This window comes from Nonomuraea purpurea, assembly GCF_042650645.1.
Classification (GTDB): Bacteria; Actinomycetota; Actinomycetes; order Streptosporangiales; family Streptosporangiaceae; genus Nonomuraea; species Nonomuraea purpurea.
The window spans coordinates 1-112,493 of record NZ_JBHSBI010000017.1; the positions used below are offsets into that span (position 1 = coordinate 1).

Annotated in this window: 106 protein-coding genes and 1 pseudogene (1 of these 107 running past the window's edge); 51 read left to right on the top strand and 56 right to left on the bottom strand. The window is 69.4% G+C overall.

The genetic code is table 11. The features are described 5' to 3' along the window. From ACFOY2_RS30535 to ACFOY2_RS30545, 3 genes and pseudogenes are all read left to right on the top strand, one after another. A pseudogene (locus tag ACFOY2_RS30535) lies at positions 1-242 on the top strand (ABC transporter ATP-binding protein); the annotation flags it as partial. 6 nt (positions 243-248) lie between these two features. Next, positions 249-1,013: an ABC transporter permease gene (locus tag ACFOY2_RS30540; protein WP_379531549.1), complete on the top strand. Its 765-nt coding sequence runs from the start codon at positions 249-251 to the stop codon at positions 1,011-1,013. A 49-nt stretch (positions 1,014-1,062) separates the two neighbouring features. Beyond that, positions 1,063-2,271 (top strand): cytochrome P450, encoded by a 1,209-nt coding sequence (locus ACFOY2_RS30545; protein ID WP_379531550.1) that lies wholly within the window; start codon positions 1,063-1,065, stop codon positions 2,269-2,271. Positions 2,272-2,435: 164 nt separating this feature from the next. Here the strand turns inward: ACFOY2_RS30545 and ACFOY2_RS30550 are convergent, their stop codons facing one another. The 6 genes from ACFOY2_RS30550 to ACFOY2_RS30575 all read right to left on the bottom strand — a co-directional run bounded on the left by ACFOY2_RS30550 (position 2,436) and on the right by ACFOY2_RS30575 (position 9,832). Then, complete coding sequence (locus tag ACFOY2_RS30550) at positions 2,436-3,653, bottom strand: PP2C family protein-serine/threonine phosphatase (RefSeq protein WP_379531551.1); 1,218 nt, start codon at positions 3,651-3,653, stop codon at positions 2,436-2,438. A 317-nt stretch (positions 3,654-3,970) separates the two neighbouring features. Further along, positions 3,971-4,969 (bottom strand): acyltransferase family protein, encoded by a 999-nt coding sequence (locus tag ACFOY2_RS30555; RefSeq protein ID WP_379531552.1) that lies wholly within the window; start codon positions 4,967-4,969, stop codon positions 3,971-3,973. A 55-nt stretch (positions 4,970-5,024) separates the two neighbouring features. Continuing rightward, positions 5,025-6,986, bottom strand: coding sequence for a DUF6807 family protein (locus ACFOY2_RS30560; protein WP_379531553.1), 1,962 nt, complete (start codon positions 6,984-6,986; stop codon positions 5,025-5,027). Positions 6,987-7,023: 37 nt separating this feature from the next. Beyond that, entirely contained in the window at positions 7,024-8,076 is a 1,053-nt protein-coding gene (locus ACFOY2_RS30565; RefSeq protein ID WP_379531554.1) for a mandelate racemase/muconate lactonizing enzyme family protein, read from the bottom strand. Beyond that, a complete protein-coding gene (locus tag ACFOY2_RS30570; RefSeq protein WP_379531555.1) occupies positions 8,073-8,945 on the bottom strand; it encodes a 5-dehydro-4-deoxyglucarate dehydratase in 873 nt (290 codons plus the stop codon). The genes ACFOY2_RS30565 and ACFOY2_RS30570 overlap by 4 nt, the downstream gene beginning before the upstream one ends. Further along, a complete protein-coding gene (locus tag ACFOY2_RS30575) occupies positions 8,942-9,832 on the bottom strand; it encodes an NAD-dependent epimerase/dehydratase family protein (protein WP_379531556.1) in 891 nt (296 codons plus the stop codon). The genes ACFOY2_RS30570 and ACFOY2_RS30575 overlap by 4 nt, the downstream gene beginning before the upstream one ends. Before the next feature lie 192 nt (positions 9,833-10,024). Here ACFOY2_RS30575 and ACFOY2_RS30580 point away from each other — a divergent pair, with 192 nt between their 5' ends. The 5 genes from ACFOY2_RS30580 to ACFOY2_RS30600 all read left to right on the top strand — a co-directional run bounded on the left by ACFOY2_RS30580 (position 10,025) and on the right by ACFOY2_RS30600 (position 15,605). Then, a complete protein-coding gene (locus ACFOY2_RS30580; RefSeq protein WP_379531557.1) occupies positions 10,025-10,978 on the top strand; it encodes a LacI family DNA-binding transcriptional regulator in 954 nt (317 codons plus the stop codon). Between the two features lie 216 nt (positions 10,979-11,194). After that, on the top strand, positions 11,195-12,133 hold the full coding sequence (locus tag ACFOY2_RS30585) for a carbohydrate ABC transporter permease (protein WP_379531558.1): 939 nt from the start codon (positions 11,195-11,197) through the stop codon (positions 12,131-12,133). A gap of 10 nt (positions 12,134-12,143) precedes the next feature. Continuing rightward, positions 12,144-12,983 carry a carbohydrate ABC transporter permease gene (locus tag ACFOY2_RS30590; protein WP_379531559.1) on the top strand — a complete coding sequence of 280 codons (840 nt, stop codon included), beginning with the start codon at positions 12,144-12,146 and terminating at the stop codon, positions 12,981-12,983. A gap of 45 nt (positions 12,984-13,028) precedes the next feature. Beyond that, complete coding sequence (locus ACFOY2_RS30595) at positions 13,029-14,315, top strand: extracellular solute-binding protein (RefSeq protein WP_379531560.1); 1,287 nt, start codon at positions 13,029-13,031, stop codon at positions 14,313-14,315. Between the two features lie 9 nt (positions 14,316-14,324). Continuing rightward, entirely contained in the window at positions 14,325-15,605 is a 1,281-nt protein-coding gene (locus ACFOY2_RS30600; RefSeq protein ID WP_379531561.1) for a Gfo/Idh/MocA family protein, read from the top strand. Between the two features lie 59 nt (positions 15,606-15,664). Here the strand turns inward: ACFOY2_RS30600 and ACFOY2_RS30605 are convergent, their stop codons facing one another. The 8 genes from ACFOY2_RS30605 to ACFOY2_RS30640 form a co-directional block, all read right to left on the bottom strand. Beyond that, complete coding sequence (locus tag ACFOY2_RS30605; RefSeq protein WP_379531562.1) at positions 15,665-17,434, bottom strand: ABC transporter substrate-binding protein; 1,770 nt, start codon at positions 17,432-17,434, stop codon at positions 15,665-15,667. A gap of 18 nt (positions 17,435-17,452) precedes the next feature. Continuing rightward, complete coding sequence (locus ACFOY2_RS30610) at positions 17,453-17,728, bottom strand: DUF2160 domain-containing protein (protein ID WP_379531563.1); 276 nt, start codon at positions 17,726-17,728, stop codon at positions 17,453-17,455. Between the two features lie 2 nt (positions 17,729-17,730). Further along, positions 17,731-18,540 (bottom strand): carbohydrate ABC transporter permease, encoded by an 810-nt coding sequence (locus ACFOY2_RS30615; protein ID WP_449290147.1) that lies wholly within the window; start codon positions 18,538-18,540, stop codon positions 17,731-17,733. Between the two features lie 4 nt (positions 18,541-18,544). Then, the gene (locus ACFOY2_RS30620) at positions 18,545-19,483 is read right to left on the bottom strand and encodes a carbohydrate ABC transporter permease (RefSeq protein WP_357832221.1); all 939 of its coding nucleotides are present in this window, start codon (positions 19,481-19,483) and stop codon (positions 18,545-18,547) included. Next, complete coding sequence (locus ACFOY2_RS30625; protein WP_379531564.1) at positions 19,480-20,574, bottom strand: ABC transporter ATP-binding protein; 1,095 nt, start codon at positions 20,572-20,574, stop codon at positions 19,480-19,482. Before ACFOY2_RS30625 ends, ACFOY2_RS30620 begins: the two co-directional genes overlap by 4 nt. Then, positions 20,567-21,658, bottom strand: coding sequence for an ABC transporter ATP-binding protein (locus ACFOY2_RS30630; RefSeq protein WP_379531565.1), 1,092 nt, complete (start codon positions 21,656-21,658; stop codon positions 20,567-20,569). The genes ACFOY2_RS30625 and ACFOY2_RS30630 overlap by 8 nt, the downstream gene beginning before the upstream one ends. Positions 21,659-21,899: 241 nt before the next feature. Further along, entirely contained in the window at positions 21,900-22,166 is a 267-nt protein-coding gene (locus ACFOY2_RS30635) for an SDR family oxidoreductase (protein WP_379531566.1), read from the bottom strand. Beyond that, a complete protein-coding gene (locus ACFOY2_RS30640; protein ID WP_379531567.1) occupies positions 22,163-22,399 on the bottom strand; it encodes an SDR family NAD(P)-dependent oxidoreductase in 237 nt (78 codons plus the stop codon). Before ACFOY2_RS30640 ends, ACFOY2_RS30635 begins: the two co-directional genes overlap by 4 nt. Positions 22,400-22,493: 94 nt before the next feature. Between ACFOY2_RS30640 and ACFOY2_RS30645 the strand changes: the two genes are divergently transcribed. Then, positions 22,494-24,059, top strand: a complete 1,566-nt coding sequence (locus tag ACFOY2_RS30645) for a DUF4434 domain-containing protein (protein ID WP_379531568.1) — start codon at positions 22,494-22,496, stop codon at positions 24,057-24,059. Positions 24,060-24,082: 23 nt separating this feature from the next. Here ACFOY2_RS30645 and ACFOY2_RS30650 read toward each other — a convergent pair whose 3' ends face one another. Then, a complete protein-coding gene (locus ACFOY2_RS30650; RefSeq protein WP_379531569.1) occupies positions 24,083-25,540 on the bottom strand; it encodes a glycosyltransferase 87 family protein in 1,458 nt (485 codons plus the stop codon). A gap of 593 nt (positions 25,541-26,133) precedes the next feature. Between ACFOY2_RS30650 and ACFOY2_RS30655 the strand changes: the two genes are divergently transcribed. From ACFOY2_RS30655 to ACFOY2_RS30675, 5 genes are all read left to right on the top strand, one after another. Beyond that, positions 26,134-26,268: a hypothetical protein gene (locus tag ACFOY2_RS30655; protein ID WP_379531570.1), complete on the top strand. Its 135-nt coding sequence runs from the start codon at positions 26,134-26,136 to the stop codon at positions 26,266-26,268. Positions 26,269-26,304: 36 nt separating this feature from the next. Continuing rightward, positions 26,305-26,601 carry a hypothetical protein gene (locus ACFOY2_RS30660; protein WP_379531571.1) on the top strand — a complete coding sequence of 99 codons (297 nt, stop codon included), beginning with the start codon at positions 26,305-26,307 and terminating at the stop codon, positions 26,599-26,601. Continuing rightward, the gene (locus ACFOY2_RS30665; RefSeq protein WP_379531572.1) at positions 26,601-27,779 is read left to right on the top strand and encodes a DUF6745 domain-containing protein; all 1,179 of its coding nucleotides are present in this window, start codon (positions 26,601-26,603) and stop codon (positions 27,777-27,779) included. The genes ACFOY2_RS30660 and ACFOY2_RS30665 overlap by 1 nt, the downstream gene beginning before the upstream one ends. Before the next feature lie 77 nt (positions 27,780-27,856). Continuing rightward, positions 27,857-28,123, top strand: a complete 267-nt coding sequence (locus ACFOY2_RS30670; RefSeq protein ID WP_379531573.1) for a hypothetical protein — start codon at positions 27,857-27,859, stop codon at positions 28,121-28,123. A 58-nt stretch (positions 28,124-28,181) separates the two neighbouring features. Next, positions 28,182-28,601, top strand: coding sequence for a hypothetical protein (locus ACFOY2_RS30675; protein WP_379531574.1), 420 nt, complete (start codon positions 28,182-28,184; stop codon positions 28,599-28,601). 6 nt (positions 28,602-28,607) lie between these two features. Here ACFOY2_RS30675 and ACFOY2_RS30680 read toward each other — a convergent pair whose 3' ends face one another. From ACFOY2_RS30680 to efeU, 12 genes are all read right to left on the bottom strand, one after another. Next, on the bottom strand, positions 28,608-29,459 hold the full coding sequence (locus tag ACFOY2_RS30680) for an STM4011 family radical SAM protein (protein WP_379531575.1): 852 nt from the start codon (positions 29,457-29,459) through the stop codon (positions 28,608-28,610). After that, positions 29,453-30,718, bottom strand: coding sequence for an STM4012 family radical SAM protein (locus ACFOY2_RS30685; RefSeq protein WP_379531576.1), 1,266 nt, complete (start codon positions 30,716-30,718; stop codon positions 29,453-29,455). The genes ACFOY2_RS30680 and ACFOY2_RS30685 overlap by 7 nt, the downstream gene beginning before the upstream one ends. Continuing rightward, on the bottom strand, positions 30,705-31,490 hold the full coding sequence (locus ACFOY2_RS30690; RefSeq protein ID WP_379531577.1) for an STM4013/SEN3800 family hydrolase: 786 nt from the start codon (positions 31,488-31,490) through the stop codon (positions 30,705-30,707). The genes ACFOY2_RS30685 and ACFOY2_RS30690 overlap by 14 nt, the downstream gene beginning before the upstream one ends. Positions 31,491-31,546: 56 nt before the next feature. Then, positions 31,547-32,590: an STM4014 family protein gene (locus ACFOY2_RS30695; RefSeq protein ID WP_379531578.1), complete on the bottom strand. Its 1,044-nt coding sequence runs from the start codon at positions 32,588-32,590 to the stop codon at positions 31,547-31,549. A 2-nt stretch (positions 32,591-32,592) separates the two neighbouring features. Beyond that, on the bottom strand, positions 32,593-33,561 hold the full coding sequence (locus ACFOY2_RS30700) for an STM4015 family protein (RefSeq protein WP_379531579.1): 969 nt from the start codon (positions 33,559-33,561) through the stop codon (positions 32,593-32,595). Then, positions 33,558-34,571 (bottom strand): STM4015 family protein, encoded by a 1,014-nt coding sequence (locus tag ACFOY2_RS30705; protein WP_379531580.1) that lies wholly within the window; start codon positions 34,569-34,571, stop codon positions 33,558-33,560. The genes ACFOY2_RS30700 and ACFOY2_RS30705 overlap by 4 nt, the downstream gene beginning before the upstream one ends. Then, positions 34,568-35,527, bottom strand: a complete 960-nt coding sequence (locus tag ACFOY2_RS30710) for an STM4015 family protein (RefSeq protein WP_379531581.1) — start codon at positions 35,525-35,527, stop codon at positions 34,568-34,570. Before ACFOY2_RS30710 ends, ACFOY2_RS30705 begins: the two co-directional genes overlap by 4 nt. 2 nt (positions 35,528-35,529) lie before the next feature. After that, on the bottom strand, positions 35,530-36,447 hold the full coding sequence (locus ACFOY2_RS30715; protein WP_379531582.1) for an STM4015 family protein: 918 nt from the start codon (positions 36,445-36,447) through the stop codon (positions 35,530-35,532). Next, positions 36,444-37,394, bottom strand: a complete 951-nt coding sequence (locus ACFOY2_RS30720) for an STM4015 family protein (RefSeq protein ID WP_379531583.1) — start codon at positions 37,392-37,394, stop codon at positions 36,444-36,446. The genes ACFOY2_RS30715 and ACFOY2_RS30720 overlap by 4 nt, the downstream gene beginning before the upstream one ends. Before the next feature lie 64 nt (positions 37,395-37,458). Next, the gene (gene efeB / locus ACFOY2_RS30725; protein ID WP_379531584.1) at positions 37,459-38,712 is read right to left on the bottom strand and encodes an iron uptake transporter deferrochelatase/peroxidase subunit; all 1,254 of its coding nucleotides are present in this window, start codon (positions 38,710-38,712) and stop codon (positions 37,459-37,461) included. 13 nt (positions 38,713-38,725) lie between these two features. Then, entirely contained in the window at positions 38,726-39,856 is a 1,131-nt protein-coding gene (gene efeO / locus ACFOY2_RS30730) for an iron uptake system protein EfeO (RefSeq protein WP_379531585.1), read from the bottom strand. Between the two features lie 11 nt (positions 39,857-39,867). Next, a complete protein-coding gene (gene efeU / locus ACFOY2_RS30735) occupies positions 39,868-40,695 on the bottom strand; it encodes an iron uptake transporter permease EfeU (protein ID WP_379531586.1) in 828 nt (275 codons plus the stop codon). Between the two features lie 256 nt (positions 40,696-40,951). On the opposite strand from efeU, the gene ACFOY2_RS30740 reads away from it, so the two are divergent. Then, on the top strand, positions 40,952-41,962 hold the full coding sequence (locus tag ACFOY2_RS30740) for a LacI family DNA-binding transcriptional regulator (protein ID WP_379531587.1): 1,011 nt from the start codon (positions 40,952-40,954) through the stop codon (positions 41,960-41,962). Positions 41,963-41,968: 6 nt separating this feature from the next. Here ACFOY2_RS30740 and ACFOY2_RS30745 read toward each other — a convergent pair whose 3' ends face one another. Continuing rightward, a complete protein-coding gene (locus ACFOY2_RS30745) occupies positions 41,969-43,603 on the bottom strand; it encodes a serine/threonine-protein kinase (protein ID WP_379531588.1) in 1,635 nt (544 codons plus the stop codon). A gap of 49 nt (positions 43,604-43,652) precedes the next feature. Between ACFOY2_RS30745 and ACFOY2_RS30750 the strand changes: the two genes are divergently transcribed. Together ACFOY2_RS30750 and ACFOY2_RS30755 are read left to right on the top strand one after the other, a co-directional pair. After that, the gene (locus ACFOY2_RS30750; protein WP_379531589.1) at positions 43,653-44,402 is read left to right on the top strand and encodes a maleylpyruvate isomerase family mycothiol-dependent enzyme; all 750 of its coding nucleotides are present in this window, start codon (positions 43,653-43,655) and stop codon (positions 44,400-44,402) included. 32 nt (positions 44,403-44,434) lie between these two features. After that, the gene (locus ACFOY2_RS30755; RefSeq protein ID WP_379531590.1) at positions 44,435-44,794 is read left to right on the top strand and encodes a nucleotide pyrophosphohydrolase; all 360 of its coding nucleotides are present in this window, start codon (positions 44,435-44,437) and stop codon (positions 44,792-44,794) included. 65 nt (positions 44,795-44,859) lie between these two features. Here the strand turns inward: ACFOY2_RS30755 and ACFOY2_RS30760 are convergent, their stop codons facing one another. Beyond that, entirely contained in the window at positions 44,860-45,507 is a 648-nt protein-coding gene (locus tag ACFOY2_RS30760) for a TetR/AcrR family transcriptional regulator (RefSeq protein WP_379531591.1), read from the bottom strand. 90 nt (positions 45,508-45,597) lie between these two features. On the opposite strand from ACFOY2_RS30760, the gene ACFOY2_RS30765 reads away from it, so the two are divergent. Beyond that, the gene (locus ACFOY2_RS30765; RefSeq protein ID WP_379531592.1) at positions 45,598-46,017 is read left to right on the top strand and encodes a hypothetical protein; all 420 of its coding nucleotides are present in this window, start codon (positions 45,598-45,600) and stop codon (positions 46,015-46,017) included. Positions 46,018-46,115: 98 nt separating this feature from the next. Here the strand turns inward: ACFOY2_RS30765 and ACFOY2_RS30770 are convergent, their stop codons facing one another. Both ACFOY2_RS30770 and speB read right to left on the bottom strand, forming a co-directional pair. Further along, positions 46,116-47,690: a thiamine pyrophosphate-binding protein gene (locus ACFOY2_RS30770; protein WP_379531593.1), complete on the bottom strand. Its 1,575-nt coding sequence runs from the start codon at positions 47,688-47,690 to the stop codon at positions 46,116-46,118. Next, complete coding sequence (gene speB / locus ACFOY2_RS30775; RefSeq protein ID WP_379531594.1) at positions 47,687-48,619, bottom strand: agmatinase; 933 nt, start codon at positions 48,617-48,619, stop codon at positions 47,687-47,689. The genes ACFOY2_RS30770 and speB overlap by 4 nt, the downstream gene beginning before the upstream one ends. Positions 48,620-48,726: 107 nt before the next feature. Between speB and argH the strand changes: the two genes are divergently transcribed. The 8 genes from argH (at position 48,727) to ACFOY2_RS30815 (ending at position 56,532) form a co-directional block, all read left to right on the top strand. Further along, entirely contained in the window at positions 48,727-50,145 is a 1,419-nt protein-coding gene (argH, locus tag ACFOY2_RS30780) for an argininosuccinate lyase (RefSeq protein ID WP_379531595.1), read from the top strand. Beyond that, positions 50,142-50,708: a helix-turn-helix domain-containing protein gene (locus tag ACFOY2_RS30785; protein ID WP_379531596.1), complete on the top strand. Its 567-nt coding sequence runs from the start codon at positions 50,142-50,144 to the stop codon at positions 50,706-50,708. Before argH ends, ACFOY2_RS30785 begins: the two co-directional genes overlap by 4 nt. A 10-nt stretch (positions 50,709-50,718) precedes the next feature. After that, entirely contained in the window at positions 50,719-51,540 is an 822-nt protein-coding gene (locus ACFOY2_RS30790; protein WP_379531597.1) for an amino acid ABC transporter permease, read from the top strand. Then, positions 51,537-52,289: an amino acid ABC transporter ATP-binding protein gene (locus tag ACFOY2_RS30795; protein ID WP_379531598.1), complete on the top strand. Its 753-nt coding sequence runs from the start codon at positions 51,537-51,539 to the stop codon at positions 52,287-52,289. Before ACFOY2_RS30790 ends, ACFOY2_RS30795 begins: the two co-directional genes overlap by 4 nt. Positions 52,290-52,299: 10 nt before the next feature. After that, positions 52,300-53,139 (top strand): ABC transporter substrate-binding protein, encoded by an 840-nt coding sequence (locus tag ACFOY2_RS30800; RefSeq protein ID WP_379531599.1) that lies wholly within the window; start codon positions 52,300-52,302, stop codon positions 53,137-53,139. Further along, on the top strand, positions 53,136-54,425 hold the full coding sequence (locus tag ACFOY2_RS30805; protein WP_379531600.1) for an MmgE/PrpD family protein: 1,290 nt from the start codon (positions 53,136-53,138) through the stop codon (positions 54,423-54,425). Before ACFOY2_RS30800 ends, ACFOY2_RS30805 begins: the two co-directional genes overlap by 4 nt. A gap of 151 nt (positions 54,426-54,576) precedes the next feature. Continuing rightward, complete coding sequence (locus tag ACFOY2_RS30810; protein ID WP_379531601.1) at positions 54,577-55,794, top strand: amidohydrolase family protein; 1,218 nt, start codon at positions 54,577-54,579, stop codon at positions 55,792-55,794. 57 nt (positions 55,795-55,851) lie between these two features. After that, the gene (locus tag ACFOY2_RS30815) at positions 55,852-56,532 is read left to right on the top strand and encodes a helix-turn-helix domain-containing protein (RefSeq protein ID WP_379531602.1); all 681 of its coding nucleotides are present in this window, start codon (positions 55,852-55,854) and stop codon (positions 56,530-56,532) included. Here ACFOY2_RS30815 and ACFOY2_RS30820 read toward each other — a convergent pair. Genes ACFOY2_RS30820 through ACFOY2_RS30835 form a run of 4 tightly spaced genes read right to left on the bottom strand, consistent with a single transcriptional unit; the run spans position 56,516 to position 59,130 of the window. Continuing rightward, entirely contained in the window at positions 56,516-57,157 is a 642-nt protein-coding gene (locus ACFOY2_RS30820) for an alpha-ketoglutarate-dependent dioxygenase AlkB family protein (RefSeq protein ID WP_379531603.1), read from the bottom strand. The genes ACFOY2_RS30815 and ACFOY2_RS30820 overlap by 17 nt on opposite strands. Further along, positions 57,154-57,978, bottom strand: coding sequence for an Ada metal-binding domain-containing protein (locus tag ACFOY2_RS30825; protein ID WP_379531604.1), 825 nt, complete (start codon positions 57,976-57,978; stop codon positions 57,154-57,156). The genes ACFOY2_RS30820 and ACFOY2_RS30825 overlap by 4 nt, the downstream gene beginning before the upstream one ends. Then, positions 57,968-58,654, bottom strand: a complete 687-nt coding sequence (locus tag ACFOY2_RS30830; protein WP_379531605.1) for a 2OG-Fe(II) oxygenase — start codon at positions 58,652-58,654, stop codon at positions 57,968-57,970. The genes ACFOY2_RS30825 and ACFOY2_RS30830 overlap by 11 nt, the downstream gene beginning before the upstream one ends. After that, positions 58,651-59,130: a methylated-DNA--[protein]-cysteine S-methyltransferase gene (locus tag ACFOY2_RS30835; protein ID WP_379531606.1), complete on the bottom strand. Its 480-nt coding sequence runs from the start codon at positions 59,128-59,130 to the stop codon at positions 58,651-58,653. Before ACFOY2_RS30835 ends, ACFOY2_RS30830 begins: the two co-directional genes overlap by 4 nt. Before the next feature lie 109 nt (positions 59,131-59,239). Here ACFOY2_RS30835 and ACFOY2_RS30840 point away from each other — a divergent pair, with 109 nt between their 5' ends. Further along, complete coding sequence (locus ACFOY2_RS30840; RefSeq protein WP_379531607.1) at positions 59,240-60,049, top strand: alpha/beta hydrolase; 810 nt, start codon at positions 59,240-59,242, stop codon at positions 60,047-60,049. A 237-nt stretch (positions 60,050-60,286) separates the two neighbouring features. Here ACFOY2_RS30840 and ACFOY2_RS30845 read toward each other — a convergent pair whose 3' ends face one another. Continuing rightward, a complete protein-coding gene (locus ACFOY2_RS30845; RefSeq protein WP_379531608.1) occupies positions 60,287-60,436 on the bottom strand; it encodes an alpha/beta fold hydrolase in 150 nt (49 codons plus the stop codon). Between the two features lie 206 nt (positions 60,437-60,642). On the opposite strand from ACFOY2_RS30845, the gene ACFOY2_RS30850 reads away from it, so the two are divergent. The 6 genes from ACFOY2_RS30850 (at position 60,643) to ACFOY2_RS30875 (ending at position 68,662) form a co-directional block, all read left to right on the top strand. After that, positions 60,643-62,583 (top strand): tetratricopeptide repeat protein, encoded by a 1,941-nt coding sequence (locus ACFOY2_RS30850; protein ID WP_379531609.1) that lies wholly within the window; start codon positions 60,643-60,645, stop codon positions 62,581-62,583. A gap of 328 nt (positions 62,584-62,911) precedes the next feature. After that, a complete protein-coding gene (locus ACFOY2_RS30855) occupies positions 62,912-64,132 on the top strand; it encodes a cytochrome P450 family protein (RefSeq protein ID WP_379531610.1) in 1,221 nt (406 codons plus the stop codon). Positions 64,133-65,078: 946 nt separating this feature from the next. Beyond that, entirely contained in the window at positions 65,079-65,546 is a 468-nt protein-coding gene (locus ACFOY2_RS30860; protein WP_379531611.1) for a hemerythrin domain-containing protein, read from the top strand. A gap of 376 nt (positions 65,547-65,922) precedes the next feature. Continuing rightward, positions 65,923-66,684 carry a maleylpyruvate isomerase N-terminal domain-containing protein gene (locus ACFOY2_RS30865; RefSeq protein ID WP_379531612.1) on the top strand — a complete coding sequence of 254 codons (762 nt, stop codon included), beginning with the start codon at positions 65,923-65,925 and terminating at the stop codon, positions 66,682-66,684. A 434-nt stretch (positions 66,685-67,118) separates the two neighbouring features. Next, positions 67,119-67,928 carry a DUF1963 domain-containing protein gene (locus tag ACFOY2_RS30870; protein ID WP_379531613.1) on the top strand — a complete coding sequence of 270 codons (810 nt, stop codon included), beginning with the start codon at positions 67,119-67,121 and terminating at the stop codon, positions 67,926-67,928. A 113-nt stretch (positions 67,929-68,041) separates the two neighbouring features. Then, the gene (locus ACFOY2_RS30875; RefSeq protein ID WP_379531614.1) at positions 68,042-68,662 is read left to right on the top strand and encodes a hypothetical protein; all 621 of its coding nucleotides are present in this window, start codon (positions 68,042-68,044) and stop codon (positions 68,660-68,662) included. A 221-nt stretch (positions 68,663-68,883) separates the two neighbouring features. On the opposite strand, the gene recQ is transcribed toward ACFOY2_RS30875, so the two are convergent. Beyond that, the gene (gene recQ, locus ACFOY2_RS30880; protein ID WP_379531615.1) at positions 68,884-70,701 is read right to left on the bottom strand and encodes a DNA helicase RecQ; all 1,818 of its coding nucleotides are present in this window, start codon (positions 70,699-70,701) and stop codon (positions 68,884-68,886) included. Between the two features lie 104 nt (positions 70,702-70,805). Further along, positions 70,806-71,879: an MFS transporter gene (locus tag ACFOY2_RS30885; protein WP_379531616.1), complete on the bottom strand. Its 1,074-nt coding sequence runs from the start codon at positions 71,877-71,879 to the stop codon at positions 70,806-70,808. Between the two features lie 63 nt (positions 71,880-71,942). Here ACFOY2_RS30885 and ACFOY2_RS30890 point away from each other — a divergent pair, with 63 nt between their 5' ends. The 3 genes from ACFOY2_RS30890 to ACFOY2_RS30900 all read left to right on the top strand — a co-directional run bounded on the left by ACFOY2_RS30890 (position 71,943) and on the right by ACFOY2_RS30900 (position 73,985). Further along, positions 71,943-72,689, top strand: a complete 747-nt coding sequence (locus tag ACFOY2_RS30890; protein WP_379531617.1) for an SDR family NAD(P)-dependent oxidoreductase — start codon at positions 71,943-71,945, stop codon at positions 72,687-72,689. Positions 72,690-72,723: 34 nt separating this feature from the next. Further along, entirely contained in the window at positions 72,724-73,671 is a 948-nt protein-coding gene (locus tag ACFOY2_RS30895; RefSeq protein WP_379531618.1) for a DUF1152 domain-containing protein, read from the top strand. A gap of 74 nt (positions 73,672-73,745) precedes the next feature. Beyond that, complete coding sequence (locus tag ACFOY2_RS30900; protein WP_379531619.1) at positions 73,746-73,985, top strand: DUF3040 domain-containing protein; 240 nt, start codon at positions 73,746-73,748, stop codon at positions 73,983-73,985. 15 nt (positions 73,986-74,000) lie between these two features. On the opposite strand, the gene ACFOY2_RS30905 is transcribed toward ACFOY2_RS30900, so the two are convergent. From ACFOY2_RS30905 to ACFOY2_RS30915, 3 genes are all read right to left on the bottom strand, one after another. Continuing rightward, positions 74,001-74,705: a maleylpyruvate isomerase family mycothiol-dependent enzyme gene (locus tag ACFOY2_RS30905; RefSeq protein ID WP_379531620.1), complete on the bottom strand. Its 705-nt coding sequence runs from the start codon at positions 74,703-74,705 to the stop codon at positions 74,001-74,003. Positions 74,706-74,721: 16 nt separating this feature from the next. Next, positions 74,722-75,426: a DUF4344 domain-containing metallopeptidase gene (locus tag ACFOY2_RS30910; RefSeq protein ID WP_379531621.1), complete on the bottom strand. Its 705-nt coding sequence runs from the start codon at positions 75,424-75,426 to the stop codon at positions 74,722-74,724. A gap of 140 nt (positions 75,427-75,566) precedes the next feature. After that, complete coding sequence (locus ACFOY2_RS30915; RefSeq protein ID WP_379531622.1) at positions 75,567-76,304, bottom strand: hypothetical protein; 738 nt, start codon at positions 76,302-76,304, stop codon at positions 75,567-75,569. Positions 76,305-76,480: 176 nt separating this feature from the next. Here ACFOY2_RS30915 and ACFOY2_RS30920 point away from each other — a divergent pair, with 176 nt between their 5' ends. Continuing rightward, entirely contained in the window at positions 76,481-77,353 is an 873-nt protein-coding gene (locus tag ACFOY2_RS30920) for a sugar kinase (RefSeq protein WP_379531623.1), read from the top strand. On the opposite strand, the gene ACFOY2_RS30925 is transcribed toward ACFOY2_RS30920, so the two are convergent. Further along, entirely contained in the window at positions 77,350-80,613 is a 3,264-nt protein-coding gene (locus tag ACFOY2_RS30925; protein ID WP_379531624.1) for a discoidin domain-containing protein, read from the bottom strand. The two genes, ACFOY2_RS30920 and ACFOY2_RS30925, sit on opposite strands and share 4 nt — an antisense overlap. Before the next feature lie 237 nt (positions 80,614-80,850). Between ACFOY2_RS30925 and ACFOY2_RS30930 the strand changes: the two genes are divergently transcribed. From ACFOY2_RS30930 to ACFOY2_RS30950, 5 genes are all read left to right on the top strand, one after another. Next, complete coding sequence (locus ACFOY2_RS30930; RefSeq protein WP_379531625.1) at positions 80,851-81,837, top strand: LacI family DNA-binding transcriptional regulator; 987 nt, start codon at positions 80,851-80,853, stop codon at positions 81,835-81,837. A 105-nt stretch (positions 81,838-81,942) separates the two neighbouring features. Further along, positions 81,943-83,292: an ABC transporter substrate-binding protein gene (locus ACFOY2_RS30935; RefSeq protein WP_379531626.1), complete on the top strand. Its 1,350-nt coding sequence runs from the start codon at positions 81,943-81,945 to the stop codon at positions 83,290-83,292. Positions 83,293-83,297: 5 nt separating this feature from the next. Then, positions 83,298-84,164 (top strand): carbohydrate ABC transporter permease, encoded by an 867-nt coding sequence (locus ACFOY2_RS30940; protein ID WP_379531627.1) that lies wholly within the window; start codon positions 83,298-83,300, stop codon positions 84,162-84,164. Beyond that, the gene (locus tag ACFOY2_RS30945) at positions 84,161-85,096 is read left to right on the top strand and encodes a carbohydrate ABC transporter permease (RefSeq protein ID WP_379531628.1); all 936 of its coding nucleotides are present in this window, start codon (positions 84,161-84,163) and stop codon (positions 85,094-85,096) included. Before ACFOY2_RS30940 ends, ACFOY2_RS30945 begins: the two co-directional genes overlap by 4 nt. Before the next feature lie 3 nt (positions 85,097-85,099). Next, the gene (locus ACFOY2_RS30950; RefSeq protein ID WP_379531629.1) at positions 85,100-86,614 is read left to right on the top strand and encodes a glycoside hydrolase family 13 protein; all 1,515 of its coding nucleotides are present in this window, start codon (positions 85,100-85,102) and stop codon (positions 86,612-86,614) included. A 35-nt stretch (positions 86,615-86,649) separates the two neighbouring features. Here ACFOY2_RS30950 and ACFOY2_RS30955 read toward each other — a convergent pair whose 3' ends face one another. From ACFOY2_RS30955 to ACFOY2_RS30985, 7 genes are all read right to left on the bottom strand, one after another. Beyond that, positions 86,650-87,645, bottom strand: a complete 996-nt coding sequence (locus ACFOY2_RS30955) for a LacI family DNA-binding transcriptional regulator (protein ID WP_379531630.1) — start codon at positions 87,643-87,645, stop codon at positions 86,650-86,652. Between the two features lie 32 nt (positions 87,646-87,677). Beyond that, positions 87,678-89,039, bottom strand: coding sequence for a GH1 family beta-glucosidase (locus ACFOY2_RS30960; RefSeq protein ID WP_379531631.1), 1,362 nt, complete (start codon positions 89,037-89,039; stop codon positions 87,678-87,680). Next, positions 89,036-89,839, bottom strand: a complete 804-nt coding sequence (locus ACFOY2_RS30965) for a carbohydrate ABC transporter permease (RefSeq protein WP_379531632.1) — start codon at positions 89,837-89,839, stop codon at positions 89,036-89,038. The genes ACFOY2_RS30960 and ACFOY2_RS30965 overlap by 4 nt, the downstream gene beginning before the upstream one ends. Then, on the bottom strand, positions 89,836-90,798 hold the full coding sequence (locus ACFOY2_RS30970; RefSeq protein WP_379531633.1) for a carbohydrate ABC transporter permease: 963 nt from the start codon (positions 90,796-90,798) through the stop codon (positions 89,836-89,838). The genes ACFOY2_RS30965 and ACFOY2_RS30970 overlap by 4 nt, the downstream gene beginning before the upstream one ends. Further along, positions 90,795-92,090 carry an ABC transporter substrate-binding protein gene (locus ACFOY2_RS30975; RefSeq protein WP_379531634.1) on the bottom strand — a complete coding sequence of 432 codons (1,296 nt, stop codon included), beginning with the start codon at positions 92,088-92,090 and terminating at the stop codon, positions 90,795-90,797. The genes ACFOY2_RS30970 and ACFOY2_RS30975 overlap by 4 nt, the downstream gene beginning before the upstream one ends. 132 nt (positions 92,091-92,222) lie before the next feature. Continuing rightward, entirely contained in the window at positions 92,223-93,113 is an 891-nt protein-coding gene (locus tag ACFOY2_RS30980; RefSeq protein ID WP_379531635.1) for a serine/threonine-protein kinase, read from the bottom strand. Between the two features lie 39 nt (positions 93,114-93,152). Then, complete coding sequence (locus ACFOY2_RS30985; protein ID WP_379531636.1) at positions 93,153-95,054, bottom strand: HsdM family class I SAM-dependent methyltransferase; 1,902 nt, start codon at positions 95,052-95,054, stop codon at positions 93,153-93,155. Between the two features lie 76 nt (positions 95,055-95,130). On the opposite strand from ACFOY2_RS30985, the gene ACFOY2_RS30990 reads away from it, so the two are divergent. Both ACFOY2_RS30990 and ACFOY2_RS30995 read left to right on the top strand, forming a co-directional pair. After that, positions 95,131-95,901 (top strand): PP2C family protein-serine/threonine phosphatase, encoded by a 771-nt coding sequence (locus tag ACFOY2_RS30990; RefSeq protein WP_357828209.1) that lies wholly within the window; start codon positions 95,131-95,133, stop codon positions 95,899-95,901. A gap of 172 nt (positions 95,902-96,073) precedes the next feature. Beyond that, positions 96,074-97,021 carry a CHAP domain-containing protein gene (locus ACFOY2_RS30995; protein WP_379531728.1) on the top strand — a complete coding sequence of 316 codons (948 nt, stop codon included), beginning with the start codon at positions 96,074-96,076 and terminating at the stop codon, positions 97,019-97,021. Here the strand turns inward: ACFOY2_RS30995 and ACFOY2_RS31000 are convergent. Then, complete coding sequence (locus ACFOY2_RS31000; protein ID WP_379531637.1) at positions 97,006-98,073, bottom strand: glucose 1-dehydrogenase; 1,068 nt, start codon at positions 98,071-98,073, stop codon at positions 97,006-97,008. The two genes, ACFOY2_RS30995 and ACFOY2_RS31000, sit on opposite strands and share 16 nt — an antisense overlap. A 127-nt stretch (positions 98,074-98,200) precedes the next feature. On the opposite strand from ACFOY2_RS31000, the gene icmF reads away from it, so the two are divergent. Then, positions 98,201-101,383, top strand: a complete 3,183-nt coding sequence (icmF, locus tag ACFOY2_RS31005; RefSeq protein WP_379531638.1) for a fused isobutyryl-CoA mutase/GTPase IcmF — start codon at positions 98,201-98,203, stop codon at positions 101,381-101,383. A gap of 166 nt (positions 101,384-101,549) precedes the next feature. On the opposite strand, the gene ACFOY2_RS31010 is transcribed toward icmF, so the two are convergent. The 3 genes from ACFOY2_RS31010 to ACFOY2_RS31020 form a co-directional block, all read right to left on the bottom strand. Further along, on the bottom strand, positions 101,550-102,860 hold the full coding sequence (locus ACFOY2_RS31010) for an FAD-dependent oxidoreductase (RefSeq protein ID WP_379531639.1): 1,311 nt from the start codon (positions 102,858-102,860) through the stop codon (positions 101,550-101,552). Positions 102,861-102,966: 106 nt separating this feature from the next. Then, positions 102,967-103,344 (bottom strand): DUF4267 domain-containing protein, encoded by a 378-nt coding sequence (locus ACFOY2_RS31015; protein ID WP_379531640.1) that lies wholly within the window; start codon positions 103,342-103,344, stop codon positions 102,967-102,969. A 74-nt stretch (positions 103,345-103,418) separates the two neighbouring features. Further along, positions 103,419-103,892 carry a cupin domain-containing protein gene (locus ACFOY2_RS31020; RefSeq protein WP_379531641.1) on the bottom strand — a complete coding sequence of 158 codons (474 nt, stop codon included), beginning with the start codon at positions 103,890-103,892 and terminating at the stop codon, positions 103,419-103,421. A 66-nt stretch (positions 103,893-103,958) separates the two neighbouring features. On the opposite strand from ACFOY2_RS31020, the gene ACFOY2_RS31025 reads away from it, so the two are divergent. From ACFOY2_RS31025 to tpx, 5 genes are all read left to right on the top strand, one after another. Beyond that, positions 103,959-104,921 carry a DUF5937 family protein gene (locus tag ACFOY2_RS31025; protein WP_379531642.1) on the top strand — a complete coding sequence of 321 codons (963 nt, stop codon included), beginning with the start codon at positions 103,959-103,961 and terminating at the stop codon, positions 104,919-104,921. Positions 104,922-105,986: 1,065 nt separating this feature from the next. Beyond that, positions 105,987-106,874 carry an endonuclease/exonuclease/phosphatase family protein gene (locus ACFOY2_RS31035; protein WP_379531644.1) on the top strand — a complete coding sequence of 296 codons (888 nt, stop codon included), beginning with the start codon at positions 105,987-105,989 and terminating at the stop codon, positions 106,872-106,874. 256 nt (positions 106,875-107,130) lie between these two features. Beyond that, on the top strand, positions 107,131-108,339 hold the full coding sequence (locus tag ACFOY2_RS31040; protein ID WP_449290148.1) for a cytochrome P450: 1,209 nt from the start codon (positions 107,131-107,133) through the stop codon (positions 108,337-108,339). A gap of 83 nt (positions 108,340-108,422) precedes the next feature. After that, positions 108,423-109,079 carry a TetR/AcrR family transcriptional regulator gene (locus ACFOY2_RS31045; protein ID WP_379531646.1) on the top strand — a complete coding sequence of 219 codons (657 nt, stop codon included), beginning with the start codon at positions 108,423-108,425 and terminating at the stop codon, positions 109,077-109,079. A gap of 93 nt (positions 109,080-109,172) precedes the next feature. Next, positions 109,173-109,673 carry a thiol peroxidase gene (gene tpx, locus ACFOY2_RS31050; RefSeq protein ID WP_357828189.1) on the top strand — a complete coding sequence of 167 codons (501 nt, stop codon included), beginning with the start codon at positions 109,173-109,175 and terminating at the stop codon, positions 109,671-109,673. A 21-nt stretch (positions 109,674-109,694) separates the two neighbouring features. Here the strand turns inward: tpx and ACFOY2_RS31055 are convergent, their stop codons facing one another. Beyond that, positions 109,695-110,588 (bottom strand): TIGR03619 family F420-dependent LLM class oxidoreductase, encoded by an 894-nt coding sequence (locus ACFOY2_RS31055; protein ID WP_379531647.1) that lies wholly within the window; start codon positions 110,586-110,588, stop codon positions 109,695-109,697. Between the two features lies 1 nt (position 110,589). Beyond that, positions 110,590-111,393, bottom strand: a complete 804-nt coding sequence (locus tag ACFOY2_RS31060; protein WP_379531648.1) for an SAM-dependent methyltransferase — start codon at positions 111,391-111,393, stop codon at positions 110,590-110,592. Between the two features lie 99 nt (positions 111,394-111,492). Between ACFOY2_RS31060 and ACFOY2_RS31065 the strand changes: the two genes are divergently transcribed. Next, complete coding sequence (locus tag ACFOY2_RS31065) at positions 111,493-112,242, top strand: helical backbone metal receptor (RefSeq protein ID WP_379531649.1); 750 nt, start codon at positions 111,493-111,495, stop codon at positions 112,240-112,242. On the opposite strand, the gene ACFOY2_RS31070 is transcribed toward ACFOY2_RS31065, so the two are convergent. Continuing rightward, positions 112,220-112,493, bottom strand: partial view of an ROK family transcriptional regulator gene (locus ACFOY2_RS31070; protein WP_379531650.1) — the 3' portion only. Its footprint extends 896 nt past the window's final position; only the last 274 of its 1,170 coding nucleotides appear in the window; its start codon lies off the right edge, out of view; its stop codon occupies positions 112,220-112,222. The genes ACFOY2_RS31065 and ACFOY2_RS31070 overlap by 23 nt on opposite strands.

Below are 112,493 nucleotides of genomic sequence, written 5' to 3' on the forward strand. Positions count from 1 at the left end.
CAGAGAACGGCACAACGGTGCTGCTCACGACGCAGTACCTGGACGAGGCCGAACAACTCGCCGACCGCATCGCGATCCTGCACGAGGGCCGGATCATGGTCAACGGCACCTTGGAGGAGCTCAAGCAGCTGCTCCCGCCCGCCAAGGTCGAATACGTCGAAAAGCAGCCGACCCTGGAGGACGTCTTCCTCGCGCTCGTCGGCACCGGCGGCAAGGACCCCAACGTCGGCACGAACGCGTAAGGAACGATGATGACCAAGCATTTCTTCAGCGACACCGCTGCCCTCCTGGGACGATCCCTGCGCCACATCGCGCGCAGCCCGGACACCATCATCACGACCACGATCATGCCGATCGCCATGATGCTGATGTTCGTCTACGTGTTCGGCGGCGCGATCAACACGGGGTCGGATTCGTATGTGAACTACATGCTGCCCGGCATCCTGCTCATCACGGTCGCCTCGGGCATCGCCTACACCGCGTTCCGGCTCTTCATAGATATGAAGGGCGGTATCTTCGAGCGCTTCCAGTCGATGCCGATCGCACGCTCGTCGGTGTTGTGGGCGCACGTGCTGACCTCGCTGGTCGCCAATCTGATCTCGCTCGTGGTCGTCGTGGTCGTCGCGCTGCTCATGGGCTTCCGCTCGGCGGCGGGAGCGGGGGCGTGGCTCGCGGTCGCCGGCATCCTGATCCTGTTCACCCTGGCGCTGACGTGGCTCGCCGTCATCCCCGGCCTGTCCGCCAAGTCCGTGGACGGCGCGAGCGCGTTCTCCTACCCGCTCATCTTCCTGCCGTTCCTCAGCTCGGCCTTCGTGCCCACCGACACCATGCCAGGCCCGGTGCGCGCCTTCGCCGAGAACCAGCCGGTGACCTCCATCGTCAACGCCATCCGCGCCCTGTTCACCGAGCAGCCTGTCGGCGCCGACCTGTGGATCGCCCTGGCCTGGTGCGCCGGCATCCTCGTCGTCGCATACCTCTTCGCCATGAACACCTACCGCCGCAAGATCTCTTAGGGCTGTGCCGACTCACGGTGCGGTTGCCATGACGAAGAAAGGAAAAGTCATGAATGAATCCCTCCACACCCTCACGACGATGCCGACGGTGCGTCAGTCCGGCTGCCCCTTCGACCCGCCCAAGGAGCTGATCGAGGCCCGCGAGCACGGCCCGATCAGCCGCTTCCCCTTCCCCGACGGGCACCAGGGCTGGCTGGTCACGGGCTATGACCTGCTCAGGTCCGTCCTGGCCGACTCGCGGTTCAGCTCACGCAGAGAGCTCATGGGCCATCACCCGCTGATCGACTACGGCGACATCGAGGTCCCTCCGGCGCCGCCCGGCGAGTTCCTGCTCATGGACGAGCCACAGCACAGCCGATACAGGAAACCGCTGGTGGGCAAGTTCACCGTCCGCCGGATGCGCCTGCTCACCGAGCGTGTCGAGCAGATCACCGCCGACCACCTGGACGCCATGGAGCAGGCCGGCCCGCCGACCGACCTGGTGACCGCGTTCGCCAAACCCATCCCCGCCATCGTCATCTGCGAGCTGCTGGGGGTGCCGAACGAGGACCGGGGCTTCTTCCAGGAGAATGTCGACAAGCTCTTGGGCGGGGAGACCAACGACGAGGACCTGATGGCGGCCTACACCGCGATCCAGAACTACCTCGCCGAGCTGGTGCCCGCCAAGCGCGCCAACCCCACCGACGACGTGCTCAGCGACCTGCTTGACAGCGACCTGACCGACGAGGAGCTGAAGGGGATCAGTCTGCTTTTGCTGGCGGCGGGGCTCGACACCACCGCGAACATGCTGGCGCTGGGCACCTTCGCGCTGCTGCGCAACCCGGCGCAGCTGGCCGCGCTGCGCGCCGACCCCGCGCTCACCGACAAGGCCGTCGAGGAGCTGCTGCGGTACCTGAGCGTCGCCAAGCAGTTCCAGAGGGTCGCACTGGAGGACGTCGAACTGGGCGGCCACACCATCGAGGCCGGTGCGACGGTCATCCTGTCGTACCACACCGCCAACCGCGACCCCGAGCGCTTCCCCGACCCCCACGTGCTTGACCTCCGGAGGCAGGACGGCGGGCACCTGGCCTTCGGCCACGGCATCCACCAGTGCCTGGGCCAGCAGCTGGCCCGCGTCGAGATGCGCGTCGCCTTCGCCGCGCTGATCAACCGCTTCCCCACGCTGCGCCTGGCCGTACCCGCCGAAGAGGTCGCCCTGCGCCCCGAGACCGCCGACATCTACGGGGTCAAGAGCCTCCCGGTCACCTGGGACGCGTGACCGAGAGCCAAAAACGGGCTGGGCCCGCCCTCAACCCGCGCGGGCCCTGTCTGCCTGGGCCAGGGCCTCCCGGAACGCCGTCGATGAGCCTGCGCCTCAAGCTGGACAATGGACGCGCGGACCGAGATGCGCGCAGGGCCCGATCGTCTCCGGGGTGGTGAGGTTCAGCCCCGGACACAGTAGGGGGACGATGCGCTCAGCCCGCGGGGCTCGACCACCAGGGGGTTCTGGTCCTCCAGCACTGGGCCGAGGTCGGCCGGCCGGGGGTGGGCGATCGCTCTCGTGACGGCGATCCCGTCGCGAGGGGCCCGTTCGATGGCGATCATGGCTGCGTCGTCGCCGAGGTGGCCGCCTACGTAGCCGACCAGGTCGGAGCAGATGCGTTCCACGAGGGTCTGTGGTTCGCAGCCGGTCCACGTCGTGATCCGTTCCAGCAGGGGGTAGAAGCGGCCTTGCGGGTCTCGGGCTTCGATGACGCCGTCGGTGTACAGCAGCAGGATGTCGCCCGCTTCGAAGTGGCAGGTCTGTGCCGTGTATTCGCGGGGGGCTGCCAGTGTGCCGAGTCCGAGGGGAGGGGCGTATCGTCCGGGGTCGAGTAGTTGGATGTTGTTCCCGCGGATGAGCAGCGGTGGTGGGTGGCCGCAGTTGACGAGTACGCACGCCGGATCGTCGTCGGCGATGTCGAGCATGATCGCGGTGACGAAGCTTTCGCCTTCGTCGGCTGCCTCCATGTTGAAGCTTGCGCTTTCGTCGAGGTCGGCGGCCAGTTCGGGCAGGGTGGGGCATCGCCGGGCGGCTTCGCGGAAGGCGCCGAGCAGTAGTGCGGCGTCGGAGACCGCGCCCAGCCCCTTGCCGCGGGCGTCTCCGATGATCAGGCGGGTGCCGCGAGGGGTTCGGGTCACTCCGTAGAGGTCGCCGCCGATGTGTGCCTCTGCTTCTGCCGCCAGGTAGTGGGATGCGAGCCGTAGCGGGCCGGCCTGGCGCGGCAGGGGGCGTAGCAGTGCGCGCTGTGCCGCTTCGGAGACGGACTGCACCTGCACGAGTTTCCTGCGGTCGCGTTCGCGGAGCACCCTGAAGAGCACGACGAACGCCGACACCGAGGCGACAGCGAAGAGTTGCGCCTGCAACACCTGCGTGTCCAGATCGCCCCCCTGCACCCCGATGATCACCTGCGCGGCCACGGCCGTCAGGCCGATGCCGCTGGTGAGCCAGGGGCCCGCGAACGAGGCCGTGATGGCGGGCGCCACGACCAGCAGCGGGCCGAGGTGGATCTGACGCGGCGTGAATATGTCCGCGAACGTGATCAACACGATCAGCGCGAGCGGCACCAGGACCAGCCACCGGCTGGACCAGCGCGACCGCCGCTCTCCGTCCGTGATCACCCTTGCGGCCCCCTCCGTCGCCGCTGACTAGCTAGAACTCCGACTCGCGGGCCTCGATCGCACAGTAGTCCCATTCCAGGTCAAGAGTGGATGAAGAAAATGGCCAATTTTGTAAGGATTGCCGGTTTGGCCTTATACGCGGTGAGTTCTGCCACTGATTCGGACGAGTTTCGCGCGGACCTGCGTACCGTTTGCGACGGTACGTGTTCTCAGCGTGGCGCAGGCGTCGGTGCGCGGATCTCTTCGTGCTCGGGGGCGAGGGTGAAGTCGGTGGCCCTGTTCCCTCCTTGGCCGCAGGAGAAGCAGCGCACGAGCCCTCAGGTGGGTCGGCGCAGGGAGGTGAAGGCCCAGGACATGCGGGGTTCGACCGCCCAGTGGAAGAGCCGGCGGACCAGGGGTGTGCACAGCAGGGTGGCGGTGGCCACGCCGAGCAGGATCGACAGCGGCAGGCCGAGCCCGAGCCGCTCGGCGACCTTGACCACGAAACCGTGCAGCAGGTAGGCGTACATGGTGGCGGTCCCGAGGCCGCTGAACCAGGTGTGCCGCGCCGGCGTCACCGCCAGGAACGCCGCCACGAGCACCGCCCCCGCCAGCAGCAGCCCCAGCCGGATGAGCGTGCCCGTCAGGTCGTCGACGCCGATGGCCGAGTTGGGCAGCCGCCACCTGATCCACTCGGTGGGCACCGAGGCGTGCACGAGCAGCGCCGCCGCCAGCCCGAGCCCGAGCGTCAGCGCCCCGGCCAGCCGCATGTACGGCCGGCGCAGCCACTGGAAGTGCTCCGGCCGCAGCATCAGCCCGAGCACGTAGAAGGGCAGCAGGGCGAACGTCCTGTTCATGGCCAGTTCGCCCGGGAGCTTGTCCAACCCGGTCAGCAGCGACAGCGCCACCGCGACGGCCAGCGGCCACCTGAGCTGCTGCCATACCGGGGTCGACAACCGCCACAGGAACAGCGACAGCAGGAACCAGGTCAGGTAGTACGGGTCGAGCAGGCTCAGCTCGAACTTGCCGTACAGGATGAGCCTGGGCAGGGAGTACGCCACCTCGAAGATCAGGTACGGCACCGCCAGCGTGGAGATCAGCCTGCGCGCCTTGCCCGCCGAGAACGTGAACTTCCGTGACAGGTAGCCGCTCAGCACGATGAACAGCGGCATGTGGAAGAGGTAGACGTAGAAGTAGAGCGCGTGCACGAGCGGGTGGTCGCGCTGGTCCTCGATGAGGTGACCGCACACCACCAGCACGATGGCCAGGTATTTGGCGTTGTCGAAGAACGGGTCCCTGGCGGTTACGGGCCCGGCGATGACGGTGGCTGCCTTCACAGGTCAGCCACCCTGTCACCGTTTCCGTAACCGCCGGGAAACGGGGAGTGAGGGGTTATCGACGGAGTGGTGTCCCGCCGAGTGCGGCCTGCGCCAGCGCGGCCGCCGCCTCCTCGTCGAGCCGCCCGTCCGCCACGATCGTGACGACCCGCCTGGTCAGCGTGTCCTCGACGACCAGCGGTGTGTCCCAGGCCAGCGCCTGGCCGACCCCCGGGTAGTCCGACACCCGCACGAACCACGGGTCGCCGTCCGCCTGCGTGAACACCAGCGTCCAGTCCCGTCCGTCCGGCGTGGTGCCGGACATGGCCACCCACGGTCGTCGGCTGCCGTGCACGGCCTGTTCGTCGCCGGGGAGGGTGAGGCGGGCGGCAGAGGTTCCCGGCGCGCGCCAGAAGAAGCCGCCGTATCCGGCGCCGGCCCGTCCCTTGGTGGCGGAGCTGTTGATCTCCACGGGGGCGCCGGTGAGGTTGGTGAGCGTGAACGTGAAGTCCAGCGCCCACGCCTCGCCCAGCGGCCTGGCGGTGATCGTGCGCTCCTCGCGGGCCATCAGGCGGCCCCCGGGACCGATCCACTCCAGGTGCTCGGTGAAGCCGTCGTCGCCGAGCGAGGAGAAGGCCACGTGCCGCTGCGTGCCGTGGTCGTCCAGCCAGGTCGGCCCCTGATCCCTGACGTAGGTGCGCCCGCCCCAGAAGTTCGCGCCGCCGAGGTCGGAGATCGCCACCCCGACGCCGAGGTGGTGCACGTGGTCCTCTGGACGCACCTGGGTGACCTCGACGCCGCCGAGGGTGCGCACCCGGTGCAGGTACGGCCTGGGGGAGTCGGTGGCGGGCAGGTCGGGCCGCCACTCGTAGGAGGCCACCGCCCGGTCGGCGACCCGCAGCTCCACGCTCGTCCACGGGACGTCGAGCTCCGAGTAGAGCGCCAGTTCGCGGGCGCTGCGGTCGGTCAGGCCGGCGATGCCCGGCAGGACCCGGCTCACGACGCCCGTCTTGTCCCCGTGCACGATCTGGTGCCGTTCGGGGATCGGCACCGGCTCGGGCGAGAGCCGCACCGCGTCCAGGACCTGGGTGAACGACTTGGTCGCGGCGAGCGGGACGAGCAGGTCCGCGCCCGTGCGGAGGTGGTCGACGAGGTTCTCCAGCAGGCCGGTGCGCTCGTGGACGGTCGTCGTGACCGAGCCGTCGGCGAGCTCGACCGTGAGCCGGTCCTTGGTGTAGACGAGCGTGGCCCGGCCCAGGTCGCCGTGCACGACCAGGTACGGCTCGCGCCGGTCAGGCGCGCACAACGACACCGCGATGGTGATCACGAAGCCGTCGGCCAGCCGGATCCGCAGGCAGGAGGTGTCGTCGGACTCGATCGGATAGGCGTGGTAGAGCTCGGTCTCGATCTCCGCGATCGGGCTGTCCACCAGGGCCAGGGCGGTCGCCACGGCGTGCGCGAACGGGTTGGTCAGCGCGCCGTCCACCACGTCGACGCCGTTCAGGCGGCGCCTGCCCGCCCACGCCGCCCTGGTGAAGTAGGCCGTCGACCGATCCCACGCTCCGGCCCCGCCGATGCCGCGCACCCGCCCGAGCACGCCGCCGGCGATCAGTTCGCGCAGCGCGGGGATCGCCGCCGAGCCGAGCGACTGGAACCCGACCTGGCAGGCCAGCCCGGTCTCGGCCACCGCCGCGGCGATCCGCTCGTGCTCCGACGAACTGGCCGCGGGCGGCTTCTCCAGCAGCACGTGCGAGCCGGCCCGCAGCGCGGTCACGGCCAGGTCGGCGTGCGTGTGGATCGGCGTGCAGATGATCGTGATCTGCGCGCCGGTCTTCTCGATCAGCTCGCCCAGGTCGGACGACTGCAGCGGCGCCCCGAACTCGACCTCCACGGGCCGCACGTCGCAGATCCCGGCCAGCTCGACCAGCCCCCGCTCCGTGAGCCCGCGCAGGATGCCCAGGTGGTGCCGCCCGTGCCCGTGCGCTCCCGCCAGGATCACCTTCACCGCGCCCGTCGGGGTCACGTTCGCGGCGCTCATCGCGACCACCTAAGCCCGAGCTCCGAGTCCGCGCTCATCACGACCACCTCAACCCCAGTCCCGCGTGCTCGCCCGCGCGCAGCACACCGTCCGAGATCCGTACCGGGTACGGCTCGGCCAGCAGCCCGAGCGTGGCGAACGAGGCGTCCTCCACGTCCTCGACCAGCACCGGCGCGGGCAGCGTCAGGGCGAGTTGCCCGGACACCTCGCTCAGCAGGTGCGGGTAGACCGGCACGTCGTAGGTCCTGGCCAGCTCCGCGATCCGCAGGAACGGCGTGATGCCGCCGACCCGCACCACGTTCGGCTGGACGACGTCGCACGCGCCCGCCGCGAGCAGGTCGCGGAAGCCGTAGGTCGTGTAGACGTTCTCGCCGACGGCGACCGGCACGTCGATGGAGCGGCGCAGCTCCACGTGGGCGGCCACGTCGTCGGCGGGCAGCGGCTCCTCGATCCACGTCAGGTCGAAGGCGCGCAGCGCGCCGATGGCCCGCCTGGCCCGGTGCAGGTCCCAGCGCTGGTTCGCGTCGATCATCAGCAGCCGGTCGGGGCCGATGACCTCGCGGACCGCGGCCACCCTGGCGACGTCCTCGGTCAGGTCGGGACGGCCCACCTTGATCTTGACCCCGCGGCAGCCGGCCGCCACCCAGCGTTCGGCCTGCGCGACCAGCTCTTCAAGGGGATAGTGCAGGTTGACGCCGCTGCCATAGACGGGCACCTCGTCGCGGCGGCGTCCGAGCACGTCGGCCAGGCCGCTGTCGCCGCAGCGCAGGTCCCACAGCGCCAGGTCGATGCCGGCCAGCGCGATCGTGGTGATGCCGCCGGGCCCGGCCTCGCGCAGGTGCCGCCACAGCCGGTCCCACACCACCTCGGGGTGCGGGGGCAGGCCGATCAGCGCCTCACGAAGGTCGTGGTCGAGCAGGGCCTTGACGGCGTGCGCGCCGATCTGCGGCGTCCAGGAGAACCCGGTTCCCGTCCGGCCGTCCTTCAGCGTGACCTCGCACACGATGACGTGGTTGGCGGGCACGTCCGCGCCCCAGGGCCGAGGCAGGGCGGCCGTGCGCAGCTCGGTACGCAGGTCCGCGATCGTCATGACGCCGCCAGTTCGAGCCCGGATTTGATCAGCGCGTCCAGCTCTTCGAGGTGCTCGCCGGTGACCTCCACCAGCGGCGGACGGACGGCGCCCACGTCCAGGCCGCGCAGCCGCACACCGGCCTTGACCAGGGAGACCGGGTAGCCGGGGACCTTGTCGCGCAGCCGGACGAGCGGGGCGTAGAAGCGGGTGAGCAGCCGCTCGTCGCCGTTCAGGTAGGCCAGGGCGATCTCCGGCGCGAACGCGAACACGGCGCTGGAGTAGAGCTCCACGCCGATGCCCCGGTAGGCGGGCATGGTCAGCTCGGCCGTCGGCAGCCCGTTGAAGAACAGGAAGTCCTGGTAGCGCTCGCGGACGGCCAGCACGATGCGCTGCATCCTGTCGATGTCGCCCACGCCGTCCTTGAGCCCGATCACTCCGGGGATCCCGGCCAGCTCGACCACGGCCTCCGGTTCGAGCACCACCGAGGCGCGCTGGTAGACGATCACCGGCAGTTCTGCGGCGACCGACTCCACGTACGCGCGGAAGCCGTGCCCGGGACCCTGCGCCAGGTAGGGAGGCATGAGCAGCAGCCCGTCCGCGCCCGCCGCCCGCGCGGCTCTGGCCTGGTTCAGCGCCGCGCCGAGCGGGCCGCCCGCGCCCGCGAACACCGGCACCCGCCCGCCCACGACCTCGGCAGCCACCCGCACCGCGCTCGCGTGCTCCGACTCCGACAGCGCGGAGAACTCACCGGTGCCGCAGGCCACGAACACCCCGCCGGGGCCGTGCTCCATGCCCTGCCGGATGTGCTCGGCCAGCACCTCCTCGGCAAGCCGGCCGTCGGCGTCGAAGGGGGTCACGGGGAAGAACAGCACACCGCTGAGATTCATTCGGCTTCCTTGAGTTCGGTACGCCAGCTCCGCTTGGGTTGCCAGCCGAGCAGGCGCTCTGCCTTGGTGATCGAGAAGGCGGGGGTGGTGCCGGTGAGGCCGGCCGCCAGCGCCTCGGCGCCGGGCACGGCCTGGGGGATCAGGTCGGTCAGCGGCTTCCTGGCCAGCGCGTCGGCGGCGCCGGCGAAGAACACCTCGCCGTTGGGCAGTTCGGGCAGGGCCCGGATCAGCACGGCGATCATTTCGGAGGCGTCGCGGGCGTCGATGTAGTTGAACAGCGACACCCCGCCGATCTCCGGCCGGTCCAGCCGTTCGCGCACGGTGTGGCCCGACTGCGTGGGCGCGCCCGCCCACTCCTCGGGCGGGATGACGAAGCACGGCCTGACGGCCGCCAGCCGCGTCGTCCCGGCCAGCGCGAACGCCTTCATGGTCTGCTCGGCCGCCACCTTGGACAGGTTGTAGGCGTTCCAGGGCCGGACCGGATGCTCCTCGTCGATCGGCAGGTACGACGGCGCCCAGCCGCCCGGCGCGCCGTACCCGATCACGGTGGGGCTGCTGGCCACCACCACGCCGGAGACGCCGAGGGCCACCGACGCCTCGCAGACGTTGAACGCGAGCTGCGTGTTGACCCGGTAGATGACCGATTCTGGGAAGCTGAACGGGGTGGCGATGGCCGCCAGGTGGATCACCGACTCGGGCCGGAACCTGGCGATCGCCTCGAACGCCTCACCGGTGTCGGTGAGGTCGGCGGGTAAGACCGCGGCGGCCTCACCTGGGGTGCCAGGGGCGCGATCCACGCCGATGACCTCGTGCCCGGCCGCCGCCAGTGTGGTGACCACGCTGCGGCCGAGGCGTCCTGCGCTTCCGGTGACGAGGACTCTGCTCACCGTGAGGGGCTCCTTCAAGACTGCAAACAGTTGCACTAAACCTTTGTGTCACGGAGGCCAAGGCGTCAAGAGGGCATTTCATCACCCGCCCTTCGAGCTGGGTAGAGTCGCCAGAGGTGAGGGTAGGAAGGATCCAGCAAGCGCTTTCAGCGCTCCAAGGCCCCTGCAAGCGGTTGCGTTAGGGTGACAACTGTGACAGTGACGATTCGTGATGTGGCCCGGGCCTCCGGAGTGCATGTGTCGACCGTGTCGCGGACCTTCTCCGCGCCGCACATGGTGAACGCCGCCACGCGCACCCGGGTGCTGACGGTGGCCGAGGAGTTGGGCTACCGGCCCAACCGGGCGGCTCGGGCGCTCACGACCGGGCGCACCCACAACCTGGGGCTGATCGTGGCCGACATCGCCAACCCGTTCTTCCCTCCGCTGATCAAGGCCGCCCACGCGGCCGCCAGGCAGCGCGACTACCACCTGTTCGTGGCCGACACCGACGAGGAGCCGGCCGCGGAGGAGGAGCTGGTGCAGGCCTTCTCCAAGCAGGTCGACGGCGTGGTGCTGTGCAGCCCCCGCTCCTCCAACAAGGCGCTGGAACGGCTGGCCGAGCGGGTGCCGTTCGTGGTGATCAACCGGCGGCTGCGCGGCGCGGCCACCGTGCTGATGGACGTCGGCCACGGGGCCAGGCTCGCGGTCGAGCACCTGGCCGGGCTCGGGCACCGCCGGGTCGCGCTGGTGTCGGGGCCCGCGGGCTCATGGACGAGTTCGGAGATCCGCACGGCCGCCGAGCAGGTGCCGGGCGTCGAACTGGTCGTCATCGGGCCCAACGCGCCCACCGAGCGGGGCGGGTTCGCCGCGGCCGGGCGGGTGCGCGACTCGGGCGTGACGGGCGTGCTCGCCTACAACGACCTGGTGGCGATCGGGCTCATCGAGGGGCTCGGCGACCTCGGGCTGAGCGTGCCGCAGGACGTCAGCGTGGTGGGCATCGACGACATCGTCTCCGGACGGTTGAACCGTCCCAAGCTCACCACGGTCGCCATGCCCACGGCCGCCGCGGGCAGGCTCGCGGTCGACCTGCTCATCCAGGAGGTGAGCGCCACGACGTCGCTGGAGACCCGGCTGGTCGTCCGGGACTCCACGGCGCCCCCGCGATAGGCCCAAAGGCTGCAAACGGTTGTACTAATTCGGCGCGAAATTCATCTGACTTCTACGGACGACAGCCCTGCTAGCAGGGGGAAACGTCGTAGCGATATATCGGTAACGGCTATGTAACGCCTGCAAAGGGTTGACGTAACTTCACCGCCAGCTATAGGAAAGCGCTATCCATCACGTCTCGCCCGGAAGGTCCGTGGATGACGAAAGAGATGCGTCATGGCTGACTCGGTGGCGGTCACCCCCCTGCCAGGCAGGCGCCGTTCCACCCAGCGTTCCCGTCGCGAGGCGAGGGCCGCCTACCTGTTCCTGGCGCCCTGGTTTCTCGGCCTGCTCGTCATCACGGTTGGCCCGATCTTCGCCTCCCTATATCTGTCCTTCACCGACTACAGCCTCCTGGAGGAGTCCAAGTGGGTCGGGCTGGACAACTACATTCAGATGTTCACGCAGGACGAGCGCTTCATGGCCTCGCTGAAGGTGACGACGATCTACGTGATCGTGTCCGTCCCGATGCAGCTCGCCTTCGCCCTGGCCCTGGCCCTGGTGCTGGACCGGGGGATGCGTGGGCTGTCGTTCTACCGCTCGATCTTCTATCTGCCCTCGCTGCTGGGCGGCAGCGTGGCCATCGCGATCCTGTGGCGCAAGGTCTTCGGCGCCGACGGCCTGGTCAACGCGGTGCTCGCGATCTTCGGGATCCAGGGCCCCGGCTGGGTCGGCGACCCTGACACCGCCCTGGGCACGCTGATCCTCCTGCACGTGTGGACGTTCGGCGCCCCGATGATCATCTTCCTCGCCGGACTGCGGCAGATCCCGGGCAGCTACTACGAGGCCGCGGCGGTGGACGGCGCGGGCCCCATCCGTCAGTTCCGCTCGATCACGCTGCCGCTGCTGACGCCGATCATCTTCTTCAACCTGGTGCTCGAACTGATCAAGTCGTTCCAGTCGTTCACGCAGGCGTTCATCGTCAGCAACGGGAAGGGCGGTCCGGCCGACTCCACCCTCTTCTACACGCTCTACCTCTATCTGAAGGGGTTCAAGAGCTATGACATGGGCTACGCTGCGGCGATGGCGTGGGTCCTGCTGGTCATCATCGCCGCCCTGACCGGAGTGAACTTCCTCGCGTCCAAGTATTGGGTCTTCTATGGCGACACCAAGTAGGCCGGTTCCGATGTTGTTCCGCCCTTTCAGGGGCGGACGGGTGGCCAAGCACATCCTGCTGATCGGCTTCGGCCTGGTCATGCTCTATCCGCTGCTGTGGATGATCTCCAGCTCGCTCAAGCCGGAAGAGCTGATCTTCCGTGAGCCGGGGTTGTGGCCCAGCCAGATCACCTTCGAGAACTACGGCGAGGGCTGGAACGCGCTCAAGCACCCCTTCGGCTACTACCTGTGGAACTCCGCGGTCGTCACGGCCGTGTCGGTGGTGGCGAACCTGGTGGCCTGCTCGCTGGCCGCCTACGCCTTCGCGCGGCTGAACTTCCCGCTGAAGAAGTTCTGGTTCGCGATCATGCTCGGCACGATCATGCTGCCGCACCACGTGGTCATCGTGCCGCAGTACATCATGTTCTCCGAGCTCGACCTCATCAACACGATCTGGCCGCTGGTCCTGCCGAAGATCCTGGCCACGGACGCGTTCTTCGTCTTCCTCATGGTGCAGTTCATCCGCACGCTGCCGAGGGAGCTGGACGAGGCCGCCGAGATCGACGGCGCGGGCTACTGGCGCATCTTCATCAGGGTCGTCATGCCGCTCTGCCTGCCGGCCCTGGCCACCACCGCGATCTTCACCTTCATCTGGACGTGGAACGACTTCCTCAGCCAGCTCCTCTACCTCAACAACCCGGACAACTTCACCGTCCCGGTCGCGCTGCGCACGTTCCTCGACGCCAGCAGCGAATCGGCGTGGGGGCCCATGTTCGCCATGTCGATCATCGCGCTCGGCCCCATCTTCGGCTTCTTCCTGGCCGGCCAGAAGTACCTGATCCGCGGCGTGGCCACCACCGGACTCAAGTAGTTCCCTTCACCCCCCAACAAGAACACCCCCCAAGGAGGTAGAGCCGTGAGCTCTGGCAAGAAGATGTGGTCGGCGGCACTGCTCGCCACCGCTGTGCTGGCGGTCACCGCGGCCTGCGGCAGCGGCAGCGGCGGCGGCGAAAGCGCCGACGGCAAGGTCAAGCTGCGCTTCGCCTACTGGGGCAGCGCCGCGCGGCAGCAGATGACCGAAGCAGCGATCAAGAAGTTCGAGGCGAAGAACCCGACTATCGACGTCGAAGGCGAGTTCTCCGACTTCGGGGCCTACTACGAGACGCTGTCCACGAAGGTCGCGGCCAGCGACGCGCCCGACGTCATCACGCTGGAGATCCGCGGCCTGCGCGAGTACGCCGACCGCGGCACGCTGGCCGACATGAGCGGCAAGGTCAACACCGCCGACTTCGACGCCAAGGTGCTGGGCACCGGCGCCATCGACGGCAAGCAGTTGGCCGTTCCCACGGGCGTCAACGCCTTCTCCCTGGTCTTCAGCCCGACCGAGCTGGAGGCGGCGGGGCAGAAGCGCCCCGACGACACCAAGTGGACCTGGGAGGAGTACGTCGACCTCGCCTCGAAGGTCACCACCCAGAGCGGCGGCAAGATCTACGGCACGCAGCAGAGCTTCAACCCGGCCTACCTGCAGATCTTCGCCGCGCAGCGGGGCGAGCCCTTCTACAACGGCAACAAGATCGCCGTCTCGCCCGACACGCTCAAGGCGTGGTGGACGATCATGCAGAACCTGGTCAAGACCAAGGGCTCGCCCGACGCCGCCAAGACCGCCGAGATCGGCGCCCAGAGCGTGGACCAGTCGCTGCTGGCCACCGGCGACGGCGCGATGGGCATGTGGTGGAGCAACCAGCTCGGCGGCATCGGCAAGAAGTCGGGCAAGGACGTGGACCTGCTGCGGATGCCGATGGCGCAGGGCGCGACCAGCCGCGGCATGTTCCTGCAGCCGGCCATGTTCCTGACCGCCTCGTCGAAGTCGGAGCACGCGGCCGAGGCCGCCAAGTTCATCGACTTCATGGTCAACGACCCCGAGGCGGGCGAGATCATCCTCAGCGACCGCGGCCTGCCGGCCAGCTCCAAGGTGCTGGCGGCCGTCAGGGAGAAACTGCCGCCCACCGACAAGAAGACGCTGGACTTCCTCGACGAGGTCAAGGGCGAACTGGCCGACCCGCCCGCCGCCCCGCCGAAGGGCGCCAGCGCCATGGAGGACATCCTCACGCGGTACTCGGAGGAGGTCCTGTTCGGCAGGATGACCCCCGACGACGCCGCGCAGAAGTTCATCACCGAGGCCAACGCCTCGATCGCCGGTTAAAGGAGAGACATGAAGTACGCGTTCGTCGGGCTCGGACACCGCGCGCAAATGTACGTCGACGCGCTGCTCGGAGAGTGGCGCGACGCCGGCACCATCGTCGCCCTGTGTGACACCAACCGGACCCGCATGGACTACTACGTCGAGCGGATCGGCCAGGAGGTGCCGTGTTTCGCGCCCGATGACTTCGACAAGGTGCTCGAGCTCGCCGACGCGGTCATCGTCACCACCGTCGACGCCACGCACGCCAGATACGTGTGCGCGGCGCTCGACGCGGGACGCGACGTCATCGTGGAGAAGCCGCTCACGATCGACGCCGACGGCTGCGCCGCCATCGCCGAGGCCGCCGAGCGCAGCACCGGCAAGCTGATCGTCACCTTCAACTACCGGTACTCGCCGCGCAACTCCGCCGTGCGCCGCCTGCTGATGGAGGGCGCGATCGGCGAGGTGACCTCCGTGCACTTCGAGTGGACGCTCGACACCATCCACGGCGCCGACTACTTCCGCCGCTGGCACCGCCGGCGGGTCAACTCCGGCGGCCTGCTCGTGCACAAGTCCACCCACCACTTCGACCTGGTCAACTGGTGGCTCGGCGCCGCTCCCGAGCTCGTCTTCGCCCAGACCGACCTGCGCTTCTACGGCTCCGACAACGCCGGCAAGCGCGGCCTGGACGGGCGTCCCGAGCGCGGGCAGGGCGCGCCGGGGCTGGGCACCGACCCCTTCATCCAGGACATCTCCACCGACCCCCGGCTCAAGCGCCTCTACCTGGACGCCGAGCACGAAGACGGCTACATCCGCGACCAGGACGTCTTCAGCGACGGCATCACCATCGACGACAACATGTCCGTGCTGGTCCGCTACACCAACCGCACCATGCTCACCTACTCCCTGCACGCCCACGCCCCGTGGGAGGGCTACCGGGTCGCCTTCAACGGCACGGAGGGACGGCTGGCGCTGGACGTGGTCGAGCGCGAATGGACCTCGCCGCACGCCGCCATCGACCCGAGCGCGGCCAAGAAGGGGGACAAGGCCGGCTCCTGGGAGCGGCTCACGCTGCACCGCCACTGGAGCAAGCCGGAGGACGTGCCGATCGAGTCCGGGGCAGGCGGGCACGGCGGCGGCGACCGCCTGCTGCTGAACGACGTCTTCCGCGGGGCGGGCGACGACCCGCTGCGCCGGCAGGCCGGCTACCGCGACGGCATCCGCAGCGTGCTGACCGGCCACGCGGCCAACGTCTCGGCCGCGACCGGCCAGCCCGTGCACCTGGCGGACGAGGGCACGCGTGTTGGCTGAGGGTTGAGAGCCGCCGCCGCCCGATCCTGCCACGGGCGGCGGCACCCTGCCTATTGGGTTCAGTTCCCCTGTTTCCAGGTGGCGATCAGTTTGTCGTAGTCGAGGGTTTCGGGCTTGCCGCGCTCGTCGGCCAGCTTCGGCGCGGGCGCGCCCGGCTGGTCGTACCAGTACTGCGCGGGCTGCTCCGGGTTCAGCTTCGGCGCGCAGTTGCCGCCGTAGCCGCGCCGCTCCAGCCGGGACAGGATGTCGTCCTGCTGCTTGGCCAGGTTGTCCATCGACTGCTGGGCGGTCGTCTCACCGGTCACCGCGGTGGCCACGTTCTGCCACCAAAGCTGCGCGAGCTTGGGGTAGTCCGGCACGTTCGTCCCGGTCGGGGTCCACTGCTTGCGGGCCGGCGAGCCGTAGAACTCGATGAGGCCGCCGTACTTCTTGGAGTTCTCGGCGAAGTAGTCGCTCCTGATGTCGGAGTCGCGGATGAACGTCAGCCCGGCGATCGACTTCTTCAGCGACACCGTCTTCGACGTGACGAACTGCGCGTACAGCCAGGCCGCCGCCCTGCGGTCCTTCGGCGTGTTCTTCAGCAGCGTCCAGGCGCCGGCGTCCTGGTAGCCGAGCTTGTTGCCCTCTTTCCAGTACGCGCCGTGCGGGCTCGGCGCGATGCGCCACTTCGGCGTGCCGTCACCGTTGACGACCGGCAGCCCCGGCTTGGTCATGTCGGCCGTGAACGAGGTGTACCAGAAGACCTGCTGGGCGATGTGACCCTGCGCGGGGACCGGGCCCGCCTCGCTGAAGTTCATGCCCGCCGCCTCCTTGGGGGCGTACTTCTTCAGCCAGTCCACGTACTTGGTCAGCGAGTAGACCGCCGCGGGGCCATTGGTGTCGCCGCCGCGGGTGACCGACGAACCGACCGGGCGGCAGTTCTCCACCCTGATGCCCCAGTCGTCCACCGGCAGGCCGTTGGGGATGCCCGGGTCGCCGTTGCCCGCCATGGACAGCCAGGAGTCGGTGAAGCGCCAGCCCAGCGACGGGTCCTTGCGGCCGTAGTCCATGTGGCCGTAGACCTTCTTGCCGTCGATGGTGCCGTTGCCGTTGACCTTGTTGGTGAAGAAGTCGGCGATGTCCTCGTAGGCGGCCCAGTTGACCGGGACGCCGAGGTCGTAGCCGTAGGCGTCCTTGAACTGCTTCTTGATCTTCTCGTCGGTGAACCAGTCGTAGCGGAACCAGTAGAGGTTGGCGAACTGCTGGTCGGGGAGTTGGTAGACCTTCTTGTCCGGGCCGGTGGTGAAGCTGATGCCGATGAAGTCGTTCAGGTCGAGGGTGGGCGAGGTGACGCTCCTGCCCTCTCCTGCCATGTAGTCGGACAGGGGGAAGACGTAGTCGCCGCGCGAGTGGGTGCCGATGAGGTCGGAGTCGTTGACGTAGGCGTCGTAGATGTTCTGGTCGCCCTGGATCTGGGTCTGGAGCTTCTCGATGACGTCACCCTCCTGGATCAGATCATGCTTGATCTTGATCCCGGTGATCTCGGTGAACGCCTTGGCGAGCTTGCGCGACTCGTACTCGTGGGTGGTGATCGTCTCGGACACCACGTTGATCTGCATGCCCCGGTACGGCGCCGCGGCCTTCATGAACCAGTCCATCTCCGCGAGCTGCTGGTCCTTCTGCAACGTGCTCGGTGTGAACTCCTCCGACACCCACCGCTGCGCCGCCGCCTTGCCGTCGGCCTCCCTGAAGTCGCTCGTGGGCTTCTCCTCGCCCTGCGCGCAACCGGCTGTTATCAGGACGAACGCGGTCAGCACCGCCGCCGCGGATCTGCCTGCCCGATGACTCATGGCCTGGCTCCTCCTCTGTTAGCCCCATATCCCGATCACGACCGCCACCAGCAGCGCGCAGGCCAGCGCGAGCCACATGGACAGGTCGGAGACAGCGATCCAGCCGGCCAGCACGACGGCCGCGCTGATCAGGCCGATGTACAGCCGGTCCCCCCGATCGGTTTCGATGCGCAGGAACCCGCGCCTGGCCACGGGAGGGGAGATGCGGGCCCAGACCGCCATGACGACCAGCAGCAGGGCGAGCCCGATGAACACCAGGGCCGTGGGCAGGGTCCAGACCATCCACGCGAACACGGCTACACCCTCCCCAACGCGAAGCCCTTGGCGATGTAGTTGCGGACGAACCAGATGACGATCGCGCCGGGGACGATCGTGAGCACGCCCGCCGTGGCCAGCAGGCCCCAGTCGACGCCGGCCGCGCTGACCGTCCGGGTCATCGTCGCGGCTATCGGCTTGGCGTTGACCGAGGTGATCGTCCTGGCGATCAAAAGCTCGACCCAGCTGAACATGAAGCAGAAGAACGCGGTCACGCCGAGCGCGGAGCGGATCATCGGCAGGAATATCTTGACGAAGAACCGGGGCAGCGAATAACCGTCGATCGCGGCGGTCTCGTCGATTTCCCTGGGGATTCCCGACATGAATCCCTCGAGTATCCAGACCGCGAGCGGGACGTTGAAAAGCATGTGCGCTATCGCCACGCCGAGATGGGTGTCGAAGAGGCCCACGCTCTGATAAATCTGGAAAAAAGGCAGCAGGAACACCGCGGGCGGCGCCATACGGTTCGTCAGCAGCCAGAAGAACAGATGTTTGTCGCCCGCGAAACGGAACCTGGAGAACGCGTAGGCCGCGGGCAGCGCCACGACGAGCGACATCACGGCGTTCATCGAGGTGTAGATGATGGAGTTCAGATAGCTCGAATACCAGGAGGCGTCGGTGAAGAAGGTGGCGTAGTTCTCGAAGGTCACCCGCTGCGGGATGAGCGAGAAGCTTCCGAGGATGTCCTCGTTCGGCCGGATCGACATGCCGAACATCCACAGCAGCGGCAGCATGAGCGTGGCCACGTACAGCCAGAAGACCGTGCGTGCCCAGGGCAGGCGGCGTCCCATGGCGTTACCTCCCCGACCTGGTCAGCACGGTGAAGAAGACGTAACAGAGGATCTGCACGATCAGGAAGTAGATGAGCGAGAACGCCCCGGCGGGGCCCACGTCGAACTGGCCGACGGCGATCTTCGACAGCAGGATGCTGAGGAACGACGTCGCGTTGCCGGGACCGCCGCCCGTCACCACGAACGGCTCGGTGTAGATCATGAAGCTGTCCATGAACCTGAGCAGGATCGCGATCGTCAGCACCCCGCGCAGCCTGGGCAGTTGGATGTGGCGGAAGGTGGCCCAGCCGGAGGCGCCGTCGATCTGCGCCGCCTGGAAGTAGGGCTCGGGGATCGAGCGCAGCCCCGCGTAGGCCAGCAGCGCCACCAGCGGCGTCCAGTGCCACACGTCCATGACCAGGATCGTGATCCAGGCGTCGGTCGAGTCGAGCGTGTAGTTGAAGCCGATGCCCAGCACGTTGTTGATCGTCCAGCCGCCGAGCCCGATGTCGGCGCGGGCGAAGATCTGCCAGATCGTGCCCACCACGTTCCACGGGATGAGCAGCGGCAGCGCGACCAGCACCAGCGCCACCGACACCCAGAACCCGCGGCGCGGCATCGCCACCGCGATCGCCACCCCGAGCGGGATCTCCACCAGCAGCACCTGCGCCGAGAACAGCAGCGTCCGCAGGAACGCCTCGCGGTTCTCCGGCCTGCGCAGGGCCTCGTAGAACCAGTCCAGGCCGACGAAGACCCGGTCGGTGGGGCTGAAGACGTCCTGGACGCTGAAGTTGACCACGGTCATCAGCGGGATCACGGCCGTGAACGCCACCGACACGACCACCGGCAGGACCAGCCACCAGGCCCGGTTGTCCTTGCGTTTCAGCTCGGGGCGCGGCTCCTCCTTGGGCTCGGCGGGCGCGGTCGTGACGACCTCGCCGCCCACCTGGCTGCCCGCGGTCATCGGGGGCTCCTTCCGTTCAGCGGCGCCAGCGAGCCGCACCTGACCTGGTCGCGGAAGAGGAAGGTCCGTTCGGCGGGGAAGTGCAGGAACGCGGCCGTGTCCGGCCGGTGGGGCGAGCCCGCCTCGGTCTTGGCGATGATCGGGTGCTCGCCGACCCTGGCGTGCACGAGGTCGTAGGCGCCCATCCGGTCGACGCCCGTGACCTGGGCGGCCACGCCGGGCGAGGTGGGCTCGCCGGTGATCCGGACGAACTCCGGGCGCACCCCGATCCGCACGGCCCCGGCGGGCAGGTCGCCCGTGACCTGCCCGACCTCCGCGGGGCCGACCCGGACGACGTCGCCGACGACCTCGGCGGGCAGCATGTTCATGCCGGGCGAGCCGATGAAGTGCCCGACGAACTCGTGCGCGGGCGACAGGAACAGCTCGGCCGGCTCGCCGGTCTGCACGATCGCCCCGTCGTTGAGCACGACGACCTCGTCGGCGAACGTCAGCGCCTCCGTCTGGTCATGCGTGACGTAGACCAGCGTGTGTCCCGTGTCGCGGTGGATCTCCTTGAGTTTGCTGCGCAGCGTCCACTTCAGCGCCGGGTCCACCACGGTCAGCGGCTCGTCCAGCAGGACCGCCGCCACCTGGGAGCGCACCAGGCCGCGGCCGAGGCTGACGATCTGCTGGCGGCCCGGGTCCAGGCGGCGTGACCTGCGGCGCAGGACGGGGTCGAGGCCGAGGAGCTCGGAGACCTGGCGGACGCGCCGGTCGATCTCGGCTTTCGGAAATTTCCGGTTTCGCAGGGGGAAGGCGAGGTTGTCGTAGACCGACATCTCCTCATACAGGACGGGGAACTGGAAGACCTGGGCGATGTTCCGGCCCGCTGTCGGCACGTCGGTCACGTCGCGGTCGTCGAAGAAGATCCGGCCCACCGTGGGCGTGAGCAGGCCGGAGATGATGTTCAGCAGCGTCGTCTTGCCGCAGCCGCTCGGGCCGAGCAGCGCGTACGCCCGTGAGCCGCGCCAGGTCCACGTCGTCGGCTTGAGCGCCCACGTCTGGCCCCCGTCGTAGCTGTGGCCCACGCCTTCGAGCCGAATGTCAGCCATGCAGGTCGACCTCCGCGGCGCTGGTGGCGAGCAGGCGTCCCCCGGCCTCGTCGAAGACGAAGACGTGCGCGGGGTCCACGTAGGCGAGCGTGGATTCGCCCGGCGTGAAGAGCTGGGTGCCGGGCAGGTGGGCGACCAGGTGGCGGCCACCTTCCAGCAGAAGGTGCAGGAACGTCTCGCTGCCCGTGACCTCCGCCAGCCTGATCTCCGCCGGCAGTTCGAGCGCGCCCGGCCCGCCCCGGGCGATGGTGACCTGGTGGGGGCGGACGGCCAGCATGACGTTGCGGCCCGTGGCGTGCGCGCGGGGCGCGGGGAAGGAGGTGCCCAGGCACTCGATCCGGCCGTCGCGGACCACGGCGGGCAACAGGTTGATGGGCGGGTCGCTGAGCGTGGCGGCCACGGCCAGCGACGGCGGGTGGGCGTACATGTCCGCGACGTCGCCGACGTGCTGGACCCTGCCCTCGCCGAGGACCACGGTCGGCGCCGCGAACGTCAGCGCCTCGTTGGGGTCGGCCGTCGAGTACAGGACCACGCCGGAGGAGGCGGCGAACATGTTCTTGAGGTCGGCGCGGAGTTGTTCGCGCAGTTTGAAGTCCAGGTTGGCCAGGGGCTCGTCGAGCAGCAGCACGTCCACGGGACGGGCCAGCGCGCGGGCGATGGCGGTGCGCTGCTGCTGGCCGCCCGACAGCTCGCCGGGCCTGCGGCCGAGCAGTTCGGCGATGCCCATGAGCTCGGCGACCTCGCGGACCCTGCGGTCGATGTCCGCGCGGCCGAACGCCGGGTCCAGGCGGAGCGGGGAGGCGATGTTCTCGTAGACGGTCAGCGACGGGTAATTGATGAATTGCTGATAGACGAAGGCGACCGAGCGCTTTCGTACGGAAATGCGGGTGACGTCTTTTCCGTCGACCAGCACGCGGCCGGAATCCGGTGGTAGCAGTCCGGCGGCGACGCGCATCAGTGTCGTTTTTCCGGCGGTCATCGGGCCGACGACCGTGGTCATTCCATTCGATAATTCCAGGCGAATGTCGTCGAGCCAGGTCTCCCCACGTCGCCGTACGAAGACGCCATCGAGAATCAGCGTCACTGTGCCGGTCCTCTCTACTTCTCCTACATCTCTAACATGATCTCCAACTGTGTGCAAAGAGGGTATGTGTGGTACGTGATAAAAATGTGGCCGCTGATTCGGCGATTATCCGATGCCGAGAGGGCGGTGAATGGCCGGGCCTATCGCCGCGGCGACTTCTTGCCTGGTCATCGCGGTTAATGGGGGAATGCCAGGACATAGCGGCATAGGGCGATCCCGAGCACCTGCGCCGAGATCGCCCCTACGGGAGGATCGAGTCCACGTAGCCGCCGTCCACGCGCAGCGCCCCGCCGGTCGTCGCCGAGGCGAAGGACGAGCTCAGGTAGACGACCATGTTCGCGATCTCCTCCGGCTCGATCAGGCGCCGCAGCAGCGACTGCGGGCGGTGCTCGCGCATGAACACCCGCTGCGCCTCCTCCCACGGCAGGTTCTTGTCCACGAGCTGGTACACGAAGTCCTCGACGCCCGCGGTGCGCGTCGGCCCCGCGATCACCGAGTTGACCGTCACCCCGCTGCCCGCCGCCTCCTTGGCGAACCCCCTGGAGACCCGCCCGGCGCCGCGACCAGGCCCCCGGCGGCGGCGCTCTCGATACGCGCCATGGCCGCCGCCACGGAATGGTCGCTGCGCCCGTTGACGCCGACGCTGGCCCCCGCCCGCGCCAGCCCGGTGGCGATGGCCTCCCCGATGCCCTGAGCGGAGCCGGTGACCAGCGCGGTCTTGCCGCTGAGATCGATGCGCACGATGTTCTCCCCCTTGTCCGCCATTCTCCGTGATCAGACTGCCGCAGGTGGCACCGGGGTCCGTAGGCTGTGGGTGGCGGAGGAAGGGGAGTGGGTGCACCGGGTCGTCCTGTGGGTCGTCGTGGCGGTCGCCTTCGTGGTGAGTCTGGTCGTACCTGACCGTTCTGAGCAGGACAGGCAGGATGAGTGCCGGGCGCGGGACGGGCGGGTGACGGCGCCGTACCCGATCACCGGCTACTGGGTCATCCCCCGGGCGGATCCGTGCGTGACACGGGGGATGGTCGAGGCGATCCACGCGATCGGGGGCGACACGCTCATCACGTTCGGGCCCAGGTTCAGCGTGGGAGTGGAGCCCGAGCTCGCCGGCTGCGCCGTGGACGGCCTGCCGTGCGCCGAGGTGGCGGGCAAGCGGATCCGGCAGGTCTACAGCTACGTGACCAGCGAGGAGTTCGGGCCGGGGCTGCTGCGGTGTCCGGGGACGGACCGGCGGATCGAGGGCGAAGGGCGCACCTACTACCGCCTTTCGCTGGCCGAGTCCTGCCAGGCGCCAGAACAGGATCTCGTGCTCGTCGCCACCGACGGCGACGGCGTGGCCAACCTGATGACGGAGGCGGCCGCGTACGGGATGAAGGTCTTCCCCGGGCTGCCTGCCGCGCCGCAGCGGCCGGACAAGACGTGGGAGCCCGACCTCGCGCACACCGCCGCACTGAACGCTTTCACCGCGCGGGTGCTGGCCGACTACAAGGCGCGCTTCGGCGGGTCGGCGGCCTTCGGCGGGGTGTACCAGTCGTTCGAGCTGGCCATGCGGGCGCGGGCGGACGACGATCCGATCATCTCGCTGTACGCGGCCCAGCACGCCGTGGTCGTCGCCGCGCTGCCCGGCAAGAAGATCCTGGTCAGCCCGTACATCGACGCGCGGCGCGGGCGCGGGTTCCCGCCCGATCAGCTCCGGGAGGGGATGGCGGACATCGCGGGCACGCGAGCCGGGGCGCCCATGGCCATCGCCGTCCAGGACGGGCGGGGCACGGGGAAGGTGCCCGTGTACGGGGTTCACGAGCGGGAGGCCAGGGTCGAGGCCCGGCTGGTGCCCGTCGTCGGCGACCTCAGCTACGGGCAGGCCTACTACGGGTCCACGCGCGACTACATCGAGACGGCGGCGCGGCAGGCGCCCGACGGGGTGGAGCTGTGGGTGAACGTGGAGGCGTTCGAGCCGACCCCGGCCCCCGGGGAGTGCGGGCGGGTCGATCCGCTGCCGTTACGCGGACGGCCCACCAAGAGCCGGCTCGATCGGCAGGTGATGGCGACGGGGCCGTACGGCTCGAAGATCATCTCGTACGGGTGGGAGCCGTTCTTCACCTGCCAGGCCCGCTACGACACGCCCTCGCTCGCCGACGACATCGCCGGCGCCTGGCAGCAGCCGATCATCGTCAACGCCGTCAGGAAGGACGTGGACGGGCGGCCCGGGCTGCTCGTCGAGGGCTACCACCTGCGCGGCGGCACGTTCCGCTTCGACCCGCAGGGGGCGGTGGTCCGGCAGGAGCGCTACGAGCGGCGGGGGCGGCTGGAATCGGCCTGGGTTCCGTACACACCGCCGGGGACGACCTCGCTCACCGCCACGAACGAGGCCGGGCAGACCAGCGCCGCTCCGTACGTGTTCTGAGCGGTACTCGGCGATGGGTGTCATCACCGGTGACCCGGCCGAGCGGATCCTTGCCCACGCCCCGCACGCCACGCCCACCACATCAGCGCCCCTGTCAGCGCCAGAAGCAGCCAGGGCACGATGTTCGCCCGCACCCCGTCCACCAGCCACTCGCGGGCGCCGGGAGGCTGACCGGCCTGCCGGGCCGGGAGGTAGGCCAGAGACAGCACACTCACCCTGGCCGTCATGAAGGCGGCAAGGCCCGGCTGGAAGGCCAGTGCCAGCAGTGCGAAGGCCAATCCGTCATACCAGGGCAGAGCGTACGCCGAGGAGAACAGCCAGGCGACGACCACCGCCACGGCCACCTCGGCAGCCTGTGGCGCCCTGTGCTGAGCGCGGGAGAAGGCGCGCAGCAACAGCACGACCAAGACGGCCATCAACAGCAGTGACCCCACCTGGATCCATACCGTGTACGCGCCTGGCCCGAAGGCGTGCTGCAGCCCTCTTTTCATCAGGCTCCACGGCACCGCCAGCGACACCCTGCGGCCGGCGGCGCCGACCTGGTTGAGTACCTGCGGCCCGGCCACCGCGTAGGCGATCCCGGCGACCGCGACCGCGCAGGCGGTGACGATGGCCAGCGAACGGGGTGAACGGCGCAGTTCCCAGGCCGGGCCGAGCGCCACCAGCCCTGCGGTCGCCTTGACGCCGACCCCGATCCCCAGGAGCAGCCCCGATGCGGCATGCCGTCCGGCCGCGCCGCACACCAGGGCGGCCACCATGCACGCGATGGCCAGGGTGTCGACGTGCATGCCTGCGGACAGGTGATAGATCATCAGCGGGTTGGCGGCCCACAGCAGCGCCACCTGCCGCTGCCGTGCGTCGTCACCCGCCGCACTCCGGAACAGCAACAGGCCCGTGACGGCGTACGCGGCCGCGTTGACCGCCGCGAGCACGAACACGATCAACCGTACGGAGTCGCCGCCCACCACTGCCGCCAGCGCCTGCACCGCGGTGGCCACCGGCCCGTAGACGCTGGTGACGCCCCTCCACTCCTCCACCGCCCCCGCGACCGGGTCGCCCCCGAGCTGTTCCGGGGGGACCGTATAGGGATCGTGTCCGAGCACGGCCAGCCGTCCATAGGCGGCGTAGTTGAGATGATCGGCCGAACCCGACGGCGGCAGGAAGGCCAGCACCACCACGGCGGCGATCCCAGCACCCACCCACAGATCGGCTCGGAACGTCCATCCGCGCGCCAGAGCCGCGAACCCGGCGGCCAACCCGGCACCACCCAGCACGATCGCCGCCGCGCCAAGCGCGATCACCAGATACCCCCCGGGGCGGGTGGTGAGCGAGAACGGCGGTTGCCACGACGGACCCGGCAAGGTCGGCACCATCGCGGACGGGCCCAGCACCCCGAGCAGGATGGTCAGCAGCACCGAAGCCGCGATCCCGGCCGTCGCCGCCCATCCCAGGAACCTGATCTTTCCGGAGTCGCGTGTCACTCTGGAATTTCAGCACACGACACGGCGACACCCGGCTCCGGCGTCGACAAAAAGATAAATGCGCCATTATGTCTGGCCTTTTCCGAATATTGCAGCCTTGGTCCGAAGCGCCACTGGGTAGCGAAAGGTGAACCGAGTCAAGACTTGAAAACCTGGCCGGAGTGTCGAGAATCTAAATGAGCGTTCCCGAAGGAATTCAAGGAATCTATGGTGAAAATAGGCTCAAACCTGGCACGCGCTGGCACGGCAGTCGTCCTTGTCGCCTCCTTCATGCCTGCGACACCAGCCGACTCGGCGGCGGGTTCGCAGTCTCCTTGTACGATTACTGTCGCAACACCCGCCTACAGCCGTGGCTCGATCACCGGCAAGGCATCCATTTCCTGTCAGTACAAGGACATGTACGAAATTCACATCTGGCTGGAGAAGGATGGCGGCGGCGGAGAACACGAAAAAAGGCTGTGCGTTGGCGTCTCGTGTTCCGTAAGTGTTTCCCGTCCCAACCAGCCGGGTGCGCAGAGATGGTGTGCCAGGGCCTATTACGAGTACGGCGATCCCGCCCTGCCGAGCGCGTTCACACCAAGAAAATGCCGTACATGGTGAGTGCACGCGGGCGCGCGCTGACCATGATGGCCCGCCGCGACAGCGCCCTCGCCGAGGAACTCCCCTGGCTCACGTGGCTGCCCGAGCGCAAGGGCGCGGGGCCGGAAACTGTCGGTCGGCCCCGTTAGTTTTCGATCATCCCCCGAACGATGGAGGTTTGGTCGATGTACCGACAGGGTGACATCCTGATCGTGCCCGTGCCCGAGGAGTCCGCGCCCCGCACGATGCGGCCAGAGCCGAGGGACGCGCGCGGGCGGCTGGTGCTGGCGCTTGGCGAGGCCACCGGGCACTGCCACGCGATCCCCGGCCCCGGCACGCTCTGCGGCGGTTTCCTGCACCTGCCGGAAGGCGGCAGGCTCGTGCACGAGGAGCACGACGCGATCTCCCTCCCCAAGGGCTGGTACCGCGTGGTCCGGCAGCGCGAGTACGTGCCCGGCTCCTACCGGGTGGTGGCTGACTGATGACGACCTTGACGTGGGAGCGGCTCGCCGTCGCCACCGGACAGAGCGATGACGATCCCGAGGCCGCCGTCCGCCAGGCCTACCGTGAGGCCGGGCTGGCCGAGCCCGAGCACGTCATCGTGCTGGCCTCGCCCCTGGCAGGAGCCGTGGCGGCGTCCTGGCTGACCGGCGACGACGAGCACCGCGGGAGCTTGGAAGCCGACTACCTCCAGCGCCTGGAAAGAGCCGGATTCGCCCCCGGCGGGCTCCCGGGTTCGGGCGCCGGCGTGGCCGGGCCTGCGGCGGGCGGCGATGGTGTTTCCGGACGAGGGCTGGAGTTCGAGGGCGAAGGGGTTGCCTCCGATGGTGCGCTGGTGTTCCGGATGCTGCGAGGGCTCGGTGAGCCGGGGCGGTCGGTACGGGAGGCGGTCCGTACGGCTCCATGGGAGCGAGCCAGGTCGGCCGCCTACGCCGAGCTGGGCCCCACCGGCTGGGCGGCGCTGTGGGAGGAGACCGGCGGGCGGCTGTGGCCGCAGGTGAACCGGCTCGTCACCGACATCCGCCGGGGCATCGACGAGTTCGGCGGCGAGGAACTGCGCCAGATGACGCTCGACGCCGTCCTGGGCCAGCACGACGCCCCGTGGCTGTCGGCGTTCGACGGGCTCGACGGGCTCAAGCGGGTGGCCGAGCGGGCGGGTTGGTGGTGGCCGTACGAGCGGGTGGCCATCGTCACGAGACGTCCGATCGAGGTGCACCTCGACGACCTCGGCCGGCTGCATCGCGCGGACGGACCGGCGCTGGCCTTCGCCGACGGCTTCGCGCTGCACGCCTGGCACGGCATGCCCGTCCCCGCCGACTTCGAGGCCACGATGGCCGGGCTCACCCCCGAGCGCATCCGCGCCGAGGAGAACGCCGAGCTGCGCCGCGCCATGATGGAGCACTTCGGCCTCGACCGCTACCTGGTCGAGTCGGGCGCGAAGCCGGTGCACACCGACGAGACCGGCGTGTTGTGGCGGGTGGAGCTGGCCGACGACGAGCCGCTGGCCATGGTGGAGGTCGTCAACTCCACGCCCGAGCCCGACGGCACCAGCCGCACCTACTTCCTGAGAGTGCCGCCGTGGGTCGAGCGGGCCAGGGAGGGCGTCGCGTGGACGTTCGGGGTGCAGGAGGAGGAGTACCAGCCCGAACGCGAGACCTGACCGCGGTCTCAGCCGGATCTGATCGGAGTTCGACTCGAATCCGAGTCACGCCGGTACTACTGGGGTACCGTTTTGGTATGACCGAGAAGAGAGCGATCAGCCTGCCTGACGAGGATGCCGCCTGGCTTGATGAAAAGGTGAGGGCCGGAGAGGTTCCTTCCTTCTCCGCCGGCCTTGCCGAGCTGGTCACGGCCGCCCGCCGGCGGGAAGCGTGGTTGACTCGCGAAGCGGAAGCATTCGGCGAACCCTTGCCCGACAACCCGGAACGCGAGGACTACTGGGCGGCCCGGTTGCGGCGTTCCTCTGCCGAACTCCTGGACGAGAACGGGCACAACGCCGCATGACCGAGCTTGTCGAGGTCATCAATAGGCAAGGAATCATGAGGCCGACGAAGGAGGCCGCATGATTCGCGGTCGCGTCCTGCACACTCCCGCCGTGGCCGGATACCTCGGAGGAGACAAGGACATTCGTCTCCTGTTCGCGGCCGCCGCCCGCGAGATGGTCACTCTTGTCCTGCCCTCCGCGGTGCTGGCCACGGCCACGAGCAGCCACCCTGAGCTGTATCTGCAACGGCTGTCCGCCCGAGTCGAGGCACTGCTGACCAACCCCGCCATCGTCGTCGATCACCTTGTCGACCGGGGTGGTGACGGGGAACGCGCCATCCGCTCGGGCTTTCTGATGAGCGCCCTCGGGCTCACCCTCGAAGACGCCCAGACCGCAGATTTGGCCCTCAATCGGTCCGCTCCCGTGCTCACCACCCGGGATGGCGCCGCCATGCTCGCGAAGATCGAGCCCCGGCTACCGTTCGATCTGATCGGCTGACAGAACTCATCGAGGCGGAGACGGCGTCCCTGGCCAGGTCGCGGGGATGCGTTCCAGGATCCCGCCGGCGAAGACGTCGTAGAGGCCGAGCGGTTCCAGGTGGACATATCCGATATGGCAGTCGCAGGCCGTTGCGGGGCAGGGGCGCGGGCGCAGCGCCTCGCGGTACGAGCCGTCGTACAGGTTGCCCAGTTCCTCCGGGATGAAGTGGCAGCGCCGTACCGTGCCGTCGCCGTTCACCGAGATCACGCTGTCGCCGGTGCGGCAGGCCAGTCCCGCGCTGCGATGCGCGAACCGGCTGTAGTGGAAGTGCGGGTCGATCGACGACCACTCGGCCGCCTCGTCGTCGGTGTAGAGGCGGCCCTCCTCGGCGTTGACCCACAGGTACGTTTCCGCGGGCAGGTCGGCCCGCAGTCGCCGGGCGTGCGGCAGGTGCGTGGGGTCGCCCACGATGCCGACGCTGTGGCGTACAGGAAGTGAGCGGATCTTCTTCAGGAAGCGGTCATAACGGACCTGCGTCGGGTGGTAGGTCACCCAGAGCGCGGCCCGGTCCGACGCCTCGGAGAGCCAGTCCGTACGGCAGCTCAGGTTGGTCTGGATGGCGACCCTGGCGACGTTCGGCAGCCAGGACAGCCCCACGAGCGCGCGACGGTACCACGACCTGACCAGGCCCTCGCCCCACGGCGTGAACAGCACCGACACCTGGAACGGCTGTTCGGCCACCCACCCGGCGAAGCGCTCCAGCGCCGCCCGGTCGGCGCGCAACTGCTCCGGCGTGTCGCGGCGCTTGGCGAACGGGCAGTAGGCGCAGTCGTAGTCGCAGCTCGCGAGGGGTCCGCGGTAGAGGATGGTCAGCATGCCGCGTACGCGTCCATGAGCCGCCTGACCTCGGGAGAGAACAGGGCGGGCCCGATCGCGTCGGAGTGGGCCAGCCCTTCGGCGGTCAGCCTGACCGTGGCGGCATCCACCAGCAGCCGGCCGTCGAAGGCGTCGAGGGCGAAGTCGGCCAGTACGTCGGTGCCGAACCGCTGCAGGTACAGCTCGCGCGATAGCCCCTCGGCCTGCAGCAGCGACTGGATGAGGTGGCGTCGTTTGCGCTCGTCGATCGAGAGCGCGAACCCCACGTTGGCCACGTCGAACTCCGTCCTGCCCACGTAGTCGTCGATGATCGCGCGTACGTGCCGTGCGCCGACCGCGTACTCGAAGGAGTAGTGCAGTTCGCTCGTGTACGACCGCGCGCCGCACCCCAGCCCCACCATGCCGTCGGTCTGGCAGCAGTACTCCGTGGCCGTGGACGATCCGGGCAACCGGAACATCCGCATGGAAACCTGCTCGTACCCGGCCGCCACCAGCCGGTCGCGGCCCGCCCGGTAGAGCTCGAGTCGCTGGTCGTCCCAGGCCCGTCCCTGCTTGCCCAGCCCGGTCAGCGGCCTGACGTAGAGCGGGTACAGGAACAGCTCCTCGGGCCGCCAGGCGAGCGCGGCCTCGATCGAGTACAGCCAGGACTCGACCGTCTGCCCGTCGATGCCGTAGATCAGGTCGATGTTGAGCACGGGCACGCCGGCCGTCCTGATCGTGTCGAGCGCGGCGTCCACCTCGGCGCGGTTCTGCGGGCGTACGGCCGAGCGGGCCTCGGCGTCGATGAAGCTCTGCACGCCGATCGAGACCCGCGTGGCGCCCCGCTCGACCAGCACGGACAGCCGGTCGGACGTGGCGGTGGCGGGGGAGGTCTCAACCGATAACGGGATCTGCTCGAATTCGGCGCCCATCACGCGCTCGGTCAGGTCGAACAGCCGGGTCAGCTCGCGGGCGCTGAGGTAGGTCGGCGTGCCGCCGCCGAAGGCCGCCGTGGTGAAGCCGGTCTCGCCCAGGGCCGCACGCACCTGGACGGCCTGGCGTTCGAGCGCGTCGAGGTAGGACGTGACCAGCTCCTCGGGGGCACCGGTGCGGGTGAACAGGTTGCAGAAGCCGCAGCGCATCTCGCAGAACGGGATGTGCACGTACAGCGCGCCCGGCCGCTCCTCGGCCCAGACGTCCTTGAGCCGTGGACGCGGGTCGAGCGGCCGGTAGGCGGTTTTGTGGGGATAGGCGTAGACGTAACCCTCATACGGCCGCATGGCGCTCCAGGAGAAACTCGGTGTAGGGGACCGTCCAGACCACCTCGTGGCCGATCCGGTGGCCGACGTGCCCGCCCTCGCCGTACGCCGTGCCATGGTCGGAACAGACGATCACCAGGCACGGACGGCGCATGAGGGCGTAGAGCCGCCCGATGTGCCGGTCCACGTAACGCAGGGCCGCCGCATGGCTCTCCAGGGAGTCGCCGCCGGCGCGGGGCAGGTAGAAGTGGTTGGGCTGGTGCAGGGCCGAGACGTTCACGAACAGGAAAACCGGCTCGCGACGGTCGCGCAACACCTCGGCGGCGCGGTCGATCTGGCGTTCCAGGGACGCGGGGTTCGTCACGCCGAACTCCGGCTCCCAGTGGCTCTCGGCGAACAGGCCCGGCAGCGCGGACCCGAGCGGCGTCAGCTTGTTGAAGAAGCCGACGCCGCCGACGCACACCGTGTGGTAGCCGGCACGCGCCAGGCCGGTGGGCAGGTCGGGCGCGTCGAACACCCAGGTGCCCTCCGCCGTGGTCTCGCTGCCGGGGAAGGTGGCCGCGAACAGCCTCGGATGCGGCCCCGGCGTCACCGGGGTGGGCAGGAACCCGGCGAACATGGCGGCGTGGGCGGCGTAGGTGAAGCTTCCCGGGCTGTGGCGCCGCTCCCAGCGGGCACCGGGTGGCAGCAGGTTGGGCAGCAGGTCGGCGTCGGCCAGCGCGGTCGCGACGTCGTAGCGGAGGGTGTCGAGGGTGACCATGAGGATGTCGTGGGTGCCCACGATGTCATTCATGTTCAGAGCACTGTTCGTGTTCGGCGTGCCGTCCGTGTTCAGGGTGCTGTTCGGGCTCATCGGACGCCTGCCAGGATCGCGTGGACCTGTTCGGCGTACGTGTCACGCCCGTTTCCTGAAATATCCGGCAAACCGGGGAGCAGGTCGCCAAACGCGTTCACCTCCGCCACCGCCACCGACCGCCCATCGCTCCCCACCATCACATCGACCCCCAAAGCCAGACTCCGCGGAAAACAGCCGGCCACCCGCGTGCACACCTCCAGCACCCGCTCCCACAACGCGGGCCGCGACCGCACCAGCTCCAGATCGCCGCGCGCGCCCCCGAGATGCAGGTTCGTCATCGGGGTACGGCTCATCCGCACCACCGCATGCGTCGGCGCCCCCGCCACGGTCACCACCCGCAGGTCGAACACCCGGTCACCGGCGGACGCCTTCGGAAACCACCGCTCGACGTGCAGCCCGTCACCGGCCAGGAAGTCCACGACCCGCCGCACGTCCTCGTGAGAGGTGTAGGTACGCACGCGCAGCGAGTTGCACAACACGCCCTCGTCCGTCCAGGCTGCCGACGTGACCGCCTTGACGCGCTCGCCGGCCGTCTGCAACGCGATCACCCCAGACGCCGACGAGCCATGCGCCGGCTTGACGAACACCCTGGCCCAGCTCCGGCGCTCCATCTCCGCACGCAGCTCGGCGTAGGAACCGATCTCGAACGCGGGCGGCACCGGAACCCCGGCCGCCGACAGCACGGCGTGGCAGCGCCGCTTGTCGAACATCACCCCGATCTCCCCGACGTCCCCCAGCAGCCGCACGCCGGGGATCACGGCCACCCGCTCCAACCCGGCCGTGAACGCCTTGTACCAGGCCGCGCCCCCGCCGACCCGGGCAGGATCGCCGGGCCCGCGCAGCAACGCGTCGGCCTCGGCGTCCTCACCCGGCGAGTCGACGCGCAACAGCGCACCCTCGGGCGCGCCGATCTCCCGCCCGGCCAGCACGTCCCGCCAAGGGATCACATGCGGCTCGGGAAGCCCGCGCGCGACCACGGCGTCGCGAAACATCGAAACCCGACGATCACCGGGCGTCCCGACAACGGCGAAGCGCATCGTCACTCGCTCACCGCCACGTAACGCCAGTCGTCGTCGGTCTTCCGCTGGTTGGTCAGGATCAGCTCCACGTCGGGCAGGGCGTCGGTGAGGCGGGTCATCGTGGTGTCGCTGAGGTAGTGGTGGCTGAGGTCGAGTCGGCGCAGGTGGGTGAGGGGCTGGCCGGTGAGCAGGGATTCCGCGCCGGCGTCGGTGAGCGAGCCCATCGACAGGCTCAGGGATTCGAGCCTGGCGACGATCGGCGCGCCGGCTACGGCGGCGGCGATGTCGTCCTGGAAGTCGGCGTTCTGCAGGCGCAGGTGGAGCAGGGACGGGAGCCGGTCGCCGCTCATGATGGGCGCGAGGTCGGCGGCCGTCGCGTCGCCGCCGTATTCGGCGATGCCGAACCAGAGCTCCAGGAACTCCAGCGCGGGCAGGTCGCCGGCCGCCACACCCCGGACCACCGCGCTGGGCAGGCCGCCGGTCTCGATCCGGAGCGTACGCAGCGACTCGTGCCGCACGGGCTGCAGGACCAGGCCGGAGCCGCCGCGCACCTCCAGGTGTTCGAGCTTGGGGAACGCCTCCAGAAGCGATGTGAGGTCGGACTGCTGGATCCAGGAGATCTCGGCCTCCTCCGGCGGGATCGCGCCGAAGAAGAGCGAGCGCAGCGCGGGCAGCCGGGCGGCCTCGGCCGACAGTCGCTGGACGACGATCTCGGAGTCGTTGTCGGTGCACTCCCAGTTGCCGACGACGATGGCGGTCACCTTGGTGGTGTCGACGTGGTCGAAGAACCAGTCGAGAACCTCGCGGATGTCGTCGCTCGGGGCGTCGTCGTCCCATTCGGTCGCGTGCAGCCGCCACGCCACCGCTCCGGCCTTCGACTGCGTCCCGTCCTCCTCCGACAACGGGACGGTGGTCACCGGCAGCCCGGCGTACTCCTCGTCGTAACGCTCGTGGTGGGACGGCTGGTCCCGGAAGTCGATCACGTTCATTCGCTCACCGCCACGTAACGCCAGTCGCCCTCGGCCTTGTCCTGGTCGGAAAGGATCAGCTCCACGTCGGGTAGGGCGTCGGTGAGGCGGGTCATCATGGCGTCGCTGAGGTAGCTGCGACTGAGGTCGAGCCGGCGCAGATGGGTGAGGGGCTGGCCGGTGAGCAGGGATTCCGCTCCGGTGTCGGTGAGTGAGCCCATGGACAGGCTGAGTGATTCGAGCCTTGCGACGATCGGCGCGGTGGCCAGGGCGGCGGCGATGTCGTCCTGGAACTCGCCGTTCTGCAGTCGCAGGTGGCGCAGGGACGGGAGCCGGTCGCCGCTCATGATGGGGGCGAGGTCGGCGGCCGTGGCGTTGCCGCCGTAGGTGGCGGCGCCGAACCACAGTTCGAGGAGTTCCAGCGCGGGCAGGTCGCTGTCCGCCACGGCCCTGACCACTCTGTCGGAGAGGGCGCCGGTTTCGATGCGGAACGTGCGCAGTGACTCGTGCCGGACGGGCTGCATGAACAGGTCGGTGCCGCCGCGTGCTTCCAGGCGTTCAAGCTTGGGGAACGCCTCCAGCAATTCCGTGATGTCGCCCTGCTGGATCCAGGTGATCATGCATTCGTCCGGCGTGATCGCCCCGAAGAAGAGCGAGCGTAGCGCGGGCAGTTTGTCGGCGTTCTCGACCAGCTGATCGATGATGTCCTGTGGGTCGGTGTCGTAGCACGACTCCCACTCGCCGACGACGATGGCCGTGACCTTCGTGGTGTCGACATGCTCGAAGAACCAGCCGAAAGCCGCGTCGACCTTCTCGTTGCCCTCGTCGTCTTCGTCCGGGCCGCCCTCGTCCGGGGCGTCGTCCTCGTCGTCCCAGTCGTTCATCTCGAACCGCCAGGCCACCGAGCCGGCCTCCGGCGGCGGCCCCGACTCCTCCGGCCAGGGGACAGGGGCCACCGGCAGCCCGGCGTACTCCCCGTCGTAACGCTCCCAGCGGGAGGGCTGGTGCCGGAAATCGATCGTGCTGTTCATTCGCTCACCGCCACATATCGCCATTCGTCGTTCTTGCGTTGATTGGTCAGGATCAGCTCAACATCGGGCAGGGCGTCGGTGAGGCGGGTCATCAGGGCGTCGCTGAGGAAGTGGTGATTGAGGCTGAGCCGGCGCAGGTGGGTGAGGGGCTGGCCGCTGAGCAGTGATTCTGCGCCGGTGTCGGTGAGCACGCCCATGGACAGATTCAGCGATTCGAGCCTGGCGACGATCGGCGCGCCGGCTACGGCGGCGGCGATGTCGTCCTGGAATTCGGCGTTCTGCAGGCGCAGGTGGTGCAGCGCGGGCAGGCGGTCGCCGCTCATGATGGGGGCCAGGTCGGCGGCCGTCGCGTCTCCGCCGTACCCGTTGACGCCGAACCACAGCTCCAGGAGTTCCAGCGCGGGCAGGTCACTGACTGCCACACTGCGGACCACCGTGCTGGGCAGGCCCCCGGTCTCGATCCGAAGGACGCGCAGCGACTCGTGTCGTACGGGTCGCAGGGCCAGGCCCTCGCCGCCGCGCACTTCCAGGCGTTCGAGCCTGGGGAACGCCTCCAGCAGCATGGTGAGGTCGGACTGCTGGATCCAGGAGATCTCGGCCTCCTCCGGCGGGATCGCGCCGAAGAAGAGCGAGCGCAGCGCGGGCAGCCGGGCGGCCTCGGCCGACAGCCGCTGGACGACGATCTGGGAGTCGATGTCGGTGCACTCCCCCCAGTTGCCGACGACGACGGCGGTCACCTGGGTGGTGTCGACGTGGTCGAAGAACCAGTTGAGAACCTCGTCGATGAAGCTTGGGACGTCGTCATCCCATACGGAGGCGTGCAGCCGCCACGCCGCCGCCCCGGCCTCCGGGTGCGGCCCGTCCTCTTCCTCCCAGAGGACGTGGGCCACGGGCAGCCCTGCGTACTCCTGGTCGTAACGCTCGTGGTGAGACGGCTGGTGCCGGTAGTCGATCATGTTCATTCCTCCACCGCCACGTAGGGCGCCCCATGCTCGGACAGGTCGACTTCGACCCCGGCCAGGGCCTCGGTCAGCCGGCGCATCATGGCGTCGGAGAGGTCGTGGTGGTGCAGGTCGAGTTGGCGTAGGTGGGTGAGGGGCTGGCCGGTGAGCAGCGCCTCGGCTCCGGCGTCGGTGAGCCCGCCCATGGACAGGGCGAGCGTTTCCAGCCTGGCCACGATCGGGGCGGTGGCCACGGCGGCGGCGATGTCGTCCTGGAATTCGGCGTTCTGCAGCCCCAGATGGCGCAGCGCGGGCAGCCGGTCGCCCCGCAGGATCGGCTCGAGATCGGACACCGTGGTGCTGCCGCCGTAGTCCTCGACGCCGAACCAGAGCTCCAAGTCCTCCAGTGCGGCCAGGTCGCCGGCGGCCACGGCCCTGGTCACCGCGCCGTGGAGGCCCCCGGTTTCGATTCGGAGGACGCGCAGGGACTCGTGTCGTACGGGGGTCAGGGCCAAGCCGGTGCCGCCGCGCACGTCGAGGCGTTCGAGCTGGGGGAACGCCTGGAGCAGCGGTGTGATGTCGGACTGCTGGATCCAGGAGATCTCGGACTCCTCCCGATCGATATCGCCCAGGCAGAGCGAGCGCAGCGCGGGCAGCCGCTCGGCCTCGCCGCTCAGCCGCTCGATGACACCCTTGGAGCTCTCGCTGGGGTCACCCCATGGGCCGATGACGATCGCGGTGACGAGGGAGGTGTCGGCGCGCTCGAAGAAGGCGTCTAAGACCTGCCCGATCGGTTTCGGTGGGCGCGACCAGGGGGTCGCGCTGATCCGCCAGGCGACCGTGGCGCTGTCGGACAGCCACGAGTCGTCGGGCAACTCACGTACCTCGATCGTCGGCAGCCCGGCGTAGTGGCGGCGGTAGTCGATGGTGCTCATTCGCTCACCGCCACGTAATGCCAGGTCTCGCCGTCGTACTCGTCCGGCTCCTCCTGTTCGGACAGGTCGACCTCGACGCCGGGCAGGGCCTCGGTCAGCCGTCGCATCATGGCGTCGGAGAGGAAGTGGTGGTGCAGGTCGAGTCGGCGCAGGTGGGTGAGGGGCTGACCGCTGAGCAGTGATTCGGCGCCGGTGTCGGTGAGCACGCCCATGGACAGGCTCAGCGATTCGAGCCTGGCGATGATCGGCGCGATGGCCACGGCGGCGGCGATGTCGTCCTGGCCCTCGCTGTCCTGCAGCCCCAGATGGCGCAGCGCGGGCAGGCGGTCGCCGCGCAGGATCGGGTCGAGGTCGGAGATCGTGGTGGTGCCGCCGTACTCCTCGACGCCGAGCCAGAGCTCCAGGTGTTCGAGCGCGGGCAGGTCACTGGCGGCCACGCCTCGGGTCACCGCGCCGTCGAGGCCGCCGGTCTCGACGCGGAGCGTGCGCAGCGATTCGTGCCGTACGGGGCTCAGGGCCAGGCCGGCGCCGCCGCATACGTCGAGGCGTTCGAGTTTGGGGAAGGCTTCCAGCAGCGGTGTGATGTCGGACTGCTGGATCCAGGAGATCTCGGTCTCGTCCAGGGAGATCGAGCCCAGGTAGAGCGAGCGCAGCGCGGGCAGCCGCTCAGCCTCGCTGATCAGCCGGTCGATGACGACCTTGGAGCTCTCGTCGTTGGGCCCCGTCCACGGGCCGATGACGATCGCGGTGACGCGGGAGGTGTCGGCGCGCTCGAAGAAGGCGTCGAAGATCTCGCCGATCGGCCGCGGCATGGTCGTCCAGTGGATCGCGCTGATCCGCCAGGCGACCGCGGCGCTGTCGGGCGGCCACCCGCCGTCGGACAGCTCGTGCACCTCGGTCGTCGGCAGCCCGGCGTAGTGGCCGAAGCCTTCGTCGTTATCGGTCATGGGGGAGGTCCTAGGTCGGGCGGGTTGATGCGTCCTGTCCTACCAGAACCTTCCGACACTTCGATCACTCGAAGAGCGTGCGTCCCCAGTAGTCTCCCGCGTCCCGCACGCCGGGCGGGCAGGCGAACAGTCCGCTGGAGACGTGCTTGATGTACTCGTTGAGCGGGTCGTCCTTGGCCAGGCTCAGCTGCACCGGCACGAACTGCTTGCGCGGATCGCGCTGGTAGGCGATGAAGAACAGCCCCGCGTCCAGTCGGCCGAGCCCGTCGGAGCCGTCCACGAAGTTGTAGCCTCTGCGCAGCAGATGGGCGTTGCCGTGGAAACTCGGGTGGGCCAGTCGTACGTGCGCGTCGGCCGCGATCGCCGGCTTGCCGTCGGGCCCGACGGCGTCGAAGTCGAGAGTGTCGAACTCCTTCTTCCCGTGCAGCGGCGCGCCCTCGCCCTTGTTCCTGCCGAAGATCTGCTCCTGCTCGGCCAGCGATGTGCGGTCCCAGGTCTCGACCGTCATGCGGATCTTCCTGGTCACCAGGTAGCTGCCGCCCGCCATCCAGGCCGCCCCGTCTTCCCGGGCCGCCCAGAGCTGTTCGCGCAGCAGGTCGGTGTCCTCCAGCTTGAGGTTGGCGGTGCCGTCCTTGAAGCCCATGAGGTTGCGCGGGGTGGCCTGGGCGCGGGAGGTGGAGGAGGTACGGCCGAAGCCGAGTTGCGACCACCGTACGGAGACCTTGCCGAAGCCGATCCTGGCCAGGTTGCGGATGGCGTGCACGGCGACCTGGGGGTCGTGCGCGCAGGCCTGCACGCAGAGGTCGCCGCCCGAGATCTCCGGGATGAGCTGCTCCCCGGGGAACTTCGGCAGGTCGGCGAGGGCCGGTGGACGCTTGCCCGCCAGCCCGAACCTGTCGTCGAACAGCGACCCCCCGAACCCGACCGTCAGCGTCAACCCGGAGGCGGGCAGTCCGAGCGCCTCGCCGGTGTCGTCGGGCGCGGCCTCGGGTGCCCCGCCCACCGCGCCGAACGGCCCGGCCTGCTCGCCCTGCGTCAGCCGCGCCGCTGCGGCCGTCCACTCCTGCAGCAGTTCCGCCAGTTCGGCCCGCTTGTCCGTGGTGACGTCGAAGGACACGAAGTGCAGCCGGTCCTGCGAGGGCGTGACGATGCCCGCCTGGTGCTCGCCGTAGAAGGGGAACGGGTCGGCGGTCGAGGCGGCGTGCGCGACGGGCGGCTCGTCGAACAGCGTGTTCGCGGCCACGACGCCCGCACCGACCGCCGCGGCGCCCGCCGCGCCCAGCCCGAGCAGTCCGCGCCGGCTCATCCTGGCAGCCATGGTCGCCACCCCCTCACTTCGCGACAACCGGCGCGATCTTGGAGATCGGCTCCGCGAGCGCGTTGATCGAGTCGGACAGCGTCTTCAGTTCGGCCTTGGACAGCTCGTCGTGCGGCTTCCAGCCGTCCCCCTCCTGGTGGACGTCGAGCGCCCCCTCGGCCGCCGTGAACTTCTCGTCCAGCGTCTTGACCAGGTCGGGAGCGCGTTCCTCCAGCACCGGCCTGAGCGACTGCACGGCCGCCTTGGAGCCTTCGAGGTTGGCGTCGAAGTCCCACAGGTCGGTGTGCGACCAGATGTCCTCCTCGCCGGTGATCTTCCCGGTGGCTACCTCGTCGAGGAGTTCCTTGGCGCCGTTGGCGAGGTTCAGCGGGGTCAGCTCGGCGGCGTTGGACTTGTCCACGATCGTCTTGATGTCGGCGATCAGCTTGTCGGCGATCGGGCCGCTCCCGCTGATGTCCTTGTGGATCCAGAGATCCTTCTCGATCTTGTGGAAGCCGGTCCACTTCTCGCCGTCGGCCAGATCGGCCTCGCGGGCGTCGATGGCGGGGTCGAGGTCGCCGAAGATCTCGGCCACCGGCTCGATGCGCTCCCAGTACGTACGCGCGACCGGGTACAGCGCCTTGGCCTCGTCGATCTTGCCCGACTTGACCGCGTCCACGAACTCCTGCGTCTTGACCAGCAGCGTGTCGCTCTGCGACTTGATGTAGCGCTTGTAGCCGGCGACCGCGTCGGCCAGTTTGGCGTCGGCGGTGAGCGCTTTGTGCTCGCCGGTCACCTTCAGCGCGTTGCGGATGCCCTTGCCGACCATGCCCGGCTTGCAGGCGGTCTCGTACGCGCCCGCCGGCAGCTCGGCGATGAGCTCCCTGGTCAGTCCGGGGACGATGTTCTCCACCTCGGCCATGACCCGGTCTCCCGGGGCGTAGACGTAGAACTCGGTCACCTTGCTGCCGCCGTTCGTGATCGCGAACGTCGTGGTGCCGGCGGCGACCTCGGCGGCGGCGACCTTGCACGCGGTGTCGGAGGCCGCGACGGCGACCTTGCCGGGGGCGGCGGACCCGGCGGGCGCGGCGGTGTTGCCCGAGCCGCAGGCGGCCAGCGTCGCCAGGGTGAGCGCGCCGGCGGACAGGCGGATTGCGGTACGCATGGTGCTCCTGTTCAGGCGGCCGAGGGCGCCGGGGTGGACGTGACGCGCTTCGGGCGCAGGAAGAGGAAGAGCGTGGGAACGAGGTAGACGACCCAGGCGACGGCTTCGGCGACGCTCGGCTGCGGGGTGATGTTCAACATGCCCGACAGCAGCGTGCCGTACCAGGAGTCGGCGGGCATGATCGCGCTGATGTCGAAGGCGTAGGTGCTCAGTCCCGGGAGCACGCCGGCTTCCTGCAGGTCGTGGACGCCGTACTTGAAGATCCCCGCGGCCACGAGGATCAGCAGCAGCCCCGTCCAGGTGAAGAACGTGGTCAGGTTGACGCGTACGGCGCTGCGGTAGATACCCCAGCCGATCAGCACGGAGGTGAGCAGCCCCAGGGTGATGCCGATCAGCGGCGCGGCGGTCGCGGTGGCGCCCTGCACGGAGGCGAAGAACAGCAGCGCCGTCTCCAGCCCCTCACGGGCGACGGCCAGGAACGCCATCGCGATCACGGCCGTCGAGCCCACCTCCAGCGCGTCGGAGAGCTTGCCCCGCAGCTCGCCGGAGAGCGCGCGGGCGGCCCTGCGCATCCAGAAGATCATCGCGGTCACGAACACGACGGCGAGTAGCGAGGTGATCGCGTCGAACAGCTCCTGCCCGGTGTGGCCGAGGCGGGCCGCGGTGAACGTCAGCAGCGCCCCGAAGCCCACCGACAGCGCCACGGCCGCGCCGACCCCCGTCCAGACCTGGGGCAGCCGGTCCTTGCGATCGCTTTTGACCAGAAAGGCGACGAGGACCGAGACGACGAGCGCCGCTTCGAGACCTTCGCGCAGTCCGATGAGGTAGCTGGCGAACACCGTCACTCCCGATTGATGAGGAAAGCCTTACCTAAATTAGGGCAGCCGAAGCATACCTGCGCAAGGGGGAGTGAACAGTCTCACCTCGGCAATCAGCCCTTCGTCGCGACCAGCACCCACTAGGGATCCCATCCTGAAAGTTTCGTGAACTGGCCGATAATTTCGTTTCCTGGTTGGTAGGTAGCTGGTATGGAAAGCGTCAACACCTGTCTTGGGAGCGATCCCAAACCGAAACTTTCGGATACACTCCCGATTTGTGTCAGCGAAGAGGCGGGTGACGATCGCACTGATCGCGGAGGAGGCCGGCGTCTCCATCCCGACGGTGTCCAAGGTCATCAACGGACGCCCAGAGGTCGCGCCGGCGACCCGCCACCGGGTCGAACGTCTGCTGCAGGAACACGGCTACCAGCGCCGCATCAGCCAGGACGACACCCCGGCCGGGCTCGTCGACCTGGTCTTCGCCGAGATCGAGTCCCCCTGGGCCATGGAGATCGTGCGCGGCGCGGAGAGCGCGGCCCACGAAGGCGGGTCCAGCGTCGTCATCTCGGTCCTGCACACCCATGCGGGCCCCGGGCGCGACTGGCTCGAACGCCTGGCCGCCCGCCGCACCGACGGCGTGGTCATCGTCGCCTCACGCCTGTCCACCGGCATCCAGGCCCAGCTCAGCGCCCGCTCACTGCCGTTCGCGGTGGTGGACCCCGAGGGCGAGCCCGCCCCCGGCGTGGTCTCGGTCGGCGCGACCAACTGGAACGGCGGCCTGGCCGCCACCCGCCACCTCCTGGAGCTGGGACACCGCCGCATCGGCATGATCAGCGGCCCCGCCGACATGCTGTGCAGCCAGGCCAGGATCGACGGCTACCGCGCGGCCCTGGAGACGGCAGGGGTCCCGATCGCCCCCGAACTCATCCGGCGCGGCACGTTCCTGGTCGACTCAGGCCACGACGAGGGCCACGAACTCCTCTCCCTCGCCGACCCCCCGACCGCCATCTTCGCCGGCAGCGACCTGCAGGCCTTCGGCGTCTTCGAGGCGGCCCGGCAGCGCGGCCTGCGCGTCCCCGAGGACCTCAGCGTGGTCGGCTTCGACGACCTCCCGCTGGCCAAGTCGGCCTGGCCGCCGTTGACCACCGTCCGCCAACCGCTGCAGGAGATGGCCGCCCTGGCCACGCGCACGGTGCTGGCCATGGGGCGGGGCGAGGCGCCCGAGACCAAGCGGGTGGAGCTGGCCACGGAACTGATCGTCCGGGAGAGCACGGCCCGCCACGGGTGACGCCCCTCAGCGGAAGTAGGACTTGCGGGGTTCCAGGCCGTTGGCGCGGGCGATGCAGCGGTAGAAGCGCACGCCGTCCTCGAACTGGGACTGCGACGGAGGCATGACGTCGGCCATCCAGTTGGCGGGCGCGATCCTCCGGCCGGCGGGCGTTCTGCTGGCCAGCAGGACCGTGCGGCTGCAGACGCGTTTGACCGTCGGGTGTTTGGCGAGATCCTGCTTGACGTAGGTGTCGGCGTCCTTCGGGATCGGGCCGACGGCGAAGGTCTCCCAGGAGTGGAGCTCCTCGCAGCCGAGCCGTCTGGCCTTCGTGTCGCCCACGATGATGACCAGGCCGCTCCAGCACTCCGACTCGCGGACGCAGGCGGCGTCGGCGCCGCGGATCTTCGCCGCCGGGCAGTTCGCCGTGAAGGTGTCCAGGCCGTCGAAGACATCGGGCTGGGGGGTGGGCGACGTGGCCGTGGGGGACGTGGGGGACTTGGCTGTGGGGGCGGCGGTGCTCACGGGCGGAGGGCGCTCGATGACCTGGGTGTAGACGAACGCTCCCGCGCCGGCCACGATCACGAGGGACAGGGCGGCGATGATGGCGACCAGGACCCTGTTGACGCCGTGCGGGGCCGGGGGAACGGTGTCGGCGTGACTGCCGGGCGGAGGGCCGGTGTCGGGCTGTCGCGGGACGGGGGACTGCGGCAGGGCTGGAGTTTGAGGGGCGGCGTGACGACCGGGCGGCGCAGGGGGCCCAGAGGCATGGGGGACGGGCGGCGCGTGGTGGCCCAAGGCGTGGGGCACGGATGGCGCGCGGTGGCCCGAGGCGTGGGAGACGGGCGGCGCGTGGGGACCCGGGGCGAGGGGGACGGCGGCCAGGGCGTCGCGGAAGGCCAGAGCCGTGGGGGTGCGTTCGCGGAGGTCGCCGGCCAGGGCCTGGCGGAGCACGGCGGTCAGTTCGGGTGGCACGCCCGGGATCTCCGGGACGGGAAGCCGGTGGAGGGCCAGGATCATGGCCAGGTTCGGCACGCCGCTCTCGGGGAAACGCGGCGGACGGCCCGACATCAGGGCGTAGACGGTGGCCGCCAGAGCGTACACGTCGCCGGCCGGGGCCGGCTCGGCCAGGTCGAAGGCCTCGGGCGGGGCATAGGACGGGGTCAGGGACTCGCGGGTCACCGAGGCGTCGGGGCCGGAGGCGGGCATGGTGGCCAGGCCGAAGTCCGACAGTGCCACGTGGCCGTACCGGTTGACCAGGATGTTGGCGGGCTTGACGTCGCGGTGCAGCACCCCTTGCGCGTGCGCGGCGGCCAGGGCGTCGGCGATGCGCACGCCCACGTCGCGGGCCTCGTGCGGGGACAGGACACGGCCGGACAGCGACCCGCCGGGGCACAGTTCGAGCACGATGTAGGGCCGCCCGTCGGACAGCAGGCCCGCGTCGTAGACCGGCACCACGTGCGGATGGCCGGACAGGGCCCCGGCGGCCGTGACCTCGCGCATGAAGCGGCGCCTGTCGCGGTCGGACAGCAGCACGCGGTTGTCGACCTTGAGCGCCACCTCGCGGCCCACCGCCGACTGCAGGGCAAGGTAGACCACGCCGAAGCCGCCCTGCCCGAGCACGCCCTTGATCTCGTAGCCGGGCACCGATAGTTCGGTCACGGCGAAAGCGTACCGGTTGGGGGTCCGATCATATGTTTGAATTGGCTCCATGGACTCTCTGCGGTACCTGGAGCTTCTCGACCGCGACCACGAGCGCTTGCGGTGGGCCGCCACCCGCGATCTGGCGGCGGCCGTTCCGTCCTGTCCGGGCTGGACCGTCGCCGACCTGCTGTATCACGTCGGCGAGGTCTACCTGCACAAGGCTGAGATCATGCGGCGCGGCACCTGGCCTGAGCCGTGGCCGCCGGAGCCCGATCCGGCCCACCCCGTCCGCTTCGCGGAACACGCCTTCGGCCAGTTGCGCGCGGAGTTCGACGCCCGCAAGCCGCAGGACGAAGCCGTCACCTTCTACGACGACGACCAGAGCGTCGGCTACTGGATCAGGCGCATGGCGCAGGAGACGGTCATCCACCGGGTCGACGCCGAGCTGGCGGCGGGCGAGCCCGTCGCGCCGATCCCCGACGACCTGGCCGTGGACGGCATCGACGAGGTCCTCCTGATCTTCCTGGGCTACGGGTCGGGCAAGTGGCCGGAGGAGTTCGGCGACGCCCTCACCGCCGCCGACGGGCGGGCCGTGGCGATCGAGTCCGGGGCGGAGCGCTGGCTGGTGCGTCCGACCCGGGAGCGCGTCGAGGTCGCCAAGGGCGACACCGCGCCCGCCGAGGCGACGGTCGAGGGGACTCCGCAGGAGGTGCTGCTGTGGTTGTGGCGGCGCTCGGACGGAAAGTCTCTGACGTTCGGCGGGGATCCCGAGCTGGTCGAACGGCTGCGCGGGATGTTGTGGGCGGCGACCCAGTAAGACGCGCGACGTACTCGGTAGGGTCGTGCGACGTGACGACGGAGTTGGAGCAGCTCGCCGAGCGGCTGCGCGCGTTCGCCAGGGTCAGGGACTGGGAGCAGTTCCACACGCCGAAGAACCTGGCGATGGCGCTCGCGGGCGAGGTGGGGGAGCTGGTGGCGGAGTTCCAGTGGCTCACGGCGGAGGAGTCCGGGAGTCCTGACCCCGACGCGCTCGCCAGGATGCGGACGGAACTGGGCGACGTGACGCTGTACCTCGTGCGGCTGGCCGACGTGCTCGGCGTCGACCTGGTGGAGGCGGCCCGGGCCAAGCTCGACGAGAACGACCGCCGCTACGACGCCGACCTCTATCGCGGCTCGGCCAGAAAGGCGCCACCAACCTCGAACGGTTGACGGCCGGGCGTGGGGTGCGACGGCCGGGCCGCCCAAAGGGTGCGGGCGTCGGGCCACCCTCGGGGTCAGGTGCCGAGGTGGCCTCGGGGTGCGGGTGCCGGGGTGCTGTCAGGGTGCGGGGTGTCGTCGGCCGGGTCCGAGGTCAGCAGGCGGGCCAGGCCCGCCGCCAGGTCGGCGGCGAAGCCGGGGAGCCGTTCGGGCTCTTCGACCAGCAGGAACAGCCAGGCGAAGATCGGCCCGAGCAGCATCGCGTGCACCGCCGCAGGGTCGGGCCGTCGCGGCAGCTCGCCCCGTCCCACCGCCCGGTCGAGGACCTCGGTGATGCAGTCGCGTTCGGCCTTGATGAACGTCCCCGCGAACGCCTCCGCCAGTCCGGCGTCGGCGTGCACGTCGGCCAGCAGCCCTGGCACCACTCCTGGTGGCGGCGCGGACAGGGACGAGACGATGACGTGGGTGACCGCGGCCAGGTCGGCGGCCAGCGAACCGGCGTCGGGCGGTGTCGCCAGCTCCAGATCGTGCATGACCGCCGCGAAGATCATCGCCTGTTTGGTCGGGTGACGCCGGTAGATGGCGGCCTTGCCGACGCCCGCCCTGCTCGCGACGGCGTCGACGGTGAGCTGGGCGTACCCATGCTCGGCCAGCAGCTCGCGGGCCGCCGCCGCGATCGCCCCGTCCACCCGGCCGTCCCGTGGCCGGCCCACCGGTTGTGTCATGCGCGGCATTCTATTACGGAACTGCCGTATCCGTAATGTGACGTAGCCGACGTTGCGTCCCGTGGGCGACCGGGCGCATCATTCGGAACCATGAGTTCCGAAACTTCCTCGAAGAGCGTGGTGTGGGCGGGCGGCATCCTGATGACCCTGGCCGGCGTGCACCTGGCGATCACCTCGGTGCTGAGCGCGCGGCACATCCCGAGCTGGTTCGGCGGCGCGCTCTGGACGTTCCCGCCAGGACCTGACTTCCTGGCCGTGCTGGCCCCGAACGAGGGGGCGTTCTGGCTGGTCTGGGGGAGCTTCGCGGTGCCCTTGGGGCTGATCGGGGCGCTGGTCGTCGGGTTCGGGCGGCGCGGCCAGGTGCCGCCGCCGTACCTGGGGATCGGCGTGGCGCTCTGGGCGCTGGGCGGGGCGGCCGTGATGGAGCCGACGCCGTTCGTGCTCGGGGCGGTGCCCGCGGCGATGCTGCTGGCGGCCTGGCGCCGCCGCGGGAAGAACGTCTCGGCATAGGTGACGGCTTTCCCGCAGGCGTGGACGTCGACGGTGGGAAGGACGCCTCGGCGTAGGTGACGGCCTTCCCGCAGGCGTGGACGTCGACGGTGCCGGGACTAGGTTGGGGCGAACATGCGAGGGGCGGCGTGCAGGACCACGACGTTCGGTCCCCGCTCGGCCAGGGCGTCAGCGAGATCCTGGGCCAGGGACGCGGGCGTGGCGAGGCGGGCGGGCACCCCGAACGACGCGGCCAGGCCGGCGAAGTCCGGCCTGACCAGTTCGGTGCCGGTCGGGGTGCCGAACGCGCCGGTCATGTACTCGCGCAGGATGCCGTAGCCCCCGTCGTCGACGATCAGCCAGGTGACGTCCAGGTCGTGCTGGCGCATGGTGGCGAGTTCCGCCAGTCCGTACATCGCGCCCCCGTCGCCGGAGATCGCGAGCGCGCGCTGCCCGGAGGCCGCCGCGCCGACCGCGGCGGGCAGCGCGTACCCGAGGCCGCCCGCGCCCTGCGCCGACCACATGTGGCCGGGGAAGGCCGACCACGCCCAGTAGGTGAGGATGGTCATGTCCCAGAACGACAACACCTCGGACGGGATCGCCTCCAGGAGCGCGAACTCCTGCTCGTGCCCGCTGAGCCGGTCGCGCACCCGCCGCAGCACGTCCGCCACGTCCGCCTCCGCGCGCCCGTCGGCCTCTCTGGGGCGCACCGCCTGCGCGAGCGCGCCCAGCGTCGCCCTGGCGTCGGCGTGCACGGCGAGCGAACCGCTCACGTTGGCTTCCAGCTTGCCGAGGTCGGCCTCGACGTGGATGACGCGGCCCCGCGGGCGCATCGTGTGGTAGTTGCTGGACAGTTCCCCCAGCCCCGTACCCGCGACCAGCAGCACGTCCGCCTCTTGGAGGAACTCGGTGACGAAGCGGTCCTCCAGCCATGACCGCAGCGACAGCGGGTGCTCGCGGGGGAAGACGCCTTTCGCGGCGAATGTGGTGGCCACCGGCGAGCGCAGCCTCTCGGCCAGAGTCAGGAGCTCTGGCCCCGCCCCGGACAGGGCGACCCCGCCGCCGGCCAGGATGACGGGGTTCGAGGCGGAGTCGAGCGCCTGGACGGCCTGCCGTACCAGCTCGGCCCGGGGCCGGGGTGTGCTCGGACGCACGGACAGGTCGGCCACTGCCGGGATGTCCACGGGCGCGAGCAGGACGTCCTGCGGGATCTCCACCCACGCGGGCCCCTGCGGCACGCTGAGCGCCGCCTCCCATGCCCGGGCCAGGGCGGAGGGAATCTGCGAGGCCGCCCGCACGACCTGGACCGAGGTGGCCACGCCGCGGAAGGAGGCCGCCTGGTCGGGGAGCTCGTGGAGGTATCCCTTCCTGCGGCCCCCCAGCCCGTCGGACGGGATCTGGCTGGAGATCCCGACCACGGGCGCGCAGGCCAGGCGCGACTCCATCAGGGCGGGCAGGGTCGCCAGCGCGCCGGGGCCGGTGGAGACCAGGAACGGGGTCACCGTCCCGGTGGCGCGGGCGTGGCCGTCGGCGGCGAAGGCGACGCCCAGTTCCGTACGGCATCCGACGTAGCGCAGCGGCGAGCGGCGCAGCGCGTCGAACATGGCCAGCGCGTGCTGGCCTGGCTCGCCGAACACGGTCGTGGCGCCGAGCGCGACCAGGGTCTCGACGACCAGGTCGCCCCCGGTTCTCATGCCCGCTTCCCCAGCGCGAACAGGCTGATCAGGTCGTAGGCGACGTGCGCGGCCGCGACCGAGGTGATCTCGGCGTGGTCGTAGGCGGGTGCCACCTCCACCACGTCGGCGCCGACCAGGTTGCAGCCCGACAGCCCGCGCAGGATCTCCAGCAGCTCACGGCTGGTCAGGCCACCCGCCTCCGGGGTGCCCGTGCCCGGGGCGTGGGCGGGGTCGAGCGCGTCGATGTCGACGGAGATGTAGAGCGGGCGCTCGCCGATCCGCTGGCGCAGGGCGTCGGCGATCTCGTCGGGGCCGCGCCGCATGACGTCGGACGAGGTGACGATGCCGAAGCCGAGCCTGCGGTCCTCGGCCAGGTCGGCCTTGCCGTACAGCGGCCCCCTGATGCCGACGTGGCTGAGCGCCTCGGTGTCGAGGATGCCTTCGTCCACCGCGCGGCGGAACGGCGTGCCGTGGGTGTACTCGGCGCCGAAGTAGGTGTCCCAGGTGTCCAGGTGGGCGTCGAAGTGCAGCAGCGCCAGCGGCCCGTGCTTGCGGTGCGCGTCACGCAGGAGCGGCAGCGCGATGGTGTGGTCGCCGCCGATGGTGACGAGCCTGGCGTCGAACTCCCCGACGGCCTGCTCGATCGTGTCGATGGCCTGGCCGATGTCGAACGGGTTGCAGGCGATGTCCCCGGCGTCGGCGACCTGCAGGTCGGCGAACGGCGAGACGTCCAGCGCCGGGTTGTAGGGCCTGATGAGCTTGCTGCCCTGACGCACCGCGGCCGGGCCGAAGCGGGCGCCGGGACGGTAGGAGACCCCGCTGTCGAACGGCACGCCGACGATCGCGACGTCGGCCCGCTCCACCTGGTCGAGGCGGGGCAACCGGGCATAGGTGTCGGGCCCTGCGAAGCGCGGCACCTGCGAGGCGTCGACGGGTCCCTGAGACATGAAATTCCCCTCGTTAACAGCATATTTCGGTACAAAAGGAGCTATTGACACCCCTGGCGACGCAGACCACTATGTCGGAAAACTTCGTTTACCGGAAGGCAACCGCGTTGTCTGATCAGCTCTGGGGCGGACGCTTCCGTTCGCCCGCCGACCCGTCCCTGCTCGCCCTCTCCCGCGCGCCCGACAGCTACTTCCGCATGTCGGCCTACGACCTGGCGGGCTCGCGCTCCCACGTCCGCGAGCTGCTGCGGGCCGAGATCGTCGACGAGGCCGAGGCGGAGCGGCTGCTGGCCGGGATCGACACGCTGGACGAGGACGTACGCGCCGGACGCGTCGGCCCGAACGCCTCCGACGAGGACGTGCACACCTTCCTGGAACGCGTCCTGGTCGAGCGGCTGGGCGAGGTGGGCGGCAAGCTGCGCGCCGGCCGCTCGCGCAACGACCAGACGGCCAACGACCTGCGGCTGTACCTGCGCGACCACGCCAGGAAGCTGGTGCTGGCGCTGGCCGAACTGCAGGACGCCCTGGTCGCGCAGGCCCGCCGTCACGTCCGCAGCGCGGCGCCCGGCTTCACCCACCTGCAGCCCGCCCAGCCGATCGTGTTCGGGCACCAGCTGCTGGCCCACGCGCAGGCGTTCGCCCGCGACGCCGACCGGCTCGAGGACTGGGACCGGCGCACCGCCCGCTCCCCGCTGGGCTCGGCGGCGCTGGCCGGCTCCGCGATAGCCGTGCATCCGGAGCTGTCGGCCACGGAGCTGGGCTACGACGGGCCGTGCGAGAACTCCATCGACGCCGTCGCCAGCCGCGACCACGTGGCCGAGTTCCTGTTCGCCGCCTCGATGCTGGGGGTGAACCTGTCGCGGCTGGCCGAGGAGATCTGCACCTGGGCCTCGCGCCAGTTCCGCTGGGTGGAGCTGCACGACTCCTTCGCCACCGGCAGCTCGATCATGCCGCAGAAGAAGAACCCCGACATCGCCGAGCTCACCAGGGGCAAGGCGGGCCGGCTGCTCGGCAACCTCAACGGCCTGATGGCGACGCTGAAGGCGATGCCGCTGGCCTACAACAGGGACCTGTCCGAGGACAAGGCGGCCGTCTTCGACACCGTGGACACCCTGGTGATCGTGCTGCCCGCCATGGCCGGGCTGGTGCGCACGCTGTCGGTGAACGTCGAGGAGTTGCGCAGGCAGGCGACCGAGGGCTTCACGCTGGCCACCGAGGTGGCCGACTGGCTCGCGCGCCGCGGCGTGCCGTTCACCGAGGCCCACGAGATCACCGGCGCGCTCGTGCGAACGTGCGAGGACAAGGGCCTGGACCTGCACGAGCTGTCGGACGCGGAGCTGGCCGAGGTGGACGCGCGGCTGACGCCGGACGTGCGTCCGCACCTCACCGTCGAGGCGGCCCTGGCCGCGCGCACCGGCTACGGCGCCACCTCGCCCGACCGGGTCCTTGAGCAGATCGACCGCCTCGCCGGCCTGCTGGAGCGGCAGCGCGCCTGGGGCTGTGACTACCGGGGACCCGCGGCGTGATCTCGATTCCGGATTCGCCCGGTCTGGGCCCTCGGGCCCGCGAACTGCGGCGGCGGCGCAGGCTCAGCCTGACCGAGGTGGCCGAGCGGGCCCGGCTCACCAAGGGCTTCCTGTCCAGGTTCGAGCGCGGCCAGGTGTCCATCTCGGTCGCCTCGCTGCTGCGCCTGTGCGAGGCGCTCGACCTGGACGTGGCCGACCTGTTCGACGGCTCGGGCGGGCGGCTGGTCAGGTCCGAGAGCCGGGCCAGGCTCGAGTTCGGCGGCAGCGGCATGACCGAGTACCAGCTGACGCCGAAGGACGAGCACAGGATGCTGGTCCTGCTCAGCGAGATCGAGCCGGGCGGCGGGTCGGGCCACGAGCCGTACGCGCTTCCCGTCGACATCGAGTTCGTGCACGTCCTGAAGGGCCTGTTCACGATCGAGGCGTCGGGCGAGCGGGTCGAGATGCGCGAGGGCGACTCGTTCCTGTTCCCCGGCGGCACCCCCCACACCTTCACCAACCCCGGCGACGAGGCCACCCGAGTCCTGTGGGTGTTGTCACCCGCGCTGACCTCTCGCACGTGAGGAGATCCCCATGTCCACAGATGTCGCCCACCTGCCCCGGGTGGCGCGCAAACACTACGGCCGCTACGTGGCGGCGATCGTCGTGGTGGCCGCCCTCGCGGCGATCGTCGTCTCGTTCGCCGGCGGGCAGATCGAATGGAGCGTGGTCGGCCAGTACCTGACCGCGCAGGCCATCCTGACCGGCGTGGTCAACACCATCGTCATGGCCGTGCTCGCCATGATCCTCGGGGTGGCTCTGGGCGTGCTGTTCGCGGTGATGCGGATGTCGAGCAACCCCGTCACCCGCGGCGTCTCCTTCCTCTACACCTGGATCTTCCGCGGCACGCCGCAACTGCTGCAGCTGTTCCTCTGGTTCAACCTGGCGCTGGTCTTCCCCTACGTCGTCATCCCCGGCGTCTTCGAGGCGCGCACGGTCGACCTGATGACCCCGTTCGTCGCCGCGCTGCTCGGGCTGGGCATCTGCCAGGGCGCCTACACCTCCGAAGTGGTACGCGGCGGCATCCTCTCGGTCGACCAGGGGCAGACCGAGGCCGCGCAGGCGATCGGGATGACGCGCTTCCAGACGATGCGCAGGATCGTGTTGCCGCAGGCGATGCGGGTCATCCTGCCCCCGATCGGCAACGAGTTCATCAGCATGGTGAAGCTGACGTCGCTGGCCAGCGCGATCCAGTACCAGGAGGTGCTGCACAGCGCCCAGAACGTCTACTACGCCAACAACCGCGTCATGGAGCTGCTGTTCGTGGCGACGTTCTGGTACCTGATCGTGGTCACCATCCTCAGCCTGGGCCAGATGGTCGTCGAGCGCCGCTTCTCCCGAGGGGTGAAGAAATGATCAAGACGGTCGACGTCCACAAGCGCTTCGGCGCCCACCACGTGCTCAAGGGCATCTCGCTGGAGGTGGCCGCGGGCGAGGTGTTGTGCGTCATCGGGCCGTCAGGCTCGGGCAAGAGCACGTTCCTGCGCTGCATCAACCAGCTGGAGACGATCGACGAGGGGGCCGCCTGGGTCGACGGCGAGCTGCTCGGCTACGTCGAGCGGGACGGGAAGCTGCACCAGCTCAGCGACGCCCAGATCGCCCGGCAGCGGCGGCCGATCGGGATGGTGTTCCAGCGCTTCAACCTGTTCCCGCACATGACCGCGCTGGAGAACGTGGTCGAGGGGCCGATCAGAGTGCTGCGCGAATCGCGCGACACCGCCCAGGCCCGGGCGATGGAGCTGCTGGAGCGGGTGGGGCTGACGGACAAGGCCGGCGCCTACCCCTCGACTCTGTCGGGCGGGCAGCAGCAGCGGGTCGCGATCGCCCGCGCGCTGGCGATGCGCCCGAGGCTGATGTTGTTCGACGAGCCCACCTCCGCGCTCGACCCGGAGCTGGTCGGCGAGGTACTGGCGGTCATGCGCGACCTGGCCGCGTCCGGCATGACCATGGTCGTCGTCACCCACGAGCTGGGGTTCGCCAAGGAGGTCGCGAACCAGGTCGTCTTCATGGACGACGGCCGCGTCATCGAGACGGGCACCCCCGACGAGGTCCTGGTCAACCCCACCCATGAGCGTACGAAGACCTTCCTGTCAGCAGTTCTCTAGGAGTTCAGTCTTGTCTCGTCCCATCTTTCTTCTCGCCTGTCTCGCCCTGGCCGCGACCGCCTGCACCGCGCAGGCGCCGGAGAACCTCAAGGCCGCATCGGACGGCGGGCTCCCCCCGAAGATCGCCGAATCCAAGACCGTGGTGATCGGCAACGTGCCCAACTACCCGCCGCTGGAGTTCAAGGACCCTGCGACCAACCAGCTCACCGGCTTCGACATCGACCTCGGCAACGCCATCGGCAAGAAGCTCGGCGTCACGGTCAAGTGGCAGGAGACGTCCTTCGAGCAGTTGCAGAGCGCGGTCACCACCGGTCGGATCGATATGATCCTTTCGGGGATGAGCGACCTGCCAGAACGCCGCGAGACGCTCGACCTCGTCGGCTACCTGAGCTCGGGCGCGCAGTTCTTCGCCACGACCAAGGTCGCCGACCCGAAGGAACTGTGCGGCAAGACCGTGGGCGCCAGCCGCCGCACCTCCTTCCCCGGCGAGATCAAGAAGTGGAGCGAGAAGAACTGCTCCGGCAAGCCGATCAAGGTCGTCGGCACGGAGGGCTCCGCGGACGCGCGCACCCAGCTCACCCAGGGCCGGGTCGACGCCGCCGTCCAGGGCAGCGAGACGCTTCCGTACATCGCCGAGCAGGACCCGGGCAAGTTCAACCTCGTCGGAGAGCCGTTCACCGAGGTCAACCAGGCCATGGGATTCGGCAAGCAGGACCCGCGCCTGCGCGACGCGGTCATCAAGGCGCTGGCCGGCCTGCAGCAGGACGGCACCTACGCGAGCCTGCTCGACAAGTGGGGCCTCAAGGACAACGCCATCAAGCAGATCACCCTCAACGGCGCGGCCACGTGACACCGCTCCTCCCGCTCGCCGAGCTCATCTCGAAGCCGCCGCCGCTGCCCACCGACGTGGTCGAGCGGGCCAAACGCCACCTTCTCGACACGCTCGGCGCCGCCCTGGCCGGGGCCGTCGCCCCCGCTCCCGGCCTGAGCGGTCCGGGGAACGCACCCATCTGGGGGACCGGGCTGGCCGTGGCGCCGCGTGACGCGGCACTGCTGAACGGCGTCGCGGCGCACGCGCTCGAACTCGACGACACCGGCGGCTGCGATCACTCCGGGGCCGTGGTGGTGCCCGCCGCGCTGGCCTGCCTCAGCCTCGCAGACCGCCCGGTCAGCGGCTCCGAACTGCTGGAGGCGGTCGTCCTGGGGTATGACGTGGCCCGCCGGGCGCTGGAGGCGTGTGGCGGCTACGCCGCGCACAACGAGGCCGGATGGCACTCGACGGGCACCTGCGGCACGTTCGGCGCGGCGGCGGCGAGCGCGCGACTGCTGGGACTGGACAGCACGCGAACCGCCCACGCGCTGGGGCTGGCGGCCGGCTTCTCCGGCGGCCTGTGGGCCTTCGTGCACGACGGCGCGGTGAGCAAGCGGTTGCACGCGGGCCGCGCCGCCGAGGGCGGCCTGACCGCCGCGCTGCTGGCCGCGTCCGGCACGAGCGGCCCCGGCCGGATCTTCGACGACGTGTGGGGCGGCTTCCTGCGGACCTACGCGGGCGCCGACGCCGACCCCGGCGCGCTGACCCGCGACCTCGGCACGGTGTGGCGGATCTCGCGCTGCTCCATCAAGCCATACGCGTCCTGCCGCAGCACCCACTCCTCCATCGACGCGATCGGCGGCCTGGACCTGCGCTTCGGCGAGATCGCCCGCATCCACGTGCGCCTGAGCCCGCTCGTGGCCGACATGTGCGGCGGCCGCGACGTCGCCACCCTCTCCCGCGCCCAGCTGAGCCTGCCGTACGGCATCGCCGCCAGAATCCTTTACGGCGACGCCGACCTGGCCGCCTATGCCCCGGAACGGCGCGGCGACCCCCGGGCCGCCGCGCTCATGGACCTCATCGACCTGGAGGTGGACCCGGAGTTGGGCGGCATCGACGAGCCGGCCCTGACCGTCACCACGACCTCGGGCGCCGTCCGGCGGGCCAGGGTGCGCGACCCGCTCGGCTCTCCTGCCAACCCGCTCTCCGACGAGCGGCTGCTCGCCAAGTTCCACGGCCTCGCACCGGGCCGGGAGCGCCTGGCGGAGCAGGTCATGACCCTCGATGCCCACCCGGACGCGCGAGCCCTGCTCCCACTCCTGTGACGATCCCGTGCGGGCCCTGGGCGTGCGGGGCCCGGCGGCCCGGCCGGGTGTCCAGCGTGATCTGGCCGACCGGCGTGGCCAACGTCCCGCGCTGCCCCGCAGCTCCTACGATCCCCTTCTCGCGCCTTTAGGCACGTGGCAATCTGGGATCATGCGGATCATTCGCGCCGCCAAGGTGCTCACCGGGCGTCCGGGAGAGGTGATCCCGGACGGTGAGATCGTCATCGACGGCGCCTCGATCGTCTCCGTCGGGCCGCGCGGCAGCGCCGGCGACACCCCGGGCGAGCTCCTCGACCTGCCCGGCTGCACCGTCCTGCCGGGACTGATCGACGCGCACGTGCACCTGGGGTTCGACGCCGCGGTCGACCCGATCACCAGGCGCGGCCAGGAGAGCGATCACCACCTGCTGCTGCGGATGGCCGAGAACGCCCGCAAGCTCGTCTCCGCGGGCGTCACCACCGCCCGCGACCTCGGCGGGCGCGGCTTCCTCGACCTGGTCCTGCGCGACGCCATCGAGGAGGGCCTGGCCGTCGGCCCCCACCTGCTGGCCGCGACCAGGCCCATCACGATCACCGGCGGCCACTGCTGGTACATGGGCGGCGAGGCCGACGACGAGCCCGCCATCCGCCGCGTCGCCAGGGAGAACCTGCGGGCGGGCGCCGACTGCCTCAAGGTGATGGCCTCCGGCGGCCAGATGACGCCGGGCGCGCCACCGAGCTGGGTGCCGCAGTACACCACCGAGCAGATCCGCGTGGTCGTCGAGGAGGCCGCCGACCGGGGCAAGGGCGTCGCGGCCCACGCCCACGCGCACGCGGCCATCCGCAGTTGCGTCGAGGCCGGGGTCGCCACCATCGAACACTGCACGTTCTTCACCCCGCGGGGCCATCGCTACGACCCCGAGCTGGCCGACCTGCTCGCGGCCGGCGACAGCTACGTCTGCCCGACCGTGCACGGCGCGTTCTGGCGGATCCGCGAGGTGCACGGGCAGGAGATGCTCGACGCCTGGCTGGCCGGGGTCGCGGCGATGCGCGAGGCCGGCGTGCGGCTCATCGCGGGCACCGACGCCGGGTTCGCCATCGGCGGCATCGCCAACCCGACCGACGGCTACGTGGGCGGTCTTGAGGTGTTCGCGATGGCCGGCTACTCCAACGCGCAGGTCATCGAGCTGGCCACGGTACTGGCGGCGGACGCCTGCGGGGTCGGCGAGGTCACCGGCACTCTGGAGGTGGGCAAGCGGGCCGACCTGATCGCGGTCGCAGGCGACCCGCTGCAGCGCCTGTCCGACCTGCGCGACCTCGTCCTCGTGCTCGTGTCAGGGCGTTCTGTCGGGCAGAGCGGCGTCGACACCGTGACCGCATCAGTCGGCTGACGGAAACCGTAAACTGCCTTGGCCCGCCGCCTGTCCCCATGACGCTAAGCTGCGCAGATGGACTTGAAGGATCGGGTACGCGAGCTGCGCCTGCAGGGCCGCTCCCCGAAGGAGATCGCCAGGGCGCTCAAGGTCTCGCCGTCGGTCGTCGCGCCGCTGGTGCGGGCCATCGCCGAGGAGAGCGCCGGCACCGCCGAGCCCGAGGTGGTCGGCTGCTGGGTCAACCACGGCTGGAGCGCGGGGCTCGGCGTCGATCCGGCCCGGGGGTGGGTCGACGAGGGCCCTGAGTCGGGCGCGGACGGCATCGTGTGCGTCCTGGTCGCCCGGCGGCACAACTGGGACAGGATGTCGGTCTCCGGCTACCTCGTCGACGCCTACTGCCTGGGCGCGAAGAACGCGATCGGGCCCGACGTGCTCGACGACCGGGAGCTCGCTCGTTTTCGCGAGTTCTTCTTCGGCGAGTACCAGGGCTGGCAGGAGGCGCCGATCGAGCTGGCGCGGCACCTGGTGTTCGGGTCCGTCGACTACGCCCGAGGGCTGGGGTTCGAGCCCCATGACGACTTCGCGCCCGCCTCCGAGGTACTGGGCAAGTGGGAGGGCGAGTCGGCGATCACGTTCGGGCGCGAGGGCAAGCCTTTCTACGTACAGGGACCGGACGACGACGCGGCCAAGGTGCTGCGGACGTTGCGGCGCACGCTCGGCGACGACGAGTTCGACTACCTCACCGTAGGCCAGTGACGCGCATCGTCAGGTTCAGGCGGCCGGAGGTCAGGCCGGTGGCGGGGTCGCCCGTCCCCGGGTAGACCTTCGGCACGCCGTGGTAGGCCAGGCGCGACGGGCCGCCGAAGACGAACAGGTCGCCGGAGGCGAGCTCGACATCCGTGTACGGTTTGCCGCGCGTCTGGGTGTTGCCGAAGCGGAACACGCACGTGTCGCCGACGCTGAGCGACACCACCGGGGCGTCCGACTTTTCGTCCTTGTCCTGGTGCATGCCCATCCTGGCCTGGCCGTCGTAGAAGTTGATCAGGGCGGTGTCGGGCTCGTAGGAGTCGGCCGGGTGGTCGTAGGCGCTCTCCAGGGCGCGGCGGCCCAGGTCGCCGAGCCAGTCGGGGAAGTCGGCCACCTTGCGGCCGTTCACGTCGTGGGCCAGGCGGGTGTACCGGTACGGCTGCCAGTGCCAGCCCACGCAGACCGTCTGTACGGACATGACGCCGCCTCCGGGCAGCACGGTGTGCCGGATCGGCACCGGGCCCCTGGCCCATTCGCGGCAGGCCTGGACGAGGTGGCGCTGCTCGTCCAGGGTGAGCCAGCCGGGCACATGTACCGCGCCGGGCGCGATCTCCCATATTTGCGACGGAATCACGATATTTCCCGATAAATGATGTTCCGTCCGACCTGCCAGACGTTTCCGCTACGGTCGGATCCCCGCATGCCCTCCAGTGTCCCAGGCGCCGCCAGGGCGACGGCTCCCATCGTGGACGCGAAGCCGACCGTACGGCGCGGATCCCAATCCGTACTGAGCCGCAGCCGCTCGCCCATCCTGGCCCACCCGAGCGGCGCCCCCGCCACCACCCAGGCGTCGGGCGTCTCGGCGGTGAACCGCCTGGCCTGCCGCAACCACGACGCCGCCCGATCCGGCCAGGACACCACCGCCAGCACCGTGCCGCGCCAGGCGCCCGCGAACGCCTCGGCCACGGGGGCGGCGTCCCTGCCGTGCCCGATGACGATGCTTCCTGCGCGCGGCCCGAGCAACTCGATCACCGTCTCCAACTCTGACGCCGTGACGCCACCTTCGGAGACGGGGTCGATGGCCGTCCCTGCCTCGACCTCCGGCACCGTGACGGCACCTTCGGAGACCGGGCCAATCACCTTCCCTCGCTCGATCCTGGGCCTGACGCGGTCGTTCGGGTCCTCCTTCCCGGTGTTCAGCCGCCACGCCTGGTAGGCATCGGGCAGGCAGACCGCGCAGGGGCGGTACCCGGCCGCCACCGCGTCCCCGGCGTCGGCGAAGAACACCCGATGCTGGATATATCCCCCACGGGCGATGGCCCGCAGCGCCGACGGGCAGTCGAGCCGCCCGTACAGCCGCGCCCTCCGATGCCCGCCCAGCGTTCCGGGCATGGGGCTGGCGTAGGAGCGGCCATCGGCCCCGACCAGCGTGTACGTCATCCGATCAGCGGGCATCGTGGAAGACGAGCCCCAGCGTGTGCCGGAGCCCCGACCGTACGGTGCTCACCCCGTGCCGCACCGGCGAGGCCGACCAGCCGCGCGAAGACCGCACCGGCCGGTCGCGCGTCGTGAAGATCAACCCGTGTCCCTGCGGCAGCAGCGTCACCGTGCCACGGGACTGAGCCCGAGGCCGCTGCTCCACCAGCAGGAACTCGCCCCCGGCGTAGTCCTCGCCCGGCCGGTCCAGCCCGATCACGACCTGCAGCGGGAACACCAGATCGCCATAAAGGTCGCGGTGAAGGGCGTTCCAGTCGTCAGGACCGTACCGGAGCAGGATGGGGGTCGGCTTGGTCTGCCCGGCCCGGTGACACATGTCGAGCCACTCGCCGAAGTCGTCCGGCCACGGCGCCGGCCAGCCGAGCTTGGCCGCCCAGTCGCGGGCGATCGGCAGCAGGTGCGGGTAGAACGCCGCCCGCAGCCGTTCGACCAACGGCGGGAACGGACGGGCGAAGTAGCGGTACTGCCCGGCGCCGAACCGGTAGCGCTCCATGTCGATCGTGGACCTGAACAGGCCGACCTCGTCGTACAGGCCGGCGATCTCCTTGCACTCCTCGGGCGTCAGCACCTGCGGGGTCAGCGCGCAGCCGTACGCGTTGACCTCCTTGGCCAACTCCGTCCAGTCGGCCTTCATGACACGCTCCAGAGCTGCTGCTGCAGCACGCCTTCGAGCGTGAGCAGGCTGCGCTTGCGCTCGACGCCCCCGGCGTACCCGATCAGCGCCCCGTCGACGCCGACGACGCGGTGGCAGGGGCGGACGACGAGCAGCGGGTTCGCGCCGATGGCCGCGCCGACCGCGCGGATCCGGTCGCGGGGCGCCCCGATGCGGGCGGTCAGCGCGCCGTAGGTCGTCGTGGTGCCGTACGGCAGCGCCGCCACCTCGGCCCACACCCGCTCCTGGAACGCGCTGCCGCGTGTGACGCCGTCCAGGTCGAACGAGGTGCGCTCGCCCGCGAAGTACTCGCTGAACTGCCGCTCGGCCTCGGCGAACGTCCCCCGCCGCCACTCGGGCCGCACGTCCACGTCGAACGACACGCGCGTCAGCGCCGAGCCGTCCCCGACGAGCAGGATCTCGCCCAACGGGCTGTCGATCGTGGTGTAGATGTCCATACCTTCTACAACACCGCCGGGCCGCGAGAAGTCGGCGGTTTTCGGACGTGGCAGCATGGGCTTCTGGGTGATCACCACAGTTTCGGAGTTCTTCGAAAGAGGAGTGAGCATGGCCGAGTCGCGAGAGCACACGTTCACCGGCACGAGGGGGCTCATCAAGGTTCGCGAATGGCCCCACGACCAGTCGCGATACATCGCCCTGCTGATCCACGGATACGGCGAGCACATCGGCCGCTACGAGCACGTCGCCGACCACCTCGTCCGCCACGGCGCCGCCGTCTACGGCCTCGACCACATGGGCCACGGCAAGTCGGAGGGCGACCGGGTGCTCATCGAGGACTTCGAGGACGTGGTCACCGACGCCCACTCCGTCGAAACCCGCGCCAGGGCCGAGCACCCGGGCGTGCCCCTCGTACTGATCGGTCACTCGATGGGCGGCATGATCGCGGCCCGCTACGCCCAGCACCACAGCTCCGGCCTGGCCGCCCTCGTCCTGTCCGGCCCGGTGATCGGCGAATGGGAGGTCATCCCCACCCTGATGGCCCTCGCCGAGATCCCCGACACCCCCATCGACCCGGCCACCCTCTCCCGCGACCTCGCGGTCGGCGAGGCGTACGCCGCCGACCCGCTGGTGTGGCACGGCCCGTTCCAACGGCCCACGGTGGAGGCGTTCGCGACCACACTGACCACGATCGCCAAGGGCGGCACGTTCGGGCCGCTGCCCACGCTGTGGGTGCACGGAGAAGACGACGCCCTGGTGCCCCTCCCCGGCAGCCGCACCGGCATCGAAACCGTCAAGGGCACGAACTTCACCGAACGCATCTATCCAGGGGCCCGGCACGAGGTCTTCAACGAAACCAACAAGAACGAGGTCCTGAACGACGTCACCACTTTCGTAGACCGAGCCCTGGCCATCTGACTCCCGAGCACCCCCGCCCGGGATCTTGGCCCGGCGCGGGGGCTGTGGGCTCAACAGCCGTCTGGGTCTCGCGGTCGCGGAAGGAACGTTCACGCTCGTGGGGGAGCTCTCAGGCGTTCCGGACGCCCCAGCAAGCCCACCGGCGCCGTTCCCGCTGAAGACCCACCGCTTCGGTCAGGTGGCGTCCCGGTCGGCAACACGTGACCGGTCCGGGCCTCAGAGATCATGGGCGGGCTGTCAGCGGCCCGTTGCCGTGAAGCCCAGCAGGAGGTTGCCGGTCGTCTCGGGCGCTTCCACCATGGGTAGGTGCCCGACGCCGGGCAGCAGCTCGATCCGCGCGTTCGGCACCGCGTCGTACTGGTACGCCGACGAGGTTCCCGAGGGCATGAGGCGCCTGGTGGCCACGGCCACGGAAACCGACGTAATCCCACCACTGTGCACCAGCCAGTGAAGTCGACTTCGGGACTCAGAGCAGAGGACTCCAGAAACCGGCAGCCCGGCGGCCGACTGAGCCTCTCACCTGCTCGGCGCCGTGACGTGCGCGATCTTGGCATGGTGCTGGTTTGACGTAGGGCTACGCTATCGTCCCGGCCATGGTGGAAGATCGCATCGATTTAGCGATGTTGCTGCAACATCCCGGGCCATTCGACACTCGCTATCCTCGACTCTCCTGGTTACCTGACGGTCCCAGGCTGAAAGACGTACGGGTCCTCATGGAGCAGATCGAGGCTCTGCGCGGGCAGCCCCGCGAAACCTGGCCCAGCCCGGACGCGCTGGCCGAGCCGTTGCGAAGCCTTGGCGCCGAGCTGGAGTACCCGAGCTGGTACGCGCTCGCGCGGCTGGCCTATCTCGAAGCGGTCGACGTCTACCGAGCGGCCGGCACCGAGGTCGCCGACGACTTCCTGAACGATTACCGCCGCACGTTGCACTCTCTGGGGCACGTCCTCGAGGAGCTCGAGCGCCATGAGGAAATGTTGCCGGTCATACAGGAGAAGCAGGTGATGAGCGTGCGCCTGGCGGTCGTGGACGCATCCGCGCTTGATCTGGCGAACGACGCGCGAGCCGAGGTCATCAGCACCTTGGTGCGGCTCAAACGGCACGATGAAGCGCTGGACTCGGCCGCCGAGGCGGTAGGTGAAATCCGGCGGCAACCCGACAGTGGGCCCGTCCGGACGAAGGGCTATACCTTGGCGCACGCGCTCGCCCAGTACGCCGACTGTCTCACCAGCGTCGGCCGTTTCGACGAAGCCGTCGACGCCGCGACTGAGGCGGAGAACATCTGGCGCGGTTACAACGACGCCGGTGATGAGCCGGACTGGTTCATCATGAGCCGGCTGGCTGAAGCGTTGGGGCGGCTGGGCGAGGCTTTCGCACAGGTCGGACGGTACGAGGAGGCGTACGCGGCCTTCGTCGAGCTGGTGGAGATGGGCAGACGGTCGGTCGATGCGGACGATGACTTCTCAGGCCTGCGCATCCTTGCTGACACACTGAGCAATGTCGCCGTCAGCCTGAGATGGTCAGGCCGGTATCGCGAGGCCGTGGCTGCCGGCGAAGAAGCCGTGCGCCACGAGCGTGCACTCGCGGCGCGGGCGTTGGATCGCCAACACCGATTCGAGCGTCTGTTCCCCGCCTGGTGGGAGGAGGATTTCGACGCAGGTGATCAGCCGGTGGGCAGGGGGCTTTTCGAGGATGGCGGGCTGAGTGAAGTCAACGATCTGTTCGATGACGATGAACTCGACGAGGACTTCATCGAAGGCATCGAGTGCGATGATGAGAGGCGGGACAACCACGCAGCCGATTTCCGGGCGAAGGCCCGGGAGGGAGAGCTGAGCTTGTGCGTCAGCCTCAACCACCTGGGCATCGACCTGCATGACCTGAATCGGGTCGAGGAGGCGCTGGCGGCGAACTCCGAGGCGGTCGAGATCGCCCGCCGCCACGAAGATGCGGCGGAACTCGCGCTGGCGTTGAACAACACGTCGTGCGTCCTGGCGGACCTGGACCGTCAGGAGGAGGCGGTGGAGGCCGCGCGGGAAGCCGTCGCCCTGCTCACGGCGCTTGTGCCCGCCGACCCCGACAAGCATGAGCAGACCCTCGCGCTCGCGCTGCACACGTTGTGCGGGTCAGTGTCGGACCTTGAGGAGGCGCTGAGTGTCTCGCTGCGGTGCCTGGCCATTTACCGGCGACTGTACGGGCTCGATCCGCACCCTCTGGCGGGGTATCTCGCCTTTGCGTTGACCGATCACGGTCTCATCCGGTCCCGGCGAGGTGAACACGCCGAGGCGCTGGCGGCCACGGTGGAGTCGGTGGAGATGCACCGGCGGCTGGCCGCGCGGCATCCGGCTCGCTACAGCCACGGGCACGCGAACGCGCTGCTGAACCTCGCTGAGGTCCGCTTGGCCGACGGTGCGTACGCGGAAGGGCGCGCGGCGGCGGAAGAGGCGGTCGCGCTGTACCAGTCGCTGGCCGCAGCTCTGCCCGAGGCTCACGAGCACCACTTGGCGCACGCGCGCTCGGTCCTGCGCCGCCTGACGTAGGCGGACTTGCCGAGCCAGGTTCAGACGCCGGGTAGGCCCGGGTTTCGACCGGTCCCGGCCGGTCTTGCGCGCGGCCGGGGTGATGACCGCGCCGGCTTCGAGTTTTCCATCACCGAGTGGATTGTCACAGCTTGGTGCTCTGGTCCGGCGTGGTTTGAGTTTCGGCGGAATCGGGCCCGCCGGCAGCCCCTGTCCGGAGGCGGCACGCTGAAAGCGAACGCGAGGTAACCATCGCGTTACTGATCGCTGGTCGGTGTTGTTTCTTGATCATGACGGATATTTGATGAGATCGCTGATCTCTCACCTACCTCCTCTCCAAAGGCGTCACATGACAACAGACCTCCCCTCCTTCCCTGCCGTGGACGAGAGCCCGCTCGACACCTGCATCCGGTTGAGGGAGATCGCTCCCGTGGTCGAGGTGGAGTTCCCCGGGGGCGTGCCCGCGTACCTGGCCCTGACCCACAGGGCCGCGCGGGAGATCCTCGCCGGGGACAACAAGACGTTCCTCAGGGATCCCCGGCACTGGCCCGCGCTCCACGACGGGTCGATCCCCGACGACTGGCCGCTGCGCCCCATCGTTGAGGGCGGCCACCTGGGGACCCGGGACGGCGGCGACCACAGGCGCCTGCGCGGACTGGTCGGCAGGGCGTTCACGCCGGCCCGGGTGCAGGCCCTGGAGCCGCGCATCCAGCAGATCATCGATGACCTGCTGGACGACGTGGTGGCCGCCGGCGACGGCGTCGACCTGGTACCCGCCTTCACCGAGGCGCTGCCGATCTGGGTGATCTGCGAGTTGTTCGGCATCCCCGCCGAGGACCGGCTCCGCCTGCGGAACTGGACCGCCACGCTGGTGGCGCACACCACACCGCCGGAGGCGGCGATGGCGGCGCAGAACGACCTCCAGGCGTTCCTGCACGAACTGGTGGAGCACAAGCGGCGGGAGCCGGGCGACGACCTCACTTCCGGCCTGGTCCAGGCCCGCGACGAGGGCGACAAGCTCACCACCGACGAACTGGTCGGCCTCCTGTGGCTCATGCTCATCGCCGGCCACGAGACCACCGTCCACCTGCTCGGGTACGCCATCATGGCGCTGGCACGCAACCCTGACCAGCTCCGGCTGGCCAAGGCCGAGGACCGCTGGGCCGACGTGGTCGAGGAGACCGTGCGCTACCGCCACTCGGCGATGATGGTCGGCTTCCGTTTCACGGCGGAGGACGTGACCGTCGCCGGGGTGCGCATCCCCAAGGGCGAGGCGGTGGGCGTGGCCTTCCAGGTGAGCGGCCTCGATCCGGCCGAGTACGGGGAGAGCGCGGACCAGTTCGACATCACCCGCGAGCAGACCGGGAACCTCGGATTCGGCCACGGCCCGCGTTACTGCATCGGGGCGCCGCTGGCCCGGCTGGAGAGCCGGCTGGCGCTCGCCACGCTGTACCGGCGGCTGCCGGAGCTCAGCCTCGCGATCGACCCCGACGACATCCCGTACACGCCGTCGTTCCTCACGGTCGGCCCGCTGTCGCTGCCGGTCAACCTCGGCGTCGCCCGGCCCTGACCCCCTGACTTCCGGCCCCTGCCCCTCGGCACCTGACGTTCCGACCGGGGCAGGGGTACACCTCACCTGACGGGAAGCCAGACGTGGCCCGACCCACGCGTCCGGCTGAGCTCGACCTTCCAACATCCCCGCTTCGGAAAGACGAACCCGGTCCCCCACTCTTCACCAGGTCGACGCCAAGTCGACCCGTCATGCTGTTCAGGGCCCCATAGGAGCGTGGCGGAGGTGCCGTCCGGGAGCGCGGCCTTGACCCGCAACGGCCCTTCACCGGTCATCCGCCACACGATCTTGATCTCCGCACCCCGGGTGAGTGGCGTCTTCTCCACGAACAGCAGCCCCCACAACTCGGCATCCCGCGACGCCCCCCGAACCTCGGGAAACCCCGCACTGAGAAAGACCGGAGTCCCGTTACACCCAATGCCGCTCGGCCTCGCAGCGGGAGCGTCCGCTTTCACGCCAGGGACGCTCGGGTTTGCGCTGGGTCTCGCAGTGGCGGAAGGAATGTTCACCCTCGTGGGGGAGCTCTCAGGCGTTCCGGACGCCCCAGCAAGCCCACCCGGCGCCGATCCCGCTGAAGACCCTCCGCTTCCGCACCCAGCCGCGACGATCAACACACCCGCCAACAACCATCTCATCACGCCAACCTCCTCGCTCCACCTACACCAGAGGGAGGCGAAAGGTTCCAGCGTCTCTGATCAGCTAAGAGTTCGCGCGGATAGGTCACGGGCATCGGGTGGGTCGCGTCTTCCATCAGTAGGCCGTCCACACTTTGCGGATCAGGCGCCGGATCACGATGACCGTGTGGGACGGTCGGCCTGAGTTGATCGTCTGGGGGTCGTCGGTTTAGAGTTCCAGGTAGCGTCGCGTGTCGGTGGCGGACTGCGTCAGGCATGGAGGCGTCGGATCCGGAAGGTGGTCATGATGACCCTTTCCCCGTTCCCCACCCGTGGGTGAGAGCGAGAAGAACAGGCTCATAGCCTGGAACCTTGAACTGCAGGCGGCGCATCAACGCCTGCATCGGGCACTGCGCCTCGCGCGCGAATCCCTGGAAGCCGGGGACACCGCCTCGGCACGGGCAGACCTCCTGCTGTACTGCAAGGGATTCTGTGCCGCCCTCGACGGGCATCACGTGCGCGAAGACGTCGGGCTCCTTCCCGAACTGTCCGCGCGCCATCCGTCGCTGCGGCCCACGATCGCCAAGCTCCAGCAGGACCACGAGATGATCGCGATGCTGCTCGGGCGGTTCGACCGCGCGATCACCTCGGACGCCACGCCGGGCGAGCTGGCCATGCACCTGGACGGCCTCTCCGCGATCATGGAGTCCCATTTCCGGTACGAGGAGCGCGCACTCTTGGGCGTCCTGTCAACGCTGGACCTCGACGCCGATCCGCATGACCTCCTCGGACCGCTCTGATCGCGGCTGATGACCTTCCAGGAGCACGTTTGAACCTCGCTGAGGTCCGCTTGGCCGACGGTGCGTACGCGGAAGGGCGCGCGGCGGCGGAAGAGGCGGTCGCGCTGTCGGAATCCGCCGATGCTCAACGCGACGATGGGGGGAATGGACGAGTCCGGGCGAGGGCTGATGATCATCGCGGCATTAGCGAAGAGGTGGGGATATCGCTGGCCGAGGTCGGGCGGCAAGGTCGTGTATGCGGTCATGAGGGGTGACGGCTGATGCGCCGGCAACAGATGCCGATCAGTCCCTGGCGGGAGGTTAAGCGTCCAGGAACTCGTCTCCAGGCCGATGATTTTTTACTCGCACGCCGGTCTCCATCTACGAGGAGGCCGATATGGGCGACCAGGGACAGGCGTTGAAGGCGGGCGTGGCCCTGCTGGAACGCGCGATCGACTACACGCTCGGCAGTCTGCGCATCGTGACCCCGGCAACGTTGTGCCGCCCCACGCCCTGCCGGGGCTGGACGTTGCAGCACCTCCTGGGCCACCTGAGCACCTCCCTCCACACTCTGATGGAGGCAGCGTCAGACCACATTCCCTTCGTGCAATGGTCACACCACCCCCAGACACCGCTACGTCCTCAGAGCCCCCATGACCCTCAGCCCCGAAACGGGCCACTGCCTCCACGGAGGCCGCATCGCCTGCAAAAGTCGTGTCACCCCCATATGCCACGCCAAACGGGAAAGCCACGCCATCCCGCGACAGCCGGCACCCAGGAGGGCGGCAACCCGGCGCTCCTCCCGAACCCGGCCCTCCTCCTGAGGGACGACGCCACCAAGGTCCTCGGTCTGTGGACGGCCAAGCTCACCGACGACCACCCGATCTCCGTCAACGACCACCGCCTGACCTCCCCGATGGTCGCCGCCGTGGGCGCGATAGAGATCGCCGTACATGGCTGGGACATCGCCAGGTCCTGCGGCGACCGCCATCCGATCCCGGCGGCCATGGCCGACGAACTGCTCGACCTGGCCCACCTGTTCGTGACGGACGCCGACCGTCCGACCAGGTTCGCTCACCCGCTGACGGTCCCGACGAACGCCTCACCCCAGGATCACCTCTTGGCGTATCTCGGCCGCGACCCGAACTGGGCAGCCTGACCTACCACATTTTCCCCTCACACGCCGTACGATCACTCTGTACGGCAAGTGAGACCACCACCCAAGCGCGCCCTCGCAACGACCCACCCGATACGGTAGGAAGATCGTGACCGGGCGCCGGCACAGCCGACTGAGGCATGCCAGGCAGCTGAAGAGACGTCCGGCCAGGTTGTGAGCAGGGCGGCAGAACGATCGCCACGACCGGGCTGACCAACGTGGTGGCGACGACCGTTCTTCGTGCGGCCGTCGCCACCGCCAAGCCCCCGCCGGCTGTCCCGAGCCCGAGTTGGCTGGCTACCCTGAATCCGAGCTGTTCGCGAACTCCGAGCGAACCATCAGTCGTAGGCATCCGCCGCTCGGGCCAAGAACGGACGAAACCTGGCAGAACTCCCTCAGGCTCCTGGGTGGCAAGCGGCAACTGAGAAACTCCAGGCGTGGAATTCGACGACCATGCGAGCCTGCTTCAGGTATGCATCGAACGGCTCGGTGAGAAGGCCGGGCGGCAGTTCGCGGCCATGGCTCGCCGTGGCTTCCGGTTGGACCCTCCGGCAGACGACGCCCAGGCCACTGGACGATGTCGACTCGGCGGCCCCGCCCTGCTCGAACTGGGCGCCCCCTGGCCCGAGATCGGCGGCTTTCCGCTGTCTCTGTACGCCGTTCTCGACACCGACGCCCTCGCCCCCTGGCTCGGGGACGAACTGCCCATGCGGCCGGACCTGCTCAACTTCTTCTCTCTCGATCTGGACGTGCCGTACGAGGAGTACCGGGGGCTTGACATATACGGACCTGAGGCGTGTCGCGTGATTCCCGCCGATCCGGTACGGGCGGTTGAGACAGTCGCCCCCGGACCGGCCAAGAGATACCCGGCCACGCCCGTCCACGCGGCCCAGGTCATCATGCTCCCGGACGGCTATGACGTCGAGAACAGCGATGTGGAGTTCGACAGGGACAAGCACTCGGACGCAACATCGCTCATCCTCACCGAGATGGGCGACCTCGACTCGAACACCGCAGACAAGCACTGTGCCTTCGGCTGGCCCGACACCTCGTACCGCAGTTCGGACGAGCCCAGGGTGACCTACCGCGACGCCGATGGCCCGGAAATCCATCTGCTTCAGCTCGCAGAGGACGAGCGGCTCGGATGGCGCTGGTGCAACGCCGGAACGATGTACTTCACGATCCCGGCGAAGGCGTTCGCGGCGGGGGACTTCACCAAGGCCAGGGTGGAAGAGCGCTGCTGCTGAGCACGTCAGAGGGTGTTGCTGAACTTCCGAAGTCGCTGTTGATCAGCACGAACGATCGTGCTCCGTTCATCAAGGCGCATCTGCGACAATTCGGCGTCATGAACCTTGACTCGATGCCTCAGTTGTCCCGCATGGTCATAGACCTGCGCCGGCACCCCGATATCGAAGTCGACAAGGAGTGGGGCAGGTTCGTCAAGCCGATCGACGATCCGGCGGCGGACTATGACCTGCGCTGGCAGCGGACCCAGGAGGCGGCCACCCGCGCCGTCCCCGGTTGCGAGCTGGACCCAGCCCTGCGCCCACTGACGGACCGCCTGGTCGCGGGCAGGGAGGACAAGGTGGGAGTGGCCTGGCGCTACCGCCTGGACGGCGTGGAGCACAACGGGGGCGAGTTCTGCTGGGAGACCCCGACCCCGCCGACCCGCGCGCCCGCCTGGTGGGACGATCTGCCCGCCGAGCTGCGGGACCTGCAAGAGCGGCTGTGCGTGCTCGAATATCACCCTCGAATGGGCGACGCCGTGGAGGTGAAGCTCGAACTGCGGGCGGGGTCGGCTCCGCTGTGGCTGGAGCATCGCGGGGAGCTGTTTCCGATGTCCATCGGGGTCGCCGAGTACTTCGAGCGGGCGATCGAGATGCGCGGGGTGTTCGGCTGGCAGGCGCTGTACTGCGACTGGAAGGACCAGCTCGACTTCACCCGGAAGCGCCTCGCCGACTTGCGGCAGCTGTTTCCGTAAGGCGACCGCCGGGACGGGCGGCTTCGCCGTACAGAACTGATCAGACTGGACTCCAGTCGCGGTGGGATGTTCCCCGGCCCCATGCGTCAGGGCGTGAGGCGCTTTTTGCGGCTCGCGCCATGCAAGTGGTGTGTCGCCCTCAGCCTCCGGCCCGCCCCGGTGACGAGCCTGTGCCGTTCACCAGCGCGCGTCGGCGAGCGCCTGCCTCACCCCGCCGACGCTCACTCCTCCCCACGGAGAGTTTGGAGGACCTGTTCGCCGTACTTCGCCAGCTTGTTTTCCCCGACCCCGTTCACTGTGCTCAGCTCGGCCAACGTTGACGGGCCCAAGGCGGCGATCTCGCGGAGGGTGGCGTCGTGGAAGATGACGTAGGCGGGGACGCCTTGTTCCTTCGCGGTCGCGCCGCGCCAGGCACGGAGGCGTTCGAAGACGGCGGTGGCCTCGGGGGAAAGTTCGGTGGCCTGCTCGCGGGCCTTGGCGGCCGGGGTGGCGGTTTTGACGCGGGCCGGGCGGAGAGTGTCGCGGCGCAGGAGCACCTCGCGCTGCCCGCGCAGGACGGTGTGGCTGGCGTCGGTCAGGACCAGGGTGCCGTGGGCGGACTCCACCGCCAGCAGCCCCTGGGCCAGGAGCTGACGCGCCACGCCATGCCACTCCGCGTTGCCGAGGTCGGCCCCCACCCCGAACACCTTCAGCGTCTCGTGGCCGTGCTGCAGCACCTTGGCGGTCTTCTTGCCGAGCAGGATGTCGACCACCTGCCCCACCCCGAACTTCTGCCGCCGCTCTCGCTCCAGCCGCCACACGGTCGAGAGCACCTTCTGGGCGGGGACGGTGCCGTCCCATGACTCGGGCGGCCTCTGGCAGGTGTCGCAGTTGCCGCACGGCTCGGCGCCCTTCTGCCCGAAGTAGTCGAGCAGCATCACGCGCCGGCAGCCGACGGTCTCGCACAGCGCCAGCATGGCGTCGAGGTGGAGCATCTGGCGGCGGTGGTGGGCCTCGTCGCCCTCCATGGCCATGCGCCGGTGCTGGACGACGTCGTTCAGCCCGTAGGCCATCCACGCCGTCGCGGGCAGCCCGTCGCGGCCCGCGCGGCCGGTCTCCTGGTAGTAGCCCTCCACCGACTTGGGCAGGTCGAGGTGGGCGACGAAGCGGACGTCGGGTTTGTCGATGCCCATGCCGAACGCGATCGTGGCCACCACGATCAGGCCCTCTTCGCGCAGGAAGCGGGACTGGTGGGCGGCGCGGGTGCGGGCGTCGAGCCCCGCGTGGTACGGCACGGCCGCGATGCCGTTGTCGACGAGGAACTCGGCGATCTTCTCCACCGAGGAGCGCGACATGCAGTAGACGATGCCCGACTCGTCGGGATGTTCGGTGCGCAGGAACTCGAGGAGTTGCCGTTTGGGCTCGCTCTTGGCCGTGATGCGGTAGTCGATGTTGGGCCGGTCGAAGCTGGCCACGAAGTGGCGGGCCTGGTCGAGGCCGAGCCTGGAGGAGATCTCGGCGTGGGTGGCCGGGGTGGCGGTGGCGGTCAGGGCGATGCGCGGGATCTGCGGCCAGCGTTCGTGCAGCTCGGAGAGGGCGAGGTAGTCGGGACGGAAGTCGTGGCCCCACTGCGCCACGCAGTGGGCCTCGTCGATGGCGAACAGCGAGATCTCGCCCTTGGCCAGCAGCCGCAGCGTGGCGTCGACGCGCAGCCGTTCTGGCGCGAGGTAGAGCAGGTCGAGCTCCCCGGAGGTGAACTCGGCCTCCACGAGCCGGCGTTCGTCGAAGTCCTGGGTGGAGTTGAGGAACCCCGCGCGTACGCCGAGCGCCCGCAGCGCGTCGACCTGGTCCTGCATCAGCGCGATCAGAGGGGAGATGACCACCCCCACACCGGGGCGCACCAGAGCGGGGATCTGGTAGCAGAGCGATTTGCCGCCGCCGGTGGGCATGAGGACGAGCGCGTCGCCGCCAGCCACGACATGGTCGATGATCTCCTGCTGACCCGCCCTGAACGAGTCGTAACCGAACACGCGGTGCAGGACCTCGGTGGGGGTATCCATGTGGCTACCTTACGTGATCGTGGAGCGGTGGGTTGGCGGGTTCCGCCGATGGCGATCGGGCGGTGTCCGGTTGATCCGCAAGCGCCCGAAAGCCCGCGCCCATCTCAGGCCGGAGCGGTGTCCGTACGGGTGCCACGATCGTAGGCCACCAGCGCCAACGCCCCGGCCACGCACGCCCCGGCCACCGCCCCCATGACCGCCGGATACCCGACGAACTGCGCGATCCCGGCGGCGAGCAGCGGCGCGACCGCCTTGGAGATCGTGATCGGCAGCGCCAGGGCCCCGCTCAGCGACGCGTACGCGACCGTCCCGTACCGGTCGGCCAGCAGCGCGGGCCGCGCGATCGTGGCGACCCCGAACCCCAGCCCGAACAGCACCACGCCCGCCACCGCCCCGGGCACGCTCCGGCCGACCAGCGGCAGCAGCACCGCCGCCAACCCCTGCACGCCGAACATCGCGGCCGTGATCAGCGCCACCCGCCAGCGCGCCTGCAGCCCGGTCGTGACCAGCCGCCCGGTCACCGACAGCACCCCGAGCAGCCCGGCCACGGCGCCGACGATCTCGCCCCGGCCGGCGTGGGCGGGGGAGCCCCGTCCGCGTACGGCCAGGGCGTGGAGGGGGACGGCGGTCAGCGCGTACCCGACGGCCAGCACGACCAGCGCCTGCCGCCACCCGTAGCGATCGACGAGGAGCCCCGTCAGCGGCAGGAAGATGCTGGAGGCGAACCCCGCGACCACTGTCACCGCGAGCAGCGCCCGCGCCCGCCGTGCCGCGTCGAACCAGGCGACGATCACCGCGAACGCCGCCTCGTACAGCACCATCGCCGACGCGAGGCCCAGCACCGCGCACACGGCGTACAGGTGGGCCACGTGCTGCACCTGCGACCAGGCCAGCACTCCCAGGCCGCCGACCAGGGAGCCGACCGTCATCAGGCCGCGCCCGCCGCGCCGGTCGAGCCGGCGGCCGATGAACGGCGCCGCCAGCCCCGACACCAGCACCGACAGGGTGATGGCGCCGGTGAGTTCGGCGACCCCGGCGCCCAAGTCGCGGGACATCGGCGGGATAAAGACAGAAAAAGCGTAATAAAGAACGCCATATCCTGCGGTTTGCGTGATAGCGAGTGCGCCGACCATACGCGCGTGCGCCTTCGGGCCGGGCGTGGTGATCACTCCAGCCATTGTTCCCGTTCACGGCCCGGAAATACGGTGATAATCGTCACGCCAGCGCAATAGCGTTGAGTCATGAGTCTTTCCTATGTAGTGACCGGCGGCGGACGTGGCATCGGAAAGGCCGTGGTGGAGCGGCTGCTGGGCGAGAGGGACACCGTGGTCGTCATCGAACGCGACCGCGCCGCCCTCGACTGGGCGGGCCCCCGCGTGGTCCCCGTGATCGGCGACGCCGCCGACGAGGAGGTCGCCGCCTGGGCCGCCGACCTGGCGCAGGAGTCGGGCACCCTCAAAGGCTGGGTCAACAACGCGGCCGTCTTCCGTGACGCCTCCGTGCACTCGTCCCCGATCGCCGAGGTCAGAGCCCTGATCGCGGCGAACCTGGACCTGGCCGTCGTGGGCTGCGCCACCGCCGTACGCCACTTCCTGGCCGCCGGCACCCCCGGCGCCATCGTCAACCTCACCTCGCACCAGGCGACCAGGCCGGTGCCGGGCAGCCTGCCGTACGCCACGGCCAAGGCCGCCACCGAGGGCCTGACCAGGGCCCTGGCCGTCGAGTACGGCCGGCGCGGCATCAGGGTCAACGCCGTGGCCCCCGGCTCGGTGGCGACGGAACGCTACGAGGCGCTCAGGGCCGAACGGCCGCAGGCGGACGCGGAGCTCGCCGCGCTCCACCCGCTGGGCAGGGTCGCGACCCCGGCCGAGGTGGCCTCCGTCGTGGCGCACCTGCTCTCTGACGACGCCGCGTTCGTCAACGGCGCGACCGTCCCCGTGGACGGCGGCCGTACGGTCCTCGGCCTGGATCCCGAAGCGAGGGAATGAGAATCAGGCCCCGCCATGGAGGAAAATATGCCGCATGTTCGATTCGCCGCTGTCCGCCAGGCTTGAGGCCCGCAGCCGGATTCTCGTCGCCGGCGCGGGCGGGGGTTCCGACGTCTACGCCGGACTGCCCCTCGCCCTGGCCCTCCACGAGGCGGGCAAGGAGGTCCACCTGGCGAACCTGTCGTTCAGCCACCTGGACGCGCTCGACCTCGACGTCTGGCTGGCCGAGGACGTCGCCGCGATCCGCCCCGGCACGCCCTCCAGAGACTGGTACTTCCCCGAGGGCTGGCTGGCCCGCTGGCTGGCCACGCACCGCCTGCCCGACACGGTGTACGCCTTCCCCAAGGTCGGCGTGCGCCCCCTGCGCGCGGCGTACGCCGAACTCGCCGGACACCTCGACCTGGACGCGATCGTCCTGGTCGACGGCGGCACCGACATCCTGATGCGCGGCGACGAGGCGGGCCTGGGCACTCCGGCCGACGACATGGCGAGCCTGGCCGCCGTCCACGGCCTCGACGTGCCCGAGAAGATCGTCGTCTGCCTCGGCTTCGGCGTGGACGCCTACCACGGCGTCAACCACGTCCAGGTCCTGGAGAACCTCGCCGCCCTCGAACGCGAGGGCGCCTACCTGGGAGCCTTCTCGGTCTCCAGGGCCACGAAGGCGGGCGCGCTCTACCTCGACGCCGTGGCCCACGCCCAGGCGGAGCTGCCTGCCTACCCCAGCATCGTGAACGGCTCGATCGCGGCGGCGGTGCGCGGCGAGTTCGGCGACGTGCGCTTCACGGACAGGACGCGCGGCAGCGAGCTGTTCGTCAACCCGCTCATGGCGATCTACTTCGCCGTGGACCTCGACGGCCTGGCCCGACGTTCGCTCTATCTTGACCGTTTAGAGGACACTGTGCTCATTCGCCAGGTCGCCTCCATCATCGAGGCGTACCGTGAAGAGGTCGTGCCCCGGCCGCCCAAGGCGTTCCCGCACTAGAGCGACGGCGGGAATGCCTCAGCTACTCGTGGGTACAAGGGATTCACCGGCGTGTGAGAGCAATGGTGATCGCGATGGGTCTCACTGGAAGGGAACGCCGCATCCTCGCTGAGATCGAGCAGGCACTTGAGCGGGACGATCCCGAGCTGGTCCAGCGCGTCGCGGCGATCAACAGGATCGAGTCTGGCGGTGACGTCTTCCAACAGGCGTACGGAGACCGGCTGCGAATGTGGGCTCTGGCCCATGTCTGGCTGATCTTCTCGGCCGGGGCCGTGGTGATCGTGCTGCTGCTGCTTGCCGTGCTGACGACCTGACCCCGTGGGAGAGTCTCAGGCCAGGCACCTCAGGGCCGAGGCGATGCGCGGTTCGACGCCGTGGGAGTCGGGCAGGCGCCCCACGGTCGCCTCCACGAACTCCGGGTACGACAGCGAGGCGCTGCTTCCGTCCACGGCCACCCAGATCTCGTCGGCCGTCTGTTCGACCTGCACCTTCGCCTGCTGCTCCACCAGCACGAACCGCCCCACCGCGACCCGCCACAGCGTCCTGTCGTCGGCTTCCTTCTCCGCCACGGGCGCCCCGACGTCGTCGGCGTGGGTGGCGTACTCGGAGTCGTAGTGGAGGGTCTGCAGGCCCACGGGATAGGGGCCGGCCATCGTGTCGAGCAGGGCGCTCTGGCCGAGTTCGCGCATGCGCCGCCGGGTTTCGGCGTTCTTGCTCCGCCACTCCTCCAGCACCTGCTCGACGGGCAGGTCGCGGCGCCGGCGCACGCACCAGTCGTTGAAGTCGTTGAACCCGCTCACCCCTTCCGCGGCCAGCAGGCTCATCAGCTCGGGCACGGTGCCGTCGAGGCAGGCGTGGTTGTAGAGCTCCTCGCCCGCCAGGTGGGCCAGCACGTCGCGGACCGACCAGCCTTCGCACCGGGACGGACGCCGCCAGCCGGCCTCGTCGAGACCCGCGAAGAACCGGTCGAGCCTGGCCGCCTCGGCGTCGAAGATGCCGAACGGGTCGAAGTCTTTCAGCAGGTCCTCAGCCATACCGGGACGCTACCCGTTACGTCCCCGCTTTCACCGCCATTGCGCCGACGGCGGACTTGACCCGCTGGTACTCGCCCGCGCAGTACGGCGCCCGTTCGGCCGGAACCCAGCCGCCCTGGGCGATGCGGGCGTGTTTGGCCGGGTCGGACCCGTACAGCAGGCACGTGAACGCGGCCGACTCGTCGATGCCGGAGAGGTGGTCGATGCCGGTGTGGCCGGCGAGCAGATGGCGGGCCTCCGCGGCGGACACGACGTGCTCGGGCGCGTCGGCGGCGAGCGTCAGCGCCGCGAACTGGTCGGCCTGCGTCTCGTTGCCGGGCAGGCCGTTGAGGTCGGCCAGGGCGTGGCCGAGCTGGTGGTGGAAGAGCACCGCCATGGCGCCGTCCATGCGGGCCTCCGCGGTGCGCTCGTCGGTCTCCTCGGTCTCCGAGAGCCCGGTCATCTCGCGGCGCACCTGGTCGATCAGGGAGTAGCAGAGCGTGATCCGGCGTTTGCCGCCGTCCCACGTGGCCTTCGGCGAGTCGCAGTCGCGGGCGACGACCTCGATCGGTTTGGGCAGGCGGATGTGCGTCCGCAGCGCGCGGCTGTCTTTCAGGGTCTCGCGGGCCTGCTCGGCGCGGGGTGAGCCGGGGCGTTCGTAGCGGACGGACAGGTCGGGCGCAGGCGCAGCCCCCAGCGTGCTCGTCATGCTCAGGACGAGGGCGATGACGGGGTGCGGCATGCGTGGCTCCTTCGGGGTCGATCAACGCAATGCGACTGTCCCTTCACGCATTGAATGATCGCTAAACCTTTCATTAAGGAAAGGGGCCGGAAAAGCCGGAGACCCGGCCCTTGTGAAGGACCGGGTCTCAGGAATGGTGATTAACGCCTCCACCAGGGGCCGTAGACCCGCACGTAGTCCGTGCGGCTCGTGGCGCCCTTCAGCTCGTCACTGCCGGCGTAGACGGCCCGGAACGTGCCGCTGCTGTAGGCGCGCGTCTTGGCGGTGAACTTGCCGCCCCACTTGGTGTAGCCCGAGGCGACCCACTTCCAGCCGCTGGAGCCGTTGGCGCGCTGGTAGACGTTCACCTTCTTGCCGCGAACGCCCTCCCAGCCGTCGTCGTTGACCTGGAGACGGCCGGAGAAGGAGATCGTCTTGCCCTTACGGACCTTGGAGGGGTCGGCGCTGAAGCGCGAGATGCGCGTGTCGGCCTTGCCCTTGTTGACCTGGACGGAGAAGAAGGCGGAGTCCGTCGCGATCCGCTTGCCCTGGCCGTCGAGGGCGACCGCGGTGGCCTTCCACTTGCCGGCCGGGTCGTTGTCGTTGAAGGCGATGGCGAAGCGCCAGCCCTCGAGGTCCTTGACGTCCTTGGTGCGCATGGTGCGGAAGCCCTCTTCGGGGGCCACGCTCAGAACCACCGACTTGACGTCGGAGCTGGCGCCGACGTCGAAGAACGCGGTCGTCTCGCTGCCGGGCTTGACGACGACAGGGTTCGGCGAGATGTCGCGGATCTTGAGCTGGGTGTCCACCTTGGTGGTGGCAGAGGCGGCGCCCGCACCGGACACCAGCATGGCCCCGCCCACAAGGGCGGAAACGATACCTACTGCGATCTTTCTCATGAGGGTGCTGATTCCTCTCCCCGTATTGACTCAGAACCGGCCCGGGGTGCCGGCTCCACTACTACTTTGAGTCACGCTAACGGGGAAAGGTTCGCTAAAGTTACAGAAAATATTTGATCACGGCCTTACGCAGGGGCAATGCAAAAAAATTCCCTTTACGCAGAAGTGATAGCGACATGACGGACGTCTATACGCTCGGAGAGCCACTCGGGGTCGTCTCCAGCGGCCGGGTACGCCACGAGAGCGAGGCCAGACTGGACGTGTGCGGCCCGGAGTTCACCCTGGCCGTCGCCCTGGCCAGACTCGGGCACCGGACCGCGTACCTGGGCAAGGTCGGCGACGACGAAGTGGGCGCGCGCGTGCTGACCGTGCTCAAGGGCGAGGGCGTGGACGCCGCGGACATGCGCGTGTCGGAAGGGCTGCGCACGGGCCTGCTCCTGCGGGAGTCCCGCGTCGGGCGCGAGCCCAAGGTCACGCAGTACCGCACCGGCTGCGCCGGGTCGCGGCTCACGCCCGGCAACGTGCCCATCGACCGCATCGCCGCGTCCAAGATGCTCCACGTGACCGGCCTCACGGCCGGGCTCGGCAGGGACGCGCAGGAGGCCGTGCGGACCGCCGTGAACGCCGCCAAGAACGCCGGCGTGATGATCTCCTTCGCCGTCGAGTACGTCCCCGAGTTGTGGCCGTCGGTACGCGATGCCGAGCGGGTGCTCGGTGAGCTGGCCTGCGACTCCCACCTGCTCTTCCTCCGCCAGGACGAGCTCGACCTGGTCAAGCCCGCCCTCACACCGGCCCGCGAGGTTGTCGTGGACCGCGGCGTGAAGGGCGCGAGCGTGCGGGCCGACCGGATGCGTTACGACGTGCAGGGCTGGCAGGTGCCCATCGTGGACACCTCGGGCGCGGGGGAGGCGTTCGCCGCGGGCTACATCAGCGCCGCGCTCGACGGCCTCATCCCCCAGGAACGCCTGCACCGCGGGGCGCTGCTGAGCGCCGCCGCGGTGACCAGCGTGAGCGACTGGCAGGGACTGCCCACCAGGGGCGAGCTCTAGTTCTGAGTGAGGGTGAAGGTCGAGGTCGTGTTCTTGATGTTCTGGTAGTTGTCGCTGAACCGCAGGTTGTTGAAGGTGGCCGAACCGACCGCGGGCCCCTGGCCGGGTTCGGGCAGCTCGTTCACCCAGATGCCGAAGCCCGACTTGGCGTCGAAGGCGTCGCCGCTCTTCTTCGCGCCGCTGATCGACACGTTCGTGAAGACCGTGTCCTTGACCGGGTTCAGCGGGGTGGAGCCCGAGTAGCCCGTCTGGAACATGATCCCGCTGTAGGTCGGGTCCACGATGTCCAGGTTGCTGACCCGGATGCCCTGGAACACCTTCGAGGAGGAGAACAGCCACATCGCCGGGAAGGTCTGCTGCCCCCAGAAGTGCCCGCCGGACCTGACCAGCGAGATGTTGTCGAAGGTCGTGGGCGGGCTGGCCCCGAACCCGTGCATCGGGATCCCGAAGTCCAGCGAGCTGATCGTGACGCCCGGATAGGTCAGCGTGTCGGCCACGTAGATGTTCCTGAAGGCGTTGTCGTAGCCGCCGTACACGGCCACGCCGGCGGCCCGCCAGGTGAGCAGCGAGGTCAGGTTCTCGTAGACGTTGCCGTACTGCTCGCCCGAGTTGTTGTCGGTGGCCGAGAACAGCGCGAAGCTGTCGTCGCCCGTGGCCCTGGTCTCGACGTTGGTGACGTGGTTGCCGGTGCTGCCGTTGGTCAGGTTCAGGCCGTCGGCGAAGACGTTCCTGATCCGCGAGTTCTTGATCGTCAGGTTGTCGGTGTTGGAACCCCACAACAGGCAGATCTGGTGCTCGGCCCAGATGTTGTCGATCGTGATGTTCGCCACGTTCGACAGGTCGAACACCTTGCCGGGGCCGTCGATGCGCGAGGTGTAGTTGCCGAAGTAGGCGAAGTTCGCGAACGTGGTGCCATTGGCCGTCGCGTCCGCGCGGAAGCCGACATCGGTGTTCTCCTGCCCCGACGGGGCGTTGAACCGGGTGAACCAGGGGCCGGCCCCGACGATCCGGACCGCCTTGCCGTACACCTGGAACTTGCTGGAGGTCTGGTAGTCGCCCGCGGGCAGGTAGACGCCGGTCAGGTTGGCGTCCATGCGGGCCTTGTCGAGGGCGTTCTGCACGTCCTGGTGGCTGAACCCGGCCGGTACGGCGTACTTGGCCGGATCAGGGTTGCCGATCGGCGCGACCTGCTCGAAGTCGACGAAGTCGATGGCGTAGGTGTGGGCGTTGGCCGCGTCCTTCTGCAGCCTGATCTTGCTGCCGGCCCGCACGGTGGTGCCGAGCAGCACGTTCGCCTCGTCGTAGATGTGCCTGGGCGGGCCCGAGCCGGGGTTGTTGTTCGGGCTGGCCTCGGGGCCGTAGAGCCAGGCGAAGCGCGAGGTCAGATTGACGGCCTTGAGGAAGGAGCCGTCGACGTAGACGTTCAGCGTGGAGTTCAGGCCGCCTCCGCCCGGCGCGTCGGGCATCGAGAAGCGGGTGACCAGGGTGTTGGTGTCGGCCCTCGGGGTGAACTCGACGTACGCGCCGGTCGTGTTGAGCGTCACCGCGCGGCGGCCCGACGCCTCGCCCGCGAGGGTGCCGATCTCCCTGCTCGGCCCGACGCGGGCGGCGCCGCCGCCGATCACGGCGTCCTCCGCCTCGTAGGTGTCGTACGGCATGTTCGCGCCTCGGCCGACGAACAGCGACAGCTCGCTGGTGTTGTTGGCGCGTTTGACCGGCAACTCGTTGGGGTCGTCGGCGAGCACGGTCTTGACCGTGTACCTGCCGTTGGCGGCCGTCCAGGTGCCCAGGTTCACCGGGGCGGTCGTGGCGCCGGGGGCGATCGCGCCGCTGGTGGAGCCGGTCAGCGTTCTGACGACGGTGCCGGAGTCGTTCGTGACGGTGAGTGTGATGCCGTGGGAGCCGCCGCCGGACGCGACCGTCCCCTGATTCTTGATCGCGACGGAGAACGTCACCGTGTTGCCCGCGGCCGGGTTGCCCGGCGTCCAGGCGACGGGGGAGGCGATCAGGTCGGCCGTGTCAACGGGCTTCACAGTCAGGGTGCCTGTGGTGGTGTTGTTGTTCTCGTTCTGCTCGATGACCTTGTTGTCCTCGTCCACTTTGGCCGAGAGCTGGTACGTGCCCGCGTCCCTGGCCCCGATGTTCGCCGACACGGTGGCCGTCGCCCCCGCGGCCAGCGCGCCGACGGCGGCGGTGCCGACCTTGGCGGTGCCCGCGTAGAAGGTGAGCGAGGTCGCGGCGGAAGCGGCGGTGCCGGCGTTCCTGACCGTGGCCGACAGCGTGACCGCGTCGGTCTCGACCGGCGCGGCCGGGCTGGAGGTCAGGTTCGACACCGTGAGGTCGGGGTTGGCGGAGGGGACGCCGAAGATCTGGAACTCGGCGATCTGGCCGCCGGGGGCGCCGGTGTTGGCGGTGATCTGGAGGCGGACGTCGGCGGCCTTGGCGGTCAGGGGGATGGTGACGGAGTTGCCGGTGGCCGGGTCGAAGGTGTAGGCGGCCTGGTTGACCAGGGTGGTGAAGGCGGTGGCGCTCTGTTCGCGGCCGAGGACCTGGATGGTCTGGGTGCGCCGGGCCCAGGCGGGGTCGGGGTTGAGCTTGAGGGTGAGGGAGGTCAGGTCGGCGTTGGCGCCGAGCTGGGCGGTCAGGGTGGCGGGGTAGGCGGCGCTCTCCCAGTAGGTCTGGACGTTGTCGTCGCCCGCGTTGGCCGCGACGTAGGTGTGGGTGTGGGAGGACTCGGCGAGGGGCTTGCCGAGGGTGAGGTTGGTACCGGTGGGCGGCGGGGGGTCGTCGGGGGTGGTGCCCCAGATCTCGAATTCGGAGATCTGCCCCGCGGGCCAGCCGGTGTTGGCGGTGATGGTCAGGCGCACGTATCGGGTGCCGGCAGTCAGGGGGATGGTGGCGGTGGGGTTGAAGGTGTAGGCGGCCGAGGGCACGGCGGTGGTGAAGGCGGTGCCGTTCGTACTGGTCTGCACGGTCAGCGTCTGGGTGCGGGCAGGCCAGCCGGTGGGGAGTTTGAGGACGAGCCGGCTGAGGGTGGCGGTGGTGCCGAGGTCGACCTGGATCCACTGGGGGAAGGCGTTGTTGGCCGATTCCCAGTAGGTGGCCTGGTTGCCGTCGGTGGCGTTGGAGGCGCCGTAGACGTCGGTGGAGCTGCTGGCGGTGGCGGGTCTGCCGGCGGCGAGGTTGGTGTCGGCCGCCGCTTGGGCGGGTGTGGTCAGGACTCCGAGGACTAACGCAAGGGCGGCTAAGAGTGCTCTCATGGGGGTGGCCCTTCGGGTAAGGGTGTTGGCCGAACCATAAGATGTCATGCAGATGGCCGCAATATTTCGACTGCATTTCGCAAACAATTGACTGACTGAAGTTGTGAAAGAGAGTGCTCCGCTGCTGGTCACATCGGGTGTCCACGCATCAAGGCCGTCGCGGGCGGCGTGCAAGGGCTACGTCCGGCGGATGTAAGCCATTGCAAGCGCTTGCGCTCCAGGCCGTATAGTTTGCGCATGACACGACGACTCGCAGAGGTGGCGAAAAAGGTCGGGGTGAGCGAGGCGACCGTGAGCCGCGTGCTCAACGGCAAGCCGGGGGTCTCCGACGCGACCCGCGAGGCCGTGCTGACCGCGCTCGACGTGCTCGGCTACGAACGTCCCACCCAGTTGCGCGGCGACCGCGCCCGGCTCGTCGGCCTCGTGCTCCCCGAGCTGCAGAACCCGATCTTCCCCGCCTTCGCGGAAGTGGTCGGCGGCGCCCTGGCCCAGCAGGGGTTCACCTCGGTGTTGTGCACGCGCACGGTCGGCGGCGTCTCCGAGGCCGACTACGTCGACCTGCTGCTCCAGCAGCAGGTCAGCGGCGTGGTCTTCGCCGGCGGCCTGTACGCCCAGGCCGACGCCTCCCACGGGCACTACGAGCTGCTGCACGAGCGCAAGCTGCCCACCGTCCTGGTCAACGCGGCCGTCCACCACCTCGACTTCCCGCAGGTCTCGTGCGACGACGTGGTCGCGGCCGAGATGGCCCTGGCCCACCTGCGCGCGCTCGGTCACGAGCGGGTCGGCATGGTGCTCGGGCCCAAGGACCACATGCCGTCGCGGCGCAAACTGGCGACCTTCCAGTCGGAGGGCGGCGACCCCGAACTGGTCGAGCACACGATGTTCTCGCTCGAAGGCGGGCACGCCGCCGCCGCCCGGCTGGTCAGGCGCGGGGTCACGGGCGTGATCTGCGCCAGCGACCTGCTGGCGCTCGGCACCGTCAGGGCCGCCCGCCGCGCGGGGCTGACCGTCCCCGGCGACATCTCGGTCATCGGCTTCGACGACTCGGCTCTGATGAACTGCACCGAGCCGCCCCTGACCACGGTCCGCCAGCCGATCGACGCCATGGGACGCGCGGCGGTGGACCTGCTGGTGGCCCAGATCGACAAGGCGGCCGTGCCCGCCGACGAACTGCTCTTCGAGCCGGAACTCGTCGTCCGCGCCTCCACCGCCCGAGCTCACTGATGAGAGCGTGATGTAGTCGTTATCTTGCAATGTGAAGTCGAAATATTGCGTCATTTGGTCGGCGATCCTATGGTGTGGGCACCTCGCATTCAGAAGGGTCAGACCATGCAGCGATCCACCGGACTCCTGCTCGTAACCGTGCTCGGGCTGACGGCCACGGCTTGCGGTTCAGGTGAGCCCGCCCCTTCATCCGCCGGCGGCGCCAAGGCCGTGACGATCACGGTGGCCTGCCAGCCCGCCAAGTCCGCCCCCAAGGAACGCCAGGCCTGGGACGACGACGTGGCCGCGTTCATGAAGGCGAACCCCGGCGTGACGGTCAAGAGCACCGACCAGCAGCCCTGCTTCGACCCCAAGACCTTCGGCCCCAAACTGGCGGGCGGCCAGATGGAGACCGTGTTCGTGGTGCCGGTGACCAACTACGACGATGTCATCGGCAAGGGCCAGGCGCTCGACGTCACGCAGTACACCGGCGCCGTCAAGAACTGGAACGACTTACGCCCCGACGTCCGCGAACTGGTCACCAAGGACGGCAAGGTGTACGGCGTGCCGAACGTCCACTACGGCGTCGGCCTGGTCTACAACCGCGCCCTGTTCACCAAGGCCGGCCTCGACCCGAGCAGCCCGCCCAAGACGTGGGCCGAGGTCCGCGAGGCGGCCAAGAAGATCGCCGGGCTCGGTCCCGGGTTCGTGGGCTACGGCGAGTACTCCGGCGGCAACACCGGCGGCTGGCACTTCACGCAGGCCATCTACGGCCGAGGCGGCGCCATCCTGACCCCCGACAACAAGAAGGCCGCGTTCAACTCACCCGAGGGCAAGGCCGTGCTGCAGAACCTGCACGACATGCGCTGGGTCGACAACAGCATGGGCAACAAGCTCCTGGTCGGCTGGGAATCGCTGATGATGGCCATGGGCAGCGGCAAGGTCGGCATGATGCTGGGCGCGCCCGACGTGGTCACCGACGTCGTCAACAAGTTCAAGGGCAACGTCGCCGACTACGGCATCACCGCCTTCCCCGAGGCCAAGGCGTCGCTGAGCGGCGGGGAAGCGTTCATGATCAACCCGAAGGCCACCCCCGAGGAGGCCAAGGCCGGCATGGCGTGGATCGACTTCCGCTTCAACACCGTCGGCAAGGGCCGCTTCGACTTCGCCCGGGGCAAGTCCATCGGCAACCCGGTCGGCGTGCCGGACAACGCCGTCTACGGCGACTCGCCCACGGGCCAGGCCATCCAGGCCGACCGCGTCAAGAACGCCTCGCTGCCGGTCGAGAACTACCAGCCGTACGTGGACGCCGCCGCGACCATCCCGCCGAAGGCCGAGCCGGTGCACGCGCAGGAGCTGTACGCCATCCTCGACGTGGCCATGTCGGGCGTGCTCAGCCGCAAGGACGCAAGTGCCGACCAGTTGCTCGCCGACGCCGAGACCAAGGCGAACTCCATGCTGGCGGCCAAGGGCTGACCTTGATGGGAATCGTGAGGCGCAATCTGACGGCCTACGGGTTCCTGTGCGCGGCGCTGTTCTGCTTCACGGTGTTCGCCTGGTATCCGATGGTCAGGGAGTTCGTGCTGAGCTTCCAGAAGACCGACCTGATCAACCCGCCCGAGTGGGTGGGCCTGGACAACTTCTCGGCCGCCGTCCAGGATCCGGCCTTCGGCGAGGCGTGGCTGAACACCGTGGAGTTCACGCTGCTCGCGCTGCTGTGCGGCTACGCCGTCCCGTTCGTCGTCGCGCTCGTGCTGAACGAGTTGCGCCACGCCCGCGCCTACCTGCGCTTCGTGGTCTACCTGCCGGTCATGCTGCCGCCGATCGTGGCGGTGCTGCTGTTCCGGTGGTTCTACGATCCGGGGCCCGGACTGTTCAACCAGGTGCTCGGCTTCTTCGGCCTGCCGCCGCTGGCCTGGCTCGACAGCTCGGCCACGGCGCTGATCTCGCTCGTCCTGGTCTCCACGTGGATGAACATGGGCAGCGCCACGCTGATCTACCTGGCCGCGCTGCAGAACATCCCGCCCGAGCTGTACGAGGCCGCCGAGCTCGACGGCGCCGGCATCTTCCAGCGGATCAGGCACGTCACGATCCCGCAGACGCGGCTGATCCTGCTGCTCATGCTGATGCTGCAGATCGTGGCGACCATGCAGGTGTTCATCGAGCCGTACATGCTCACCGGCGGCGGCCCGGAGAACGCCACGGTCTCGGTGGCGTACCTGATGTACCAGTTCGCCTTCTCGCAGATGAACTACGGCCAGGCCGGCGCGCTGGGCATGATGCTCATGCTCGCCCTCCTCGTCTTCGCCGCCTTCCAACTCAGGACGACCCGGGAGGAAACCGCATGAGCGCGGTTGGCGCGCGTCGCGTCGCCACGGGCGCGAGCAGGAGCAGGCGCAGGACGCCGAAGCCGATCGAGGTGCGGCACCGGACGATCGTCTCGCCGCACCAGCTCAACAGCAAATGGGGCCGGCGCGTCTACTGGCTGGTCCTGGTCACGGTGATCGCGGTTTTCACGCTGGCGTTCGTCTTCCCGCTCTACTGGATGATCACCGGCGCCATGAAGACGCCGGAGGAGATCGCCGAGATGCCGCCGTCGCTCTTCCCCGCCGATCCGAGGCCGGACGCCTTCTTCGAGGCGTGGGACCTGTTCGACATCGGCACACTGCTGGCCAACACCGGCTACTACGCCCTGGGCGCGTGGCTGTTCTCCATGGCGGTGGACGTCACGGCCGCCTACGCGCTGTCGAAGCTGCGGCCGATGTTCGGCGGCGTGATCCTCGGCGCGATGCTGGCCACACTCATGATCCCGCCGATGGTCATCCTCATTCCGCTCTACGTCACGATCGTGGACCTGGGGCTGCTCAACAACGCGTGGGGTCTGTGGTTCCCCGCGGCGGCCAACGGCTTCAACATTTTTCTGCTCAAACGGTTCTTCGATTCGATCCCCCGGGAACTGATCGAGGCGGCGCAGATCGACGGCGCGGGCCCGCTGCGGATCCTGTGGTCGGTCGTGCTGCCGGTCTCCAGGCCGATCCTCGGCGTGGTGTCCATCTTCACGATCGTCACCGCGTTCAAGGATTTCGTCCTTCCGCTGCTGGTCATGACCGACAGCGAGAAGATGACGATCAGCGTGGGCCTGTCGCAGACGGCGGGAGCGGTGACGCAGAACCAGGTCATGGGCGGGCTCGTCATCGCGAGCATCCCCATGATCATCGTTTTCTTCATCTTCCAACGGCACATCATGGCGGGTCTCACCGCCGGGAGCATCAAGGGATAGCGCATGTCGCAAACGTGGTGGCGGGGGGCCGCGATCTACCAGGTCTACCTGCGTAGTTTCGCCGACGGGAACGGCGACGGCGCCGGCGATCTCGCCGGGCTGCGCTCACGCCTGCCCTACCTGAAGGACCTCGGGATCGACGCCATCTGGCTCAACCCGTGGTATCCGTCGCCGATGGCCGACGGCGGCTACGACGTGGCCGACTACCGGGACATCGAGCCCGTCTTCGGCTCGCTGGGCGAGGCGGAGCGATTCATCGAGGAGGCCCACGAACTCGACATCAAGGTCATCATCGACGTGGTCCCGAACCACAGCTCCACCCACAGCGCCTGGTTCCAGGAGGCCCTCGCCGACCGGACCGCCAGGGACCGCTTCTGGTTCGCCGACGAGCCGCTGAACGACTGGCAGTCCATCTTCGGCGGCTCCGCCTGGACCCAGGTCCCCGACGGCCAGTGGTACCTGCACCTGTTCGCCCCCGAGCAGCCGGACTTCAACTGGGCCAACCCCGACGTCCACCGGGAGTTCGAGGACGTGCTGCGGTTCTGGTTCGACCGGGGCGTGGACGGCTTCCGCATCGACTCGGCCGCCCTGTTGTTCAAATCAGACACCGGTTACGAAGACCTCGACGAGGTCCACGACGTCTACCGCCGGTGGCGCGAGGTGGCCGACGAGTACGGCGAGCGCGTTCTGATCGGGGAGGTCTGGCTCCCCGATCAGGAGCGTTTCGCCCGCTACCTGCGCCCCGACGAGCTGCACACCGCCTTCAACTTCGACTTCCTGTCCTGCGCGTGGGACCCGGCCGACCTGCGCAGGTCCATCGACCTGACGCTGGCCACCCACACCCCCATCGGCGCCCCGCCGACGTGGGTGCTGTCCAATCACGACGTGACGCGGCCGGTCACCAGGTACGGCCGCGCCGACACCACGTTCGAGCACGGGGGCCGCCTCCACGGCACCCCGTCGGACCCGGAGCTCGGCTACCGCCGGGCGCGCGCGGCGGCCCTGCTGGCGCTGGCGCTGCCCGGCTCCGTCTACGTCTACCAGGGCGAGGAGCTCGGCCTGCCCGAGGTCGAAGACCTGCCGGACGAGGTCCGCCAGGACCCGATGCACGCCAGGTCGGGCGGCGCCAACCCGGGCCGCGACGGCTGCCGCATCCCGCTGCCGTGGTCGGGCGAGGAGCCGCCGTTCGGGTTCGGCACCGGCACGCCGTGGCTGCCGCAGCCGGAGAACTGGCGCAAGCTGACCGCGCAGGCCCAGCGGACGGACCTGGGCTCGATGCTCAACCTGTACCGCAAGGGCCTCTCCCTGCGCAGGCAGCTGCTCGGGGACGGGACGCTGACCTGGCTCTCCCTGGGGGAACGGGTGCTGGCCTTCGTCAGGGACTCGGGCCTGACCAGCGTCACGAACCTGGGCGCGGACCCGGTGCCGCTGCCCGCCGGAGAGGTCGTCCTGGCCAGCGGCCCCCTGGAGGACGGCGCCCTGCCCTGCGACACCACGGTCTGGCTGATCGAGCGCTAGGCGAGGGCGCTCCGGGCGGGCTGCGGCCCGCCCGGTCAGGCCGACTCGCGGATGACCAGTTCTGTCGGCATGATCACCGGCTCGGTCGGGCCGCCCTCGAAGAGCTCCAGGAGCAGCCCGACCATGGCCGCCGCCTGCTCGGCCACCGGATGCCGCAGCGTCGTCAGCGGCGGTTCGGTGTACTTGGCCGCCTCGATGTCGTCGAAGCCCACCACGGCCACGTCGTCGGGCACCCGGCGGCCGGCCTGGCGCAACGACTGCAGCGCTCCGACCGCCATCAGGTCGTTGGCCACGAAGACGGCGTCGAGCCCGGGGTCGTCGCCGAGGAGCTGCCGCATCGCGACCGCCCCCGACTCGCGGGTGAAGTCGCCGACCGCCACGATCGAGCGGCGGTCGGAGTCGCGCAGCACGTTGCGGTAGCCGGTGAGCCGGTCCTGCCCGGCGATCATGTCCTGCGGGCCCGCGATCGTGGCGATGCGCCGCCGTCCCGACTCCACCAGGTGCCGGACCCCGGCCTCCGCCCCGCCCACGTTGTCGTTGTCGACGAACGGGATGTCCACGGGGACGGCCGGCCGCCCGTACGAGACCACGGGAACCCGCAGCCGCGACAGGGCGGACGGCAGCGGGTCGGCGCCGTGCATGGAGATGAGCATGACGCCGTCCACGTGCCCGCCCGAGATGTAGCGCTCGACCCGGGCATGGCTCTTGGGCGAGGAGGCCAGCATCAGCACGACCTGCTTGTTGACCGCCTCCAGCTCCATCGACGCCGACCTGATCGCCGTGGAGAACATCGGATCCTCGGAGAAGACCCGGGTGCCGGGCTCGCTGACGACCAGCGCGATCGAGTCGGTGCGCTGGGTGACCAGGCTGCGCGCGGCGGAGTTGGGCACGTAGCCCAGCTCGTCGATCGCGCGCTGCACGGCGTCGCGGATGTGGGGCGCCACCGTCGTCTGCCCGTTGACGACCCGGGAGGCGGTGGCGCGCGACACGCCCGCCCGGGCGGCGACCGCTTCCAGGGTCGGGCGTCTCATGACCGCACCAAATGGGAGAGCACGGAAAGAATCTACAGGCCGTTTCTGGCGATGACGTCGCGGTACCACAGGGCGCTGTCCTTGGGCACCCTGGTTTGTGTCGCGTAGTCCACGTGCACGATCCCGAACCTGCGCCGGTAGCCCTCGGCCCACTCGAAGTTGTCGAGCAGCGACCAGACCAGGTATCCGCGCAGGTCGGCGCCCGCCTCGATGGCCCGCCACACCTCGCGCAGGTGCCCTTCCAGGTAGCCGACCCGGTCGTCGTCGTGCACCCGGCCGTCCTGCACGACGTCGTCGAAGGCCGCGCCGTTCTCCGTGACCATCAGGCCGACCTGCGGATAGTCGTGTGAGAGCCGGACGAGGAGCCTGGACAGGCCGTCTGGGACGATCGGCCAGCCCATCGCCGTGGTGGGCGCGTCGGCCGTGGTGAACCTGACGTCCTCCGTGCCCGGCCAGGCCGCGTCGGCGGGCAGGCCGGGGCCCGACTCGACGACGCACGGGTTGTAGTAGTTGACGCCGACCAGGTCGATCGGCGCGTTGATCAGGGTCAGGTCGCCGTCGTGGATGTGGTCGGTCCCGCCGTTGCGCTCCGCCGCGGCCAGGACCTCATCCGGGTACGTGCCGAGCACCGCCGGATCGAGGAACTGCCTGGTCAACAGGGTGTGGACGCGGTGGGCCACGGCCGCGTCCGCCTCGCTGGGCACCGCGGAGGGGTCGTTGACCTGGGCGGGGGTGAGCACGGGCGCGGAGTTGACCACGAGCATGACCGTGCCGGGACGCAGGTGCCGTGCGGCCAGTCCGTGGCCGAGCAGCAGGTGGTGCGCCGAGCGCATGGCGTCGGCCGGGTTGCGGCGGCCCGGCGCGTGCACGCCGTTGCCGTAGCCGAGGAAGGCCGACACCCACGGCTCGTTCAGCGTCGTCCAGTCGCGTACCCGGTCGCCGAGCCGGTCGTGGACGGCCTGAGCGTAGTCGGCGAATCGGTAGGCGGTGTCGCGGTTGGTCCAGCCGCCGAGGTCTTCGAGAGCTTGCGGAAGATCCCAGTGATAAAGGGTGACATATGGGGAAATGTTGGCGGCGAGTAGTTCGTCCACGAGCCGGTCGTAGAACGCCAGCCCGCGCGGATTGATCGGCCCCGCCCCGTCGGGCTGGACGCGCGGCCAGGCCACCGAGAACCGGTAGGCCGCCAGCCCCAGCTCGCGCATCAGCCCGATGTCGTCGCCGTAGCGGTGGTAGTGGTCGCAGGCGACGTCTCCGGTGTCGCCGTCCGCCACGTTCCCGGGGGTATGGGAGAAGGTGTCCCAGATCGACTGGCCTCGCCCGTCCTCCTTGACCGCCCCCTCGATCTGGTAGGAGGCGGTGGCGGCGCCCCAGACGAAGTCCTCCGGAAAGATCATCCCTTAACAGCTCCTTGCATGATTCCGCCGATGATTTGCTTGCCGAACAGGACGAAGACAGCCACGAGCGGCAGCGTGCCGATCGCGGTGCCGGCCAGCCCGAGCACGTAGTCGTTGACGTAGCCGCTGGCCAGCGTGGACAGGGCGACCTGGACGGTCGGATTGTCCGGGCTCAGCACGACCAGCGGCCAGAAGTAGTCGTTCCAGGCCGACATGAACGTCAGCATGCCCAGCACGGCCGCCGCGGGCCGGGCGGCGGGCAGGACGACGTGCCAGAACAGCCCCCACGTCGTGCACCCGTCGACCCGCCCGGCCTCCAGCAGCTCGGTGGGCAGGGCGCGGCTCAGGTACTGCGTCATGAAGAACACGCCGAACGCGTTGACCAGCGCGGGCACGATCAGCGCGTAGTTGGTGCCGGTCCACTCCAGTTTCACCATGAGCATGTAGAGCGGGATGATGCCGAGCTGCGCCGGGACCATCATGGTGGCCACGGTGATCACGAGCATGACGTTCCTGCCCCTGAACGCCAGCTTGGCGAAGGCGAACCCGGCCAGCGTCGAGAAGAACATCACCGCGACCGAGATCGAGCCCGCCACGATGAGCGAGTTGACCAGCGCCAGCCCGAACGGGACGGTGTCGAAGACCCGGGCGACGTTGGCGAAGAAGTTGCCGCCGGGGATCAGCGGCGGCGGCACCTGGGCCAGCGCCGAGTTGTGCCGGGAGGCCACGACGACGCTGTAGTAGAGCGGGAAGGCCGAGAAGAAGGCCACCGCGGTCAGAGTCAGATAGCGCAGCCTCATACCAGCCCGCCTTTCACCCGCCGGGTGATCAGGAAGTTGATCCCCGCGACGATCACCACGGCCACGAACATCAGCCAGGACGCGGCCGAGGCGTAGCCGAAGTCGAACGTCGAGTTCGCGAAGCCCTGCTCGTAGACGAACAGCGCGAGGGTCTGGAACTGCCGGTCGGGCCCGCCCGTGGCGATGCCGCCCCCGCCGCCGCTGCTCTGCCCGAACAGCATGGGCTCGGCGATGATCTGCATGGCCCCGATCGTGGAGACGATGACCACGAAGACGATCGTCGGCCGGATCATCGGGATCGTGATCTTCCGGAGCTGCGTGAAGCCGCTCGCGCCGTCCAGCGTGGCGGCCTCGTACAGATCGCGCGGCACGGCCTGCATGGCCGCCAGGAAGATCAGCGCGTTGTAGCCGGTCCAGCGCCACATGATCATGATGGACAGGGCGAGGTGCGAGCTCGCGGTACCCGCCGCCCAGTCGATGCTGCCGACGCCGAACCACGACAGGACCCAGTTGATCATTCCGAAGTCCCGGCCGAAGAGCTGGCTGAAGATCACGACGACGGCCACCACGCTCGTGACGTTCGGCAGCAGCAGCGAGATCCGCAACAGCGTCTGGAAGCGCAGCCGCCGGTTGAGTAGGTGGGCCAGCCAGATGGACAGCGCGAGTTGCGGCACGGTCGAGAGCACCCCGATGGACAGGGTGTTGAACGTGGCGTTCCAGAAGTAGCCGTCGGCCAGGAGCGTGGCGAAGTTGTCCAGCCCGACGAAGGTCTGGGTCTCCGACAGCAGCGTCCACTCGTGCAGGCTCACCCAGGCCGTGTAGACCAGCGGGAACAGCCCGAACGCGCAGAACAGCAGGAAGAACGGCGCCACGTAGGCGTACGGCGACACCCTCGTGTCGAGGGTGTGCCGCACGCCGCGCCCGCGCCGCCGTGTGACCGCGAGGGGAAGGGCGCTCATTTGATCTTCTTGACGTCCTCGAGCACCTGCGTCCACGCCTGGTCGGGCGTCTGCTTGCCCTGCTCGACGCGGCCGAGCCCGTTGCCGATCGCGACCCGGACGTCACCCTCCTTGGGGCCGAGGTGCTGCGGCTTGAGCGCCTTGGCGGCCTCGGAGTAGATCTTGCCGATGGGGGCGTCGCCGAAGAACGGCTTGGTGAAGTTCTGGATCGACGGGTCGTCGTAGAGCGCGGGGATCGACGGGAACGTGCCCTCCTCCTTGAACACCTTCGCCTGGTTCTCCTTGGAGGTGAGGAAGTCGATCAGCTCGGCCGCCTCCTTCGGGTGCTTGCTCTGCTTGGGCACCATCAGGTGTGAGCCGCCGCTGTTGCCGGAGCCGCCGGGCACGGTCGCGATGTCCCACTTGCCGGCCGAGTCCTTGGCCTGCTCCTGGATGAAGCCCGTCATCCAGGCCGGGCAGATGATCGTGGCGAACGAGCCCTTGGCGAAGCCGGTGTTCCACGGCGGTGAGAAGGCGGCCAGTTTGGCGGTCAGGCCGTCCTGCGTGAGCCGGTTCGACAGGTCCCACGCCTTCTTCACTTCGGGGTTGGAGTCCACGATGATCTGGTCCTGGGCGTCGTACAGGCCGGTGGAAGCCTGGTTGACCATGGCACGGAAGATCTCGCCGGGGGAGTCCACGAACTTGGCGCCCGGCACGTTCGCGCCGGCGAACTTCTTGCCGGTCGCGATGTAGTCCTCCCAGGTCGGCCAGAGCGCCGCCACCTCGGCCCGGTCGCTCGGCAGCCCGGCCTTGTCGAACAGGTCCTTGCGGTAGCACATGGCCAGGCCGCCGACGTCGGTGCCGAGCCCGAGCACCTGCGTGCGGTCCTTGCTGAGGCCCTGCAGCCACTTCCAGTCGAGGTAGTCGGCCTGGCGCTTGTCGAGCCCGTACTGCTTGAGGTCGGCGAACCTGCCGGGCTGGGCGGTGAAGGTGCTGATGTAGCCGACCTCGACGGCCACGACGTCGCCCGCGCCGGCGTTGGTGGCCAGCCGCTTGACCAGGTTGTTGTGGTGGTCGTTGAACTGGGTGACGTTCTCGACGACCTCGATGTCGGGGTGGGTCTTCTTGTACTCCTCGTAGAGGGGCTTGAAGCCGAAGTCGCCGAAGAGATCGACGGTCAGTTTGATCTTCTCGCCGGGCTTGGCGCTCGTCTCCGTGGCGGTGCTCCCGCCGCCGCCCCCGCAGGCCGTCGCCAGAGCGAGTACGGACGCGGTCAGCAAGGGCACGGCCAGCCGTCGGACGCGAGGGGACATGGAAACCCTCCTGAGGTTGGGCTACGAATTGAGAGAGCGCTCTCTCAAGAGATTCGCGAAGCTCACGCCTGCCTGTCAACGGCTGTTAAATAACGATCGTTGTTACGAGAGAGCGCGTTCACGCGCCGTGGGTCACGCGCTGAGTGCGCGGCCGGCCATCCGGGCGTACATGCGGCCCGGGCTCGGAGAGGTGGTCAGGAAGCCGGGCAGCATGGGCAGCTCCACGGCGAACGGGTCGAGCCGCTGGTAGAGCTCGTCGGCGTCCGCGGGCCGATCGTCCGGGTTCTTCGCAAGGAGCTGCTCCAGCAGCGCGCCCAGCTCCCCTGGCAGCCCGGGGATGATCGGCGGGCGCTCCTTGACCTGCTTCTCGAAGACCACGTAATCGGTCGGCCCGGTGAAGAGCTGGCGGCCGCTCAGCATCTCGTGCAGGACGCAGCCGAGGGAGTACAGATCGCTGCGCGGCTCGGTGACGCCGAGCTGGATCTGCTCGGGAGCCATGTAGGCAGGCGTCCCCAGGATCTGCCCGATCCTCGTGAACGTCATGACGTCCGACTCCCGCAACATGGCCAGGCCGAAGTCCAGCACCTTCACGCTGCCGTCAGGGCAGAGCATGAGATTGGTCGGCTTGAGGTCGCGATGGCAGATCGACAGGGCGTGGGCCGCCGACAGCACGGCGCACGCCTGGGCCGCGATGGCGGCCGCCCACGACACCGGCAGCGGCCCGTGCTCGCAGACCACGTCGGCCACGGTGACGCCCTCGATGAACTGCATCACCTGGTACAGCCGCTGCTCGTGGGTGCCGAAGTCGTACAGGACGGGGGCGCCGGGGTGCTCAAGCCTGGCCAGGATGCGCGCCTCGCGGATGAAACGGCGCTCCAGCTCGTGATCGGGCCCGCTCGGCAGCCTGAGCAGCTTCACCGCGACCCGCCGATCCAGGTGCCGGTCGTGGCCCGCGTAGACCGCGCCCATGCCGCCCTGCCCGAGGGGAAGGTCGTCGAGCTCATAGCGGTCGCCGATGACCATTCGCCCCTCCCAGCCGCCTTTCGGGAAAAAACTACACTGTCAGGGCTGCGGGTGCAGATGGCCGTCGGCGAGTCCCTCAAGGCCCAGCCGGATCAGCGTCTGCCCCAGCGTCGAGGTCTCACGAATGGCGTCTTCGAGCACGGCCAGTCGCCGGAACGCCTCGCCGTAGGCCCGCTGCTCCTTCAACGACAGACGCGGCAGACGCGTACGGCGTACGTCGAACCTGCTCGAACCCGTCGTCACCCGGCCGCCTGCGGCCCGCAGGAAGCCCGCCAGGAAGTCGGGGTCGAGCCTGCGGGCGTCCACCCGGTACAGCGTCAGGTGCGGCCCGAGCACCGCGCCACCGTCGTTGATCACCCGCACGCTGGAGTAGGAGGCCACCACGTCGCCGGGCCTGATCGTGATCAGCCCCTGCTGCATGGCGGTCGAGCCGGAGGGCGTGCCGCCGTTGAGGACGTCGTCGGAGGTCAGCACGGGAACCTCGCCGCCGTTCGCGGCCATCTTGGGCGGGGCCTGCGACGTGGTCACCAGGCCCTCCTTGATCAGGTCGCCGAGCGTGGTGGCGGGCTGGTCGAGCGGCTGCTCCAGGACCTTCAGGTCGGGCGGCACGGCGACGGCGGCCAGCAGGCGGTCGCGGGCCTCGGCGTAGGCCCGGCCGACGTCGTCGTGGCGCTGGTGGCGGGCCGGGGTCATGTCGACCTCGTCGGCCAGCAGGTCGATGATGCGCACGGTCTGGTCGGAACGGTCCTCCAGATAGGACTGCCAGGCCGGCTCGACGCTCGCCAGGTCGGCGGTGGCGTCGAGGATGAGCACGTCGGACGGCGGACGCTCGCCCGCCGCCGGGCGGCGCAACAACCACAGGTCCGAGCCCGGCAGCGCGATGACGGCGCGCAGGGCGCCGGCGCGCAGCAGGTTGGCGCGGATACGGCGGCCGGCCTTGCGGCTGGCGGCGGCCGGGGGCATCAGGATGGCGACCAGGCCGCGCGGCCTGACATGGGTCAGGCAGTGCTGCACCCAGGCCAGCTCGGGCTCGCCGCGCGGCGGCAGGCCGTACTCCCAGCGCGGGTCGCCCGTCAGCTCCTCATAACCCCAGGCCCGCTCGTTGAACGGCGGATCGCACACCACGGCGTCGGCCTTCTCGCCGGCGAAGCCGTCGTGGCGCATCGAGTCGCCGGCCACGATCTCGGCCGTGACGCCGCGCAGCCGCAGCCTGGAGGCCGTGATGGCGGCCGAGGTCTCGCTGAGCTCCTGGCCGAGCAGCCGCACCGCGCCGCCCGGCGTGGCGGGGGCCAGGAGCAGCGTGCCGACGCCGCAGGCCGGGTCGAGGATCGTGGTGCCGTCGGGGCGGACGAGCCGGACCATCAGCGCGGCCACGTCGTCGCGGGTGACGGAGAGCTGACGGGAGTGGGCTTCGAGGTAGCGCTCACACAGGAACTCGTAGGCGTGCAGCGGGCCCAGCTCGTCGGCCAGCTCGGCGACGAGCCCGGCCAGCTCGGGATCGAGCCTGGCCGGGTCCTGAGGGGCCTGTACGGTCGGGGTGTCCTTCGCGGACGGCTCGGTCCCGTCGGTCGTGCTCTCGGCCGGCGTGGGGCCGCCGGGAGCGTCGGGCGGGTCGAGCTCATGAGCCCCGGGAACGTCCGGGGAGGCGGTGGCGAGGCCGGTCAGCAGGGCTCCCGCGTGGGCCACCAGCTCGCCCAGGCGCAAATCACCGGCGGCTTTCAGGCGTTGCCACACCCGATCTCCGAGGGAGACCTGGTAGGACTTCCCATAGCGGCTCAGCCAGGACTCGACCTGTCGCAACGAGAACAGCGGCTGATTGGCGGTTCCGCCGATGGGTTGGGGGAAGTCGTCGTGGCGACGGCGCCAGTTGCTCACCGCGGCACGCCCGACACCGGCGAGCCGGGCGATGTCCCCGGCGTTGACGGTCGGGTCGTGGCTCATGGAGCCCACAGTAGTTCACAAGAGTCTTCAGCGCATCTGCTTGTGAAGTCTTTCAACCAATGATTTACTGCAGGGTATGAAGCACAACATCCGCTATGCCGCCGGATCAGACGTGGGCCGCCGCAGGGAGCAGAACGAGGATTCCGGCTATGCGAGTGGCCGGTTGCTCGTCGTGGCCGACGGGATGGGTGGACACGCGGCCGGCGAGCTGGCGAGCTCGGCGGCGATCGCCGTCATGCGCGAGCTGGATGCCACGCTTCCCGAGACCGGCGCCGACCTGGAAGGGGCGCTGGAGGGCGCCGTGCACGAGGCGGCGCGCAGGCTGGTCGAACTGGCCGACATCGACCCCGCGCGCAGGGGGATGGGGACCACGGTGACCGCCATGTTGTGGGACGGCTACCGGTTCGCCCTGGCTCATCTCGGCGACTCCCGCGGATATCTGCTTCGTGATGGCGCTCTCTACCAGATGACCAAGGATCACACACTTGTGCAGTCGATGGTGGACGAAGGGCGGATAACGGAGGACCAGGCCGCCGTGCATCCCCGGCGTTCGATGGTACTGCGTGTGCTGGGCAGCGAGGGCAGGGCGGAGCCTGACATGGCGCTGCGCGAAGCCGAGCCTGATGACCGCTACCTCCTCTGCTCCGACGGGCTGACGACCGTGCTGGGGCCCGAGGTCCTGCACGAGGTGCTGACCACGGTGGCAGACCCGGCGGCGTGCGTCCAGCGGCTGATAGATCTGGCCAATGAGGGCGGTTCGCCAGACAACGTGACCGTGATCGTGGCCGACGTGGTCGCGCCGGGTGCGGGAGACGTGGGTGTCTACCGCGTGGGCGCGGGCTCCTGACGACGGTAGTAGTCAGCCCCACCAGCCCCAGCAGTCACACAACCGAAATTTCGGCTCATAGCCTGACACTTTCCTGGTGATGCGCGCAATTTCGCGATGTGGCTACTACAGTCCATCGTGATCTGTCGGTTTTCTGGGAGGTGTCACCCTGGACCCGATCGCGGACAAGCTGCTGAAGACGGTACGCCAGGAACTCGGCTACAAGGAGAAGAGCGGCCAGTTCACCAAATTCGGTCAGTGGTACGCGGATCGCGTCCAAGACGCCCAGTATCGCAATGCGCCCTGGTGTGACATGTTCCTCGCCTGGGCCGCCGACAAGGCCGGCGTCACCGACTACGTCGGCGAGTTCGCCTGGACGCCCTCGCATGCCGCCTGGTTCATCCAGCAGGGCGCCTGGAGCCGGAAACCGGAGCCGGGAGCCCTGGTCTTCTACGACTGGAGCGGCGGCAAGAGCTACAAGGGCATCGACCACGTCGGCGTCGTGGAGCGGGTCGAGGGCAAGAAGATCCACACGATCGAGGCGAACGTCGACCGCGTCTGGCTCAAACGCAAGACCAGGGAGACGGACAAGGTCGTCGGGTACGGCCTGCCGCGCGTGGTCAAGGCCAACGCCGACAAGCTCGCCGAGATCCGCGCGACCGAGCGCCCGTTCGATCCGGGGCCGAGGGTCGAGAACGGGCGGGGCTCGCCGCTGGACGTCCTGGGGACGCCGCCCGCCCTGCTGGCCGCCATGGTGCTGGTGACCATCGTGCTGTCCTTACGCGTCACCGGCCGCCGTCGTGGCGTCCACCGCCGCTTCACCTGGCCGTGGCGGAAACCGCCGGTCGATCCCCAGCCCGGCAGGAGATCCCCGCTGCCGCCCGCGAACCCGTTCAGCGAGCAGGCCGGACAAGGGGACAAGCCCGGCGCCCGCGAGAAGGTCCTGCTCCGTGAGAAACCCCAGCCCCGTGACCCGGCCCAACCCCGCGAACCCGACCAGCCCCGAGAGCCGGCCTCGCCGCGTGCCGTGGCCGTCCCCGAGCAGCCACGCCCCGCCAGAACCCGGGTCCCGGCAGGTTCGGCCCGGACGGCGGCCGGGCGTCCGACCCCCAAGAGGCGCAAACCCTACGAGGAGGACTGATCGGCGGTCAGGTCGATGACGACCTTGACGTCCTTGCCGCGTTCGAAGGCCTCCAGAGCGCGCTCCAGCGGCACCCGCCGCGTGACCAATCGCTCCAGCCACTCCGCATCGGCCTTGGCCAGGGCGGCCGCCGCGTCCCTGTAGTGCCGCAGGTTCGCGTTCACGGTGCCGAAGACCACGTCGTTCTCCAGAACGATGTCCCGGTTGATCACCCCGGCGTCCACCCGGTGGGTGCGCCCGCCCGGCGCGAGCCCGGTCAGGCACACCATCCCCACGGCGCTGGTCGAGGTCATGGACTCCATGACGAGTTCGCCCACTCCGGTGCACTCGATGATGATGTCCGGTTTGTCGTCGCCGAAGTCCGGCAGCGTGCTGCCGGAGTGGAAGATTCCGCCCAGATCGTGCACGAGGGTGGATTTGAGCTCTCCGACGGGGGAGCGGTCGAGCACGTGGACCTCCAGCCCCCGCTGCCGCCCGAGCAGCGCGGCCAGGAGCCCGATCGGCCCGCCTCCCGTCACGAGCAGGCGGTGGGGCTTGAACCAGGAGCGCGACCCGATGCGATCGATCTGCTCCCACGCCTTGGCGACCACCGACGTGGGCTCGACCAGCATGCCGACGCGCTCCAGCGCGGGATCCAGGCGCACGGCGTAGCCGGCCTCGACCGTCCAGAGTTCGCTGCCGTAGCCGTTGAGCCCCTTGATGCCCCGCTCGGTGTACCGGCCGTTGCGGCACATGTCGAACTCGCCCCGCGCGCAGGCCCCGCAGGGCACGGGGTCGGGGCGGCGAACCACGCCCACGACCAGGTCGCCGGGGGAGAACTCGGAGTCGTTGGGAGACTGGAGCACCCGGCCGAGCGACTCGTGCCCGATGACCATCCGTTCGCCGCCCGGAGGCGGCCAGCCATACTCGGCCGCGAGCAGTTCCCTGTCGGTCCCGCAGATGCCCAGAGCCAGCCCGTGGACGAGTAGGTCGCCCTGCCTTCTCACCGGGTCGGGCACCTCGCCGACCTGCAGCGTTCCCTGTTTGCCCGGGACGAACGTCAGCGCACGCATGAGCCCTCACCCCCTGGGACGGCCCCTACCCAGAGGGCACGCGGAAATAGTAGGACGTCCGAGTACCTGTTTAGTAGGACGTCCTAGTATCTTCGTAAGAGAAGCCTCCACGAGGGAGTGATCAGGCGTGCACGTCCCGGTACACCCAGTCCGTTTCGTGACCGCCGCGGCCCTGTTCGACGGCCACGACGCGGCGATCAACATCATGCGGCGGATCCTGCAGTCCCAGGGCGCGGAGGTGATCCACCTCGGGCACAACCGCTCGGTCGACGAGATCGTCACGGCCGCCGTCCAGGAGGACGCGCAGGGCGTCGCGATCAGCTCCTACCAGGGCGGGCACGTGGAGTTCTTCACCTACCTGGTGGAGTTGCTGCGCGAGCGCGGGGCGGGCCACATCAAGGTGTACGGCGGCGGCGGGGGAGTGATCGTCCCCGAGGAGATCGAGCTGCTGCACTCACGCGGCGTCACGCGCATCTTCTCCCCGGAGGACGGCCAGCGCTACGGCCTGCCCGGCATGATCAACAAGCTGATCGAGGACTGCGACGCCGAGCTCGGCGACCCGCCCTCGGCGGAGGCCGTGGCCTCGGGCGACCAGGCGGCCCTGGCCCGCGCGATCACGCTCATCGAGTCGGGCCGCGCCCCCGCCGACCTCGTCGAGGGCCTGAAGGGGCGGCGGCAGGCGCCGGTGCTGGGCATCACGGGCACGGGCGGCTCGGGCAAGTCCTCGCTCACCGACGAGCTGGTACGCAGGTTCCGCATCGACAACGACGACAAGCTGCGCATCGCGATCCTGGCCATCGACCCCACCCGCAGGCGCGGCGGCGGCGCGCTGCTCGGCGACCGCATCAGGATGAACAGCCTGGGCCCGCAGACCTACTTCCGCTCCATGGCCACCAGGGGCGCCGCCAACGAGGTGCCCGCCCGCCTCGACGACGTGATCACCGTCTGCCGGGCCGCCGGATACGACCTGGTGATCGTGGAGACGCCCGGCATCGGCCAGGGCGACGCCGGGATCGTCGGGCACGTGGACGTGCCGATCTACGTGATGACGCCCGAGTTCGGGGCCGCTTCTCAGCTTGAGAAGATCGACATGCTGGACTTCGCCGAGGCCGTGGCGATCAACAAGTACGAGCGGCGCGGCGCCGAGGACGCCCTGCGCGACGTACGCCGCCAGCTCGTCCGCAACCGCGAGGCGTTCGGCGCCACACCCGACGACATGCCGGTCTTCGGCACCATCGCCGCCCGCTACAACGACGCCGGCGTCACGGCCCTCTACCAGCACCTCAAGCCGCTCCTCCTGCCCGAGTCCGGCCCGGGGCTGCTCCCCGTGGTGTCCGGGCGCACCTCGAAGGCGTCGGCCGCCATCGTCCCGCCCGCCAGGGTCCGCTACCTGGCCGACATCGCCGAGACCGTCAGGGGCTACCACGCCGAGACGCTCTCCCAGGCCGAGGTGGCCCGTCGCCGCCAGCAACTCTCCGCCGTCCGGGAGCTCCTGGAGGACCCCCGGCTGGAGGAGCTGCGGGCGCAGGCCGACGGCGAGCTCACCGACGAGAGCCGCGAGCTGATCGACGGCTGGCCCGCCGTCAAGGAGCACTACAGCGCCGACGAACTGGTCGTGAAGGTGCGCGACCGGGAGATCCACACGCCGCTGTGGCGCGAGACGCTGTCGGGCAACCGCGTCCCGCGCGTCGCCCTGCCCCGCTACTCCGACCACGGCGACCTGCTGCGCTTCCTGCGGGGCGAGAACCTGCCGGGCAAATTCCCCTTCACTGCCGGGGTGTTCCCGTTCAAGCGCGACGACGAGGATCCGACCAGGATGTTCGCCGGTGAGGGCGATCCGTTCCGCACCAACAGGCGCTTCAAGCTGCTGTCGGAGGGCCAGCCCGCGACCCGGCTGTCCACGGCGTTCGACTCGGTGACGCTGTACGGCCACGACCCCGACCTCCGCCCCGACATTTACGGAAAAGTCGGTACTTCGGGGGTTTCGATCGCGACGCTCGACGACATGAAGGTCCTCTACGACGGCTTCGACCTCGCGGCGCCCAACACCTCGGTCTCCATGACCATCAACGGCCCCGCCCCCACGATCCTGGCCTTCTACCTCAACGCCGCCCTCGACCAGGCCAAAGACCGCTTCCAGGCCGAGCAAGGGCGCGTCCCCGACGAGGCGGAGGAGCACGAGCTGCGCACCCGCACGCTGGCCACCGTCAGGGGCACCGTCCAGGCCGACATCCTCAAAGAGGACCAAGGCCAGAACACCTGCATCTTCTCCACCGAGTTCTCACTCAGGATGATGGCCGACATCCAGGAGTGGTTCATCGCCAACGGCGTCCGCAACTTCTACTCGGTCTCGATCTCCGGCTACCACATCGCCGAGGCCGGGGCCAACCCGATCAGCCAGCTCGCCTTCACCCTGGCCAACGGCTTCACCTACGTGGAGGCGTACCTGGCCAGGGGCATGAAGATCGACGACTTCGCGCCGAACCTGTCGTTCTTCTTCTCCAACGGCATGGACCCCGAGTACAGCGTGCTCGGACGGGTGGCCCGCCGCATCTGGGCGGTGGCGATGCGGGAACGCTACGGCGCCGGCGAACGCTCGCAGAAGCTGAAGTACCACATCCAGACCTCGGGCCGCTCCCTGCACGCCCAGGAGATGAACTTCAACGACATCCGCACCACCCTCCAAGCCTTGATCGCCGTCTACGACAACTGCAACAGCCTGCACACCAACGCCTTCGACGAGGCCGTCACCACCCCGTCGGCCGACTCGGTCCGCAGGGCCATGGCGATCCAGCTCATCATCAACCGCGAATGGGGCCTGGCCAGGAACGAGAACCCGCTGCAGGGCTCGTTCATCATCGACGAGCTCACGGACCTGGTGGAGGAGGCCGTGCTGGCCGAGTTCGAACGCCTCTCCGACCGGGGCGGCGTACTGGGTGCGATGGAGACCGGCTACCAGCGCGGCAAGATCCAGGACGAGTCCATGCTGTACGAGATGCGCAAACACGACGGCTCGCTGCCCATCATCGGGGTCAACACCTTCCGCAACGGCGGCGCCGAGCCGCCCGCCCACAAGCTGGAACTCGCCAGGGGCACCGAGGAGGAGAAGCACTCGCAGCTCGACCGGCTGCACGCCTTCCACGAGCGCAACCGCTCGGAGGCCCCGGCCCAGCTCGCCCGGCTGCGCGAGGTGGCGATGTCGGAGGGGAACGCGTTCGAGGCGCTGATGGAGGCGGCCCGGGTCTGCTCGCTCGGCCAGATCACCGACGCGCTCTTCGAGGCAGGCGGCCAGTACCGCCGCAACGTCTGAGAGCCTGGCCTCAAGGGGTTTGATTGCTGAGCTCGACTGGTTGTGCCTGCTCGGCTTGGTGTCCGCGCCTCTTGGACCGGCCAAGCCCGTCGCGTACTTGATCATCTGGTTATAGTTGCCCCGCCGCCCCGGTGGGCGGAGGGGCCGTGACCTGCTGGGAACCGATCTATCCGAGCACCGGGTAGTTCGCGCGGAACACGTTGTGCGGGTCACGCGCCCGCTTGATCTCCCGCAGTCGCGCGAGCGCGCTGCCGGAGAAGGACTTCGCCGCCGTGTCACCGGGGGACAGCATGGTGTACGGCTTGCGGCCGCTGATGTAGGTCTCCAGGTCGGCCACGACCTCGGCCTGTTTGGCGCGCGTCGCATCGGCCGCGTGCGGCAGGCCGAGACCCAGCAGGCCGAGCAGGTACGGCTCAGCCACCGCGCCGCTCGCACCGGCCCCGCCGCCCGGCTCGGCGAGCGCCCCGCCCAGGTGCCTGATCTGCACGTTGATGAGCGGTTCGACCGGCTTGGCCAGCAGGAGCTCCACCGCGTCCGCGTCCAGGCCGGTGAGCAGCTCCGCACGAGCGATGGATGGGGCCGGATCGGTGGGCTCGGCGGTGATGTCACCCAGGTCGGCAACCGGGACGACGCCGCGGCTGTCGGAGATCGCCCCCTCGATCTTGTCGATGCGCGCCAGCAGGTCCTCCCCCTGAGCCGCCTCACCCAGGTAGGCCAGATCCAGCGTCACCATCGGCGACGCGCCGGGTGGCTGGAGCCGGTTGATCCAGACACTGAGTTCACGCGGCGCCTCGGCGGTGATCTCCAGGAACGCGTCGTACACCTCCCTGGTCCGGTGCTCCGGCCAGATCACGCGCCCGCCGTACAGGACTGGCATGGGATACAGCTCGAGTTCGAGGGCGGTCACCACCGCGAAGTCCCCGCCACCGCCGCGCAGCGCCCAGAACAGCTCGGGATCGGACTCGGCGGTCACCCGGCCCGGCTCGCCATCGGCGTCCACGATGTCGATAGCCCGCACGCTGTCGGAGCCGAAGCCGTACTTGCGGCTGAACCAGCCGACCCCACCGCCCAGGGTGTAGCCGGTCACGCTGACCCCCAGCGCGCTGCCGGACAGGCCGGTCAGACCCAGGGGACCGGCCGCCGCCAGCACCTGCCCCCACTTCACGCCCGCGCCCACCCGGACCACGCGCTCCTCCGCGCGTACCTCCACCTCGTTCAGCAGGCCGGTACGCAACAGGATCAGGCCTTCCACATCACCCGAGGCACCATGCCCGCTCGGCTGCGCGGTCACCGTCATACCCGCCCGCCGTGCGTAACGCACGAGCGCCGCCACGTCATCGGCATCCGCGGCCTCCGCCACGGCCGCCACCGGTTGCCTGACGGTCAGATTCCACGCGGTGGCCGCCTGTTCAAAGCCGTCGTCATCGGCCAGGAGCACGCGCCCCTTGAGGACACCGCGCAGATCGTTGATCGTCATCGTCGTCTCCCTTTTCGAGTTCTCAGAAATGCGAAGGAACACCCTGCTGCACTACGGGAAGGACGGCGGGACGCGTCGAAGAGCTCCGGCCGCCGGACCACGTGGGTTACGGGATAAGCAGAAGCGCGCCGATCGTCAGCATCACCACGGCGGTGGCGCCGTGGATGCCGTAGACGGCCGCTTTGGGCCCGTTGCTGCGCAGCACGATCATCGCGTCGCCGACGGGTATGGCGCTGGCGGCCAGCATGAACCAGCCCAGCAGGCTGGTTGTCCCGCCGACCAACAGGATGAGGATGAAGAGCCCTGAGGCGATGTCGCGCACGGCCTTGACGGACAGCCAGGCATGGAAGCTGCGCTCCTCGGTCGGCGTGTCGGGGATGCCGAAACCGACCGCAGCCTGCGGCGTCCAGAAGGCGCGGGCGCCCATGACGATGATGCCCGCGCCGATCAGTCCGGCGAGCACAGTGGCGATGTTGGTGAGCATGGGTTTGTCTCGCCTCTCGGGAGCAGTTCTACGAGCGCATTCCAGATGGTGGGGCGTATGCCGTGCCGGTGCCGTCACCGTTCGTGGTCGTCGACGAAGTGGTTGTCGTGGGCTTCGTGAAGCCGGCTCTGGTCCCGATCGTTCACGGTGGCGAGCTGCGCGAAGTACTCCTCCCGGGGTACGCCTGGCGAGAGTGCCATGAGGAGGCTGGCAGGTTCGGCGCGCTCCTTCCGAAGCGCGTGGACGTCACCCATCGCGGCATGCGCAGTGTCGCCGGGCAGCAGTGTTCGCCACGCCCGCCCATCGAAGTAGTTGACTTCACCTTCCTCAACGATGAAAGTCTCGCTGAAGGTCGTGTGAAAGTGCGGAGCAGGTCCCCGGCTGGAGGGCGACATGCGCCACCGGTAGATGCTCACGACCCCGCTGGTCTCCGCCGGCCCGGCGAGGACTTCGATGGTCGATCCGCTGGCGCCCAGCCGGATCGTTCGCGTCTTTCGGGCTCGCTCGGATTGCTTGCAGAACCAGTCCATCGGCTTCGTCTCAGTCACGACCCGAGTCTCGGGGCTTCGCCGCTCCGCTCGCGCTCACTTCGGCGGTGGCCTAACAATATGGAGATGATCCGCTACCGATTGGGCGCTGGTGCTGCGAGCGTGCGATGGGCCATGTCGCCGATCCACGAAGTGGTCAGTCTTGCCCGGCTGCTGACCGAACCGCAGCGTCACCCGATGTTCCACCAGTGGCTCCGCCGTCGCCACCACCGCCTTTCGGGCCTGGACCTGAGCGCGCTCACGGTCGTCATGGCCGATGGCGCGTACCGACCCGACTTCCTTGACCCATCGCCGATGTCCAGTGAGCCGACCTTCGAAGAAGGCATGGATGCCCTCCTCTCCACCCCGACGGACCAGGTCTACGCCGAGTTGGTCGACGCCAGTATCGGGCGTGGGGCAGAAATAGGCCACCGACTGCTCGATGACCCCGACCGAGCCAGGTTGGAGGCCGCCGAAGCGGTGCGCCGCCTCTGGAAGGCGGCCATGGAACCGGAGTGGCCGTCCATGCGGCAGGCGCTGCGTGCCGAGATGCTGGACCGGGCCATCCAGGTCAACCGCGAGGGGCTGCGCACCGTCCTTCCGCGCCTGCACCACTCCGCGGCGTGCGAAGGCGACACCATCACCGTCGAGTCGACCGTCGACGTCGACGTCGACTGCCCCGAGGGACTCATTCTCGTTCCGTCACTGTTCATCACCGACCGGGTGCAGTGCACCACCTCAGACCACTGGAGTCCGGCGATCTATTACCCGGCATCCGGGCGGTACCTCTGGGCGGCACCCCCCACACCGAGATCCCTTGACCGGCTTCTGGGAACGACTCGATCGAGGATCCTGGCCGCGCTCACCACTCCGCTGCAAACGACCGTTGTGGCCAGGCTGGTGAGCGTCACCGTCCCGACGGCCAGCGAACACCTGACAATCCTGCGAGACGCCGGATTGATCGACCGCAGCCGGGCCGGTCGCACGGCCACGCACGAGCTCACCAAAGCTGGACGTGCTCTCCTGGACGCGGCCTCGCCGCGACCATGACTGGCCTGGGAGCTGCCGGTCCTCCCTGTCGGACCGGTGCGTCGACGAATCGATGCCCGCACGAATGGTTCGTCATGGATGGCGACGATCTGCTTTTCAACACCGACGCCGACAGCGTCAAGGGCCGCGACCTGGCCAGGGACCCGCGCATGTCGATCTGCGTGGACGACGATCATCCGCCCTCGGCGGCCCGCATCCGGCCTTTCGGTGCCACCAGGACAACTAAGGTATTCCGGCTGGTCAGGGACACCCCCGAACACACAGCCGCGCTCCAGCTGGCCGGGGCGTCTCAGCCGCCCACGCTGATCAGTAGGCCACGTCGATGGTGTGGCGGTGGGTGCCTGCCCAGGCCATCACGAGCCCGGTGCCATACCGGGTGGTCGCTGAGGTGATCTGCTGATCGGAATGGCCCCAGGTGCCTGGCTGGCTGAAGACGAACTTCGACCGGTCGCGCGGGCACGTCGGGTGGGTCGTTCGGGGCCGAGTCCATGAGGAGGCGCTGCAACGGCATCAGGTTGTACGGCGGCGCTCGGGCCGGCCCACAAGCTGGAGCTCGCCAGGGGCACCGAGGAGGAGAAGCGCTCGCAGCTCGACCGGCTGCACGCCTTCCACGAGCGCAACCGCGCCGAGGCCCCGGCGCAGCTGGCCCGGCTGCGCGAGGTGGCGATGTCGGAGGGGAATGCGTTCGAGGTGCTGATGGAGGCGGCCCGGGTCTGCTCGCTCGGCCAGATCACCGACGCGCTCTTCGAGGCAGGCGGCCAGTACCGCCGCAACGTCTGAGAGCCCGGTGGCAAGGGGTTGACGGCCCGGCGTGGCCGCGCTCGGTGTCAATTTCTGAATGTCTCGGCGGACCCGTATTTCCGGCCGCACCCCCAAGAGCCCGGGAACCGTCGGTCCGCTCAACAAGGACAGATGGTGAGCCGTACGGTCGGGCGTATGAGCATCGAAGATCGGAAGGTTCGCGCTGCGGGGAAGCGTCCTTGTCGCGTCGGCCAGTGGCGTCGGGGCGAGGCAGGCCGGAGGTCTTGGTCCTGGACACGTGGGCGGGTTCTCGCGGCGGTTGCGGTGCTGGTGGCCGGGCTGCTGGCGTTCCCGGGCGCCGTGCCCAATGCCGTGGGCAATCTCGGTAGCCTGCTGGAGACCTTTCTGCCCTGGGGTGGCCTGGCCGTTCCCGTGCTCATGGTTCTGGCGCTGCTGCGTCGCTCGGCCACTGCGATGGTGTCCATGCTATTCCCCGTAGCGGTCTGGGCAGCCCTCTTCGGTGAGCGGTTGTCACCCGCTGATCGGGGAACCTCTCACGACCTGACCGTGCTCCAGCACAACGTCAACGACGAGAACCCCGATCCCGAAGGCACCGCGCGAGCCCTGACCCAGGCCGGAGCCGACCTCATCGCTCTGGAGGAGCTGATGCCTGACGCCCTGCCTGTCTACGAGGCCGCCCTCGCGCCCGGCTATCCCCACCGCACCGTCGTGGGCACTGTCGGACTCTGGTCCAGGTATCCCCTTGCGGACTCTCGGCCGGTGGACATCAGGCCCGTGGAGGTCACAGGAGACTGGAGCCGAGGGTTGCGGTCCACCGTGCGGACGCCATCCGGTGACGTGGCCGTGTACGTCGCTCACCTGCCCTCGGTCCGTATCCGGCTGCCGGACGGCTTCGGCACCGGCTGGCGGGACGAGAGCGCTGCCGCACTGGGCGCGGCCATCTCCGCGGAAGAACTGGACAGGATCGTTCTGCTGGGCGACTTCAACAGCACCCTCGATGACCGGGGCCTGGCTCCGGTCACCTCCCGGATGACCCCGGCGGAGGAGGGTTTCGGCTTCAGCTGGCCTGCTGCCTTCCCCGTAGCCCGGATCGACCACGTCATGACCCGCGCGGCGACTCCCGTCGCCACCTGGACCCTGCCCGCCACTGGCAGCGACCACCTGGCGGTCGCGGCCCGCATCAAGCTCTGACATTCACCAGCGATCGGGGACCGCGGTCGCCAGAGTCCGAACCAACGGACAATCATGCACAACGCGCATTGATGCGCGTCGTGCATGATTGGCGGATAGCCTGGGAGGCGTCACGTCGCAACGGGCGGCCGGTTGCCCGCCCGGGAACAAGGAGGTGCTGATGAACGACGCCACCAGCCAGCAGGCCGCGCCCGTTTCCACAGGCGAGTCCACGAGAGAGGGAGTCGCGGTGATGCGCCAGATCTTGCCCGTCGACATGGTGGAGCGCGGGCGGTGCCCGTTCGATTCGCCCCCTGGTCTCCAGCAGCGACGCGGTAAGGGGCCGGTCCAGCCGTTGCCGTTGCTCAACGGCGCGCAGGCCTGGCTGGTGACCGGCTTCGACGAGGCCCGTACCGTACTGGCCGACGCCCGTTTCAGCGCCGACAAGGTCCGCCACCGCGATGCCACCTCGCTGCAGCCGCACGAGGTTGCCGCGTCACCCGAGCCCGATACGGCCCCGAACGTCGAGAGCCGAGACGACGGGATGTTCGTCTTCATGGACCCACCGGAGCACACCCGGTTGCGGCGGCTGCTGACCGGCCAGTTCACTGTGCGGCGGATGCGTGCGCTGGAGGCGCGCGTCACCGAGATCGCCGTCGAGCACATCGAGGCGATGGCGGCGGCGGGCACCGAGGCCGACCTCGTGCCGGCGTTCGCGCTACCGCTTCCCTCGCTGGTCATCTGCGAGTTGCTCGGCGTCGACTACGCCGACCGGGCGGAGTTCCAGGAACGGACCTCCACCGGGCTCAACGCCAAGGCGAGTGACGAGGAGCGGGCCAAAGCACGCTTCGAGCTGCATGCGTTCATGCAGCGCCTGGTGACCGGCAAGCGGGCCAAGCCCGCCGACGACCTGCTCTCCGGGCTCATCCACGACGCCGATCCGCCGCTGACCGACGCCCAGCTGACCGACGTCGCCCTCATCCTGCTCGCCGCGGGCCACGAGACCACCGCCAACATGCTCGGTCTGGGCACGTACGCGCTGCTGGAGCACCCCGAGCAGCTCGCCGCGCTGCGCGCCGACCCCACCTTGATCGACAACACGGTCGAAGAGCTGCTGCGCTACCTGACGATCATCCAACTCGGGGTCACCCGGGTGACGACCCAGCCCGTCACCCTGGCCGGCGTGGACATCCCCGCCGGCGCCACAGTCGTGATCGCGACGCCGGAAGCCAACCGGGATCCCCAGCACTGGCCCGAACCCGACCGGCTCGACCTCCACCGCCCTCGCACCCCGCACCTGGCCTTCGGACACGGGGTGCACCAGTGCCTGGGGCAGCAGCTGGCCCGCATCGAGATGCGGATCGGCCTCGGCGAGCTGTTCACCCGTCTGCCGGCGCTGCGCCTGGCCGTGCCCGCCGACGAGGTGCCGCTGCGCAACGAGATGCTCATTTTCGGCGTGCACTCGCTCCCGGTGACCTGGGCCTGAAACATCGCCGCGCAGGTGGCCCTATCGTGGCTGGAGAGGAGGTTGGGATGGTTCACCCCCCATCGACCGGTGCGGAGACCCGCGTGGCTGCGCCGGCCGCCGGACGCCGCGAGCGGAAGAAACAGGCCACTCGGGTCGCGCTGCGACAGGCGGCCCTGCGCCTGGCCATACAGCACGGCGTCGAGAACGTCACGGTCGAGCAGATCGCCGAAGAGGCCGACATCGCGCTTCGAACCTTCTTCAACTACTTCTCCAGCAAGGAAGAAGCCGTGCTCGCCTCTGCCGCGGCCGCGGCAGAGGGGCTCATCGCCGAGTTCCGGGCCCGGCCGCGAACGGAATCGGTCCTGCACGCATTCCGCGAAGCCGTGCTCATCATCATGAACCAGAGTTACGCCGCCAGCCATGATCACATCGACGCGCTGCGGCTGATCCGCAAGGCGCCATCGCTGGTCCCTCAGCAGATGGCCATGATTGCCACTCAGGAGAAGGCTCTGGCCGAGGCGATCGCGGAACGCATCGGTCTCCACACCGACCCACACCGGGCCGGCAACGAAGGGGTCTACCCCATGGTGTGCGCAGCCGCCCTCCTGGCGGCGCTGCGCGTCGTCCTCGACCAATGGCTCGAACTGGCCGCAGCCCCGGGCCAGGTGCCGTCCGCCGACGCGCTGGGTCAGCGGTGCGACGCGGCGATCAGTGAGCTCGCCGCCGGCTTGGACCGGCCCGGGCTCACCAACCCGTAGCCCGGCGCCCGTGACGGGCGGGTCTGAGCGGGTGGCGCGGAGTGCGCCGATAGGATCGCGATTCGGGGAAACATCGCTATCCAGGAGGCTTTCATGTCTGACGTCACGTTCAAGGGCAATCCCATCACCGTGGGCGGCGCCTTCCCGAAGCCCGGCGACTCGGCGCCCGCGTTCAGCCTGGTCGACGGCGGCCTGGCCGAGCGCACGCTGGCCGACTTCGGCAACTCGATCAAGGTGCTGAACATTTTCCCGAGCATCGACACCGGCGTCTGCGCGGCCTCGGTGCGCCGCTTCAACGAGGTGGCGAGCGAGCACCCGGACGTGGCCGTGCTCTGCGTCTCCGCCGACCTGCCGTTCGCGCAGAAGCGTTTCTGCGGCGCCGAGGGGCTCGAGAAGGTGACCATGCTCTCGCTCATGCGGGGCCGTGAGTTCCTGGCCGACTACGGTGTGGCGCAGGAGTCGGGCCCGCTGGCGGGGCTGGCCGCGCGCGCCGTCGTCGTGCTCGACGGCGACAACAAGGTCGTCTACTCCGAGCTGGTGCCGGAGATCACGCAGGAGCCCGACTACGAGGGCGCGCTCTCCGCGCTCAAGTAGTCCCTGCTCAGGCAGGCCCGCTCACTTCAAGCGGGCCATGAACTGCGCGGCCAGCTCCAGCAGGTGGTCGTCGTCGGCGGCGGTGTGCTGGAGGTCCAGGATGACCTCGTGGACTCCGGCCTCCGCCGCGGTGGCCAGGTAGGCGCAGATCTCGGCGACCGTGCCGCTCCGCGGCGGCGTGCCGTGATCGGTGACGACCGGGTTGGAGCGCAGCACCATGCGCAGCGCCCCCGGGTCGCGCCCGGCCTTCTCCGCGCTCTCGCACACCGTGCGCCACATCGAGGTGAGCGCCGGGACCGGCAGCGCCGCGGTCAGCCAGCCCTCGCCTCTGCGCCCGATGCGGCGTAGGGCGGGTTCGGCGAAGCCGGCCAGGTAGAGGGGTGGCCGCCGGGCCGGTTTGGGGTCGATGTGGCTGGGCGCGATCGTCCACAGTTCGTGGTCGAAGGCCACCGGGTCGGTGGTCCAGATGGCCTCCAGGGCGTCCAGGGTGGCGTCGTAGCGGCGTGATCTGTCTTTCCAGGGGACGCCCACGGCGGCGTACTCGTCGGACGACCAGCCGAGCCCGAGGCCCGCGACGAGCCGCCCGCCGCTCAGGTGATCGAGCGTGGTGAGCGAGCGGGCCAGCAGCGGCGGCGGATACCAGCAGGCGTTGAGCGCGCTGGTGCCCAGCCGGACGCGGGAGGTCGCCGACGCGGCCACCGACAACACCGCGAACGGGTCGAGGAACACCCGGTGGGCCTCGGGAATTTGGCCGTCGCCCGCCGGGTAGGGGTCCTTCGGCCGCAGCGGCGTCATCAGCCGGTCGCCCGCCCACAGGGCGGCGAACCCCATCGACTCCGACTCCCGCGCCACGCGCAGCACGCTGCTCAGCGCGGCGAACGCGCCGAACTGCGGTACCGCCAGCCCGATGTCCATCTCAGCCCTTCCTGCCCACGCCGCACAGGATCAGTGATGATTCGGGTCCGTCGACGAAGTCGACCGTGTCGCCCTGGTCGGGTTGCCATTCGGGCAGCCACACCAGCCCCGGATCCACCAGGTCGAACCCCTCGAACAGGGCCAGGATGCGGTCCCGTCCGCGCAGCGTGAGCTGGGCGCTGGCGTTCTTGTAGACCTCGGTGCCCTTGTCGACGGCGGCGGCGCGGGCGTCGCTGGTGCCGTGGGACAGCACCAGGTAGCTGCCTGGGGCCATGGCCTCACGCAGAGTGGCGATGATCTCCATCGGGCGTTCCGACTCGCTGATGAAGTGCATGATCGCGACCAGCAGCACGCCCACGGGACGGCTGAAGTCAATCATCTCCAGCACGTCGGGATCTTTCACGATCCCGGCTGGATCGCGCAGGTCGCCCGCCACCACCGCCGCGTCGCCCTGGCCGTCGAGCAGGGCCCTGGCGTGCACCAGCACCACCGGATCGCGGTCGACGTAGACCACCCGCGACCCCGGCGCCGCCTTCCTGGCGATCTCGTGGACGTTCCCCTGCGTCGGCAGCCCCGTGCCGATGTCAAGGAACTGCCTGATGCTGACCTCGCCGAGATAGCGTACGGCGCGCCCCAGAAACGCCCGGTTCGCTCGCGCCGCCGCCCGGACCTCCGGAGCCACCCTGAGGATCCTCTCGGCCGCCTCGCGGTCGGCCGGGAAGTGGTCCTTGCCCCCAAGGTAGTAGTCGTAGAGCCGGGCCACGCTGGGCGTGTGCGGGTCGAAGCCTGGTAACTCTCGCTCCAATCGTCGTCCCCCGTTTCACGAGCTAACGATCTTTGTTGGTGATTCTAGGGATATCTGCTGACATCCCGTCTGTCTATCCGTAGATCTAGGGTGTTGTTTGTGGATGACACCGGAGCGGCGGTCAAGATTCCCGAGTCGGTGCGGCGGATCGTGTCGCTGGTGCCGTCGCTGACCGAGTCGGTGGCGGCGACCGTCCCCGAGGCGCTGGTGGGCGCGACCGACTGGTGTTCGCACCCGGCCGACCTCGACGTGGCCAGGGTCAGGGGCACCAAGAACCCCGACCTGGAGGCCGTCAGGGCGCTGCGGCCCGACGTCGTGCTGGCCAACGCCGAGGAGAACCGCGCGCCCGACATCGAGGCCCTGCGCCGGTCCGGCGTCGCGGTCTGGGTCACGAAGATCGAGACGCTGGCCGAGGCGTTCGTGTCGCTGGATCGCATGTTCACGCACGCGTGCCGTACCGGACGTCCCGGCTGGCTGGACGCGGCGCAGGACGCCTGGCGCGCGCCCGCCCCCGGCCCCAGGAGGACGGCGATCATCCCGATCTGGCGCCGCCCGTGGATGGTCGTGGGGCGCGACACGTTCACCGGAGACCTGCTGCGCCACCTCGGCGTGGACAACCTGTACGCCGGTCACGCCGAGCGCTACCCCAAGATCCCGCTGCCCGAACTGGTCGAACGGCGGCCCGACCTCGTGGTCCTGCCCGACGAGCCGTACGCCTTCACCCGGACGGACGGCCCCGAATCCTTCCCCGGGCTCACGTGCGCGCTGGTCAGCGGGCGACTGCTCACGTGGTACGGCCCCTCGCTCGTGGACGCCCGCGCGCGGCTCAGCCGCGATCTCGGGGGCTGATCAGCCGGGGAGCGGCCAGGGCGGCGTCCACGGAGCCGGGGGAGAGCACGTGCTCCATGACGATCACCGCCATCCCCACGATCCCCGCCCGGTCACCCAGCGAGGTGGTGGCGATCTCCAGGTTCCTGGTCGTGTACGGCAGGCTGCGCCGGTAGACGATCTCCCTGATGCCCGTCAGGTAGTGCTCCCTGGTCTGCGCCATGTCCCCGGCCAGCACCAGCACGCCCGGGTTGAGCAGGCTGACCGCCGTG

Excerpts from the sequence above, each read along its gene's own strand:
- ACFOY2_RS30585 (WP_379531558.1), top strand. The coding sequence starts at position 11,195 with ATGGCTGACTCGGTGGCGGTCACCCCCCTGCCAGGCAGGCGCCGTTCC.
- efeO (WP_379531585.1), bottom strand. The coding sequence starts at position 39,856 with ATGCGTACCGCAATCCGCCTGTCCGCCGGCGCGCTCACCCTGGCGACG.
- ACFOY2_RS30970 (WP_379531633.1), bottom strand. The coding sequence starts at position 90,798 with ATGAGCGCCCTTCCCCTCGCGGTCACACGGCGGCGCGGGCGCGGCGTG.
- ACFOY2_RS30830 (WP_379531605.1), bottom strand. The coding sequence starts at position 58,654 with ATGAAGGCCGACTGGACGGAGTTGGCCAAGGAGGTCAACGCGTACGGC.
- ACFOY2_RS30695 (WP_379531578.1), bottom strand. The coding sequence starts at position 32,590 with ATGCGCTTCGCCGTTGTCGGGACGCCCGGTGATCGTCGGGTTTCGATG.
- ACFOY2_RS30545 (WP_379531550.1), top strand. The coding sequence starts at position 1,063 with ATGAATGAATCCCTCCACACCCTCACGACGATGCCGACGGTGCGTCAG.
- ACFOY2_RS30855 (WP_379531610.1), top strand. The coding sequence starts at position 62,912 with ATGACAACAGACCTCCCCTCCTTCCCTGCCGTGGACGAGAGCCCGCTC.
- ACFOY2_RS30675 (WP_379531574.1), top strand. The coding sequence starts at position 28,182 with ATGATTCGCGGTCGCGTCCTGCACACTCCCGCCGTGGCCGGATACCTC.
- ACFOY2_RS30770 (WP_379531593.1), bottom strand. The coding sequence starts at position 47,690 with ATGAGAACCGGGGGCGACCTGGTCGTCGAGACCCTGGTCGCGCTCGGC.
- ACFOY2_RS30665 (WP_379531572.1), top strand. The coding sequence starts at position 26,601 with ATGACGACCTTGACGTGGGAGCGGCTCGCCGTCGCCACCGGACAGAGC.
- ACFOY2_RS30715 (WP_379531582.1), bottom strand. The coding sequence starts at position 36,447 with ATGAGCACCATCGACTACCGCCGCCACTACGCCGGGCTGCCGACGATC.
- ACFOY2_RS30760 (WP_379531591.1), bottom strand. The coding sequence starts at position 45,507 with ATGACACAACCGGTGGGCCGGCCACGGGACGGCCGGGTGGACGGGGCG.
- ACFOY2_RS30590 (WP_379531559.1), top strand. The coding sequence starts at position 12,144 with ATGTTGTTCCGCCCTTTCAGGGGCGGACGGGTGGCCAAGCACATCCTG.
- ACFOY2_RS30905 (WP_379531620.1), bottom strand. The coding sequence starts at position 74,705 with ATGGCTGAGGACCTGCTGAAAGACTTCGACCCGTTCGGCATCTTCGAC.
- ACFOY2_RS30655 (WP_379531570.1), top strand. The coding sequence starts at position 26,134 with ATGGTGAGTGCACGCGGGCGCGCGCTGACCATGATGGCCCGCCGCGAC.
- ACFOY2_RS30930 (WP_379531625.1), top strand. The coding sequence starts at position 80,851 with ATGACACGACGACTCGCAGAGGTGGCGAAAAAGGTCGGGGTGAGCGAG.
- recQ (WP_379531615.1), bottom strand. The coding sequence starts at position 70,701 with ATGGATACCCCCACCGAGGTCCTGCACCGCGTGTTCGGTTACGACTCG.
- ACFOY2_RS30835 (WP_379531606.1), bottom strand. The coding sequence starts at position 59,130 with ATGGACATCTACACCACGATCGACAGCCCGTTGGGCGAGATCCTGCTC.
- ACFOY2_RS30605 (WP_379531562.1), bottom strand. The coding sequence starts at position 17,434 with ATGAGTCATCGGGCAGGCAGATCCGCGGCGGCGGTGCTGACCGCGTTC.
- ACFOY2_RS30960 (WP_379531631.1), bottom strand. The coding sequence starts at position 89,039 with ATGATCTTTCCGGAGGACTTCGTCTGGGGCGCCGCCACCGCCTCCTAC.
- ACFOY2_RS30980 (WP_379531635.1), bottom strand. The coding sequence starts at position 93,113 with ATGGTCATCGGCGACCGCTATGAGCTCGACGACCTTCCCCTCGGGCAG.
- ACFOY2_RS30965 (WP_379531632.1), bottom strand. The coding sequence starts at position 89,839 with ATGAGGCTGCGCTATCTGACTCTGACCGCGGTGGCCTTCTTCTCGGCC.
- ACFOY2_RS30790 (WP_379531597.1), top strand. The coding sequence starts at position 50,719 with ATGTCCACAGATGTCGCCCACCTGCCCCGGGTGGCGCGCAAACACTAC.
- ACFOY2_RS30720 (WP_379531583.1), bottom strand. The coding sequence starts at position 37,394 with ATGACCGATAACGACGAAGGCTTCGGCCACTACGCCGGGCTGCCGACG.
- ACFOY2_RS30915 (WP_379531622.1), bottom strand. The coding sequence starts at position 76,304 with ATGAGAAAGATCGCAGTAGGTATCGTTTCCGCCCTTGTGGGCGGGGCC.
- ACFOY2_RS31015 (WP_379531640.1), bottom strand. The coding sequence starts at position 103,344 with ATGCTCACCAACATCGCCACTGTGCTCGCCGGACTGATCGGCGCGGGC.
- ACFOY2_RS30910 (WP_379531621.1), bottom strand. The coding sequence starts at position 75,426 with ATGCCGCACCCCGTCATCGCCCTCGTCCTGAGCATGACGAGCACGCTG.
- ACFOY2_RS30540 (WP_379531549.1), top strand. The coding sequence starts at position 249 with ATGATGACCAAGCATTTCTTCAGCGACACCGCTGCCCTCCTGGGACGA.
- ACFOY2_RS30700 (WP_379531579.1), bottom strand. The coding sequence starts at position 33,561 with ATGAACGTGATCGACTTCCGGGACCAGCCGTCCCACCACGAGCGTTAC.
- ACFOY2_RS30810 (WP_379531601.1), top strand. The coding sequence starts at position 54,577 with ATGCGGATCATTCGCGCCGCCAAGGTGCTCACCGGGCGTCCGGGAGAG.
- ACFOY2_RS30920 (WP_379531623.1), top strand. The coding sequence starts at position 76,481 with ATGACGGACGTCTATACGCTCGGAGAGCCACTCGGGGTCGTCTCCAGC.
- ACFOY2_RS30795 (WP_379531598.1), top strand. The coding sequence starts at position 51,537 with ATGATCAAGACGGTCGACGTCCACAAGCGCTTCGGCGCCCACCACGTG.
- ACFOY2_RS30680 (WP_379531575.1), bottom strand. The coding sequence starts at position 29,459 with ATGCTGACCATCCTCTACCGCGGACCCCTCGCGAGCTGCGACTACGAC.
- ACFOY2_RS31010 (WP_379531639.1), bottom strand. The coding sequence starts at position 102,860 with ATGACGATCAACGATCTGCGCGGTGTCCTCAAGGGGCGCGTGCTCCTG.
- ACFOY2_RS30710 (WP_379531581.1), bottom strand. The coding sequence starts at position 35,527 with ATGATCGACTACCGGCACCAGCCGTCTCACCACGAGCGTTACGACCAG.
- ACFOY2_RS30845 (WP_379531608.1), bottom strand. The coding sequence starts at position 60,436 with ATGCCCTCGGGAACCTCGTCGGCGTACCAGTACGACGCGGTGCCGAAC.
- ACFOY2_RS30940 (WP_379531627.1), top strand. The coding sequence starts at position 83,298 with ATGGGAATCGTGAGGCGCAATCTGACGGCCTACGGGTTCCTGTGCGCG.
- ACFOY2_RS30625 (WP_379531564.1), bottom strand. The coding sequence starts at position 20,574 with ATGGCTGACATTCGGCTCGAAGGCGTGGGCCACAGCTACGACGGGGGC.
- ACFOY2_RS30620 (WP_357832221.1), bottom strand. The coding sequence starts at position 19,483 with ATGACCGCGGGCAGCCAGGTGGGCGGCGAGGTCGTCACGACCGCGCCC.
- ACFOY2_RS30750 (WP_379531589.1), top strand. The coding sequence starts at position 43,653 with ATGGACTCTCTGCGGTACCTGGAGCTTCTCGACCGCGACCACGAGCGC.
- ACFOY2_RS30840 (WP_379531607.1), top strand. The coding sequence starts at position 59,240 with ATGGCCGAGTCGCGAGAGCACACGTTCACCGGCACGAGGGGGCTCATC.
- ACFOY2_RS30560 (WP_379531553.1), bottom strand. The coding sequence starts at position 6,986 with ATGAGCGCCGCGAACGTGACCCCGACGGGCGCGGTGAAGGTGATCCTG.
- ACFOY2_RS30565 (WP_379531554.1), bottom strand. The coding sequence starts at position 8,076 with ATGACGATCGCGGACCTGCGTACCGAGCTGCGCACGGCCGCCCTGCCT.
- ACFOY2_RS30955 (WP_379531630.1), bottom strand. The coding sequence starts at position 87,645 with ATGAGACGCCCGACCCTGGAAGCGGTCGCCGCCCGGGCGGGCGTGTCG.
- tpx (WP_357828189.1), top strand. The coding sequence starts at position 109,173 with ATGTCTGACGTCACGTTCAAGGGCAATCCCATCACCGTGGGCGGCGCC.
- ACFOY2_RS30890 (WP_379531617.1), top strand. The coding sequence starts at position 71,943 with ATGAGTCTTTCCTATGTAGTGACCGGCGGCGGACGTGGCATCGGAAAG.
- ACFOY2_RS30985 (WP_379531636.1), bottom strand. The coding sequence starts at position 95,054 with ATGAGCCACGACCCGACCGTCAACGCCGGGGACATCGCCCGGCTCGCC.
- ACFOY2_RS30815 (WP_379531602.1), top strand. The coding sequence starts at position 55,852 with ATGGACTTGAAGGATCGGGTACGCGAGCTGCGCCTGCAGGGCCGCTCC.
- ACFOY2_RS30850 (WP_379531609.1), top strand. The coding sequence starts at position 60,643 with ATGGTGGAAGATCGCATCGATTTAGCGATGTTGCTGCAACATCCCGGG.
- ACFOY2_RS30765 (WP_379531592.1), top strand. The coding sequence starts at position 45,598 with ATGAGTTCCGAAACTTCCTCGAAGAGCGTGGTGTGGGCGGGCGGCATC.
- ACFOY2_RS30990 (WP_357828209.1), top strand. The coding sequence starts at position 95,131 with ATGAAGCACAACATCCGCTATGCCGCCGGATCAGACGTGGGCCGCCGC.
- ACFOY2_RS31025 (WP_379531642.1), top strand. The coding sequence starts at position 103,959 with ATGATCCGCTACCGATTGGGCGCTGGTGCTGCGAGCGTGCGATGGGCC.
- ACFOY2_RS30685 (WP_379531576.1), bottom strand. The coding sequence starts at position 30,718 with ATGCGGCCGTATGAGGGTTACGTCTACGCCTATCCCCACAAAACCGCC.
- ACFOY2_RS30885 (WP_379531616.1), bottom strand. The coding sequence starts at position 71,879 with ATGGCTGGAGTGATCACCACGCCCGGCCCGAAGGCGCACGCGCGTATG.
- ACFOY2_RS30825 (WP_379531604.1), bottom strand. The coding sequence starts at position 57,978 with ATGCCCGCTGATCGGATGACGTACACGCTGGTCGGGGCCGATGGCCGC.
- ACFOY2_RS31000 (WP_379531637.1), bottom strand. The coding sequence starts at position 98,073 with ATGCGTGCGCTGACGTTCGTCCCGGGCAAACAGGGAACGCTGCAGGTC.
- ACFOY2_RS30570 (WP_379531555.1), bottom strand. The coding sequence starts at position 8,945 with ATGAATCTCAGCGGTGTGCTGTTCTTCCCCGTGACCCCCTTCGACGCC.
- ACFOY2_RS30925 (WP_379531624.1), bottom strand. The coding sequence starts at position 80,613 with ATGAGAGCACTCTTAGCCGCCCTTGCGTTAGTCCTCGGAGTCCTGACC.
- ACFOY2_RS30670 (WP_379531573.1), top strand. The coding sequence starts at position 27,857 with ATGACCGAGAAGAGAGCGATCAGCCTGCCTGACGAGGATGCCGCCTGG.
- ACFOY2_RS30875 (WP_379531614.1), top strand. The coding sequence starts at position 68,042 with ATGCCTCAGTTGTCCCGCATGGTCATAGACCTGCGCCGGCACCCCGAT.
- ACFOY2_RS31040 (WP_449290148.1), top strand. The coding sequence starts at position 107,131 with ATGGTGGAGCGCGGGCGGTGCCCGTTCGATTCGCCCCCTGGTCTCCAG.
- ACFOY2_RS30935 (WP_379531626.1), top strand. The coding sequence starts at position 81,943 with ATGCAGCGATCCACCGGACTCCTGCTCGTAACCGTGCTCGGGCTGACG.
- ACFOY2_RS30690 (WP_379531577.1), bottom strand. The coding sequence starts at position 31,490 with ATGAATGACATCGTGGGCACCCACGACATCCTCATGGTCACCCTCGAC.
- ACFOY2_RS30895 (WP_379531618.1), top strand. The coding sequence starts at position 72,724 with ATGTTCGATTCGCCGCTGTCCGCCAGGCTTGAGGCCCGCAGCCGGATT.
- speB (WP_379531594.1), bottom strand. The coding sequence starts at position 48,619 with ATGTCTCAGGGACCCGTCGACGCCTCGCAGGTGCCGCGCTTCGCAGGG.
- ACFOY2_RS30865 (WP_379531612.1), top strand. The coding sequence starts at position 65,923 with ATGGGCGACCAGGGACAGGCGTTGAAGGCGGGCGTGGCCCTGCTGGAA.
- ACFOY2_RS30615 (WP_449290147.1), bottom strand. The coding sequence starts at position 18,540 with ATGGGACGCCGCCTGCCCTGGGCACGCACGGTCTTCTGGCTGTACGTG.
- ACFOY2_RS30900 (WP_379531619.1), top strand. The coding sequence starts at position 73,746 with ATGGGTCTCACTGGAAGGGAACGCCGCATCCTCGCTGAGATCGAGCAG.
- ACFOY2_RS31055 (WP_379531647.1), bottom strand. The coding sequence starts at position 110,588 with ATGGACATCGGGCTGGCGGTACCGCAGTTCGGCGCGTTCGCCGCGCTG.
- ACFOY2_RS30950 (WP_379531629.1), top strand. The coding sequence starts at position 85,100 with ATGTCGCAAACGTGGTGGCGGGGGGCCGCGATCTACCAGGTCTACCTG.
- ACFOY2_RS30975 (WP_379531634.1), bottom strand. The coding sequence starts at position 92,090 with ATGTCCCCTCGCGTCCGACGGCTGGCCGTGCCCTTGCTGACCGCGTCC.
- ACFOY2_RS30660 (WP_379531571.1), top strand. The coding sequence starts at position 26,305 with ATGTACCGACAGGGTGACATCCTGATCGTGCCCGTGCCCGAGGAGTCC.
- ACFOY2_RS30600 (WP_379531561.1), top strand. The coding sequence starts at position 14,325 with ATGAAGTACGCGTTCGTCGGGCTCGGACACCGCGCGCAAATGTACGTC.
- ACFOY2_RS30945 (WP_379531628.1), top strand. The coding sequence starts at position 84,161 with ATGAGCGCGGTTGGCGCGCGTCGCGTCGCCACGGGCGCGAGCAGGAGC.
- efeB (WP_379531584.1), bottom strand. The coding sequence starts at position 38,712 with ATGGCTGCCAGGATGAGCCGGCGCGGACTGCTCGGGCTGGGCGCGGCG.
- ACFOY2_RS30705 (WP_379531580.1), bottom strand. The coding sequence starts at position 34,571 with ATGAACAGCACGATCGATTTCCGGCACCAGCCCTCCCGCTGGGAGCGT.